The sequence below is a fragment of the Commensalibacter sp. M0133 genome, assembly GCF_016101485.1.
Lineage (GTDB): Bacteria > Pseudomonadota > Alphaproteobacteria > Acetobacterales > Acetobacteraceae > Commensalibacter > Commensalibacter melissae.
Genome location: NZ_JACFQI010000001.1, coordinates 57,672 through 173,014, shown reverse-complemented (window position 1 = coordinate 173,014; position 115,343 = coordinate 57,672). Strand labels below are relative to the sequence as shown.

Below are 115,343 nucleotides of genomic sequence, written 5' to 3'. Positions count from 1 at the left end.
TCATCCAACATACGATTTTGCCTATCCAGAACTTCTGAAACAATTTCGGCAATTCGCACACCCAATGTCGGCTCTATACGCCTTTTCATAAAACGTGTTAAGGAAATCGATACAAATCGGGATACCAGCAATATTTCAAACCGTTCCATCATGCAGTACATCAAGGGACGGTCGATATGCAATTTTCGATGTATATATTGCGCAACACGAAATCGAAAAGGAGGATGCAATCTTTTCTGCATCGCTTTTACGTATCCATACCTTCCCTCGGTCCATGCACCATCCAGCGTAGCTTCCGCTGAACGCAAAAGAGTTTCCATCACTCTTCGTGGCAAACCCTGCATACGGAAAAGATCCAGTAAAATTGACCGCTCTTGTGCAGCTATTGTAATCAAAGCCAGTGAAATACGTTGACGATCAGTCAACATTGTATCAAAACTATTTGCTTCTCTTTCCTCATTAATACGACGGTCAATCTCTTCGAGCGTATAATTGGTAATGACATTTGAAAATCCAAATTCATTTGCCACGCGACGAGCCTTGTCCTTAACATTACCCAATCCAATTCCTAGGATCTGGTGGCGCACAGCCTGGTCAATGGGTGTAAGTTCATTTAGCCGGAAATAAATTACCACCGCTCTTAACGTTGTTCCATTAACCAACAAGGTAAACAATACAAAACCCGTTGCAACAATACCTACAAACTGGGAAATCGGTGTTGGTATCAATTCATTTTCCGTTACCGCCAATGCAAGGGCCAGTGTAATGGCACCTCTTAATCCACCCCATACCATTGTCGCTTTAAATGGCGTCGGCACTGGAGGCGAAAGTTTTGTAGCTGCAAGTAAAGGCAACATCCCAAAAATAACCATTGCGCGTGCCAGCAACCCGGCAATTGTCGCCAATAAAATAAGAATAAAATCCCATTTTGTCATACCAATCAATAAACGGGGAACAAGCATAGAAGCCAACACAAATAATAGCGATCCTGCCCAAAATATTATTTGTTGCCATAACTCATTCAAAAATCGCCATGTTTGAGGCCTAAATGTCGAGGGACCATAAGCGGATAAGGTCAATCCTGCCGCTGCCGCTGCCACAACACCGGAACAGTGCAACAAGTCATCACAGACAATATAGGAAATATATGGTAAGGCAACCGTTAAAGTAATTTCCGCAGATCGACCTGTATTTGAACCCAAACTTACAATCATCCACAAAGCGCAACGTGCAAAGAAAAATCCTGCAATCAATGCCCCGACAAAAGAAAGAAAAATTGCTAGAGCTGAACTAAATAAATGTACCTCTTTATGCGCAATAATAGCGGCAACCAAAGTCGAAAAAATGGAAATTGCTGCAGCATCATTCAATAAAGCTTCGCCTTCAACCAAACGGGTAAGACGAGTTGCCGCCCCAATTTCTCTGAATATGCCAGCAACAGCAGAGGGATCCGTCGTTGCAACGATCGCTCCAACCAGCAGACAAACTGTCAGAGGCATACCCGAAAAGGGATATAAGGCCAGACCTATAGTGGCAGTAGAGACAATGACCGCAACAATGGCCAATAAAAGAACCGTGCCGATTTCATGGGCCAAACGACGCACATCAATAGCCAATGCCGCCTGAAAAACCAATATGGGCAGGAATATTAACAAAAAACCTTCGCTGTTTATTGGAAAATCAAGTAATATTTCAGCGGCTGTATCAAAAACATGTATGTGGGAGCTGTGTAAAATCAAATCAGCTGTTCCACCAAGAACAACCCCAACAATAGCCAGTATTACAGTTTCAGATAATTCCAGCCGTTTTGCCAATGGCTGAACGGCGCTTACAATGACCAATAATATAGCTGTCGCTAATAAAACAGTGGCCAGGCCTGTAACTGGCATATTGATGTCTCTCCGCTATAAACAAAATTAGAATTATTTTATATATCAAGCCTAATACGGATGGGATATCAACTTAAGTCAATATAACTAAAAAAATTCCTCGTAAAAAAATATAGAATTCATCTTAGACCGTTATGAAAGCTTTACCGCATTATAATTAACATATTTTCATTAAAATAAAATGATAAAATCTTTGAAAATAGGATAAATTTTTATGAAATTGATCCTATTGCCCATCCATAATTTGATGTAATACCGTTCTAAATTATGCAGTTTCTTTTAAAATATCTTCATTAAATTCAAAATTTATAACTCGAGCATATTCTGTGGGAACAATATGCCAGAAATGTTTTATTGTATTCTGCCATTCATGTAAAAGATGCGCAGCATATCGGCTTTTTGTTTCTTCAATATGCTTTTCAATAAGGTTTTTGACCCTGTCTTCCCATTTTTTATCAATCACACGCTGCCATCGCAAAGTTGACGCATTGACACGACGTTCAAACTGTTGGTGGGGATCGTAGACAAAGGCCATTCCACCTGTGAAACCGGCCCCGAAATTAGGACCTATTTCACCCAGAATGATCACTGTTCCCCCAGTCATATATTCACATCCGTTGGCGCCGCATCCCTCAACCACAGCCGTGGCACCCGAATTGCGAACCGCAAAACGCTCACCTGCCTTTCCGGCCGCAAACAGATATCCGGCCGTTGCACCATATAAGACTGTATTGCCAACAATCACATTATGGTTTGAAACAAGTTTTGTTTCTGGTACAGGACGCACAATAATGGTGGCCCCTGACAACCCTTTCCCGACATAATCATTGGAATCCCCAAAAACCTCAAGTTTTAAACCCTGAACTGCAAACGCACCCAACGATTGGCCTGCTGATCCATTAAGACGAACAGTCAGATGATCCGGCGCCAATCCTTTCATACCAAACCGACGGGTTATCATTGATGAAATTTTTGTTCCAATTGCTCGATATGTATTATAAACATTATATCGCAATTGCATTTTTTCACCATGTTCGAATAATGGCTGAGCATCAACAATCATTTGTGCATCCAATGTTTCAGGCACCTCATTACACCCTTCACGAACACAATAACCAGCATGCATCCCCGGATCCACTCGTGCCAATAATGGATTCAGATCCAAATCATCCAGATAAGATGCACCACGTAAAACCTGACGTAAAAGATCTGTTCGCCCGATTATGTCTGTCAAAGATGTAAATCCAAGTGTGGCAAGAATGTTTCTTACATCTTCAGCAATGAAAGAAAACAGATTGATCACACGTTCAGCCCCATCCTGAACAAAGTTTGCACGCAATTTTTCATCCTGGGTACAAACCCCAACGGGGCAGGTATTGGAATGACATTGACGAACCATGATACAACCCATTGCTATAAGACTAAGTGTACCAATACCGAATTCCTCCGCTCCTAGCATGGCAGCAATAACAACATCCCGACCAGTCTTGATACCACCATCAACACGTAAAACCACCCGGTCACGCAAACCATTTAACATCAACACCTGATGCGCTTCCGCCAACCCCATTTCCCAAGGAATTCCACCATATTTAATGGAAGTCAATGGAGAGGCACCCGTTCCGCCATTATGACCTGAAATCAATATTGTATCAGCCTTGGCTTTAGCTACACCGGCAGCAATTGTTCCAATTCCTGAAGCCGCAACCAGCTTAACACCCACAGTTGCCTCTGGATTAATTTGTTTGAGGTCATAAATAAGTTGCGCCAAATCTTCGATCGAATATATATCATGATGAGGAGGCGGAGAAATTAAAGTAACTCCTGGGACGGCATGTCTAAGACGACCAATTAATTCCGTAACCTTAAATCCTGGTAATTGTCCACCCTCACCCGGTTTTGCACCTTGGGCAATCTTGATTTCAATTTCACGACAATTATTCAAATACTCAGCGGTTACCCCAAATCTACCAGATGCAACCTGTTTAATTGCCGACGATGCATTATCCCCATTTTCACGGGGTTTGTACCGAACCGCGTCTTCTCCTCCCTCCCCCGAATCTGAACGGGCTCCAATCCGGTTCATGGCAATCGCAAGAGTTTCATGTGCTTCGGGGCTTAACGCACCGAGAGAAATTCCGGGGGAAATCAATCTTTTTCTCAATTTTGTAATATTCTCAACCGATTCAACAGGGACCGGTTTATTTGTCGATTGAAAATCGAATAAATCCCTTAAAGCCATTGGAGGTTGTCTGTGAATTTCATGAACATATTGTTGGTACAATGGCCAACTGTCTTTTTCCACAGCCTGCTGAATCAGTTTAATGACAGAACTGCTTAAAGCATGTTTCTCACCTTGTTGACGCCATTTGTAAAACCCACCGATCGGCAATAATTTCACATTGGGATCCCAAGCCAATTGATGGGACTTTTTAATATTTTGTGCAATTCCAGATAAACCTATTCCTGAAATTCTGGAAGACATTCCCGGAAAAAATTCAGCAATTAATGCCCGTGACAAACCAATCGCTTCAAAATTATATCCACCTCGATAAGAAGAAACCACAGAAATTCCCATCTTGGACATAATTTTCAACAAGCCTTTATCTACGGCTTTACAATAGTTTTGAACAGCCTGTCTTAATGTAATATTTCCAAAAAGCCCTTTTTTATGACGATCCGCTATACATTCCTGAGCAAGATAAGCATTGACTGTTGTAGCTCCAACCCCGATTAAGACCGCAATAGAGTGCACATCAAGACAATCTGCCGCCTGCACGTTAACAGAAGTGAAGGTTCTCAGGGATTGACGAACAAGATGAGTATGTACGGCAGCCGTTGCCAAAATCATTGGAATATTAGCATACTCCCTATCTTGCTTGTCATCACTAAGGAATATATGTGTACACCCACATCGAACAGCTTCTTCAGCTTCACTGCAAATTCTTGCCAATGCTTGACGAAGCCCTTTTTCACCATCATTGACCTTATAGTTACAATCAATACTGCACCCGGTTTTACCGCAATATTCTTTCAATGCTATAAATTCACTGCTCGTCAAAACCGGACTGCTTAGACGTAATAACTGACACTGTTCGGAAGACTGATCCAAGATATTACCCAAATTTCCCAAACGCGTGCTCAACGTCATAACTTGGGTTTCTCGCAGACTATCAATCGGTGGATTGGTAACCTGGCTGAAACGTTGACGGAAATAATGCGATAATCCTCTATAATGCTCACTTAGTACCGCCAAGGGAGTATCATCGCCCATTGAACCGATCGCTTCCGCAGAATTTTCAACCATAGGCTGCAATACTGTTTCAAGGTCTTCAATACTCATTCCAACAGCAAGCTGTCTTTTACGTAATTCATCCTCTGCGAATAAGACAGGCTCATTATCCTGATCTTTTACTATAGAAGTAATCTGCTGTGTATTCGTAATCCAATCACTATAATTATGACGTTTAACTAGAAGCTGTGTTATATCTTCAGGGCGATAAAAAAGACAATTATCCATATCAAAACCTATTGTTTCTCCTGGTCCTAATCTGCCTTTTTCAAGAATTTGATCTTCAGGAATATGCACCATTCCTGTTTCTGATCCCAAAATCATCAAATCATTAGCTGTTATCGTATAACGTAAAGGACGTAACCCGTTTCTATCCAATCCGGCAATAATCCATTTACCATCGGTTCCACATAAAGCGGCTGGTCCATCCCAAGGTTCCATTACCGCGTTGGAATAGCTGTACATATCTTTCACATCTTGGGTAATATCCTGCAGCAATCCCAGGGCCGGTGGAATCATCAAGGCCTTTACCGTAGGGGCATCCCTACCCGCAAAGGTTAATAGCTCAAATACATTGTCCAACGCCGCGGTATCAGATCCATTGAATTGAATAACCGGTTTCAAATCTGTCATATAGGCATCCAAATCCGGATGGGAAAGTCTTGTTTCGTGACTTTTCATCCAGTTTATATTACCTGATAATGTATTTATCTCACCATTGTGGGCAATGCGTCTAAACGGCTGCGCAAGTTTCCATGTCGGAAAAGTATTGGTTGAATAACGTTGATGATAAATCACAAAACGGCTGACAAATCGTTCATCCAACAGATCCGGATAAAAATCGGACAGATTTTCCGCCAAAAACATGCCCTTATAAATTATCGAACGGCAGGACATTGAACAAATATAAAGATCAACATGACTTTCAACAGCCTTTTTCTCTATTTTCCGTCGAATAATATAAAGATTGCGTTCAAAAACATCCTCTGAATGGTGATGTGTATTGATGACAAGAATCTGTTCAATATCAGGACGTGTGGCATTCGCTTTTTCACCGATACAGTTCGTATCAATTGGCACCTGACGCCAACCATAAATTGAATAGCCAAACCCCATAATTTCGGTTTCGATAATCTGTCGACAGCGCTCCTGACTGGCCAAATCATTCTTGGGAAGAAAGATCATTCCTACAGCCAGCTGCCCCTGTTTTACCTCATGATGACCACTACGAATGGATTGCAAGAAAAAATCCTGTGGTATTTCAACATGAATACCGGCACCATCTCCTGTTTTCCCATCAGCATCAACAGCGCCACGATGCCATAAGGCTTTTAAAGCTGCCAAACCGGCCTCAACCACATCTCGGCGTTTTTGACCATCAAGAGCCACAACAAATCCTACACCACAAGCATCATGTTCTTGTTCGGTGGAATAAACATCTTTTAGGATCGCTTCATTCTTTTTTCTTTGTTCAACAAAGGAATAATTATTCATTTTCATAACCTACCGTAATGAATTCATTCAATTCTGGATATCTGTTTTCAAGCAGCAGAAACATTCTGTTTATTATTTTGTTGTTCAAGCCAATGGGCAATTTTTTCCGCCACATCCTGCCCATCCTTGACAGCCCATACAACAAGACTTGCCCCGCGTACAATATCGCCGCCTGCAAAAACACCAGGTAAAGAAGTCATACGACTATGATGATTCAATTTTATGGTACCAGATTCATTTGTATCCAATTGGTCGTTATCCCACAGGGTGGTCAATGGTTCAGGATCAAATCCAAGTGCTTTGATAACCATATCCACTTGCAAGGTGAAATGACTGTTAGGTATAATTCTGATTTTTTGTCTACCACCAGCATCTGGCAAACCTAATTCGGTTCTTAATGCGCGAATTGCCTCCACTTTTTCTTCACCTACAAAAGCATCTGGAGCTGCCTGCCAAATGAATTCCACACCTTCTTCTTCTGCATTTTTTACCTCTCGCATAGAGCCAGGCATATTTGCCCTATCTCGACGATACAAACATTGAACTGAGTTCGCCCCCTGACGAATTGCAGTTCTTAAGCAATCCATGGCAGTATCGCCACCGCCAATAACGACAACTCTTTTACCCTTTGCATTCATTTCATTTTTATCGTTATTTTGCGTTTGAGAATCAATCAGATAATCCAGTGCCTGCACAATTCCATTAAGATTTGAACCAAAAAGGCTTACTTCTTTCTTTTTATAAACTCCCGTTGAAATCAATACCGCATCATGTTTATTTCTTAGATCCTCAAAAGCGATGGAATGCTCAGCTGTTTTATCTGAGACACTTGTATTGAAATGGAAAATCACATTTGATTTTTCTAACCATTCCTGACGACGAGTTACAATATTTTTTTCAAGTTTAAAGGTAGGTATACCATAAGCCATTAAACCACCAGCCCGATCATAGCGATCATATACATGGACTTGATATCCTTTTTTTCGTAAAACGACCGCTGCAGCCAAACCGCAAGGTCCGGCACCAATAATTCCCACAGATTGCGATAGTTCTTCCAAAGGCATAATAGGTGTGACCCAATTCTGATCAAATGCATGATCGGTTATAAAAGCTTCCACCGCTCCAATTGTAACACTTTTGTAATCCGCCTCAATTACGCAACTGCCTTCACACAAACGATCTTGTGGACAGATGCGCCCACAGATTTCAGGAAAACTGTTGGTTGCAGTTGAAAGTGCATAAGCTTCTGCCAAACGATTTTCAGCCGTAAGTTTCAACCAGTCAGGAATATAATTTGATAATGGACATTTCGTTGTACAAAATGGAATACCACATTGTGAACAGCGACTGGCCTGAATTCTGGCTTGTTCCTCTGAAAAGCGTCGATAAATCTCGTTAAAATCATGTTTGCGTTCAACAGCATTACGTTTTTCAGGCTGCTGCTGATCTAAATTAACAAATTTAAGCATTAGGTTAGGCATAATTAAATTCCTTAATATTTAAGGCAGATTACACCTAAACTTTCTATCCTATTCCATTTTTAATAAAAAGACAGTACTACTGACCTTTCATAACTTTTTTTCAAATATAGGCTTCTTTTTGTAATTTTTTTAATTCTTCAAAGTCGCAAGCAGGCCTGTAACAATATAGATAAGCAGGAGCGATCATTTCAATTGAAGATGGAACAATACCTAGAAATTCAAAATTTTTACCCTTGTGACCAGCAACAGAATCATATTTCATTAAATTAACCAATCGTGCGGTCATTAAGGAACCTGGCATATATTCCAGGAAATAAGCCATTAATTTTATAAAACCTGGACATAACCCGCTTACATCATTTTTTCGATGAACTATTTTTAAAACTTTGGAAATCAACTCACGATTAGTAAGTATTTCTGGACCCGCCAACTCGTAAATTTCCCCATGATTTTCTTCACTTTCAACAATCTTGATAACAGCATCAGCAATGTCCCCTGCATAGACAGGTTGTAAACGTGTATTAACATTATAAACTGGCATAATAGGGAAAAAAGTTGATAGAAATCCTAACTTATTCAAAAACTGATCTTCTGGACCAAAACTGATTCCAACCCTTACAATCGTTGAAGAAGGATATGTTTTCAATACGGTTTCCTCCCCCTTTTTCTTGCTGACCAGATAAGAGGAAGGACTTGTGGAATCAGCACCCAAAGCAGAAAAATGCAATAAATTTTTGACACCTGCTGCACTTGCGATTTTTGCTATTTTTTCAGCGATTTTTACATTTATTTTTTCAAGATTACCCTTGCTTTTTCCAACAAAAGCTTCTGCAAGATTAATAACGACACTTGCACCTTCAATGGATCGAACAATAGTATTTTCTTGATCAAATGAACAAAACAATGGGGTAACCTGTCCAACATTACCAAATATTTTCTGTTCTCTCGTATGTGCAGGAAAAGGTACTGCCAATCTTATCACATATCCCTGCTTAACCAACCGCTCAACAAGGTAATTTTCAATTAATCCATTACCACCAATAATCGTTGCTATTTTACGCATCAAACTTTCCCAGCTTCATAATCAAATTTATCGAATAGTGTTTATTCTCATTTGAAAAATTAAAAAAATCAAAAATTCCATTGACCAACTATAAGAACATCAGTAAGAAGTATCAATATATTTAAGAGCCCAAATGGCGGAATTGGTAGACGCGCAGGTTTCAGGTACCTGTAGCCGCAAGGCTGTGGAAGTTCGAGTCTTCTTTTGGGCACCATAAAAATGATAAACTAATCATGTAAAATGATATTTGGCACTATTGAATTGTATAAAATAATATAAATCTTTGTCAATTTTCTCATAAATTATTAAAAAAATATCTCACGAAACCCCTATTCATTTGTTTATGCTACCTAAATTTGCTTTTAACTTATTATTTTTCAGTTTTTATCTTTTTTATCCTTTTGCATCACAAGCTGCAACCAATAATTGGCAAATAGAATCTGTAACCAACAATCAAATAATTATTAAAAAAAAAGAAAAAAAATTTAATTTTTTTATCAATTTAAAGACCAATCAACCCATATTGATCAAGCTAGCCCTTATTCAATTCGATAATCAATTTAATAAGCAACCCTCAATTGTTTTCAAAACCGATCATCACTCTTACTATTTAAAAAAAAAGCAAAATACACATCCATTCATATATAAAACCTCATTGAATACGGACCAAAGCAATATATTTGTAAAAGAAATTATTACAAAAAAAAACGCATACATTACATTTCCCAATCAAACTATCGAACTTTCCTTACAAGGAACAACATCGATGTTCAATACGGCTTTGAAAATTATTTCAGAGGAAAAAAATTCTTATACAAATAATACAACTTTTTTTATTTTATATAATTTTAAAAATTTAATATTTACATATCCATATCAACGGATTTTCATATTTATTATTGTTTTTATAACTATCTTTACTATCCGCAAGAAATTTACACTTAGAAATTCATTCCTGAAATTTACAAGCTTTTACCGTAAAAAAAGAGCTATGAAATTGGCAATCAATGAAATAAAACGTCATCGGAAAATATTAACACTTAAAAGAGAACAACTTTGTTATAAAGATGATTATGGCTCCATTATCGAAGATAGATGGTTCAAAGAAATACAACGATTTATTAAGACTAGAATTCGTCCGCGTCTGACAAAAAAAAATCTTGTTGATTTGTTACCATCAATCAAAAAACAACTAGTCAAACATATTCATATAATTGTTGAACAAACAAATTTAGAAAAAAAACAAAATGTTAATAACGTCAATTATCTAAAACCTCTGGAATATGAAGCATTTTGTGCAAATTTACTGCAACAGATTGGGTGGGATGCTAAGGTAACAAACGCTAGTGGCGATCAGGGAGCCGATGTTATTGCCTATAAAAACAACAAGACATTAATTTTACAATGCAAATTGTATACCAAACCGGTTGGCAACAAAGCAGTGCAAGAAGTTTTATCGGCAAAAGAATTTTATCACGCTGATTATGCCGCCGTTGTTTCCAATGCTTCTTATACTGTTTCCGCCCGACAATTGGCAAGTTCAGTTCAAGTTGCCTTGTTGCATCACGAATTATTGCAACAATTTGCCAAAAAACTGTCGCTGAAAACAAAATCAAAATCAATTTGACTTTTATACAAATCAACAAAAATTTATTAGTTCAATTTTTATTTGAATTTCAATGCTTTTTAAATAATTTTATAATTAAAATATAAAAAAACAGTTAATTTTTTAATAATAAGTATTGAATATCTTCATATCATTCCATATAATACATTTCGCTTCCGGAAAATAGAATTGGAAACTTGTTTAAGCACCTTTTGTTCTCATTCTATTTTTCGGCTTTTTAAAACATATTTATTATATATCATTACATATTAGTTTTCAATTTTAAAAATTAATAATTTTTTTGCATTTAAAAAATATTATTTTAATATTTAAACTAATTCATTAAATATATATAATAAAATAAATAATTGATTTTTTGAATATATAAATACATTAATAAAAAAACCACCCCGTAGGGTGGCTATAATTCTAAACATTATATTTAGTAATGTTTTACCGCATCTTCAAAGAAAAAATTTCTTCATTTTTAATTTACTAATATTAGGATTATTTACCATCTTTATTACCATTTGTTTCAATATTATTACTTTTAGTTAAAAATATGATAATATAAATTTTTCCAGTGATTGGCCACTACACAAACATAATGATAATTTATATCATCTTTTAAATTCACCTAACATACATGGTGCAGTGAAAGAATAAGAAGCGGAAGAATGACCTAATTATTTGATGTTCCATAATTTTTGGTGTCGTAATTTAATCAGGAAAAATTACTAATTTCCCATAATATCCATTAACATCATGTATATTCGCACCAATGGGAATTTTTCCATATCACCACCAAGCTGTAATATTTGCTGTCCCGATGTAAACATAGATTGTATATCTGGAACAAACCTGATTAATGGACACTTTACAATTGATCCATCTAAAACTTGATATTTGGTCATTGATTTTCAATTGAGATACAGCTAACGATATGTTATCATTCGTTTTGTAATAATGATTTCGTCATATCGATGATAGGTTTCATTTAAGAACCCGCAACATATATTAAGCGATATAACAAGATTATAATTATATACTCATAAAAATTGTCTGTATAAATCTAAATTTCATAATTTAACCTAATAAAAACTAAAATCAATTACTGAATACACTCCAATCTCAAAAGATAACCATCTGATTTATATATATAATTCATGGTATAAATAAATATATTCATTAACTTTAACGATTTATATCGGTTATAATTACCCAATATCTAGATTGTAATTTTTCGGACTTTAAAATTCATTCTTACTATTAAATAATTAATCCGTTTATCCTAAATGATCCCATATCTCAAACTTGATAACAAAGCCAAATAAGTCATTCAAATAACTATAAAAATTTTTATTCTTTCATTGATTAATAGAAAATTAACTTTTATAGTCAGCCAAAAAATTATTTATGGAGATCAAATTATGGTTGAGACAGAAATAGTTTCCATTCACCCTGTCCATCCTGACACACGCAGATATTTTTTACCTCACATTGAAATGCTGGTGAAAGCGGGTTTCCCCTCTCCTGCAGATGACTATCTTGAAGGGAAACTGGAGCTCACAGAACATTTAGTTGATCATCCTTCTGCAACTTATTACATACGGGTTTCTGGAGATTCCATGATTGATTACGGTATTTTCGATCATGATCTTTTGGTAGTTGACCGATCGCTAGATCCCCGTCAGGGTGATATTGTCATTGTTTCTGTTGATGGAGAGTTAACCTGTAAAGCTTTGGCAATTAAAAACAATATCCCTTATTTGAAATCTGGCAACCCTAATTACCCCCCTATAGAAATCAAGGATAAAGAAACCATGATCTGGGGAGTGGTCATTCATACAATCCATTCTTTCAGAAACCGCAATCGTTAAAAACTGTTCAACCATAATAAATAAAATAATGATTGGATTAATTGACTGTAATAATTTTTACGTTTCATGTGAACGTGTTTTTAATCCAAAATTGGAAAATCATCCGGTTGGTATTCTTTCAAATAACGATGGATGTGTTGTTGCCCGCTCTAACGAGCTTAAACCTTTCATCCCCATGGGAATGCCGGCATTTAAAATTCCTTCGGATTTACAAGAGAAAATCACTTTATTAAGTTCCAATTACGAACTTTATGGTGATATGAGCCAACGTGTCTTTGAAACAGTTCAGAATTATTTTTATCATGTTGAGCTTTATTCTATTGACGAAGCATTTATTCATTTAAATAGAGATCAGAAAACCAATAATTATTGTCGCCATGTTCAAAAAATCATTAAGAAAAACACTGGAATCCCTGTTTCCATTGGTCTGTCAACCACCAAAACTCTTGCAAAAATAGCCAACCATATCGCTAAAAAAGATAAAAAACATGAAGGTATTTTCTGTTTAGATATTCATGGTCCTGATTTTAGACATATTCTTGAAAATTTACCAATTTCTGAAATATGGGGCATCGGCCGTCGCTTAAATGCCAAACTGATCGCAATGGGTATTGAAAATGCCTGGCAATTAAAAAATTGCAGCCCCAAATTTATGCAACAGCATTTTTCAGTTGTTTTGGAACGTACTGTTCTGGAATTAAGAGGAATTTCCTGTATTGAACTGACAGATTTTCATACACCAAAAAAAAATATAGTCGCTTCTCGAAGTTTTGGTCAAAGTACCAACAACCTGTTTGATATTGAGGAAGCCATTCGCTTGCATACTTGCCGAGCTGCCGAAAAATTAAGAAAACAGCATTCCATTACCCATGCTGTTCTGGTTTTTTTAAGAACCAACCGTTTTCACGATCAATCGTTACAATACAACCCTTCCTTTGCCATATCCATGCCATATCCTACAGATGATAGCCGAGAAATCATCAGGGCTGCTCAAAAAGGGCTTCGTAAAATTTTCAGGGCTGAATACCATTATCATAAAGCAGGCATAATGCTTTTGGATATCATCCATAAAAATCAAAGACAGCTCGATTTTTTCACCCATACCCAAAATGACCAATCAATCAAGCGCAATAATAGTCTTATGCAAGTGATCGACAGGATTAATCAACAAATGGGATCTCATACGATTCTCATAGGTGGACAGAGAAAAAAGGCAAGATGGCACCTTAAACGGGAACAGTTGAGCCAACGCTATACAACACGATGGGATGAAATATTGAAATTACGAATTTAAAATTCTTATTGAGTAAATTGATCTGAGAATAATTATTATTCTATCTTGAAAAATTTATTAAATAACGGAAAAGATGGCAATCACAATATATAAATTACACCCGCTTTTGATAAGTTATCTTTAAAAGATATAAGTTTACCAGAAAACTATCACGATAAATTTTCGCATCTATATTAATTGGACAATAAACGCACATCTCCCACAAAAGATTCTAGGGTTTGAAGATGTCCTTGAATTTCCAAAGGATATTTATTTATTAAAGGTTTTGGCACCACCAATCTAACATTTGATTCACACATTTCCTGAAACTGATTTACCGAAACCCCTTCTTGCAATGTGAACAAATGTTTAACTGGGATACGATCCGCTTCATTTAATATTTGTCTCCATCTATCCTTACATGTTGTTTTAACAGCCAGCATTCTCAATTGTTTTGATAAAAAATGTTGATTTTTATAGGCATTTTCACATGGAAAAACAAAATCTGGTCTTTTACCATTTTCCGTCTCTGGTTGATATGAAAAATTTAACCCTTCCTTTAATTTCTCTTCTAAAAAAATCTCTCTGAGATGAAGCTCTAACGAACGACCTGACCGTGCTTTTCTTCTTTGCAAAATTTTTTTTGCTGTTTCAAGAAATGCGTCAATCGTACTAAATCCCTGCTGAATAAAAGAAAACTCTATATTTTTTTCAATATTTCTAAAAAGCTCAAATTCACAATTTCTACGTCTAATAAGACGCTCATCGATAGTATCACCAATATCAGGTATTAACTCAATTACTTTTTTAAAAATATCTATAGTTGTCGGAAAGTTATTTCTCCAATCTTCTGGTATATTCTCTGGTGACAAGCAACAAGAATTGGTTTTGTTCTTTTCTTCAAAGCAATTCCTATCCCAGGATCGAATAATATGTTTCCCGGGAATAATAACTCCTATAAGATTTTCAATCAAATCTTCCTCTGTTACATGATCACACACCCACACATTACAAAGAGAAACATCCCGTCCCTGTTGTCTTTGAAAAGAAAAAATGACCAAAGAACCCGTATTTTCAGGTTCAAGCAAAGCCGAATGCTGACCTCCCCAGTTTGTTATACGCACTTCATCTCGAGTTCCACCATCATGCCATTTGTTATTATACCATATTGCCGTTACATCCCTGATATCATGACAACTGTCAAGTCGCAGTTCGAATGTAACCCTTGGATTTTTTTTACCACTATATTGCAATGATGGAAAAAGATCCATAAGCAGCTTTTTAGGCATGTAAGGACCAGCCTGATGAGATCCTGATGCCAAAGTATCATTGGCTGAAAGACGTTTTACATACCAGACCCTATCCATTCTTCTCTGTTCATTCAGCCAATAAGAAAGTTCATTTAATGAGGCCATTTACTTTCCTCTAACTTGCATATTATCATTACATTTACGAAACCAGTAATCGGTAATAGACACCAGGTCTTCTACAGAAACCTTTTTTTTCCCCTTAATGGCACACTCCCATATAATCATCGACCTCCAACCAAGTTCCCTAAGATTACAAATAGCATTCATATCCCTTTTCTTATTTGTCTCTATCTTATTTTTCCAGAATTCCACTCTTGATGAAGGCATCCTAAACAAATGGCAGTCATGCCCATGCCAAAAACAGCCATGAATAAAAATTACAGCATTATATTTTCGAAAAACCATATCTGGCTTGCCGGGCAGTTTAATATCATGCAACCTGTAACGATAACCTCGTGAATGCAATATTCTGCGTATAAACATTTCAGGAGCTGTATTTTTACAACGAATACACGACATTATTCTACTTCTGGTTTTCTGATCAACAATATCGATCATTTTAATAATGAAACACCCATCAATTTTGCAAATGGGGAAGTATATGACTGGCAACAGCCTCAACAACAGGAACCACGACCGCATTTCCGAATTGCCTGTATGCCTGGGTATCCGAAACGGGAATTTTAAAATCTGACTGCCCAGGCCTGTCAAATCCCATCAGCCGCGCACATTCTCTCGGGGTCAACCGTCTCGGGTTTTTATCGCATCCCTGTGAGACAAGGATTTCAGACCCGTCCTTGTAATAGCGTTCCGACAATGTTTTGGCCACACTGTCATGATCGCACAGTCCAAAACCAAAACCGTTTCCCGCGTTTTTCTTCTAACAATGGGGAAAAGACAATAAAAAAAAGCTAATGGACGAAAATATAAAGAAACTGTTTTGAATGAGCGTCCAATCGCTTAAGATCTATAATCTGTTTAAAAAAATTTTTTAGTTATATTTCCATTTTTCACGCGAAATAGAATATTGCAAATCTTTAATAATTAAGGATTTATTTTGATAAAATATCATCTTTTTAATAACTCTTTGTATAGTACGTTCAGTCTCTTCTTTGTTATATTTATAATAAGTTAATGAATTTTTTAAATTTTGGTTATCCAAGTAAAATTCCAGTTTAACTCCATATAATTTCAATTTTAAAATATCTAAAATTGGTTTATAGTCAGGGAACGGAAATATCATTAAATCATCAAAACGCCTAAGGTAAAAATATTAAAATTATTTCTTTTCTTTTGAATTAATTCCTAAAACAGAATAAAACATGGGATGAATCGATACAAACATATCTTCATTAAGTTCATTATAATCGACGATTGGTCTATTTATATGTGCATAATCTAAAGCATCACCACTAGCAATTTTAATGCCAATTATACCAACCCTATATAAACGAGCACATATTTCACAACAAAATTTAATTTTATCTAATTCACTTAGTTTAGAATCGAAGTATGCTTGAACTATTTTAGAAATTACAGTATTAGCTATTTTATTTTTTCATCTGTTAATTCTAAAACAAAACTGTTAAATCTTTTATCATCTAAGTATAATGATTTTATTGGAAAACGCTTATATTTTTTATATGAAATATAGTTAACTATTATTTGCAATTCAGGATAAACACTACTCCACTCTTGATAAACGCTAACTAATCTCTTTCTAGAATATTCTTTTTCAGCGACTTTCTTAATATCATTAGAAGTTATAACGGTGGAATTATTATTAGACGCCGCCAGTAAACATTCATTGATAAATACAATAATATCACGAGGTCTCATAAAGGTTCGTTCAATCAAATAATCAAACGTATTCTTACCAGCAATTTGTTCACAAAAAATATCTGAAAATGTGACATTCTCTTTTGAATATTGTTTTTTATAAAGATAAGTAATCCTGGTTTCAACTAAATCTCTTAATTCATTTTTGTTCCATTTTAAATCCAAAACAAAATCATCTATTTTTTCTCGTTGGAAACTAATATTTTGCGTTTCATACAAAGTTCTCTCTAAAATATCATCTCTTATCGCTACGCAAATTCTTAAATTTTTTATCTCTATAAATTTACTTAATGTATCAAGAAGTGCCCTTATCATTCTAAAACGAATGCTTTCATCAGACCAATCAGTATCTAAGTTATCTATAAGGATAAAAAATATTATCTTATCTTTATCTGAGGCTTGAGCAGTTATATCAATAAGATTTTGTAAATCGCTCAACTGTTTTCCATTTATAATCTTCTTTACTCTTTGAGTAATTTCTTTCTTTTCTTTTTGAGATATTTGAGCTGCTACGTTCCCACCTGCTTTTGTAAATTTTGATACGTTTGTTTTTAAATACGCACTTATTTTATCTTCATATCCACGAATAACTTCTGTAACATTATCATCACTACTTTGCCAAAAATTATCTCCCCATTCTTTAATATAGTTAGTAGCAATCTCTTTTTGTTTCTTATATTTTTTTTTCCCCGGAAATAAAGAGGTTAAACGTTCTATAAAGGTATTTAATCTATTTTCATCATCAATTTTGAATTTTATTCTTATAAATTCTAAACATAAAACATGTTTCCACAAAATTTGAAACAAAACACTTAAATCAGCTTTTATATCATTTAAAAATTTAAAAATATCTGAATTGACAATATAATTCATGGAAAAATTAGTCAAATCTATTGAATGTGTTATATCTTCATTATGCTTTTTTATATATTGTAATAAAGCTGTCTTTCCAGAACCCGTACGACCTTTTATAATGAAAAATTTATAATTATTATTTTTATCAAATATAGATTGAACTTCATCTTTTTCGATAAAACAATTAAATAAAATATCTTTATCAGCTAAAGCGTCTGCAAAACCTATTTTACTATTTTTTTTAATAATCGGATTTGTCATTTTATCATTACTAAAAATAATATTATCAACTTTTATAATTTTAAAAATTTCATTATAATACCTGTGCGTTTATAGTATTGCAATATTGTAATAATTTTAGATAATTAATATAATTATTTTTATCTCACTTACCCCGCCAAATCCTGACAATGGCACAGATGGCGTGAATGACCATGCTTAACGGTATGCAGATCGCTATGATCGGAATGACCCAGGGATCATGAATCTTGATCCACTCACAATTGTTCAGCCACCACCATTTGCAAAACTCATAGACTGTATTCATAATCCCTTATCACCCCCGCCAGTATCCTTGCCAGGGTGTAAAGGTTCACCAGCGCGAATGTTCCCCAGGCAACAATGCCAAAATGCCAGTGCCTCTCGTAGACAAGCATGTTCAGCACCCCCCATATGAAAAGGGATGCCGCCAGAAAAGAGGCCACCCCCCTTCCCCTGAAACTTCCGCACATCAATGAAACAAGCTGCAGCGTCCCTGTAAGTATGAATGACCCTTCCCAAATACAGGCCGGAAGGATAGCCCTGAACCCATTGACGAACGAACAGTGAAAGATGCTGCCGGCCATGAAATATGCAAGGGCATAAATTCCCGTCATGACCAGAAGTATCGAGCTCCACCACTCACCCGGGCAATGGTTACGGTGTTTTTGGTGCCGCCTGTTTTCCATTGGTGCCATCCCCGTTCTTTCCATCTTTTCCAGCCTGCCTGTCTGGCAGCCTGAAAGAGGCCAGCAGATGAATGAGAGACCACAGCCCGTACAATCCGCTTTTTGAATCAGGCTCTTTCCAGAACCGTATGACAAGGGTGCACAGGGTCACGATGAAAGTGACAACCGCGACAACGTCACCCGCCACATTACTGGGCAGGACATTGATGATATATTGTAGAAGCTCGGTAAAAAAATCCATCTGTTCTCTCCTTTTCTATGGACATAAAAAAACCACCCTAGCGGTGGCTGGTATCTCTGATGTTCTGGCAGGCCATGATCATGTCACGCAGGCTTTTGTAATCCAGCAGGTAACGGCCGGTCTCGCTGTCAGGTTTTAACGCCTTGATCTCGCTGGAAAGCTTTTCCTGTGACTGGGACGTGTAATCCCTCAACGGCGGGCATTCAATCCGGTAGACAACGCGTGGCGATGACGAGCATGCCGCAAGAAAAACCGCCGCGGGTAAAATAATGGGTTTCATCAGAATTTCCCTTTCTCCAGCACATCTTCCAATTCCTCCATGTTTCCAGGTGAATGATTGGACGCCTGCCGCATTGCCTGAACAGTCTGAATGGTCTGCCGGTCATTTTTGATGACTTCATCCTGTGTCCTGATCAGGTTGTTTCTATTCGCGGCCCTTCGTCTTGTCAGGTAAATCAGTCCCGTCATGATCCACCCTTTCCCTTTCCATAAAAAAGAGCATACGGACTTGATAATGAGTATTATATTTGCCATCTTTGTTTCCTTTTCCGGACATGAAAAAACCACCTGTTGAGGTGGTTTGTTAACAGTTATTTAGTTTCAATTTATTTGTTTTCATTTTCAGATAATTCCCTGTTAACCCTGTCAAAAATATCTTCATTGAGTTTTTGTATTTCCAATGAATTAATTATAAAATAGGCAACAGACAATATTATCATCATGCAAAAGAAAGTTGATAAATCAAACATTATATCAAAACCGGAAATGGAAATGATCTTGATATCATTGATATTCATGTAATTACCCAATAGGTAAATAATTACAACCATGGAAAAATAAGATATGAACTTGTTTCTCATATTGTGAATAGCATCTCTTATTTTCTTGATATAATCCCTGTTTTTTATTCCTGTTATATTGAATGTTACAATCAGGATTAAACCTACAGAGAATACAATTGAAGAAACCGTGAAACACGTATTCAAAAAGAAATTGTCAGGTTTTACACCTGTAAATGATGAGAAAAAAAATGTTGATAATATCATGAACAGAATTGCTATTGACTTTCTCATGATTGATTATTCCTATTATACCTGTTTAAAAGACAACATTCATTATATTTCCAAATAACAACCTGTACAACCGATATGATTGCTTGGAAACAAAATGTTACCAGATGATATCTCCAGGCAATTCCCTCCTATCCGTAATACCTGAATTGCTGATCCAGCCACTGGATACGGAGTTTGGCAAAATTCATGATGAAACTGATCATTTCAATAAAAATTGTAGATATTGCTTAAATAAAACATATATTATACTTAATGAATTTTAAAAAGTATTACATAATTTTTGATAAACAAACGCAGATAAAAGTTTCATACCAACTTTGTTTGGATGCAAACCATCTACTAAATATCTAGTCTGGTTCATTGATGTAATCCCTAATCCTCTCATATCCAAATATTCAATCCCATAGTAGTTACAAACTTCAATTATTCGATTTGTATAGGTGTCTACTGTCTGTCCAGCATTTACATATTGTGTATTGTCTGATGAGCTAACAAATCTTTTTAACGGAGTCATCCAAATGAATTTAGTCATGGGATATTGTATTTGTAACTTTGTAATCGCGTTACAAAAAGCATCAGTAAATTCAGATAAATCAAATTCCTTTTTCGACTGATCAAAATCACCAAATTTAACCCCATTACCCAAATCATTTGTCCCCATGAAAATCAGACACAAGTCAGTTTCGTCACTAATAGAATTCAATCTTGTCTGAAGGCTTCCGTTCCCCCCGTTCGAAACCCTAGAACCCGAAAAAGAATTGTTTTCCAAAAGATCATATCCCAATGAATCTTTCACTTGATACCACCATGTATCTTCAACAGATGTTACATCAGCCAAAGGATATTTAGTAGCAAAACCATCTGGAATGAATGATTTAAATGTTGAAATACTATCACCTAATATTGATATTTTCTTATTATTCAAATAGGTTAATCTAGTCATTGGAACGTCATTTATGATAATTCCCATATTTAAATCGTTTGTTGTAACTTTCCAAGATGACAATTTTGGATCAAAATAACAAAATTTTCCGTCATTATCAGGATTGTTGTTAGAAAAAAAGAATCTTCCTGTATCTGTAGGATTTACTATAGAAATATATTGGTCAGTCCCAATATCCCAATTTAAATCATACCAATTTTGTCCAACGACTAAATTAATCGTGGTTTTTTTGATAATTGTAAAATCATTAGAATTAGGTTTTTCTGTAAGCATTACTGTTAAAGTACCAGCTGTTTTTACATTAAAACCGATTTTAGATACTGTTTTACCTTTCCATTTATCCTGATTTATAATCGTAAAATTATAAGTATCAACAATTGATACGCCCGTGTATGATATATTAATATCCCGAATTATGATATTTGATTTATTATCATTCTTGCTTTCACCTGGCTCACCTTTTTCCCCTTTTGGACCCGTAGCCCCCATAATGACAACAATACCGTCATTATTCTCATACAGCACACCCTCCGCACGAATTGGAAGAATACAGACAAAATCAATCGTTTCCTCCTGTTCTGTCGTTATTTCACAACGAATTGGAACATTCCGGTTCAATTTCCCGCCACTCAGGCGAACCGTGAAAGTCTGATCCTGAAATGTGTATTTGTTAGCCATAACATTGCTGTCACTGGCAGGACCGACCTTCACAGAAGCAATCTTGTCATCAGCCAACATACGGTTCTTTACAGAAAAACTGTAGAATTTCTTTTCTGTAGGTCCCTTGCATAACAATCTTAATTCGGTATTGCCAAGACATCCACCTGGCAACTCAAATATTTCACGATCATTTTGTTCAATAATATTATTTTTTTGCGATTTACATAAAGGTTCATTCTCCGGTAAAATCTTAGGTTCATTATTATTAATTAAATAATTATTCATCTATTTATCCTTAATAAAAAAACCGTTCACAAGAACGGTTTTTATTAAATTGATATTATAAAACAATGCCTACCCATAATATTATGGCGACATTGTTTGTTTTATATTTTTGACAACGTTGCTTCATTAAATATGAATAAAAATGGCTAATACATGATCTTTATCTTCATTTAATGTAGAAACAGCTTGATTTTTTATAGATATTTCTTGAACAGATTCTTAATAATCCTGAAACCTTCCATCTGTTCCATTGTTTCCATTAATAATATCCCAAAGAAAAGAAATCTATTTTTACATCACAAACCAATAATCATTATTCTGATTGATAAATACAAAACGTTGTTAATTATTGTTAATAATCATTTGCGGCAATAACATAAGATATATTACTGCTTACTTGTTTCAAAACATATTTGAACCTTCCAGTTAAACTTGTTAGAAAATTAACTGTAAATGGTTTGCTACCTTCACCCATTCCTACACTCGTTCCTTTTAGGATAAGAAACAGAAAATATTTAAGTTTTCATACATTCTGGAAATGGCAAAAAGAATCTGACCATAAAGCTGGATATCAGGATCTTCATAAATCACAGTATGAACAATTGACAATCGTTCTTCATTACGTATTCAAGCAACAATTTCAAGCCCTATACAATCATCATACACTTCATCAGCTGCCCATTAATAGGGCAACACACTTTGGAACTTCACCAAATTATATTTCAGCACATCTTACCAAGGTGAGTTCTGACAATACATTCTCACCAAAATCTTCGAATATCTCATTCAAAATCGTGTTGACAAAAAACTGCAAGTCCCAGCAATCCTTGAAGCTGCACTAATACTAATCATTGCCATTATATGTGAAATTAATCAGCTGCCATTCAAATATAACCATGATGAAATCTAAAGGAATCTAGGTATAACCTATAAATGTAAAAACAGCAGCTTGATCGGTATTCTTTTAATTTTACCTGAAAATTAAAATTTACCAAGTTTACACCCGTAAAATTCCTCAATTTCTCAACAAATAATTAATTTATAAAGAATATATATCCCAAAAAATCTTAATAGCTATCGATGAAACGCACTAGCGAATTACCTTCGATACATGACTTTTGTGAAGGATACAACGATCCCATACCTATTAAAAATCTGATATATTTTTGAATTAAACTGAAAATAAGCCACCGCTTTTTAATAAAATATTGCAATTTTTTTTATTTATATAAATAGTCTATTATGAATAATAATTTAACATGTAGTGTTAAAATTGTCAATTCTATTATTTCATTCCATTGCACTTTCTCCATAAAATCAGTGTAAGCATAATTTTCTCTAATGCAATATGAAGAATGACCTTTATATTTTTTGAGATTTCTTCAGAATTTTTATTATCTAGAATAATCGAAAAATTTAGAGTAAAGATTCAAAATAGGCTCATGAAAACGAAGAAAAAGAACAAAAACAGTCTAGAGGGATGATGTTGTAGGATTTGAAGTTAAATATTGTTTGTAAATGTTAAAAAAATCTTTAAAATTTAAACGAAGTGTTCCCATTAATCCTGATACTTTACTTGAAAGAACTAATGCTCCATCAGATTTATATTGAAATTCTAAAAGTTGATTTTTTTGTAAATTTTTTAGATTTTGTTTAATATCATCAAATGATGATTGAGTAATTTTAAAAAAAGTATTACAATTCGCTGAATTAATTTGACCATTAACGAATGAAACTTTTATGTCTTCATAAAAAGATGGATTGTTTTCTTCTATCTCCTTTAGTTCTTTTTTTATATTAGAGTTTATCTGATAATTTTTTTCAATTTTTCTATTTCTTTTAATATGGATGGTTCATCAAATTTTGGTGTATCTATATTTATTTCTTTCGCTATTCTGGATATTAATTCTGTTAATTTACCTTGTTTTTGTATATCAAATCCTTGCAATAGATTTAGTGGAATGGGCAAGTTGGCAACTGTTAAATTAAAGTGACAGATAGGTATAATTGGTATTTTTCGCGTCCACCCAGCTCCACATTCAAAATTTATCCATGGTTTTTTAATGCTTTCTTGACTACACAAAACAATAATGAAAATGCACTTTTCTAGATTGTTACTGACTGTTTCAAGCCACTTATTGCCAAGTGTTATACTTTGATCGTCACTAGATACAAAAACATCAACTGAAAATAGGAGCAATTCTTTAATATTTTTTTTAATAATATTGCCAATTCTTTTTCTTTAAAGATATGGCTCACGAATATTATTTTTTTATCAGTCATTTTTTCCCTGTATATTACCACTTTTAGAAGTTTTCATACTACATTAATTTTAACTTTGGAATTAAATAATATTATATTAAAGATTATATATATAAGATTCAAATACTTATATTTATTTAAATCCACTGTTCATAAAAATATTTTTAAAACATTTTTTTTGCTGTATAGATTGAAAAAATTTTTGTTGTAAATTAGCTTCCAAGATCCATAGCTTTAACCATATTTTGCTTCTCTCATGTCTGCTAGTGGTATTTAAGCATAAGAATCAAATGTTAGCATTTCACTTTTTTGCGAAAGTGTATTTAAAACGCCATATTTTGGAATTTGCTTTTATTATAACCAGGTATAAACCACATTCATAAATTTTGTTTTTACCCTGTTCCTGATATTTGGCTGTTTTTATAGCCTTATCCGTTAACATCGATATAGCCCAAGATGAAAAATTATATACCCCAATATCAAATGCATTCAAATGTTTTATAATGTGAGATAATGTTTGGTAATTTACTTAAAATGCTGATTTTCTGCGGAAAATGTGAGGTGATGTGGGATAATGTTTTGTTGAATGGCGGAGAAAGTGGGATTCGAACCCACGGTACGCTATTCACGTACACACGCTTTCCAAGCGTGCGCCTTAAGCCACTCGGCCATCTCTCCGTAAAAGGTTAACTAAAAATGAAAGATAACAATTTTTTCATATTAGGCAAGAAAAATTTCATAAAAAACAAAGATTATTTCTGAAAAACTTTAAAACTGAAATTAAACCATTTAACAAAAAAGATTAAAATAAATTTCAAAAAATGATTCATATATAATTTTCATATATTTAGATATTAAACTGATCTTTTATATCGAATTCAATATGGTTTGAAAAACCTTATGAATTTTTAACTGTAGGTTCGATTTCAACCCCTCTCATCACTTTTGATATGTTCCTTGTAAAACTGATTTAACCAATAAATAATCTCATTTTTAGACATCGTATAACTAATTTCAAGCAAAGGAATGGCTGTTTTGTATAAAATAGCCCGTTTGATTTTCATACGGTCCTCTGCATCCCTTGAAAGGTTATGACCAGAACCATGATATTCAATTACCAATTTGGGTGTTCCGAAGCAATTAACCAGTAAAAAATCAACACGTTTATTATTATAGGACCAAAAAGCTTGATCTTGAATTTCCTGGGGCAACGAAGAATCAGTCTTAATGAATGCTCCCATTGACACTTCAAAACCTATATACCAATGCAATCTCTTATCGATCAACCACATTTGCAAACAATTAAATATGAAAATGGATTCGAAATTAACGGGGATTACAGGATATAGATTACATCGGTTAATGTTAGTGTTTTGTTCTGCATATCGTTTATAAATAAAATCGTCAGCGGAAAATAATTCATGTTTACAATTTTTATAATTAATATGATTTTTATTTTTACGACTGGAAACAAATGTAAACCTTTTTTTTAAAGGAACTTGATTTTTACCCAAAAAATAAAAAAAAGCAGAAAAATAGATCAAAGTACAAATTAAAAGAAACGCTAGCATTCAGACAAATCAACAATAAAAAAACCTATTTGATATTTTTCAAAAAATCAAATAGGTCAGAGTAATAATGAAAATCTTGTATCAAAAATTATCGGTCAATTTTCAATGCTGCTAAAAAGGCTGATTGAGGAATTTCAACTTTACCAAATTGTCGCATACGTTTTTTACCTTCTTTTTGTTTTTCAAGCAGTTTACGTTTTCGAGAAATATCACCTCCATAACATTTGGCAGTAACATCCTTTGATAGGGCCCCAATGGTTTCACGCGCTATGACACGTCCCCCTATTGCTGCCTGGATGGCAATCTTGAACAGTTGACGCGGAATTAAGTCTTTCAATTTGGCACAGATTGCCCGTCCGCGTGATTCCGCTACGGAACGGTGAGCAACAAAGGCCAAGGCATCAACAGGTTCCTGATTTACCAAAATACTAATTCGAACCAAATCACTTTCTTCATAGCCATCCATATGATAGTCAAAACTGGCATATCCTCGTGTCGCGGACTTGAGGCGATCATAGAAATCAAAGACAACCTCATTTAACGGCAGGCGATAAACAACCATTGCCCTTGCCCCAACATACGTCAGGTCAACCTGTTGACCACGGCGCTCTGTACATAAACCCAATACAGCTCCCAGATATTCATCAGGAACCATAATGGAGGCTTTTATCCATGGTTCCTCTATTTTTTCAATCAGGGTGGGATCAGGCATGTCAGCAGGATTATGAAGATCCTCAATCATCCCATCCCGTTTGTATAAATGATAAACAACCGAGGGTGCTGTAGCTATCAGGTTAAGGTCAAATTCTCGACTTAACCGTTCCTGAATAATTTCAAGATGTAACAATCCCAGAAATCCACAGCGGAAACCAAATCCCAACGCAGCGGAAGTTTCTGGTTCATAATGAAATGATGCATCATTAAGCTGCAATTTACCTAGACTTTCTCTCAGCTTTTCAAAGTCATCGGCATCCATTGGATATAATCCACACCAAACAACTGGAATTGATGGCTTGAATCCAGCCAAAGGTTCGGTCGCAGGTCGGCGATCATCGGTAATCGTATCACCCACATGACAATCTGCCACGGTTTTAATCGCGGCATTGATAAAACCCAGCTCTCCAGCACCCAGGGATTCAACCTCGCGCATATGGGGCGTGAAAACACCCACCTGTTCAACATGATATGTTCTGTTGTTTGACATCATGCGAATACGCATCCCCTTTTTAAGGCGACCTTCTTTAATACGCACTAAAATAATGACGCCAAGGTAAGTATCATACCAGCTATCCACCAACAAAGCTTGCAAAGGTGCCTCCAAATCCCCTTTGGGAGAAGGTAGACGGGTCACCAATGCTTCTAAAACCGCATCAATATTCAAACCTGTTTTTGCCGAGACGCCAATGGCATCATCTGCCGGAATGCCTATGATTTCCTCAATCTGTTTCTTGGTTTTTTCAACATCCGCAGCTGGTAAATCAACCTTGTTTAAAACTGGAACGATCTCATGGTTTGCATCAATGGCCTGATACACATTTGCCAGGGTTTGCGCCTCTACCCCCTGAGAGGCATCAACGACCAGCAACGATCCTTCACAAGCGGCAAGAGAACGGCTTACTTCATAGGCAAAATCTACATGACCCGGTGTATCCATTAAATTAAGGATATAGGTCTTTCCATCATTTGCCTTATAATGCAGTCTTACAGTTTGTGCCTTGATCGTAATGCCACGTTCACGCTCAATATCCATATTATCCAAGACCTGGGCATGCATTTCCCTTTGCGTCAATGCACCACATGCCTGGATAAGACGATCAGCAAGGGTGGATTTCCCATGATCAATATGAGCGATAATAGAAAAATTACGAATAGATTCCAAAGGCGTATCTGTCATGGTGCACCAATATCAATAGGACTGTCTCAATAAATCAAGTTTAACTTTAGTTATATATCTATAGATTTTTTACAAAGATTGCTATTCTTTTACATGTATTAAAGGGTAAGTTGCAACTATTGCCCCCCCCACAATTAAAATAACAGCCATTCCCAATCCAAATGTTGCTGGAGCCTTACCGGCCACCACCAGCCATACCATGGATAGTAAAGGTGCCAAATAGGCCAAGCTTCCCAATAACGACATATTAGCATTTTTTGAGGCATAATCCCAGGCAAGAAAGGCAATTCCCATCGGACCGCAACCCATATAGATCAAGATTATCATTTCTTTCAGGGATGGGATGACTGTTGGTTCAATACTGAAATGAATCAGCATGGCTACCAATGAAATTCCACCGCAAACACCAATCAGCATGCCGGCTGGAACATTTACATATTTTCTATTAACCAATGAATAGATTGTCCATACGATGGCACATAAAAAACCAAGAAAGTACCCTGATAAAACCCACGGGGTAATTACTGTATTTTTTCCTCCATACATTAAAAAAACAGTCCCGGCCAATCCCATCAGAACGCCAATCAAATATGCTATATGAAACTGTCGTTTACTTAAAAATGCGCTGCAAACAACCAGCATTGTTGGCCATAGATATGACATCAAGGTTACCTGCGCTGGCGGTGCCAAAGCCAATCCCAAAAAATAGAACAAATGAAAAAAGAAAATTCCACTAAATCCGGTGATCCAGGGTTTTAATGGCTGTTTCATTTCATTTAAACGTCCCGTTAGGACCAGAATCAATGTTCCAATAACAAAAGACAAACCGAAACCAAACCATAAAAGCTCAAATCGGGGTATTGGGGCTACAAAAGTTGTCATGATGGCCAGACTTGACCATAATAAAATCGTCAAAAGTCCTGACAGGGTCGCAAACAGATTAAAAGAAAAATTCCCCAAGGATTTATTCGTCACAGGCATAATATTTAGACCAGACAAAATTAAGAGTGAAATAGTAAATATATAAATATATCGCGAAATTTAAAAAACCCATGTAACGGCTTTTTACATGGGCTTTAATACAAACAGACTGGGTTTATCTTAAATTTCCACCAAGCAAACGTGCAACTTCCTTGATGATTTTTTGGGAGATTGCCTCTATTTCCCCATCTTTCAATGTTCGTTCATTTGGCTGGATAGTTACCTGAACAGCGACGGATTTATGATCTGCCTGAACTTTATCTCCTCTATAAACATCAAACAATTCAACCGAATTTATATATTTGCGATCAGCCTGTTTAACGACCTGTAAAAGCTGCTCGACAGGGATCCCGTCTTTTAAAACAAAGGCAAAATCACGCTTTAAGGGTTGAAAGATTGAAAGTACAGGTGCCTTTTTCCTGGTAATCTTCTTTGGAATTACTGTATCAAGCATAATTTCAAAAATCATGGGAGCCTGATCAAAACCAAATTCTTTTACCAAAGAAGGATGCAACTCACCAAAATAAGCCAATATATTTTTTGGCCCCAAACTCAACCGGCCAGAGCGTCCGGGATGATAATAATTCGGTGTTTCACCAACCGTTTTTAAAGAATCAATTGAAATGCCCAGTCCATCGAGAACCGTTAAAACATCCTTTTTTACATCCCATAAAGTAACTTTTGGTGCCTTACCATCATATTGACGTTGCATATGTCCGTACCGTGCACCGGCTGCAATAAGGCGTTCCTGATTTCGTGTAAAGGCAGGACCAGTTTCGAAAAGTCCAATATCACCAATACCCCGTGCTATGTTACGCTGCATAACAGGCAGGATCGAAGCCAGAGGGGTTGGCCGTAATTGATCCATATCATTTGAAATTGGATTCATTAAACGTAAAGATTCAGGCGCTTCCCCCAATCGTGCAGCAATTTCATGATCTACAAATGAAAAATTTACTGTTTCGATCAGACCTTGTGCAGCAAGCAGACGGGAACAAAGAATAGAACGCTCCTGATCTGTTGTCAATGCAGGTGAAGGAACGGGCTGAATCAAAGGCATTGAACAGGCGGGAATTTTATCCAATCCCTCTATACGCAATATTTCTTCCACCAAATCGGCTTCACCCTCCAGGGCTCTTACAGAATCAAGCAGTCTGTCTTTTTTTACCATATCCAACTTGGAATTATAGGACATTTTGATGGGCATTGCGATATCATTACGCCATGAAGGTACATCAACCCTTATCCATTCCGAATTTTTTTCTGCTATCACAAAACCAAGATTGGTCAGTATTTCCGAAACCCTATTTTCCGATACTGTCAATCCACCATAATCTTTCAAACGATTATAATGCAAGGTTGCTGTACGCTGCCATTTGGGTTCTTGACCTGCATGAACCACATCGCTTGCCTGCCCCCCACACAATTTGATAATCATTTGCGTAGCCAATTCGATCGCATCTGGTAACAAAGCCTGATCAACGCCCCGTTCAAACCTCTGTCGCGCATCAGTCACGATCATATGACGTCGACCACTCAAGGCAATCAAAACAGGATCGAAAAGAGCACATTCAAGAAAGATATCTGTTGTATTCTCACTGACACCTGTTTTTTCACCGCCCATCAATCCTGCCAAGGATTGAACACCGGCTTCATCAATCATGACGCAATCTTTGTCAGTGACTTGGTATTCTTTCTCATCCAAGGCCAGGAATTTTTCACCATTGCCACGACATATTGTTAGCTGCTTGCCTGCAATCCTGTCCAGATCATAAACATGCAATGGACGCCCAAGATCAAAGGCAAAATAATTGGTTATATCAACCAAACATGAAATTGGTCTTATTCCAACAGCTCTTAAGCGTTTCTGTAACCATTCGGGACTTGGACCATTTTTAACATTTTGAATTGTTCTGCCCAGAATCCAGGGACAGGCGTCTTCATATTGGTTATTCCAACTCAAAGCTGATGAAAATTGCGCTTGTATTTTTGGAACCTTCAGTGGTTTCAGTGTTCCCATACCGGCGACAGACAAATCTCGGGCTATATTTCTTATTGATAATGCGTCACCACGATTTGGAGTGATAGCAATTTCAATGACTGGATCATTCAACTGGGCATATTCTGCATAAGATACACCTATTGGAGTATCAACTGGCAATTCCATAATACCATCATGATCATCTCCCAGATTTAATTCACGGGAAGAGCACATCATGCCATTACTTTGCTCTCCACGGATTTTACCCGCTTTGATTGTAATATCACTTCCAGGCACATAGGTACCAACAGGTGCCAAAACCGTTATTAGCCCAGCACGGGCATTGGGTGCACCACAAACAATCTGAATATCTTCAAATCCTTTACCAGCATCAACATGACAAACACGAAGGCGGTCAGCATTGGGATGCTGTTCGGCAGAAATAATTTGGGCTGTCCTAAAAGGTGCAAGTGTTTTACCAGGATCCTCGACCCCTTCCACTTCCAAACCGATTTTATTCAAGGCTGCACATATATCTTCAAGAGATCTATTTGTATCCAAATGATCATGAAGCCAAGACAGTGTAAATTTCATTTCCTATATCCCTTCATGAATGCTTGGGGATTTGAAAGGGGAAAACCCGTAATAACGCAGCCAACGTACATCACCTTCATAAAATGACCGCAAATCAGCAATTCCATATTTTAACATCGTCAGACGTTCGATACCGACACCAAAAGCGAAAGCTTGCCATTCACGAGGATCAACACCGCAATTTGCCAATACACGTGGATGCATCATTCCTGCGCCGAGAATTTCAAGCCAATCCGAACCACCACCCAATTCTCCAGTTTTGCGGTTCCAGCCGATATCGATTTCCATGGAAGGTTCAGTAAACGGAAAATAGGACGAACGAAAACGAACGGGTAAATTTGGTATTCCAAAAAAAGCTCTAAGGAAATCTACAAGACATCCCTTTAAATGACCCAAAGTGATATTTTTCTCTACAACCATACCCTCGCACTGATGAAACATCGGTGAATGAGTTGCGTCATGATCTGCACGATAGGTACGACCTGGTGCAATGATGCGTATGGGAGGTTCCTGTTCCAAAAGCGTGCGAATTTGTACTGTTGAAGTCTGAGTCCTTAATAATAGTTGCTGTTCATCTGTAGATTTGGAGGGGAGATAGAACGTATCATGATCAGCACGCGCGGGATGGTTTTCATCAATGTTCAACGCAGAAAAATTAAACCAATCCGTATCGATATTAGGCCCTTCTGCAACCTTGAAGTTCATTGCCGCAAAAATGGCAACAATTTCTTCGATTGTTCGTTGCAAGGGATGCAATGTACCTTTTACAACAGAAACAGGCATTGAGACATCAACTGCCTCCGCATTCAATTTTTCATTTAACGCTTTTTCCTCAAGAATGGCCTTACGTATTTCAATTGCTTTGGTCAGCTCATTTCTTAATTCATTTAAAACACGACCACGCTCTTTACGTAATTCAGGTTCAACCTTTCCCAATTCTTTCAATTTCTGTACCAACGGGGCTGATTTCCCCAACGCTGATACCCGAACACTGTCCCATGCACGCAAATCCTGTGCCTGATCTAAAGCATGAAGCGTTTCCTGCTTTATGATTTCAAGATCCTTATCCATCTAACCCCTCAATAAACAAAAAAGGGCTGTCATCAGACAACCCTCTCTATTCCATTCATTTTCATGAACAGATTAATCTCATAAAAAGTTAAGCAAGTGCAGCCTGAACCTTTTTAACGATTTCTGCAAAGGTTGCTGCATCATCATAAGCAATTGCAGATAACACTTTACGATCCAGCTCGATACCAGCCTTATTCAGACCATTGATAAAACGGCTATAGGTCAATCCATATTCACGAACAGCGGCATTGATACGTTGAATCCACAATGAACGGAAATCTCGTTTTTTAACGCGGCGATCACGATATGCATATTGTAAAGATTTTTCCAAACGTTCAAGCGCAATGCGATAATTGGTTGACGAACGACCGCGAAAACCCTTGGATTGATCCAATACCTTTTTATGACGGGCGTGTGTGGTAACACCTCTTTTAACTCTTGCCATAGTTCTTTGTACTCCTTAGCGTGGCAGACCGTATGGGGCCCATTGTTTAATTGTACGACCATCCTGTGGTTCCAATACCTGTGTCCCGCGATTGCTGCGTTTTGCTTTTTGGGTACGATTAATCAAACCGTGACGTTTGTTACCTGGACCAGCCAGCACCTTACCTGTTGCCGTGATCTTAAATCTTTTCTTGACCGATGACTTGGTCTTGATCTTGGGCATTTCATACTCCTTAAAAATTCTGGATACGTTATTGCTAACATCGAAACTTACGTCATAAGAAGGGCAGCCCATTTTCCAAGCCCAACCCATAAACGTAGTGTGTTATATAAACACTATTTAAGTTAAGCTCAAGAAAAATCTACCAATCTCACCAAAATTAAACTTTATTTTTCAAAAAAGTTTATTAAATAAGCATTTAGCCATTTATTGAGTCATCCAAATATTTTTAATAGTGAATTTAATTCACTTAAATATTTTCATGAAGTATTCAAACATGAACAATACAATTTCCCCGGATAAATCCCCATACCGTTTCAAATTCTCTGATCAAACAAAAGGAATGTTTTTTGCCATCCTTGCTGGCTGCCTATGGGGATTGAGTGGTGTAATCGGACAATATCTTTTGCAAACCGTTCATATTGATACAGCCTGGATGATCGCGATACGCATGTGGTTACCTGGAACAATCCTGTTAGGACTTTGTTATCGCAAATACGGGAAAAATATTTTTCTTCCCTTAAAAAACAGAAAAGACATTATCTACCTGGTGAATTTTTCAATTTTTGGCATTCTTGTTTCACAACTCTGCTACTTTTTAACCGTTAAATATTCCAATGCGGCAACAGCAACAATATTGCAATATTTATATCCAATCGTCATTGCAGTCATATTGACTATCTATTTGAGAAAACCTCCCTCTTTATATGTTATCCTATCCATTATCTTAGCAATTACAGGAACATTCTGTATCATTACAAACGGTTCGATTTATGAAATCACCCTTCCCCCAAAAGCTTTGTTATACGGTGGTATCAGTATTCTTAGTTCGGTAATTTATACATTATATCCAATCCCCCTTCTCCAAAAATATAATACCTCAACCATTGCGGGATGGGGTATGTTAATCGGCGGGATCATTCTCAATTTTTTCTACCCTTTCTGGCATCTAGAAGTAAATCTAAATGTTGTTAACTGGATTGAACTGATGATAGTCATTTTTGGTGGAGGGATGTTTGGGTTTCTTTTCTATCTTATAGGAATAAAATTATTGGGCAGCACAAAAGGTAGCATTTTAGCAACGGTGGAACCGTTATCAGCTGTTTTTTTCTCTGTTTTCCTTTTAAATGTGAAATTTACCTTAATAGACTGGCTAGGAACTGCCTGTATTATCAGCATGATTATTATTTTAGCAGTTAAAAAGGTCTAGGGTAAAATCCAAGTCTGAAAATCTCTTGAACCATTTAATTGCCACTGTTTCATATTTGCCTGATCCAGTTCAGATAATTCAGCAAGTAATAGATTTAACATTAAGAAATTAATTAAATCCTTTAGTTGACTTGATACTTGTCGCACTTGCAATAGAGGCCGGCAACTTCTTTTTGTGCGTGCGACATACCAAAGCTATAGATGCCTGACTAACATGATGATTGACTGAAATCCTATCTAAAGTTTTTCAAAATCCGCATGCCCCGATCATTCAAGTATGTGGCAATCTTTTCATTTCTCGCACTGTGATCATATCTTCATAATTTCGATATTTCCCCGTTAAAAATCCTGAATTAAGACTATAATAAATAATTACCCCAATATTTTTTCTGATCACAAGATTACGTAATGTATCATCAAATTGCGGATTGTCGTAAAGATTATATTCAGATTGTAATGTTTGATATATTGGTAATTACTGCTTTGTGGACAACCCGTATCGAAATTTGACAATTGTTTCAAATTGGGATTTGATGCACTTATGGCACGGATCTTTCCTTCTTTCAAAAGCTTTTCATAGGCAAAAAGCGTTTCTTTATAAGCTATATTTTCATCCATCTAATTCGATTTTGATAAAGATCTATAATATCAATTTGCAGCCCTGTTTTGCCCAAATTTTTTTTCATATATTCTTTCCTGAAAATTAAATAACATATAATTAAACACAATATGTTATGAATTTCTGGCTATTCATCTTATAAATAGATTACAATTATGGTATAATTGTTAATCCTAACAGAAAATAGAATCTTCATTGTCGAGTGAAAAATATTTTATTTTTAAATAAAGTGTAATTATTCAAAAAAAACGATAGAATAGTCAGGATTATCCCCAAATATTTTAAATTAAGGGTAAAGTAATATTCATGCGTAAAAAAATAATTTTATATGCTTTCATTTTCTTAACCTGTGTTGGTATTGGAATATATTATCGCTATGAGGTGCAAAGCGAAAATCATGCGGATGCAGCCTTGCAATCTGGATATTTATATCTGAAAAATAACAAACCATTACAGGCTATGGGAGACTTTAGTTTTCTGTCAGAATATTACGGTAATCGTCACAATAAGACAATTCAGAAAATTGTAGCCAAGGGTTTATTAAAAAAAGCCGAAATCCTTACCAATCTTCATGATATTGAAGGAGCCATCATTACCTATGAACAACTCAGCAACCTCTACATGGGCAGCAACAATAAAAAAATACGGTATGATGTGGCAAAAGCGCGGTTTAACCAAGGTAACCTCTTACTTCAACAAAAACAATATGATGAAGCCATGCTAGCCTTTTCATATTTGGTTTCCACATATGGATCTGATCAGAAAATTGATATTAAGCGCATGATTGCTCAGGTTATGTATAATGAAACTGTAATTCTGAACGAAACTGGGCATCATGATACAGCCCTCAACATCCATTCATCAATTGTAGAAAAATTTGTCAAAGACAAAGATCCAACCCTTCGGTTAATCACTGCCCGATCCATTATGGCCAGGACCAAAAACCGTCTTGACCGTAAAGAATGGGGAATAGCACTTTATAACAGCAATGCATTTATTCGGTTATATCATGATGATCCCAATCCTCAGATCAAAAAATTTCTTTTGCAAAATTTGTTATATCGAGCCGAAATACTTCATCGGGTAGTTCACATTCCTGAAAATCAAAAAGATTTATTTGGCAATGATCCACAAAACGCTGCATTAAAAACCTATGATGAAATTCTGGCAAAAATCAATGCCTCTACAAACAAAGATGAAGATTTGCCATATTACAAATCCATTGCCCTGTTAGGTAAAACGCAGATTTTAAACAGTAAACATGATACAGATACAGCGTTGGTTCTATGCAACCAAATTCATGATGATTTTTCACAATTCACCAACCCAAAAATCAGGAAAATCGTCGCTATGGCACTGCTTACCAAAGCCAATATCCTCACTGATCTTAACCGCTTGAACCAGGCCTCTTCTGTCTACGACCAGATCTTGAACAAATATAAATCAGTTCATGATTCAGAACAAAATGACCTGAATGACATAATTATCAAGGCATATATCAATAAAAGCATTATTTTGGAAAAACAGAAACAGAGCAAATTCGCCTTGCAATATTTAACCGATGTAATAAAACTTTATAAGGATACTCAAGACGAGAAATTATATTATGAAATCAGCAATGCCTATCTAACCAAGGCCGAACTTCAAATCAATTCACAGCAATATGACCAGGCTCTTTCAACTTATACAGAATTTATCGCTGTTGCTCATCATAAAAATAATCCAAAAACCCGCTATAATGGTGCCGATGCAATTTTAAAAAAAGCAAAGCTTCAAATTATGTTACATAAAGGTATTGAAATTAAACAAACATATGATCAACTGATTAATTTTTATATTGACGATCAAAATATCAATATCAAACGACTAATTGCGCAGGGTATGTATGACCATGCTGAAAAGTTGTTTAAGAATAACCGGGGATATACAGCACTCAATACAATACAGGATATTTTCAATTATTTCAAAGCGAGTGAAAAAGATCAATTCATTGCCAATATCCTTGATAAAACCAATGCCCTGAACAAACAGCTGGATCGTTCAATAAGCTGGTAATTTTTTTACTTTTTACACAAAAAAGCTATGATTTTATTAAATCATAGCTTTATTAAAACGAAAAAATTTAAAAAACTAGTTTTTACTTTTATCAACCAAACGGTTTTTTGTAATCCATGGCATCATTTCACGTAATTTTCCACCAACCTGTTCAATTGGATGATTGTTTAATTGCTGGCGACGTGCTTTTAAACTTATTTGTCCAACCTTATTATCAGTCATAAATTTATTAACAAAGGTTCCATCCTGTATATCCTTTAAAATATTCCGCATGGCGTTACGAGATTCTTCTGTAATAACCCGAGGACCTGAAACATATTCTCCATATTCCGCTGTATTTGAAATTGAATAGTTCATATTGGCAAACCCTCCCTCATAAATAAGGTCAACAATCAACTTAACCTCATGAAGACACTCAAAATATGCCATTTCAGGTGCATAGCCTGCTTCAACAAGCGTTTCAAACCCATTTCGGATCAAGTCTACCAATCCACCACATAATACCGCCTGTTCACCAAAAAGATCTGTTTCACATTCCTCACGAAAGGTTGTTTCAATAACGCCAGAACGGCCACCACCTATTGCGGCGGCATAAGAAAGCGCAATCTCTAGGGCATTACCTGAAGGATTCTGGTGAACGGCAACCAAACATGGAACCCCTCCACCACGCTGATATTCTGAACGAACAGTGTGGCCTGGACCTTTTGGAGCAATCATGAAAACATCCAGATCAGGACGAGGTTCAATAATCTTGAAATGAATGGCTAAACCATGTGCAAAGGCAATTGCGGCTCCTTGCTTAAGATTTTTTTCCAGTTCTTCACGATATAAATCCCCTTGCGCTTCATCTGGAGTCAAAATCATAACAACGTCAGCCCAAGCGGCAGCATCTGCCACACTCATAACCTTTAAACCAGCCGCTTCTGCTTTTTGTACACTCTTGGAACCTGGACGAAGACCAATTACAATATCTTTTACCCCACTATCTTTCATATTGTTTGCATGGGCATGACCCTGGCTGCCATAGCCCAATACGGCAACTTTTTTGTTCTTGATCAAATTAACATCTGCGTCACGATCATAATAAACACGCATCTTAATAATCCTTACAAATTTTCAATTTAATAAATTGTATGACAACCACGTCCAATGGCGGCAATACCTGTTCTGGACAATTCTACCAAACCCAATGGACGTAATAAATCCACAAAAGCATTTATTTTTTCGGTTTTACCAGTCAGTTCAAACACAAGGGCGTCAATACTTGCATCAACAACCTGTGCCCGGAATGCACCAGCCAAATTTAACGCTTCTGTTCTTTCATTTCCTTTGGAAACAACCTTAATTAATGCTAATTCGCGTGCAACATATGAACTCTGTTCACATAAATTAACAACATGATAGACAGGAACCTGCCTACTTAACTGCTCTTTGATTTGATCAATCACCATGGGAGTTCCAGAAGTCAGAATATTGATTCTGGATTTCTTTTCATCCTTATTTACAGGCGCGACAGTAAGACTTTCAATATTATACCCGCGTCCCGACAACAGACCTATAACACGGGACAGAACACCACTTTCATTTTCAACAATCAAAGAAAAAACAGCTTTAACAAAATTATCTTTATCTTCGATGACTTCCGATAACGATACATTATTACGTTGATTGCCCATTTTTATTCCCAACATTAAAATAAAATAAAAAATGCCAAGCCTTATTTTTTATTTGCTCCCAATATCATCTGATTGTGGGGTGCACCCGCTGGAATCATTGGAAAACAATTTTCCTCTTGCTGAACATAAACATCAACCAACACTGGTCCCGACTCATCAAGCATTTCATCAATGACATTATCCAAGTCATCAATCGTTTCTATTCTCAATCCCTTAATGCCAAAACTTTCCGCCAATTTGACGAAATCAGGCAGACTTTCACTGTAACTTTCAGAATAGCGTCCACCATGAACCAATTCCTGCCACTGTCGCACCATACCCATATAATGGTTATTCAAGATAAAAATCTTCACTGGCAGACGATATTGTTTGATTGTGGCCAGTTCCTGAATGTTCATCATGGTAGAGGCCTCGCCCGCAATATCTATAACAAGATCCTCGGGATGCGCAATTTGTGTTCCTACAGAAGCCGGTAATCCATACCCCATGGTACCCAATCCACCAGATGTCATGAAATGATTAGGCTGATCAAAAACATAATATTGAGCTGCCCACATTTGGTGCTGACCAACTTCTGTTGTTACATATGCCTCTTTTTTTCTTTTTTTAACCGCTTTGTAAAGCGAACGAATGGCATGCTGGGGCTTTACAATACTGCCCTTTGATTTATCCTGATCATATTTCAGGCACTCTATTGACTGCCATGCTTCAATTTGTTTCCACCAGTTTTTCAAATCTTTTTTCTGATCTTCCCTTTTGTCCCATAGCTTGATCATCAACTCGATCGTTTTGGCCACGTCCCCGACAATAGGTATGTCAACAATTACAATCTTGTTAATTTGAGAAGGGTCAATATCAGCATGTATTTTAATGGAATTCGGTGAGAAATGTTTTACACTGCCTGTAACACGGTCATCAAATCGCGCACCCAAAGCAATCAAGACATCACAATCATGGGTGGCCATATTTGCTTCATAAGTTCCATGCATTCCTAACATGCCGAGAAAATGCTTGTCTGAACCGGGAAATGCACCAAGACCCATTAACGTAGCAGTACACGGAAAATCGGTTAAGTTAACCAATCTCTTTAACGATTCACATGCCTTTTTTCCAGCATTAATAACCCCACCTCCTATATAGAATAAGGGACGCTTTGCCTTTTTCATTGCATCTACCGCTTTTACAACCTGATTTTCATCGGGTTCAGTAACCGGTCTATAAGATGGATAAGGTTCGACTTTGTTTTTCTTAATATAGGGTGCTTTTTCTAATGTGACATCTTTTGGAATATCGACAAGAACAGGTCCGGGCCTACCTGTTTTGGCTATATAAAATGCCTCATGCAATTTCTGAGCCAATTTTTCCGTATCCTTAACCAGATAATTAAATTTAGTCGCGGCCCTAGTAATCCCAACCGTGTCCGCTTCTTGAAAAGCGTCATTACCAATCAAACTTCTGAAGACCTGTCCACTGATACAAACAATGGGAACGGAGTCCATTAAGGCATCCACCAACCCAGTAACGGTATTGGTTGCGCCCGGTCCACTGGTAACCAAAACAACACCTACCTTTCCCGTTGAACGGGCATAGGCTTCAGCGGCATGCACGGCAGCCTGTTCATGGCGTGTTAGAATATGACGAATTTTCTTTTGCTTGAATAAAACATCATAAATGGGCAGAACAGCCCCACCCGGATATCCAAAAATAATATCCACACCCTGATCAACGAGTACCTGTAAAAGAACTTCTGCTCCAGTCATATCATAATTTTTTTTTTCTTTAAGAGCATTATTACCGTTCTTTTGCATAGCCTCTGTCATTTTCAATTAATCCTTGGTATTAATAGAATTATAAATTTAAACCAAATAAAATGATTTGCAGTTTAATCTTATCTTATAAATTATTATTGAAATTACCCTAATCAATAAATGATTATTCGTCAATAAAACTATTAATAAAAAGTTCAGATTTTTTAATAATTCTTTGCAAATATTGCGTGTTTCTGTCTATTCTTGAATTAAAAATACAAGTTTGCTGCACTGGCGCTAAAATTCGATGTGAAAACCATGTTTCCTGACGCTTAATGTATCGTTGCGTATTCTTTACAGCCTGTTCAACGGCCTCGTTAATAGAAATCCTGTTATTAAGATAAGCCATAAACTCTGGAACTCCATGAGCTCTGGACAAAGGACATGACAAAGACGGTTTTTTTTCCGCATAAAGTTTAACCTCTTCCAGTGCACCTTCATCAATCATCAATCCAAAACGATTAGCTACGGCTTGACGTAAAACAGAACGCTCAGGTGCAAGGCGAATAACAATAAAATTACAATCTGCACCAGGTAAATGCGCATGTTTTTGCCAATATCTCAATCCTTTCCCACTTGATTTCCAGACTTCCCATGCTCGAGCAATTCTTTGAGAATCATTAGATTTTAATTCCTCGACCGATTCAGGATCTTCTTTGGCCAATTCATTATATAAATCCGCTAGTTTTCCATCATTGACCAACTGACGTGCCTGTTTCCTTATTGACGGATCCGGTTCAGGTATCATGGCAATACCATGAATTAAGGAATGAAAATACATGCCTGTTCCACCACATAATACAGGCAATTTGTGATTTTCCCATATTTTCTGCAACTGATTAAGTGCCTGTTGTCGCCACCAACCAACATTACCCGTTTCATACCAAGGCAACACCCCATATAAATAATGTGGAACTCGTTTTTCATCCTCAAAAGAGGGACGAGCGGTTATGATACGTAAATCAGCATAACATTGCATTGCATCCGCATTGATAATTGATCCATTTAAACTTTGTGCAAGCTGTAAAGCGAGGAAAGATTTACCTGAACATGTTGGACCGGCAACAATAACCGCCCAATTTTTTTTTTCCTGCCGCAATTCATTATTTAAAGACCGTGATTGAAGCACCGCCTGTTCCATAAGCGTAATCCATGTTTTGGTTTATTCATAATAATTGAATCACTAATTAGTTATAAAACAATTCCCTGAAAACCGCTTTATATAATTAAATTTCAGAAGTTCTTGTTTTTATGAGAAATATCATTAAAAGTTAACCAAAATCAAATTGATCTGAATTCATTATGTTAAAGCCCCAATCTTATCACGGATAATTTTATGTCCTTTATTTTTACTTTGGTAACACCACCCTCATTGCTTAATCAATCAATTATAGATCGAGTTAGACAGAAATTCTCATATCTGAATTATCAATGGCTTTCTCATGAAGAAGCGATAGATTTTATCGCTCCAGCTTCCATTAATAATCTAACCGGAGCTCTGGCACTTTATCAAGATATAAAAAAATCGCTGGATATTGATGAGGCAGATTTTTTTATAACCTGTTCCACGCACAGAAAAAAAAGGCTTTTAATAGCTGATATGGACAGTACTATCGTGAAAAATGAAACACTTGATGACCTGGCTGCCGAAGCAGGAATTGGCGATCGCATTTCTGCAATAACCGAACGTGCCATGAATGGTGAGCTTGATTTTGAAACAGCCCTAAAAGAAAGAATCGCCTTGTTGAAAAACGTTTCTATAAATTTTTTGGAAAAAACCTGGAATAAAACAAAACTCAATGAAGGGGCAAAAATTCTTATAGCTACAATGAAAAACCATTATGCGCATACAGCTTTAATTTCCGGAGGATTCACCTATTTTACCGAAAAAGTAAGCCAGATTTGTCAATTTGATGAAAATCATGCAAATCAATTAAGTTTTCAGAATAATATGCTTGATGGAAAGGTTATTCCTCCAATTCTTGGAAAAGAAGCTAAATTGAATCATCTTCAACGCCTTACAAAAGAACTTTCCTTGTCCAATGATGAAACAATGGCAATTGGCGATGGTGCCAACGACCTGCCCATGTTGAGTTCTGCAGGATTAGGTATCGGTTTTTATCCCAAACCGATTGTTGCTGAAAAAATTATAAATAAAATTCAGCATACCTCGTTACTATCCGCTTTATTCGTTCAAGGTTACAAACGTAATGAATTTACGTCATTATAAAATGTAACATTTTCCATACAAAACAAATTTTTGATCAAATTTACTCTATGATAATTTTGTATTTCTCTTCCTTCATGATCGTGACAAGTAAACCATACAAATTTAATATACTAAATGCAGTGGAATAAAGAAAAACATTCAGCTTATCAAACTGATAACTTTTTATTTAATCAGCTTATACCCTATATAGGGAATAAACGAAAATTATTGGATTTAATTCATCTTGGTATGTCTAAAACTAAAGGTTCGCCAAAAAATGGATTGTTTATAGATTTATTTTCAGGCAGCGGCGTAGTCAGTCGCCTTGCAAAAAAAATAGGCTATCGCGTATTTTCCAATGATTGGGAACCTTATAGCCGAATCCTCAATATTGCTTCAATACAGATACAATCTTCTCCCAAATTCTTCAATGAACAATCCTATGAAGATATTTTGCTGTATCTAAATAATCTGCCACCGATACAGAATTGGGTAACCTCTCATTTATGTCCTGAAAATGATGACCAATATGATTTATCCAAAGACCGGCTTTTTTACATGCGAAAAAACGGTTTAAAAATTGATGCAATACGTGAAAAAATATTCGAATGGGAACAAAAAGATAAACTTAGCGAAATTCAATTTGCCTGCCTGCTTGCTCCACTACTTTATTGTGCGTGTTATCATGCAAATACAAGTGGCGTTTTCAAAGGCTTTCATAAGGGATGGGGCGGACAAACAAAAACCGCCCTTTATCGTATTGCGGGAGATTTAAAGCTACAACCTATACAATTTTTTAACAATCATCAGGAAAATTTAATTTTTCAAATGGATGCGCAACTTCTTGCTGAAAAATTACAAAATATGAATTTACCCGATTACTCAATTGCCTATTTAGATCCACCCTATAACCAGCATCCATACGGATCCAATTATCATGTCCTGAACAGTATTACCTTATGGGACAAGCCTAATATATCCAACAAAATTTCCTGCCGGGATAAATCTGCAATTCGTAAGGATTGGAGAAAAGACCGAAAAAGTGCTTATACCATTCGCAAACAGGCAAGTGATGCTTATAATACACTTCTTCAGACTCTGCCTACACAATGGATAATGACTAGCTATAGTACAGATGGTTTTATACCTTTGGAGGAAATGATACGCCAAAACTGTACAATTGGCCGTGTATCAATTTTTGCAAAAATTTATAAACGTTATCGTGTCAGCAGCCAGCGTTATTCTCATAAAGCCAATAACGTAGAATTTGTAATTCTAACCAAAAAAGGAAAAAAAACAAATCAATCCAGTGAAATTCTGACAGAAAAAATTTTTGAATTGGAAAAAAATATGCGTTTATCGAACAATAGAGATAAAAACAAAACCATTTATTGTTTTTGAAAAACAAATATTAAATATTATATAATAATCATTATCTAATCAATTTAACTAAACCGTTGATTATTCAATAAATTACATTCTGAATTAATTTTTAAAAATGAAAAACTATAAAAATTATATAATTTATTTTAAGTCTTACTTCCTAGCATAGAAGTAAGACAATCTCTAAAGATTTTATCTCATTTTTTATAATCTTTATAATGGCACTTTAAAAAATTTGATGAGAGCTTTTTTACAGGCTAGTACAGCCGATTTTTCCGCTTTTGTTAAATTCTCCAAAAGTTGCTGACGATTGTCTGCCTCCTCAATTTTAACAATACTGACCAATTCATTTGCATTAATAGCTTCCCCTTTATTCCGTTCCTGAGGGAGCTGAGCCAAATGAAATTGAATTAGCTTACTGTTATCTAAATTGTGAAAGGCATTTTTAACTTCCAAATTTGCAATTTTTTCTTTTTCTTTTTTATCAAGTCGCAAAATATTTGGCGGATTAACTTCTTCAGGAATGATTAGCAAACCCAATTTGCGACATAAAATTCCAATTTTCTGACTTGAAGTCATCCATACTAGAGGAATTGCCAATAATAATCCCAGCAATACAGGTGTCATCCATAAAAATAAAGAAAAAGAAACTGCCCAGGCAGCTGCACCCATTAAAATACCAATAACTGTATGTGGCCAATAATCCCGAATAACATCTTTTAAAGGAATATAACCGACATCTCTACGTTGGGCATTCCATCCTGAATCATATCCCAACAATATTGACGCTACCGCCGCGGTTTGAATCAACATCGCAACAGGTGCAATCAATCCACCAACAAGCGTTTCAATAACAATGGAGAACAAAGCCTTGATTTCTCCACCGCATCCTTTTCTTAAAAAAGGATTGGCCAAAAGGGCAATCCACGCTAAAAATTTAGGGGCCAACAAAACAAGCATAGTTAAAATAAAAACATATTCAGCCTGAACTGGATCAACCTGGGGCCAGTGAGGAAATAATACGCGATCCGTTGTACTGAAATATTCCGGTTTCATAAATAAAGCCTGTAGTGATACCAGAATACCCGCAAGCAAAAATAACAGCCACAATGGTGACATTACATACGCTCCAATACCTGTTATCATATGTATACGACTTATCCAGCTCAACTTTTTTGTTGGAATTATCATGGCATGCTGCAAATTCCCCTGACACCAACGACGATCACGGATAGCAATATCAGTCAAGGAAGGCGGACTTTCCTCATAGGAACCCTGTAATGCAGGAACCATATGAATGGCCCATCTCCCCCTTCTCATCAAAGCCGCCTCAACAAAATCATGACTCATGATCATGCCACCAAAAGGTTTTCTCACTGCCGGAAGATGGGGCAATCCAGCCTGCTCGGCAAAAGCCTTGATCCGTATGATCGCATTATGTCCCCAATAATTACTTTCTGACCCGTGCCACCATGCTAAACCATAAGCAATAGTAGGACCATAAACCCGTCCGGCAAATTGTTGCAACCGCGCAAACAACGTTGTGCCATTGACAATAACCGGTAAAGTTTGAATCAATCCAACTTCTGGGTTTTCTTCCATAGCTGCACAGATTCTTACTATCGTGTCCCCTTCCATCAGGCTATCCGCATCAAGAGTCAACATATGTTCATAGGCCCCACCAAAACGTCGAACCCATTCCCCCAAATTTCCAGCCTTACGATCGGTATTTTCAAAACGGCGTCGATAAAAAATCTTATTTAGACCCTTTGTTTCTTCAATCAGGCGTAAATAAGTTGCCTCTTCCTCAACCCATACATCCGGATCGGTAGTGTCCGATAAAATGAAATAATCAAAGTGATCATCCTGACCAGTCGCTTGAAGACTGTTAAAGATTGCTTTCAAACCAGCCAAAACACGATGTGGATCCTCGTTGTAGGTAGGCATTAGCACTGCTGTCTTATTACGCAAATTAGGAATTTGTGCTTTGGGATCGATATTTAGCGAAAGACCTCCCTTTTGTTTCAATTGCTCAAAAAATCCTCCAAGTGATGAAACAAAAGAAAAGGCAATCCATAAAAACAATACTGTAAAAATAATCAGAATAATAACGCCAAGGGAATTCATGCCTGTGCTGTTAAACACTAGATTCATTTCGTAGGAGGCGTACGCCGTTAATAAAAAAGATAATAAAAAAACAAACAATCTTCTAAAGAAAATTGTCTTTGGTTCAGTTTTCATTCTTTTAGAACGATTATGAATATTTGGCCTTGAAAATAAATTTTGCACAGGCATTTCAATAGGAGATTCTGGAGGAAGGGCAGCAAATTCAAATTTGTCAGCTGTTAAGTCCTGGAATTTGATTTCATTCAAATCATTTTGCAGATGACAATGATTATTGACCTTTAATTCAACCATAAGTATTTTTTTCTCCTATTTAAAATACCCGAAGCCTAACTTACAAATATAAATATTTCAATAGACTGGAAACAAATGCATCCAAGAAGTTGATTATAAAATCAATTTACTCATACATGGATAAATGATTTTTGAAAATAATAACCGTTTCTTATACCTACCTAAAAAAAATCCCAAGCTTTTCATGCTTGGGTTATTAAACAATAAATTTCACAAATATGTTACGGTGTCCAACGATAGGTCCATTGTTCGGAAATTGGTTGATCCCCATCCATTAAAACACATTTCAATTCAGCCATTTTGGCCCCTTTAGGATCGAACTCAAAAGTCGTTCTCCATTTATGCAAATTTGTATCTGAATACATGCTTATATTGCTAATTTGACCCGTGGAAGAGGATACATTGACATGCAATTGTTTGTCCGATGAATAACCGTTCAATGGACCATCAAAAAAATCTATACAAATAAATCTTACATCCGGTTTATCAACAACTGCCCCTATTCTGGTTGCAGCAATGCGAGATAAGGATGTTGTCCATGGATTATCCCATCCCCAATATAAACGGTAAGTAAAGGTATATTCTTTTCCTTCTCTAAAAACTTCTTTGGGGCGCCAGAATGCCACAATATTATCATTGACTTCACTGGGGGAAGGTATTTCCACCAAATTGACACTACCCGCTTGCCATTCACCCACGGGTTCAACCCAGGCGGTTGGTCTTAATTCATAATGCAAAGACAGATCTTCATACTGGCTAAAGGCATGTTTACGTTGAATTAGGCCAAAACCCTTTAACGCGTTATCAACAAAAACAGAATATTGTAAATCAACTGGATTGGTTAAAGGTCTCCATATTTGTTGTCCTGTACCCGTCCATATAAGAAGACCCTCACTGTCATGGGCGGCAGGACGCCAATCATCAATGTGATTACGATCATTGGCATCAAAATAAAACATGCCAGTCAGAGGAGCAATTCCGCCATTAGAAATTAATTTACGAGGATAGATATGGGTTTCAACATCGAATATTGTCATATTACCTGGGCGAATTGTAAAGCAATATGCCCCGGTTAATGAAGGGCTGTCCAGCAATGCATATATAACCAACGATTCAATGCCGTTTTTAGGCTTGACAATCCAGAACGCCCGAAATAGAGGAAATTCCTCTCCTTGTGGATCCGCGGTTCCCTTAGCAAAACCACGCGCAGACAAACCATATTGTTGACCTTTGGCTATCGCCCTGAAATAGGATGCACCTAAAAATACTGCAAATTCTTCCATCGTTTCCGATTGATTGAGTTTGGTCATCAATTTCAGGCCAGAAAATCCTAAATCCTGATCAATTTTGTGTTTAGGATCCGCATAGGAAAACATGTCAGAATGATATTGAACAGGCTTGGAAACCCCATCAATTACCTCATAAATATCTATACGTGGTCGATATAAAAAACCTCTCGGAAAGAATTCAATAGCAAAATTTAAATTTTCATTATTCCATAAAGCTCTTTCATGGCGGAATTCAATTCCCCTAAATCCATCAAAATCTAGTTTGTCAATCACATCTGGCAAATGATCATCAGGTGCCTTATACGCACGTTGCGCCATTGATTTTGCCAATTGTCTTACCGTAGTTTGATCAAATGGTTTTCCCTGATCCACAGAATTATGTTCATCTGCTTTTGCAAGAGATACTGGGGAAATATTTGTTATTCCACCAACTATTCCAACCAAGGAGGCTCCTGCTGTAGTACGCAAAAGATCCCGACGAAATACCACGACTTATTCCTTATTCTTCTGTTACAAATTATCTTTACACGTTTTAAATTTATAAACGAGTAAATACTAGATAAAATCAACATTAATTACAATTAAAAACAATATAACCGTATAGACAGATAAATATAAAATATTTCGTCTGCACGACTTTTTTTCTACAAAACATGATGCAGACTGATATAATTATATTGATTTTTCAGCCAAAAGATTATTTGAATTACATATAAATATTTGGTCTTACATAAATAGATTAATATTATTACCGAAATACTGTAACAAAAATACCGTTTTCAAATCAACAATTTTATTTTCTTTGATCCATTCAAAGGCCAACGTCAATTTCATTTCCAATATTTCAATATTTTCGCCTTCCTGTCGTAATCCACCACCCTTTTGATCTTGCTTATCCACGGAAGCGATAAAATAATATAATTTTTCTGTTGTGATTCCTGGCGAACTATACAAGGCAAATAAATGGTACAACTGATTTATATGCCAACCTGTCTCTTCTTTTGCCTCTCGATAAGCAGCTTGATAAGCCGCTTCCAATGGATTTTTTTTTAAGGGATCATAATCTGATGAATCTATGTTGCCTGCACATACTTCTATAACCGGACTATTATCGTCACCTCTTGCAAGAACAGGTGCCCGCCATTGTGAAGTTAAAATAATGTTTCCATTATTATGACGAAATAATAAAACCGCAACACTGTCATTTACTCTTAATATTTCACGCTTGATAGACTTTTCATTACCATCCGAATATTTCTGAACAGCTTCTGCTCTATCAAGTTTAAAATGTCCTTTCCATAAATTTTCATAATGTTTAATAATAAGTTTGGACATTAGTCAAGCTTTCTAATCCACCATTTGACCGGTTTTTGTCCCAATTCATCAACAATATCATCATCTTCCATAATCTCAACAGTCTCAATTTCATTTGGTTTATTAAAACTGGATGTCACACTCTTGAATTGTTCTGAAAGTTGAATATTCAATTTTTCCAAATTCTCGACTTGTTTTTGCATCAATGACATTTTCTCGACAAGTATTTCTACATGTTTAAGAATGGTTTTGAAACTATTTTCATCTTTTTCGTTTGTTATCGATAATTTTCGGTTATATTTTGACAGTTTATCATCAACAGAAAAATCTTGAAAATATGTTTTTCTAGAAAATTTTTCTGAATTCTGTTTTTTAACAATTACACCTTGATCCCTGATAAACCGTCTTTTAGGAAAATTATCATTTCCTTTTTCTTTCACTGTCTTTTTATTTGTAGAATCCCCTATACTTTCCAACGCCCTTTTAACAGCATCTATATCAGTTATATTCGAAAATTTTTCTTCTTTATTATCAGTTCTCATTAAAAAAAATTCCCACTTTAAAAATCATGCTTATTATTAAGTATAAATATTTTTATTGGTTTATATTGGTTATTAAGTGATAAATTCTAGAGATAAATCTCTAGAAAAATTAATATTTTCGATTTTTTAAACAAATATTTAAGTTTATTTCGCTATTTACAATGAATTAATAAACTTAATTATTATTTTTTGACTTATACGTTTTTATTTAGTATTACCTAAAAAATTAATATATTTTGCAATATTTATAAAATACTTTTAATATAATTTTGTTTTATAATTAATAATACACAATTTTTTTTATTATTCTTTTAACCTCTTTGCCATCTTAAATCTTTATATTATTTTTTTATACTTAATTCATAAATAGTTTTTTTTCAACTCTTTAAATCGTATAAATAAGGTGAAAAATGGAATTCCAAAGAAAATTTTTATTTATTAATATTTCTCTCGCCTTCGGGGCACTTTACTGTTTACTGGCAGTTATATTTTCTTCACTTACCTCCCATTTACCAGATCAATATTTCATTAATGATGGCAGAAATATGAGTCGAATAGCGGATAATATATTATTCATTCACGGATTAGCCTTGATATCAGTTTCCATATTACAAAAAATATGGAAACTGAATTTACATTTTTTTCTAATCGGATGTATATTTACGCTAGGATTAACTTTGTTTTGCTCAGGTGTCTTTTACATCAGTTTCACCGGTTCTCATCCATTTTTACCCATAGCACCAATCGGAGGTACTCTTCTTATTTTTGGTTGGCTATATTTAGCGATTTTAGCTCTATTTCTTAAATAAAATTATTATTATTGCCATTAATTATTATCTAAAGAATTTTCTTTCATTTTAAATTCTTCTTGTCTCACAGTTGATAATTCATGAGATGCCAAATTATTAGTTATTTGATCAGCCTGTAATGCAACAGCTTTATACAAATAATTCTTGGCATCTGTATATTCTTTTAAAAATCGGGCACTTTTGCCAGCCCTTATATATAAATTGGCAGCCTGAATCCGATCACCTTTTGATTCATAAGCCATAGCCTGAATAACAAGCGCCCTAACCATTGCTCTATATTCAATTTGTTGACGACGGCTTACCTCTACAAATCTTGACGTGGTAATAGCATCATCATATTTCCCATTTCTATAATTCAACAATGCATGCAATTCACCTTGATCCGCTTTCCAACTATCCTCTTTTCTTGCATTTTTATCTTTTAGAATTAATTGATCAAGCTTTTGAGAAGCTTTAACCAACAGGGAAATATTATTTTGATCGTTAGCAATCAATCCTATGAAAAAATAAGCCCGTTCCCGTATATCATCTTGCGACGTTTGTAGCGCATTTTGTAAAAGTCTCAAAGCCTCGTCTTGACGATGCAACCGGTATAAAATAGCTGCTTCAACTAAATCCAGTTGAGGACTATTTTTTTCGTCTCTAATATATAATTCGTTACGGACAGCCTGAACAGTTTCATAAGCCTTCTGCATATTATTCATATCCAACTGAACAACAGCCAAATTATAACCTGCATTTTCAATATCATTCTGATCATCACGGGTTAAAGCTAATTGATATGATTTTAGATAATTCATTTCAGCCTGTTTTAACCGATTATAAAATACTCCCTGTTTGGCAACGTCCATAGTTCGTTGCAAAGGCTCATCTCTAGGCGGATCATTTTGTGTAACGCCGCATGCTGCCAGAAATAGAAAACCTGTAAGACAAAACGGAATCTTTCCTAAATTTCCTATCATGGTCTTACCTCTCTTGCATGTAGACGTTTTGTTTTATGAGGCGCTTTTCCATTTCCACCCAATATCCACATACTTTTCAGTTGTATAATCAATCGTTGTAGATCACCCATTGTTGATTGCAATTGAATCATCATATCCGGCAACTCTGCCGTTGCATCTTGAACATTTTTAGCTATCGGTTTCAAAGAAGGTGAAGCCTTGCTTAAATCTCTGGAAACTTTTTTGAAATTAACCATGACCTTATCAGAATTTTTAACAACATGATTAATATTATTTTCAATCGGTTTCAATTGTTCAATAACATTGTTGATTGTTTGAACCATATTTTCAGCTCTTCTGATTAATTCATCATTATTAACCAAACGACCGACTGTTCCACGCCCCTGTTGAATTCCCTCAACTGTCATTTCAAGTGAAGCCATCATATTTTTTGCACTATCCATAATTGGAACAATACGTTTATGAATTTGCAATACCATTTGTGAAATCTGGTCTGCAGGATTAGGCTCTGTCTTCGCCGACAAAACAGCATAACGCCAATTTAGCGGCGTACTATACCCTCTTGTTATAGAAACAAAAGCGGCACCTGCTACGGCAAATTTACGTTTGATGGTGACTGTACTATCTCGTCTGATAAAAGTTCTGATCTGGGGATCCAGCATTGCTATTGCTGTTAAACCACCATCAGAATTGACATTGATTTTTTGTATGGTCCCCGCATTAATACCGAATACCTCCACATCATCTCCAACCGATAGATTGTCAACACCTGTTTGTGGCAGGATAATATTCAGTTGTGCCGCAGGGGTAAGCCAGTCCCGTAATACACCAGCTTCAATAATTGCACCAATAAATGCCAATAAGCATAAAAGAACAAGACCACCTGTCCACTCATTGGCATATCTTAGCTGAAATAACTGTCGCGCTTTTGTGTATCGTTTGCTGTTAAACATTTTATTTTATAACCGTATCATTCATGCAATTAAGGATAAATATTCTTATTGATTTTCCAATGTTAACCCTTTTTCCTGCAACCGCATCCAATGCGTCACCCGTTCCCTATAATAATTCCACAAAGAAAACTGTTGTGTAAAGCAAATAACACCGGCCCCTTTATTTTGTGCCGTATTCAACATTTCAAACAGTGGGAATAACAAATCTTCTGAAAATCCTTCAAAAGGGTGCTCCAATAAAATTAGATCAGGGTTTCCCAACAAGGCCCTCACACATGCAGCCCTATGTAAATCTACCGGCATCATATGGCGAGGCGTATCCATGGGAAGACCAGGCAAACCAAAAATTCGACATAGTGTCAAAGCCTGCTTGGTCAATTTATCGATAGCTAAAGAGGAATGATGCAACATTGGCATCAAGATATTGATTGCGACAGGATACATATCAACCCAACCACCCTGTTGAAATATACGACCTATTCTTCCCCTTAAGGCAGATAATCTTGGCTCATTCAAAGAAGACCATTCCATCCCCTCAAATTTGACACTTCCTTCATCTAACTTGACAATACCACTACATAAATCTGCTAAAGCAGTTGATAACTCCATACTGCCCGTTTCAACAATGATACATTCGCCTGCCCGCAATTTTAAATTGTATGGCACATAAGGCAACGCGCTTTCTTCAAATGAAGGTTTGGCGTTATCTATATTCAATAATATTTTATCCACCATCACTAAAATCCTATTGTAAATAAAATATTAACCACCATGATGAGCAAAATACCGCGCGTAAAACCTTTGGGCAATAACGTTGCAGGATCATCTGTAACTTTGACATTCATACCAGTGACACAAGAACCAACACCAATCAAAAAACCCATAACGATAAATTTTGAGGGTACCAGAATATAATCCCATCCCGTCATTGCGGCGAGGATATTACTGTAGAACATCCAAATGGAATCATGCATTGTCCCCATAAAATAAGTTACCAGGTAACCCATGAATAACGAGATAATACCAAAAACCATTCCCAAGGTAAAACTGGCAATAGTAAAAGCCCAGGCTCTTGGCACTACAATGGTTATAAAAGCATCTATTCCCATAGACGTAAAAAATTTAAGCTGTCCACCCATTGCTAGTAAACTGCATTCCGTTACGGTCAGAATGCCATTTCTTCCTAATAAAATCATTCCCACCAGCACCGGGGCCAGTTCTCGAACCAGAACTGTAACCAGAATGGGTCCAGTCATTTTGGTTAGTCCTGCTGCGCCAAGCCATGAAATCGCTTGAGAAACCACAGCCAAACCCGCAAGACTAGCCGTAAAGAAAGTGCTGAAAAATCCACCGCCAATGGCCAACCCTACCATTCTTTTGAATTCATACTTTACTGTCCTGCGCCATGTTAGAGGGGAGATGCTTTCAACCAGCACTCCCCATGAAACTGCCAGAACAGACAAAAGAAACCGAAAATAACTGCGCGTTGCTGAACCAATTACATTCAGAACAGGCTGCATGTACCAGAAAATAACAATTCCGATTTTTCTGAAAATCGAAAAGAAACCCGGTTCTACAGTTTTCAAACGTTGATATAATGTTTGCCCCTGTTCAGCTTCACGAATACGAATGGATTCCATATATCGATCAACATCATGAATACCATTATCATTCAAACTCGATAAAATCGTTTCGACCTGTTTATCCGATCTGGGAGCACTCTCCCTTTTGGTATACTGGTCATTATTATTTTGATAATCGTTCATCGTCTGCCAGCAAGAATAAATATATCAGCAACACCCATATCAGGAATAAAGAAATTTCCTCTTGATCTGAACAGGAAATCGTTTCTTAAAGCCGCATAGGCTTCTTGTGTCACTTGAATCGTTGCATCATCTTTAGCCATTTGTGCCATCAATGAAGACATTCCGACCACGGGCCCCCATAATGCAAAAGTTTTTGCGTCCTTGCCAAACCAGGACCCGATTGCTGGACCAACATCTATTCCAATCCCAAATGTAGAACTTGTATATTTATGGGGGATAATCTCCAGACAGGCCTCTCGCATATCTATTGCCGCTTGGGCCAATCTGATCGGGGCGGTAATGTCTGGCTCCTTTGAACATCCCGTCACAGCAATCAGATGACCGCCCATAATTCTTACGTAGAAAATACCATATTTCTGTGCGATTTTCTCCAATACAATGACTAAATTTTTGACAGGTTTGATTAATTCCACCGTATGCTGAATATCAGAAGACAAAAACCCACTAAATGAAATATCCATCATCGCAACAGCAGGATATATGGTTTGTTCGCCTTGTTTATCAAATTGACCAAAATCAATTTTATTTTTTGAAAACTGACCCGGATCTATCAGATAATCATGATTAATATCTTTTTCCGTATTTTCCAAATCATCTTTGACCGTTTTTTTCAAAAATTCTTTCTGAGAAGAAACTTTACCATTTTCATAGTGTAGTCTTTGGTGTTTGCCAATCTGGTCAAATTCAACTTGGGCCGCAACAAAACGCATTGTAACCAGCCCAGCAAAAATTTTTGTGATATGATTTATATTATAAAGATAAGGCGTATCCTCAACCAAAATTGCCCCTATTGTTCCATTTTTACCTAAAACAGGGGTAATCATCAGCGATCGATTAGAAACAGAGCTCATAAACAGTCGATATAATGCAGCCGTTCTCTGATCATGTTCAGCATTGTCCACAACAACTGTTTCACCTGCATCAAGCAATTCAAAAAAATTGGGTAATTCCGAAATAGAATATTCATATCCACCAGCATGATTATCTTCTGTCCGATCATATATATCATTGCAAATCAAGGATTTATGATCAGTTGAAAAATGCCAAATACTGACTCGATGTGCAGAAACCAGCTTGCAAAGTTTTTCGGTAAGAATAAGCGCTTCATTTCTCGGGTCAAAAACTTCCGGCGTTGAGGCTACCATCTCGATAGCATCACTTTCCTGTTCAACCACATTTTGAATGTGCTGGAAAAGCAGACCAAGTTTATCCATACGATGTCCCTGATAAATCAGTAATCCCGCCATTGATGCGGCCAATGCAACAACCAACAAGGAAAAAAGCAGATTCTGCTTTGCACCTGAAGCTACAAAACCAGAAAAATCTTTTTCTGGTATAACAATCATGATAACCCATTTCTGTATTGAATCAGGTAATCTGGAAGTTACGCAAATATAATTGCCAGCGACTTGTTTCTGTTTATCAATAATATTTTTTGAATTTTTTTTCTGATCCTGTCCCTGACCAAGATCAGGTTTTTTTTCCATTTTAAAGGAATGAATGCCAGAACCTTGGATCTGAAATTGATCATATGCCCTAGCAATCACGGGATTTACCGCAGGATTTATTTTTGAATCTTGGGGATTCCATTCATTTCCAACGAAATAGGTCAATAGATTGGGAGAGGCAATAATATGACCAGTATTGTCAATGATTATGATCCGCGCATTATTGCTCAGTTTTATGGAAGCCAAAAATTTCGTCAATTCTTGCAAGGAGATATTCATTGCAAAAACATTTTTTTTCCCATCTTTATCCACAAAAGGTATAGATGCCGTCACCGCCAAGCCTTTTTTTGTTGGCATCAAAACAGGTGATGACCAAGTCAATTTATTATTTTCAACAGCTGTATGATACCAGGCACGTAAACGAGGATCATAGGCGTTGGCTGGCATATAACGTGTTTTAATAACCTTTTTACTGTCAAATACGTGATATTCCTCTAAAAAACGTCCACCTTTTTGATCTGGCTCCAATGTTATAACCCTTACTTGGTCAGGATGATCAGGAACACGTTCAACCATATTGAAACGACCGTCACTATCAGCCAAGTAAAAAGATTCAGCCTGTTTCGTACGATGTAAACTGCTCATCGCATAACTATAAAACATTCCCCATTTATATTCGGATGGAATATGACTTAACATATCAACCGCCAATCCCCCACCCTTGGTGGCTGGATTGAGATAAGACAATATTTCTTCGGAAATCCTAGATTGTTCGGTCCGCAAAATCACATGTGATAATTTTGAAATCCCAGCTTTTGTCGTGTGATAAGAATGAAGGGTCACCCCAACCACAACAAAAGAGACCAAAATAACCCCAAGCACGGGAATACCAATTCGCAGAAAAAAACGCCACAAACGATTTACTGGATTTTTGGTTGGATCAACAATTTCACCAGCAGGCACCTATCATCCCCTTGATTTAAACCATTCAAAATTTTTATTATTTTAAATAATTAAGTTAGCAAAATCCATATTCTATATGAAAAAATAACTAACATAAAATAAATTATAATAGACTGATATTATGAATCATCATAATTATAGCTGTTACTATATATTATATAGCTGTTACTATATATTAGTTTGCATAAATTACCAAATTTGCTTATTAAAACAGTTAAAAAACTTATGAAGCTTAGCATTGTCATGATAGCAAAAGTATTTTAACATAAAAATAGATTTGCAAAATCAATATATTTCTCAACAATTTATTATCATAACATTGAGTTTTCTATGGCTTTATATTCAGTATTGTTTGTCTGTTTGGGTAATATTTGTCGTTCCCCCATGGCTGAAGCTGCTTTCAGTCTAGAAGTCAAAAAAAGAAAATTGCCAGTTTCTGTTGATTCTGCTGGATTAGGAGCGTGGCATATTGATCAACCCCCAGATCCGCGTACCATACATGAGGTCATGAAACATGGAATAGACATTCGCCATTATCTTGGAAGGCAAATTCAGCTACAGGATTTTCATGATTTTACACATATAATTGGCATGGATCATAAAAATATCGTTCAATTAAAAAAATTGGCACCATATGATACAGATAGTAAAATAAAATTATTGCTTGATTATATTCCCAATCATCAGAATGAAGAAATTTCAGATCCCTATTACAAAAATCAAGATGCTTTTTCACGAACATGGTCTCAAATAAACGAGGCTTGTCAAAATCTAGCAAATTATTTTGAACAGCAAATATCATGAATATTTACCCTCCCTCTGCCCTCATTTCCATTGCGGAAAAATATCTTAATGACAAGATAGAACAAGCACAACCCTTAACCCAGGGTGATGTTTCCGAAACATTCCATATCATAACAAAAAACAAGAAAAATTATGTGATCAAAAATGGTGCATCTCCTCAAAATGAGGGAAAAATGCTTAAATTTCTTGCAAGTAATGGCATTGATGTTCCAAAAGTCATTCTTGCCAATTCAGAAATTTTAATTTTGGAAAGAATTAAGGAAACAAATTCTTTTTCCTTGGAAACATGGTCCAATCTTGGAAAAATGTTAACCAAACTTCATAACATCCATAACTCCAATTATGGCTGGGAGGACAATTATGCTTTTGGAACAATCAATGTCATCAATACACCCTCATCTAGTTGGGTAAAATTTTGGGGTGAATGGCGTTTGGCATGTTACCTGTCCCATTTACCGGTAACAACTGCCAAAAAAATAGAACATCTTGTTATCAAACTTGATGACTTTTTGCCTGATCATCCTATAGCCAGCCTCCTTCATGGAGATTTGTGGACCGGTAATATCCTTGCCCATTACAATCAACCCTATTTAATTGACCCAGCCTGTTATTATGGCCATAATGAAGTTGATATTGCCATGTTAAACCTTTTTGGTAATCCTTATGACATTTTTTATCAATCTTATAATCTTCTTGAGAAAGGATGGCAAAAACGTTTGGCAATTTATCAAACATTCCCTTTGATTATTCATTACATTCTTTTTGGAAATTATTATTTACGAATGCTGAACAAGATTCTTGATGATCTAAAAATATAAATTCAGATGTTTTTATCTTTTATTCCATCATATGCACAAAAAATCCGTAAGGTGTAAATGGTAAAATCATCAGCCTGATTAAACCGATATTTTATACGTAACATTTAATTTATATTGAATTAATTCATTAATAATCTATTTACTAACATAAATAAATTTAAATACGAAACTATGAATAAATTGAAACAAGATAACCTAAACACTATAGACTTATCCTGGTGGATTATAGTCATACTTGGCCTGTTGACTGCGATTGGTCCCCTTGCAACAGATATGTATCTTCCCGCCTTTCCTCAGATCAGTCAAGATTTGGCAGGTTATGGCAATGGTGCAGCCCAGATCACCTTAACGGTATGGTTTATCGGCTTAGCCATTGGTCAATTTACATCTGGTCCGATATCTGACCGATACGGACGTCGGGCTCCTCTATTTTTAGGCATGTTACTTTTCACTTTAGGTTCGGCAGGTTGTGCAATCTTTTCAAATTTTTATCTTTTTTGCTTATGCCGCCTTCTTTCATCGCTAGGAGGTTCAACCGCCATGGTTGTTCCTCGAGCCATGGTAAGGGATATTGCCACCGGAAAGAAAGGCATTAAAATAATGGCGCAACTGGCATTGGTTGGTGCGATTGTTCCTATTGCAGCACCAACACTTGGTGGTCTCATTGTTGCCAAATTTCCCTGGCGCGTCCTATTCTGGATAATGACAATCTACGGCTTTTTGGGCACTGTTTCAGTAATAATAATGCTTCCTGACACTTTACCCATTAGATACCGCATTCAATCCTCTATCCGATCAATTTTATGGCGATATATTCGCATTGTTCAAGAACCTGTCTTTAGTTCAAACACTTTGATAACCAGTTTTGGACTTTTCATGATATTTGCCTATTTGAGCGGTACACCTGACATATTGAGTAATGTTATGCATTTTTCTAAATTGCAGCTAGCACTTTGGTTTGGTATCAATTCCGCTGTAATTGCCGGTTGTAATCAGCTTAATGGTATTCTAATCAACAAATTTAAACCAAGCTTTTTGACAAACTGTGCGGTAAATGTAGCATTTATCGTTTCAATCCTGTTTATTATTCTTTGCTTTTTACCACTACCTCATAATTGGCTAGGCATTATATTTGTTTGTTCTCCAATTGTAATAATCATGGGATGCCTAGGATTTATTTTTCCTAATTGTACCATATTTGCCTTTACCCTACATGGAAGAAAAATAGGAAGTGCGTCCGCATTATTGGGAACCATTCAATTCATTCTTGGTGCATTAAGCAGCTGGATCATGGGTCTTTTGCCACAAGATAACATGCTCTACGTAGCAATTGGTGTTTTTATAGGAGTATTGGGATTCTTTCTTTGTAATTTATGGCGTCAATATGTGACATGCAAAATTATTTCAAAAATGCAAGAAAGAGTAAGCAAAGGAAATAATAATTTTGATCGACTTATCAAAGATTTGAAATAAAAATACCCATTTAAAATGGGTATTTAAAACTATTCAGATAAAATCCTAAGTTAATTGCAACGCTTTATCAGAAAAATCATGCAATTTATTATAAGTTCCTGCATCTTTTTGAAGTTCCTGTTCTTCAGCAGGGAATATTTCATGCAATTTCTTGGCCCATTTTCCCTGGACTTGCTCAGGAAAACATTTTTTAATCAGGTTCACCATAATTGAAACTGATACAGAGGCACCAGGAGAGGCACCCAATAAAGCGGCAAGGGATTTATCACTGGATGTTATAACCTCGGTACCCATTTGTAGGATTGGTTTACCATATGGATCTCTTTTGATAATTTGAACACGCTGTCCAGCAACCTGAAGTTTCCAATCTGATTTTTTTGCCTGGGGATAGAAACGGAGTAAAGCATTAATACGATCGTCCATCGTTTGTGTACTCTGGCGAATAAGATAACGAATAAAGTCAATATTATGTATCGCCACAGATAATAAAGGTTCAATATTTTCCAAACGAACCGATGAAAGGAAATCAAAATATGAACCCTTTTTTAGAAATTTAGTTGTAAATCCGGCAAATGGACCAAATAGGATTGATTTATTACCATCAATGACACGTGTATCCAAATGTGGTGCCACAACAGTAGGCAATCCTTCCATGGATAGGCTGTAAACCTTGGCATGGTGCTGTTCTACAATCGTGGGATTATCACATCGTAACCATTGACCGCTTACTGGAAATCCACCCAGTCCACGTCCTTCAGGTATGCCGGATTTCTGTAACAATAATAGCGCTGCGCCACCTGCACCTATAAAAACGAATTTTGATAAAACAATATTTTCGTAACCACTTATCCGATTTTTATATTTTATTTCCCAAACACCATTAACCCGTTTTATATCAACAACCTGCTCATCATATTGAATGGAAACGTCATCATATTTTTCAAGTTGTGCCAATAATTTACGTGTCAAGGCACCATAATTGACATCTGTACCGCCCTTCACACGTGTCAATGCAATTTTTTCACTTGCATTTCGACCATTACCAACCAGCGACGCCCATTCCTTAACTTTTTGATGATCTTCAGTGAATTCCATTTTTGCAAATCCTGCAAATTCACGAATTTTATCATATCGATGCTTTAAAAATGCAACATTATCAGCCCCATAAACAAAACTGCAATGAGGTACTGGATTTATAAAATCCCGAACCGTTGTAAATTTCCCTTGCTCGACCAAATAGCTCCAAAACAAGCGTGAAGTCTCAAATCTGGAATTCGTGACAATTGCGCGGGTTAAATTTATTTCCTCCCCCTTAATAAAGGGAGTGTAATTCAATTCGCACAAACCAGCATGACCTGTTCCCGCATTATTCCATGCCGCTGAACTTTCATCGCCACCTTCGGAACATCTTTCTAAAATGGTAATTTTATAATCAGGATTAAATTCTTTTAATAATGTGCCCAACGTAGAGCTTACAATGCCAGCACCAACAAGGACAGCATCTTTGACTTCATGCATAGATATATTTTTCATTTGATCAACATATTTTAATAACTGAAAATTATTCACTATTTTTATTTATACGACACGTTATCTAAATAACCTATTAATTTATGATAATATTTTCGAGAACTGATCAAATCAAATAATGCAGAAATTATTTCAAATTAAATTTAAATTATTATTGTTACAATATTAACAATCATTATAAATAATCATTAAATATATTCATAAATAAAAAATATTATAAAGTATTGATGCAATTATTTTGAAGCCGATCAATGCTGTTTTTTTGTTTGAAAAGCAATTTTAAACACTATATTTTAATTTTATTTATTATTTAATCGCCAATGAATATACGGACTTTGCAATGTCAAATAATAATCAGATTTTACCAAAAGAACCGATCCTTGATCTTGGCCCTGTAAAGTTTTCACAAAATATCAAACTTGCCGTGTTGGATATTCTGGAAGGATTTATGAAATGGAGGTTAAATTGTAAATTGGGTTGGACAGATATTAAATTACGCTATCGGGGATCAATTCTGGGACCTTTTTGGATCACCATTATAATGGGAAGCAAAATTGCGACTATTGGTTTTCTTTATGCATATCTTTTACACATTAATATTCATGAATATCTTCCCTATGTTTCCCTTTCCGTGGTTTTATGGACTTTTATAAGCACTTTAACAATTGATAGCTGCACAATATTTACCAATTCTGAGAAATTGATTTTATCCACACGTCTACCCTACAGCGTATATGCATGGCGAAGTATCATCAGTAATTTCCTAATCCTTATCCATAACCTATTAGTCATTGTAATTGTCTTCTGCATTCTAAAGGTCGTGCCCTATACCCTATATCTTTTAATTCCCTCTGGTATATTATGGACACTGGATAGTTTGGCTATTTGTTTATTAATCGGTATTCTAGGCACCAGATTCAAAGATGTTCCACCTATTATAGCCAGTATAATGCAAGCTTTGTTTTTTATAACTCCCATTATCTGGAAGATTAATTTCATTCATTTCAACAAAAACTATATGCTTCTGGATCCACTTTACCCTCTGTTTGAAATTGTGCGCGCACCTATTCTTGGAGAATATGTGTCTTCATCTATCTGGTTTGCTGCGATTGTTTACAGCCTGATATTATGGGTAACCGCAATTTTCATTTTCAGTAAAACACGTTTTCGCATTCCCTACTGGATTTAGATATCATGCCCAGTATTACCGTAAAAAATCTTTATATATCTTTTCCTTTATATCATGAAAATATGCGTAATTTACGAAAAATCACCAATATTTTCCTTTCTGGACGTCTTAGCGAAGACAAACATAGAAAAATTTATGTTCAAAGCTTACGCGATATAAGCTTTAACATTAAGGGTGGAGAAAGAGTAGGTTTGATCGGTACAAATGGTGCCGGAAAAACAACTCTTTTACGTACGATGTCAGGAATTTATGAACCGGTAAGCGGTCATCTTCGTATTGAAGGTCATATTAGCTCATTATTAGATCCATCAGTTGGAATGAATCCTGAATTAACAGGAAGAGAAAATATACGATTAAGATGTTATATTGATGGTGTTCCCCATAAGCAGATGAATGAAATCGAAGAAAAGGTCATTGAATTCTCTGAATTAGGACCCTACATTGACTTACCGGTAAAAACCTACAGTTCTGGCATGAATTTGCGATTGGGTTTTGGTCTCATCACTGCAATTGATCCACAAATCCTATTAATGGACGAATGGTTCATGACAGGTGATGAAGGATTTATGCTCAAAGCCACGCACAGATTGGAAAATATCGTAAAAAAATCACAAATTTTAATTATTTCAACTCATTCGCCGCAAATTCTTATAAAATGGTGCAATCGGATCATATGGTTGGAACAGGGATTTTTGAAAATGGATGGAACCCCACAGGAAGTTTTACCGGTCTATCTTAACAAGCCTGTGGACGAACTTTTTAGGTAAATATCTAAACAAGAAAACCTTTTCATTAAACAATCATGAAAAGGTTTTATACTAAATTATTTGATGATTTTATTTTTTTTCACGTGGTGGTCTTGAATTCGCCTTGGCAACTTTCTTGCCCCAAACAACAAGATCAGGAGAACAATCTTGAGGATCAATAGCAACCTCGATTAAAACCGGACCTTGTTTATGATTAAGCGCTGTTTTCATCGCATCAGCCAATTCTGCGCCATTTTTAGCTTTCAAACCAAGTCCATGACCATCTTCGGCATTAAACGTGTTGATGATATTCGCGTAATCCCAATTTTTAACACGATTGTAAGGACCGTCATGAATTTTGACCTCAATCGTATAACCCTGGTTATTAATCAAGATAATAATGACGTTCAAATTATGACGAATCATTTGAGCAACTTCTTGAGCTGTCAATTGAAATGAACCATCACCGACCATCACAATATTTCGACGTTCAGGGGCACTGACTGCATAACCAAAAATTGCCGGAACAGACCAGCCAATATGTCCCCATTGCATTTCTGATTCAACACGAGCTCCATTAGGAAGCCTGTAATGCATACCATGAAACCATGAATCCCCTGTTTCAAGGAAAATCGTTGTATTATTGTCAATAATTCCTTGAATTTGACGTGTTAGTTCAACTGTTGTTAAAGGTGCATTACCTTCTGCAACGGCAACAGCTTTTTCAGCATGATGCTTAGCCTTGAAAGCTTCCAATGCAGTTGAATTCTTTTTGATAAGAGGTATGATGTGTTTTAGAATGTTTTTTAGTTTGAAACCGCTGAATTCTGTTTTTGCTGCACGTAAATGATGCGGAGAAAATAGAATATCCTTATCCTCATCGTATAAATGGGAAGTCCATCCAACCGTTGAATAATCGTTGAATACCGCGCCAACATAAATACGACAATCGGAATTCTTGATATATTCCTCGACACCAGGTGAACTGATTTCACCCCAGAAAGTTCCAATATAATGAGGATCTTCCTCAGGGAAGAAACTTTTCGCATGCGCCATAGTGGCCACAGGACATCCTAAATGTTTGGCCAATGCAATCACTTCTTTTTCTGCAGCTGCAGCACGTGTTTTATTGCCAACTACAATAACAGGATTTTTGGCATTGTTGATTTTTTCCAGACAAGCTTTTGCTGCAGCCTCCAATGAATCAACATCACTACTTTTTTCATAGGTCAGACTGGTGATTGGTCCCGGTCTTGCACAAGGCAAATTAACAATATTACAAGATAATTCGATATATACAGGTTTCTGATGATATAAAGCCTGACGAATTGCATGGTCAATCAAGGCTGGCGCTGTATCGGCATGTGTTATTGAGACAGCCGCAACCGTGATATATTTGGCCATTTCAAGCTGATATGAATAGTCATAATGACCCGTTGTATGGTGTAAAATGTGTCCGCTGCCATAATCATTGTTATTAGGTGCACCAGAAATCAAGATTAAAGGCAAATTCTCAGCTGCAGCACCCCCAACAGCGTTAAATGCACTAAATGCACCAACACTAAAAGTTACAACGGCAGCTCCCAGTCCACGTGAACGAGCATACCCTTCGGCTGCAAATCCACAATTAAGCTCATTGCTGCAATAAACCTGTTTTAATTCTGAAACTTTTTCCAGTTCATCTAATAGTATAAGGTTATAATCACCCGCTACTGCAAAAACATGGTTTAACCCAAGTTGGGCAAGCCGTGTGGCAAGATATTGACCAACAGTGTATACCAATGAATTTCTCCTGATAATGATTTAACTATTTATTTGCAAAAATTATATCCAATACTTTTGCTATCAATTTTTTTAATATGTGCCTCAAGAAAGAACAAAGAACTCGACTGAAGCACTATCAAATAATTGTTACCAATTTATCATACTGCAAGAGGCAGATCAATCCAAACTTTACAAATCTGGATGCATTAAGCCTTACAAAAACTAGAAAAAATATACTTTTTTAACTATTATTTCTTTTTTCAAAAGGAAAATAATATAATACAAAAAATTATACCATATTAAAGAAATTATCTATTTATCTATGTTAAAAAAATTAATTTAAAATATTTTTTAAAATTGTTGTGAAAATATTGACAACGTCATAAACATATATTTGTATTATATTTACATACGTTTAAAATACTGAATTATAAGGGGATTTGATATCCATCATTCTTTGATGGTGAGCCGGGAGGGATTCGAACCCTCGACCATTCGATTAAAAGTCGAATGCTCTACCAACTGAGCTACCGGCTCTTAGAAAGTCCGCTGTTTTCTTGCGGTGTGAGCATTGAAATAGTGGTTATTCGCAAAGAAGTCAACCACTATTTTTCATTTTCTTTAAAAAATTTAGTTATGAAACTGTAACCATTCGAACAATACGGTCCGGATCCTGAACCATACCATTTGCCCCGGTTCCCCTTTTAATCTGATCTACATATTCCATTCCCTCGATAACTTCGCCAACAATAGTATATTGACCATTCAAATGCGGTGCCTCTTCAAACATAATAAAAAACTGACTGTTGGCACTGTTTGGATCCATTGTACGTGCCATACCTATTGTACCACGACGAAAACCCTCTTTTTTTGTGAATTCAGCGGGCAAATCTGGCAAGTCACTCCCTTTGGTACCTGTACCACTTGGATCGCCTCCCTGAGCCATAAAACCCTCTATAACACGATGGAAAGGGGTATTATCGTAAAATCCACTTTCCGTCAACGCGACCAAACGTTCCGCTGCCAATGGTGCAAGATCTGGACGCAATTTTATAATGACCGTTCCATCCTTCAATTTCATATGAATTGTATCTGCTGATAGTTTTTTATCATTTTCCATTATTTTTTCACTTTATTTACATGAATAATTTGTTATTTCACGATTTCAAGAACATCTTCTGAAACCTGTTATAAGTAGACTTTGGAACAAAGGATGATATATCCCCGCCCAACAAAGCCACTTCTTTTACAAATCTTGAAGCTATACTCCGATTTTGTTCAGTGGCAACTAAAAAAATCGTTTCGATGTTTGGATCCAAACATTGATTCATTAAACACATCTGGAATTCAAAATCAAAATCTGTTGCCTGTCTTAAACCGCGTATAAGAATTTGCGCATTATATTTTTTTGCACAATCAACTAGAAGATTGTCAAAGCCGATAACATCAATATCGCATCCGCTATGGTTTAAGATTTTGCAGACTTCACCAAATTCCTCAATCAGGGCTTCATGAATACATGTCACACGCTCTTCCAAAGACCATAAGGGCTGCTTATTTGCATTTAAAGCGACCCCTATGATTAATTTGTCCACAATACGAACGGCCCTTTTAATAATATCAATATGACCATTCGTTATAGGATCAAATGTGCCTGGATAAAATCCTATTCTCGGCATTCCCTATTCATCCTTATCTTCTGATAAGGCTGAATCGGTGTCTGTCTGATTTTCATCACTGTCATCAGAATTATCAATCACAGGAAAAACACTACTGACCGTTTCCCCTTCATCAATACGGAATAAAGTTACCCCCATTCCTGTTCTTGATGTAATCCGTATCTGGTTAACTGGCACGCGAATCAAACGTCCCTTGTCCGTCATCATCATTACATCTGTATTTTCCCACACCGCAAATGTTGCAACAACGGCATCCCCGTTCTTGCCCGTCAGATTTATATTAGCAATACCCAATCCGCCTCGACCACTTACTCGATATTCATAAGCGGAAGTCCGTTTACCAAAACCGGCATTGGTTACCGTCAGAAGAATTTCCTCAGACCGTTGTAGCTCGCTTAAGCGTCCTGTTGTCAACTCTACAGCAGATTCATTATTTTCAACTTCGTCCTCGAATGGATCTTCACTTTCAACAATCGTTTCATCATCACTGGTTTCGGCATTTTCCGCACGTCGTTTCGCATTACTGTAACGTAAATAATCAAGTCGTTCAGAAGTTAAAATATTAACATGATTTAAGACAGTTAAGGAAATAACCTCATCATTATCAGCCAATTTGATACCACGAACACCGGTACTTCCACGTCCGGAAAAAACGCGCAAAGAACTATCGGTAATCTGGAAACGTATAGCCCGACCTTTATTGGTGGCCAAAAGAACATCCTGACCTTCCTGACAGGTAGCAACCCCTATAAGCCGTTCATGTTCATCTAGTTTCATGGCAATCAAACCGGAAGAACGTATATTTCCAAAATCACTCAGGCGATTACGCCTGACGTTTCCGGATGAGGTGGCGAACACAAGATGCAAGTCTGACCACAATTCCTCATCCTGAGGCAAAGGCAATACTGTTGTCACCTCATCATTTCCTAAATCAGGCAATAAATTGACTAATGCTCTACCTTTTGACGTTGGGCTGGCTTCTGGTAAATGCCAAACTTTTGCACGGTACGCCTTTCCTCCAGAAGAGAAAAATATTACCCATTGATGTGTATGCGCGTTAAAGGATCGTGTAATTATATCATCTCCACGTCTTCCGGCCCCAGTTCTGCCACGCCCCCCACGATTTTGAGAACGAAAAGTATCCAGTGGGGTACGCTTGATAAATCCATCACGTGTTATGGTTACAACCATCTGTCCAGGTTCAATCAGGCTTTCATCAGTTTGGTCGCCTTCATAATCGACAATATCGGTCATTCTTTCACAGGCAATTGCAGATCTTACACGAACAAATTCATCACGCATAATTTCCATACGACGCAAATGACTCGCAATAATTTCCAGCAATTCCTCAATCCGTTTTGAAACTTCCATTAGTTCACTTTGAATTTTTTCACGTTCCAAACCGGTTAACCGTTGCAATCTCAACTCAAGAATACCGCGAACCTGCACTTCACTGAGATAAACCCTTCCGTCTTTTAATGTATTACCTTCATCTTGGATAAGGTTTAAAAGACTTTGGATATCTTCCGCAGGCCAGGACCGATTCAATAATTGATCACGAGCTGTTACCGTATCCGGAGCCGAGCGGATTAAAGCGATAACTTCATCTATATTAGCAACCGCGATAACTAGACCCAACAATAGATGCGCCCGATCCCTAGATTTTCTTAATTCAAATCGCGCCCGACGCAAAATCACCTCCTCACGGAAGGAGATAAAGGCATTTAACGCATCTTTCAATCCCAGCAACTGAGGTTTTCCATTGGTTAATGCAAGCATATTCACACCAAAAGTCGTCTGTAGCTGGGTAAAGCGGTATAATTGATTTAAGACCACCTCCGCGGTAGCATCACGTTTGATTTCAATGACCACCCGCATACCAGAACGATCACTTTCATCACGGATATCGGAGATACCTTCAATCTGCTTATTACGTACAAGCTCCGCAATTTTCTCTTGTAAAGTCGCTTTGTTTACCTGAAAGGGAATCTCGGTGATAATAATGGCCTGCCTGTCCTTGCGAATTTCCTCGATACTGGCACGTCCCCGCACCAGTATTGATCCACGTCCCGTTTCAAATGCATTACGAATACCTGAACGTCCAAGAATGATACCGCCAGTGGAAAAATCTGGACCAGGTACAATTTGCATTAATTGTACAAGATCCATGTCTGGATTGGCAATTAATGCCAAGGTAGCATCGATAATTTCTCCAGGGTTGTGAGGCGGTATATTCGTCGCCATTCCCACCGCAATACCCGAGGCACCGTTTATTAAGAGATTTGGATAGGCTGCGGGCAAGATAACGGGTTCCTGCTCGCTTTCATCATAATTTGGCTGAAAATCAACTGTATCCTGATTTATGTCTTCCAATAAAAATATGGCAGGTTTCCCCAGACGTGCCTCTGTATAACGCATAGCTGCTGGAGAGTCCCCATCAACAGACCCGAAATTCCCCTGACCGTCAACCAGACATACCCGCATAGACCAACGCTGTGCCATTCTTACCATGGCATCATAAATTGATGAGTCCCCATGCGGATGATATTTGCTCATCACATCCCCAACAGCACGGGCAGATTTACGATAAGGTTTATCAGGGGTCAAACCACTTTCAAACATTGAATATAAAATTCGACGATGAACGGGTTTTAACCCATCTCTGACATCCGGCAAAGCACGACTGACAATTACAGACATGGCATACGCCAGATAAGAGGTTTGCATTTCCTCTTCAACGGTAACAGGGGTAATATCGGTTGAAAAGGATGAAGTATTTTCTGGTAAATCGGTCAAGGCAGATCCATCATTTAATTAATTATAAACTAATCTACAAACAAATAACTTTAAATCAGGTTACAACGTAAGAATGTCTTATGATCTTTGCAAAATAACCCTTAAATAATAATATCCCTATAATATAGAGTAAAACTTATAAGTTTTATAGTGGAAAGAAAATAAATAATTTTATGATCAAAAGCTTGCTAAAAACAAAAATACAAAAGGATTTACTATTTAGATCTAATATTATCACGTCACGATAATAAGATCGTATCTTTTTTTATAACATTCTGTTTATATTTAGTTAGAGCGCGGATCACTAAAAATATACAAGTTATTATCAAACCAACAACATCAATAATATTCCAGTGATCAAAACTTCATCGATAGACTTAGAAGGGAATTTCATCATCCAAATCATTATTACCAGGCATGGAAGCATCCCAACTGGAATTGGATCTATTACCAGATGACGCATTACTGGCTGGACGGGCCGCAGGTGGTGGTGTAAATGAAGATTCCGAACCATAATTATCCATTGAATCTCCACCACTTCGCGCGCTATCCAATAAAACCAGTTCTCCTCTAAATCGGTCAACAACCACATCTGTGCTATACCGTTCAACACCTTGCTGATCAGTCCATTTCCGGGTTCTCAATATACCCTCAATAAAAACCTTGCGACCCTTACGTAAATATTTTTCTGCAACATCAGCAAGACGCTCATTAAAAATTACCACTCTATGCCATTCTGTCAGATCCTTACGTTCACCAGTCTGACGATCGTTCCATGTATCACTTGTGGCAATTGCGAGAGTAACTATCTTGGCACCTGTTTGCGCACTTCTAACTTCAGGGTCTCGTCCAAGATTTCCAACCAAAATCACCTTATTAACACTTCCTGCCATTTTATCCTCATTTCTTTATAGTAAAAAATGCTATATCTTTACTTTTTTTCCATCTTTAAAAGAATTATATTCTTTCTATACCATCCTGTAATTTTTTTAAAACAGTAATCACAAGATACAAAACCATATAACAATCATATCATGAAAAATAAATCACCGACTGCGCTTACTCATATTAAAGTGCGTGGAGCAAAAGTCCACAATTTACATAATATTGATGTTGATATTCCCAGAAACAAGATGACGGTTATCACGGGTCTTTCCGGATCGGGAAAATCCTCTTTGGCTTTTGACACTATATATGCGGAAGGGCAAAGACGTTATGTTGAAAGCCTTTCAGCCTATGCACGCCAGTTTTTGGAATTAATGGGGAAACCCGATGTTGAATCCATTGAGGGGCTGTCTCCCGCGATATCAATCGAACAAAAAACAACATCCCGCAATCCACGTTCAACAGTTGGCACCATTACTGAAATTCATGATTATATGCGCCTGTTATGGGCACGAGCAGGAACCCCTTTTTCACCGATTACGGGATTACCAATTGAAGCACAAACCGTTAGCCAGATGGTTGATCGAGTGATGGAATTGTCCGAAGGCACCCGATTGATGTTGTTATCCCCCATTGTACGAAGTCGTAAAGGGGAATACAGAAAAGAACTTGCGGAACTTCAACGCAAGGGTTTTACACGGGTTAAAATTGACGGGAAACTATATGACATTTCAGAAGCGCCGGAATTGAATCGTAAACTTAAACATACGATCGAGGTGGTTGTTGATCGCATTATCGTTAAACAGGATATAGAAAATCGATTGGCAGATAGTTTTGAAATAGCCTTATCCCTTTCCGATGGTCTTGCACAAGTGGAGGAGGTCTTGCGTAAAGATGAAAAAAGAAAATCAATTCATTTAAGCTTTTCATCACGTTATTCTTGTCCTGAAAGCGGGTTTACTCTTGAAGAAATTGAACCAAGACTTTTTTCCTTCAATGCACCCCAAGGTGCATGTCCAGTATGTGACGGTATCGGGACTGAAAGCTTTTTCGACCCAGACCTGATCATTCCCAATCCTGCACTTTCACTGGAAAAAGGGGCTATTTCAGCATGGAAAAATACTTCACTGCCCTATTATCAACAAACTTTGGCAAGTCTAGCCGAACATTTTCATTTTAAAATCAACACGCCATGGGAAAAAATTCCTGGAAAAATTCAACATGCCATTCTACATGGTACAGATGAAAAAATTCCGATTCACTATCATGATGAAAAAAAATCCTATACTGTAACTCAACCTTTTGAAGGGGTGATCAAAAATCTTGATAAACGCTATCATTCAACTGACAGTCATATCATTAGGGAAGATCTCAATCGCTTTCGGGCGGATTATCCTTGTCACGCTTGTCATGGCGCCCGACTTAAACCCGAAGCTTTATGTGTCAAAATAAACAATAAAAACATTGCAGAAATTGCAGATTATCCCATCCATCAAGCATTAAAATGGTTTTCCAGTGTTGAAGAAACTCTATCCCCTCAAAAAGCAGAAATTGCCCATCGAATTCTGCGAGAAATTATTGATCGCTTGAAATTTCTCAATGATGTCGGTCTTGATTATCTTACATTATCCAGAGGTTCAGCCACACTATCTGGAGGTGAAAGCCAGCGCATTCGTCTGGCCAGTCAAATTGGATCTGGACTGACAGGGGTTTTATACGTTCTGGATGAACCGTCAATCGGATTACATCAACGGGATAATGAACGGTTGCTCGGCACTCTTGATCGTTTAAAAAACCTTGGAAACACCTTGATCGTTGTTGAGCATGACGAAGATACGATCAAGGCTTCTGACTATCTTATTGATATGGGACCCGGGGCTGGCATCATGGGGGGACATGTCGTTGCCATGGGTACACCCAAGGAAGTGGAAAAAAATCCGGACAGCCTTACCGGCGATTATCTGAGTGGCCGAAAATTCATTGCCATTCCCAAAAAAAGAAGGAAAATGAATAAAAAACAAATATTAACACTGTGTAACGCAACAGGTAACAATTTAAAAAATGTTACTGTTGATTTTCCCCTTGGAACCTTTATCGCCGTAACAGGTGTTTCGGGGGGTGGAAAATCCACCCTGATCATTGATACGCTTTATAAAGCCCTTTCCAGACAATTGATGGGTTCGAATGCTGTACCCTCTCCATATAAATCCATCAAGAATATTTCACTACTTGATAAAATCATTGACATAGACCAATCCCCCATTGGACGCACCCCCCGTTCCAACCCGGCAACCTATACAGATTTATTCACACCAATTAGAGAATGGTTTGCAGAGCTTCCGGAAAGTCGTGCACGAGGTTACAAGCCAGGACGCTTTTCCTTTAATGTAAAGGGCGGACGATGTGAAGCCTGTCAAGGAGATGGGGTTATAAAAATTGAAATGCATTTTCTTCCAGATATGTTCGTTACCTGTGATACCTGTAAAGGAGCAAGATACAATCGGGAAACGTTGGAAATCAAATTCAAGAGCCACTCCATTGCCGATATCCTAAATCTTTCAGTAGATGAAACCATACCATTATTTTCATCCGCTCCCAGAATTTACGATCGTCTAAATATACTAAAACAGGTTGGACTTGGCTACATTCATCTTGGACAACAGGCCACCACCCTTTCAGGAGGAGAGGCACAGCGTATCAAACTTTCCAAGGAACTGGCAAGACGGGCAACGGGAAGAACCCTATACATTCTTGATGAACCCACAACAGGACTACATACGGAAGATGTACGTAAATTACTGGAGGTTTTACATACACTGGTTGATCAGGGAAATACCATTATTGTTATCGAACATAATTTGGAGGTTATCAAAACCGCTGATTGGGTTATTGATCTCGGACCTGAAGGTGGAAGTGGCGGTGGTGAAATCGTAGCAACAGGAACACCAGAACAAATTGCCAAGTCACCAAATAGTTATACAGGCGTTTTTTTAAAACCACTTTTAAATCAATAATTTATTTTGTAGGGTAATTGATACCCTACAAATTTGGTTTTAATCCATGATGACAAATCAATTTAACTTAAAAATTGTAATTATTTCCTATTCAGATCATCAACAGACGGCTATCAACGGTTTGATTGATTTATTTAATCTGGCAGAATATGCTTGTAACTCATTTAAAAAAATACAGGTCAAGGTAATTTCCAACGATCACGATTTTACAAATTTTCTAGCAAAACAAGACGTGATCATTATTCCTCCCTGTATGAGCGGAATCCATACACCGGATAATATTGGCGAAATAATTAATTTTATTAGACATCATCATTCTCAACAATCCATAATTGCGGCAATCTGTGTTGGAACATTTATTCTAGCTGAAACGGGATTGTTGAATGGAAAGGAAGCCACAACCCATTGGTTATATGCTGATACCCTTAAAAAAAAATTTCCGAAAATCATTGTAAATAAAAGCAAACTTCTGGTTGATAACGAAACTCTTATCACTAGTGGTGGAATCATGTCCTGGGTTGATATTGGATTATATATTGTAGAAAAATTTTTTGGCCATCATATAATGCTAAAAACGACTCAGTTCATGAATGTTGATCCACCAAGAGATCTTCAAAATCAATATATGTCTTTTTTTCCAAAACTGGACCATAATGATACAGCTATCCTTAAGGCGCAATATTGGCTTATGAATGCAGATATTCATGATATAAACGTCAAAAATCTTGTTATTCAATCGGGACTTGAAGAACGAACTTTCTTAAGACGTTTTAAAAAAGCCACCAAACTGCTTCCAAAAAATTACATACAGAATTTTTGCATTGAATATGCCAAAGGCCTTCTTGAAACAACCGATATGCCTATTGAACAAATTTCATGGAATCTTGGTTATGCTAATTCAAGTTCATTCAGAAAAAATTTTACCAAGATCACCTGTCTCACTCCAAGGGATTATCGAAACAAATATAAAATCCGTTCAAGATAGATTTAATCCTGAGCTTTCATCAACTTCACTCTCTGATCAATTATTTTAATGTATTTATTGATATTTTGAATAAATAACTGAATGGATTTTTTATCCAGTAATAATTGCGATGTTAAAACACTTGTTATCAAACTTCCCTTATGAAATGACATATGATACGTAAATAACAATGCACCAGATGTGCGATTGGCAACGGACCGATAGGCAAGAACATTTATATCATTTTCAAACTTTAAGGTATCTGTTCTACCACTATTGGTGAATCCCAATCCTTCGCACAATCTTACAGCCTTTTGAAAAGACAGCTTTTGTTTTTTTGCATCCGCAAGAATCTGGCCGGTAGTTTCCAGTTCCTTGGATAAGTGTTTCTTAATATAACTTATTTCCCTTTCAAACCTCCTGACTGAATCATCAATATCCCAGATTTTTACATTGATATTCACAACATCCAATAAACAACCCAATTGATTCATCAAATCGTTATTTTTACGGTAGGTTACTGCACTATAAGTATTAATGTTATTAATATTTAAAAGTTTCATTACAGCAATTGAATAAATGACAGTCAAAAGGGAATTAAGTCTACAATCCAATTTCTTCGCATAATATTCCATGGATGATAAGAGCGATGGGTTAATGATCCATGTATCAACAGCGGTCCATTTTAGAGGCAAGGGATTATCAAAGATTTTCAAAGCCTGTGAAAAATCATTGTCAGGTTTATGAACTTGACGGATATCGCAATCGGCCACCTCTTTTGCATTGAAATATTTCCATACAGGAAAATGCTCATAATATTTTTCTTCTTCGTCAATAGAAATTGAATCTATTAAATCTTTAAGAATTTTTTTTGCTGAATAGGTATCCATGATTGCATGATGTTGAGTAAGGATAATTATGCAACCTTTATTCTGGACAGGATAGATAATTTTCAGTTTTGATAAAACTTGATTATAATCAAGAATGTTATTAACTTCTTTTTCAAGAATCAAATCAAAATCTTTAATTCTGTCCTCGTATCTATAAACTTCAAAATTAGAAACGGGATGAGAATTTTTCTGCAAACACCATTTTTTATTCTGAATGACCAGTTTTTGTTGCAGTAATGGATTTTTATTTATGTAATTTTCCAAAGCAATTTTAAATTGTTTTGATGAAATTTTATAATCCAGATAGAGCAAAGTTACTGCTTGAGATGTTCCCATAAAAACAGCATGATTATTAGCCATCACTGTTTCAATCGTATTTAGATAACGGTCAAACATAATAATATATCGTAATTCATTTTCATTTAAGATAGATGTGCCACAAATTCATCTTTGGGCATTATTTTGGCACCAGCAAAAGATAATATCCATAACATTGCAGCATGAACCTTTGGCGCAGGCACTTCAACATCGTTAAAGGTTATTTCTTTTGACGCAATACAATCAGGGATCAATGTCACCTGATATCCATAATCTAAGGCTGTCCTGACTGTCGCATCAACGCACATTTGGGACATGGCACCTATAACGATAAGATTTTTATAATTATGTCTATCAAGAACGGACTTCAATTCCGTTCCCTTGAAAGCGTTAGGATAATTTTTTGTAATACATATTTCATTATCCAATGGTTTTACATCCTTATTAATTTTCACCCCTTCAGTATGCTGAACAAAAAAGGGTGCATCCTTCATGGGAAACTGATGTTGTATATGGATGACTGGAATATGATGTTGCCGTGCGGCAGCTAAAACTTCCATGCTGCTTTTACCAACAGAATTCATATTAAATAATGGAAATTTTCCATTTGGATAATAATCATTTTGTAAGTCTATAATGATAAGAACTGTATTTTTCATCAACGTAAATTCCATGCAATAACAGGCTTTATTAAAATACAGTCCAATTAGGTAAATTAATAATAAGTAAAATTGACAAATATCAATGTATTTCAGACAAAATATAAATAATTTATTAATAATCCTGTTAAGTAATTTCTAAACAATTTTTCTTTTTTTGACTGTTATTTGTCTTTTTAATTTATGTAATACTTATTTTATTATGGATAATATACAACCTAAAAATTGAATTATAAATATTAAGAAAGTATTTCAATGAATAACTATAAGGTATCCAGTAATAAAATTATAAATAAAAATAACTCAATACTATATGATGCTTTTAACCCAAATAATATTTCATTTTTATTTGAAAAAATTCAACAAAAACTTTATAAATTGCTTCAAGATAAAACCAAGAAAGGAATTCATTGTATAACTCCGCATGAACTCCTCAATATTGCCCTTCATCTGACAGATCACAAATCCGGTGAGTCAATTATTGAACGACTGAACCAGATTGTTGATTTACACATCAATACTGCAATCAAAGTAAATTCTACAGGATATATGGCCAGACAATTTTCATCGGTCATTCCTGTTTCAGCCATTTATGATGTTGTAAATTCTCTCTGCCCCCAGCCAGCATCATTTTATGAATGCGGCCCCCTACCTAATGTAGCAGACAAAATAATTGCAGAAAAATTTGCTAAATTTTTGGGATGGGAAAATAGTAATTATGGCATGATTTCAACCTCTGGAGCAAGTTTGGCCAATTTAACCGCGGTAATAACCGCCCGCAATAACAAATACCCAAATATCTGGAAAAAAGGAAATGCTGATCAAAAAAACCTTGTACCTACCATAGCTATAGGAACGGATGCACATTTTTCTGTCAGCCGGATTGCTGGCATTATTGGTCTTGGTCAAGACAATATCATTTTATTACCCCTGAACGCTCAAAGACAAATCTGTATAAAACAAGCAAGGCAAATTTTAAATAAAGCCCATAAAAACGGAAAAGATATTTTCTGTATTATCGCTGCTGCAGGTAGTACAAGCATTGGGGCTATTGATCCCTTAAAAGAATTGTCGGAACTCGCCATTAAATATAAAGCCTGGTTTCATGTTGATGCAGCACATAGCGGATCCTTTCTAGTTTCCGATCAATTAAGAAACCGAGTAGCAGGCTTAACATACGCTGACTCTTTTTGTCTTGACGCTCATAAAACATTATTTGTTCCTGCGGCTTGTACATTATTATTTTATAAAAATGGTGATAAAACAAAGCTTACATTTCCGATTCAAGCCAGTTATGTTACAGAGGAATTTGAAGATGAAATAACAAAATTCGAAAGTGGAACTAAAAATTTCGAATGTACCAAACGGCCTTCCATTTTAAATTTATGGGTTGTTTGGTCTTTATACGGTCAACAATTTTTTGCAACCAAATTAAACCTTCTAGTCAAAACCACCTTTCAAGCATACAAATATCTACAAACTCTAGATGATTTTGAAACCTTGCACAAACCTGAATCCAACATTCTTTGCTTCAGATATTTACCAAATGAAAAAAAACTATCGAAAGAAAAACTGAATTATTTACAATTAAAAATAAGAGATAAAATCCGTGATGAAGGACGCTATTTCATTTCAAAAGTGGATCTAGATCATATCACCGCCCTCCGTATCGTTATCATGAATCATGAAATCTCAATGGATGATATCGCTGATCTGACCAAACATATTGAAACCGCAGCAAATTCCATTCTTAAAACCTTTTAAATTCATTCCATTCCCATATTTACCCAAGGAGTCCCTATCTTGCATATCCATCCAAACAAGGAATTACTGAAAACTGTTTTTCCTGATTTTTTGTTTAATCCACAATCAATCCAAAATATTGCTCAATTTCCAACGTTTTTATCAACCATTCGCTATTTTGAACGGTTAACGGAAACTTATTTTGATGCAATTCCATTTGAAATACAGAACGAATTTATCCTTAAAAGGTTAAAACAGCTGATCGAGATATGTCGAGTCAACCCTATTTGGAAAGAACGTATTGATCAAGCGATTGGCAAGGAAAAATTAAACGATTTTGAAACCTTCTCCGCCATTCCGCTTACTGATAAAGAAATTTATACAGATTTATTTTCTGGCAAACGTCCAGGTATGATTGTCCCGATCGAAAATGGTAATTTTCAAATTGCCAACAGTGGAGGTACCGCCTCAGGAAGATCTTCCGAAATCGTATTTTCAAAAAAAGAATTAAGGGATACTTACAGATGGGCAGGAAATTTTATCGGAAAACATATTATTTCACGTTATATGGAAGAACAACAGGCCAAATGGATTGGCACCACTCTCTCTGACAGTCAATTATGGAGCAGCGGAACCATGGTTGGTGGAGTTTTACAAGAAATTCCAAATGTTAATTATCTTGGTATCGGACCCATGTCCGCTAAAATTTATCAGCGTATTATGCAAAATCCGGGACAAAAAGGTTTCATGGGCATTGTCCGCGACATCGCCATGCTCGTTCCTTATGCAAGTGAATTAAATGATCAACAAAAGGATAGTTTGAGAATAGCTCTATATGGCAGTGGATGTCTTCCAGAAAAAATTAAATCTGATCTAAAAGATATCTATCAGAATTTAATCATATTGAGTTTTTTTGCTGCCACACAGGCCGAAACTATAGGTTTACAACTCAATCCGGAAAGTTCAATTCTAACAGCTGTTCCCGGTTTACATCTGATAGAAATTGTCGATAAAAACGGTAAATGGGTTCAAGAAAACGAAGAAGGAGATCTTGTCGTCACAAGATTATTTGCAAATGAAGCCCCTGTCTTGCGTTATAGATTAGGGGATCGCGTCATAAGGCGTCCAAATTATACCAGTCGATTTCTCAATTCGATACAGTTTGAATATGTAGGCCGCAGTGACGATTTTATCTCTTTGATAAATCATCAATTTTATGTTCCACATTTCCTGACATTATTATCTAAGAAACTGGAGATTGATTCCATTTTTAGCTTCAACAAAATTGCTGAGGAATTTCAATTCCAAATAAACCAAAATTCTGAAACCTTAAATTTAATAATTGCGGTTTCAAATCTTTATGAAATGAAGAATCAATATGATAAACATAAAGACAAAATTTGCGATATAATGATACGATCATTGATTGAATCTGATAAAAAAAACACTCTATCACATTCCTTTTTTGAAAAATTGAAACATAAATGCCAATTCAATATTCATTTTGTTGAAAAAGAATCTTCCATGATATATCGAACAGATGTAGGAAAAACGCCTTTAATTTATAAAAAACAATAATTTGCAATTTATGAATTAAAATTTTTTATGATAAAAATTTAGGCAAAAAAATTACATAAACCCTACAAATCATTGTCTATTTTATAGCAATTTTAAATAAATAATATAAAAAATAGGCATAATGTTTAAATAATAGACATTTTTTATTAAATTGTTCTATTCATTGTTAAAAATTCTCTATATCTTTACACTGGACAGAACTTTCCAAACATTCTTTAATATTGTTATCGTAAACAGTAACAGTATTATCGCTATATAATTTTTATTTGATGAATATAGAGAAACAAGATGATAAAAAAAATCGAAGCCATTATTAAGCCTTTTAAACTCGATGAGGTTAAAGAAGCGCTTCAAGAGATTGGCCTTCAAGGAATTACGGTAACAGAAGTAAAAGGGTTCGGCCGCCAAAAAGGCCATACCGAACTTTATCGTGGTGCTGAATATGTCGTTGATTTTTTGCCCAAGGTTAAAATCGAATTTGTCTGTAGTGCGGATATCGTCGAACGTGCAATTGAAATCATCCTCAATACAGCAAGAACTGGCCGAATCGGTGATGGAAAGATTTTTGTTATTCCTGTGGAAAATGCCATTCGCATTCGTACAGGTGAAAGTGGGGTTGAAGCTTTATAATCAATTTTATCTTTTTCATTTTGACAAAATGAAGTATCCCTTTGAGAGTTATAACCATATGGGAAGAAAAATATTATCTTTATGGATGACACTGTTACGTTTTTGAATGCATAAATTTCTATCATATAATAAGGACTAATAGTACATGGCCGACCAATTGATTTCTTCTTCAGCTTCCAAAGAAGAGGCTATTGCCAAAATTATGGATCTGCTTCAGGAAAATTCTGTAGAATTTGTTGATTTCCGTTTTACGGATCCACGGGGAAAATGGCATCATACCACACAATATGTATCAACCATAGAGCCTGATATTTTTGAGGATGGCATTATGTTTGACGGTTCTTCCATCGCCGGATGGAAGGCGATTAATGAAAGTGACATGATTTTAATGCCTGATCCATTTACAGCAGTTATGGATCCATTTACGGCAAAACCCCAGCTTATTCTTATTTGTGATATCATTGATCCTGCAACGGGAACCGCTTACAATCGTGATCCTCGTTCCACTGCGAAACTGGCTGAACAATACCTAAAATCAACAGGAATTGGCGATACGGCTTATTTTGGGCCAGAAGCAGAATTCTTCATTTTCGATAATGTCAAATTCGGTGTCGGTTCCAATTATGGTATCTATCAACTCGATAGTATAGAAGGCCCTGATGCAAACCTAAAAGATTATCCCGAAGGAAACATGGGACATCGTCCTCGGGTGAAGGGAGGCTACTTTCCTGTTCCACCTGTTGATACGGAAAATGACTTGCGTGCAGAAATGCTTAGCACGATGGGTGAGATGGGATTGCCTATCGAAAAACATCATCATGAGGTTGCCCAGTCTCAACACGAATTGGGAGTGGCTTTTGCCACCCTAGTACGTTCCGCTGATTTTATGCAGATCTATAAATACTGCGTTCATAATGTTGCAAATTCATATGGCAAAACTGCAACATTCATGCCAAAACCAATTTATGGTGATAATGGCACTGGTATGCATGTCCATCAATCTATCTGGAAAAACAACACTCCAAATTTTGCAGGAAATGGCTATGCCGACCTTTCAGATCAAGCCCTGTATTATATTGGTGGAATTATTAAACATGCAAAAGCGTTAAACGCTTTTACAAATCCATCCACCAATTCATACAAAAGATTGATTCCAGGATTTGAGGCTCCTGTCTTGTTAGCCTATTCGGCTCGCAACCGTTCCGCCTCCTGTCGCATTCCATATGTGACCAGTCCTAAAGCAAAACGTGTTGAAATCCGTTTCCCCGATCCAACAGCAAACCCATATCTCGCATTTGCGGCAATGCTAATGGCTGGAATTGACGGCATCAAAAACAAAATTCATCCTGGTGATGCAATGGACAAGGATCTTTACGATCTACCTCCTGAAGAACTTAAAGAAATTCCAACCGTATGTGGCTCTTTACGTGAAGCATTGGAAGCTCTTGCAGCTGATCATGATTTCCTATTGGCGGGAAATGTATTTACTCAGGACCAGATTGACAGTTATTGCAAAATCAAATGGGAAGAAGTATATCGCTTCGAACACACGCCTCACCCTGTCGAATTTGATATGTATTACTCAGTCTAAAATTTAAATAAATATCCTTGCTGATCTTTAATCAGTCATTCCTACAGCAAGGATATAAAAAAAACGAACTATTAAATTTTTAAATGTCAATTAAAAAATTATTATTTTAAAAATTTAAATAAAATCACAATTTAAAAATAATAACTGATTCTATCAATTTTTGTAATTTTATTACCAATTAGAGCCCTAAAACTGTTCAATTATAAATTGAATCAAATAAATATCACAAAAAATTGATTTTTTTATCAAAAAACTTAACAAAAATCATTTTTTACACTAGCATTATTAATGTTCACATATTATTTATCATATAATGAATTTAAATCATTTAAATAATTCTAAAAAGGTGTATAAAATATGAAATTTTTACTTGATACAGCTGATGTAGAAGACATTAAAAGAATTTGTGCGATGGTACCTGTTGATGGTGTTACAACCAATCCCGGTATTGTTGCAGCAAGTGGCAAGTCCGTTTTCGATTTGTTACCAGCCATCCGTGATGCAATGGGTGGAAAGGGAATGTTGCTTGCTCAAGTTATCTCTCCAACTGTAGAAGGTATGATCAAAGACGCTCATACACTGACCTCTCGTGTAGAAAACCTTATTGTTAAGGTTCCTGTAACCCCTAACGGTCTGGTTGCCATCAAAGAATTAACCAAGGAAGGCATCCCAACCCTGGGAACTTCAATCTATGGTGCCGCTCAAGGATTTATGGCGGCTTTGGCAGGTGCCAAATATCTTTCCCCTTATGTCAGCAGAATTGATGCACAAGGTGGAAATGGCCCCGAAACCGTTAAAGAATTGCAAAACTTGATTTCCCAACACAAACCAGATGTTGAAATCGTTAATGCAAGCTTCAAAAGCCCCCGTCAGGCTTTAGAATGCATGATGATCGGATCTGCTGGTATTACCCTGCCACCAAGCATTTTTGATCTTTTCATTGCTGATCCAGCAGTTCTTGCCGCTGTAACTGAATTTGGCAACCAATGGTTCAAGGCTTTTAACCGTCACACACTTGACTAGTACAAATAACTTTCTATTTCATTGATCTGACACAATTTTCATTTATAAGGCACTTTATTGAGTGCCTTATATCATTATTATAGCTCTCTATATAATTTCATTCCTGTCAGATCTTTTATCTGTCTTTCAAGAATTTCATTATATCGATTCAGAACATCATCCTCATTTACAATACCCATTATTTCATAATTGTCGGTTCCACGCACAACAATTAGCCATGGGCATTCATGTATGTCATCAAAACCATCCATCATTTCTTTGATATTCATACCCGGGGTCAAAACCCGATTTTTTCTGATTGCAAGTTCCCCGATTTGTTCTTGATAATGAACCAAATTCTCAAATATATCTTTTAATTCGACCAATCCTGCATATTCATTCTCCTCATTCTTTAATATTAATAACTCTTTATGATGAAATTGCAGCGAATGTATAACCTGATTAAGAGGTAAATTATAATCAAGCGTAAAATCAACAGGTTTCATCAATGTCTGTGCGGTCGTTCTCGTCAATCCACTGATATCCAAAGCTGAGCGAATTTTTTTTCCACTTAAATGGAAACGCCAGGTTGCAAAGGAATATCCAAATATTTTTCTCACTGTAACGATAGCCACAATAACAGCTAAAATAATCACACTTGTCATAGAATAACTTTGCGTCATATCAAGAGATAAAAACATCATGCTTAAGGGACCGCCAATAATACTCGCCGACATGACCGCCATCCCTATTGCCGCATATACAAGAGGGGAAAATGTATGAATCCCTAGATATAATACAATATTGCCATAAACAATTCCCGCTGTTCCACCAAGCATCATTGAAGCAAAAAACAATCCTCCCCTAAATCCCACTCCCAGGGAAACGGATGAGGCGATTGCCTTTAAAAACAAAATAAAAACTGCCAATTTAAAGGCAATACCATGATCCAAGACAACCCAAAGAAAACCATGACCAGATCCCAATACAGCAGGGGTCAGGATACCCATCCCTCCCACCATCAGGGCTCCAGCAACCAGTCCATAAATTTTCGGAATTCTCAACTGATTTATATAAATTTCAATACGTGTCGCACCATACATGACCATAATGGCAATTATTGCGCAAATCAGTGAGAAAATACATACAATTCCATAATCAATATAATGGATAGAATCCGGAACAATATGAAAAACGGGTCCTGCACCACCCAAACAATGAATCATTATATATCCAGACATTGCAGCAATCATGATATAGGGGAAATTTATAAAATTATATGAGGCTAAAACAATTTCAAATCCATAAAAAGCCCCTCCTAAAATCGAGTTAAAGGCTGCACCGATGGCTCCTGCCGCTCCACAGCCAACAAGTATCCTCAATTTATTCTGTCTAATTTTAAAGAAGCGTCCGATTTTGGATGCTGCTGCGGCACTAACCTGTGTATATGCAGATTCCAATCCCAAGGAAATACCGAACCCATTGGACAAAAGGGTCTGCAGCGTTAAATAAAAACTGTCTTTGACAGAAAGCTTACCACCGTATAATGCATTTGCTTCAATTATATCTGCAATTTTTGCACTGAAAAATTGACCTATATAATAACGGACAAGGAATAAACCTATCGCTCCGATCATGGGAATACATATACAATACCATGGGTTAACGTAACTTAATCCCGACAAATGACCATTTCCATCCAAATGAAATAAGAATTTGTGGAGAGTAAGGGACATAATATTTAATAGCTGAACTGAAATTGCCCCAATGAGGCCACTGCAAAACGCAAGAATAAAAAAATATACATTTTGCTTGAATATTAATCGCTTAACTTGTTTTAAATATGGGTTATTTGCGTTAATCATCATTATTTGTCATTTAAAGGAAAATTTTTTATTATACGAATATATTATAATGAACGAACAATTGATTTTTATTTATAACTATTTTCATCTTGATCATTCATGCCTAGTATAATTATAGATATACATCTTGTATTGATGATTGATCCATTTTTTAATCGGCTATATTTCATAAAGAATTAATTTGATATGACACAAACGCCAAAACGATATGTTAAATATTTCATTTTTTTCATCTGCTTTCCTTTTTTATTTGCATGTGCATCCAAAAAACAGCAATCAATTCTCGAGCATGTCCAAAATGAATATAAAAACATAGTTAACTTGAATGAGCGTTATATGCACAATTTTTATGGTAAAGCCGATCCAGCCTCATTTGAACGGCTCAAACGGTATCGTTATGAGGCTTATCAATCAATAATAAACCTTCGATCAAGATATGACAAAACAAAGCCCCTACCCCAAGCCGAAATTCAAGAATCAAAAAAAAGGCTTGATATCTATCGATCATATCTCAATGCATTGGGCGCCACTTCTGCAACAAAAGATAATTCACTTGGGTTTTAAAGTATCAAGAGCGGCTTGTAATATATAACTCGCAGCCATTTTATCTACAATTTCATCCCTTTTTTTCCTGCTTAAATCCGCTTCATTAATCAAAAAGCGGTTAACTGCGCTGGAAGACAACCGTTCATCCCACAGACAGGCCGGAAGACCACTCATATTAGAAACAGCCATAATCCAATCTTTAGCTGCTTGTGCTGCAGGCCCAAAGTCACCATCCAGCGACAAAGGTAATCCGCAAACAAGACCCCCAACTTCTTCTTTTATAGATAATTCTTTCAAGTACTGAGCAAAAACTGATAGTTTCCCTCTTTTTACAACAGAAAAAGGGGAAGCAAGCATCAGGGTTATATCGGATAAGGCTAACCCAATTTGTTTTTTACCAGGATCTATTCCCAATAAACGATAATGTCTGGGTAAACCGGCCACTAAATCAGATAAACTGTTATAAAGCATGTAATCAATATGTTAGAGAAATATAAGGGTGAATTGAAAAGATAAATCTACAGAGTTTCATCTATCTTTTCCATGTAAATTACATTTTATTATAAAATATTCCTTTTTATGGTCAAATAAACTGTAATTACTCCTTATTCATGAAAGCATTAATATATGTCCATTTCTCTTCCCTCTATGATGCAAGCGGTAATCTTTGATCAACCGGGTAATCCAGACGTTTTGAAATTATCCAGTATTCCCATCCCCGTACCAAGAAGAAATGAAGTTTTAATAAAGGTTGAAGCTGCCGGTATCAATCGTCCTGACATCGTTCAAAGACAGGGCAATTATCCGCCTCCCAAAAATGCAAATCCACATTTGGGTTTAGAAATAGCAGGAGAAATTGTTTCATCCCCGTCAAATTCCCATTTTTCCATCGGAGACAAAGTTTGTGCATTAACAAATGGTGGTGGATATGCACAATACTGTTCTGTTCCCTACGTACAGTGTCTTCCATGGCCCAAACAATATAACGCTATAAAAGCGGCGGCTTTACCTGAAACTTTTTTTACAGTTTGGACAAACCTTTTTGCAATCGGCAATCTGAAACCGAATGATTCCCTTCTGATCCATGGCGGCAGTGGCGGAATAGGCACTACCGCAATTCAATTAGCCAAAACTTTTGGAGCAACCATTTATACGACTGTTGGCACTGAAGAGAAAGGGAGTTTTTGTAAAAAATTGGGCGCAACTGACTTTATAAATTACAAAAAAGATAATTTTTATGAAAAAATCAAATCGCTTACGAATAAACAAGGTGTTAATCTGATTTTAGATATTATGGGCGCTTCTTATTTCAGTGATAATATTAAATCTCTCAGTGAAGAAGGACGTTTGGTTATCATATCATTCCAAGGAGGTATAAAGGCGGAAAATGTGAATCTGGGATTGATCGCCATGAAGCGTGTTACTGTTACAGGCAGCACTTTAAGACCTCGTGATACAAAATTTAAGGGAAAAATCGCGCGCGCTTTACATAAACATGTATGGCCACTTTTAGATACCGGAATTATTGAACCTCAAGTTTTCAAAATTTTTCCATTTGAACAAGTCAGAAAGGCGCATCAATTGATGGAAAGCAATAAGCATATCGGAAAAATTGTTCTGGATCTATCACAATTTTCTGATTAACTTTATAATGTTAAAGGGTTACGTTTATTCAAAGGTTTTGATTGCTCAACAGCTCGCCATAAATACCATGCCCCGATTGTCCTGAATGGACTCCATATCCTGGTGGCAATTTCCAGTTGTTTGGGTTTAGGCTGCAGTGCAAGATTTTTACAAATACGCCAGCCTTCCCTAATTCCAAAATCATCTTTGGGCATGATATCCATACGACCAAGTGTAAAAACTAAAAGCATTTCAACCGTCCAGCATCCAATTCCCGGCAGAACGGTTATACGGTCAATAAGATCTTGATCTGATAAAGTTAAAGCCTCTTCATAGCCTGGAACAATACCATCCAGGGTAGCCATGGCCAGAGCGTATAGGGAATCGATCTTGCGAAATGAAAAGCCGCACTCTCGTAATTGATCCGGCCTTAATTTTAACAAAGCTCCAGGATCTGGCAAAGCTCCCGAATTAGCCAATTTCAACCTGTTTAAAATAGCGTTCGCTGCATTTGCGTGCAATTGCTGCCCCGCTATGGCCTGTAATAAGGCATCATAAGGCGTTTTCCTATCGATTTTCAATCGACAGGGTCCTTCTTTATCAATAATTTTTGCCAGATCTTGATCTGTTTTTTCAAGAAACCGCATTCCCTGTTCAATGTCAGATGATGATTTGATCATTAAAATAGTCATTATCTCATATCCAGTTTAATGACACGATAATATATAGAAATAATATTAATTATTATTTTAATCGAAGATTTATTCTTTTTTAGATTACATTATGTTAAATAGATAAAGTTTTAGTCAATAAACATTCCATCCGAAGAAAATTACAGTCGAATGAACATTGGTAGACACCCTTCCCCAATATCTGGCAGACGAAAAGGCAAACGTCATTTATATTGGAATTTGGTTCAAAAATCAGATCGATCAGTAATTCATCATCAATCGGTATGCCATTTAAAACCTTTCCTGCTGGATCGCCCTAAAAATTATAACCATTTATTGAAAGGCTTCAAACTTCTTCGCAAAGAACCTTTCAATAGCAATTTTAGACTTTTTGATAATATTGACAATAAACTTGAGAAAATTATAACAGGTCGATTTTTACACTATTCAATAGATAAAAATTCCTGTCTTCATGTTCCTAACCAATCAAAAAAACATCCTTTTTTTTTAGATTTTACCACTTCCCTTTTTTTTCATGGAATTATTGTACTTCTTATTTTTGTGGGAAGCCTCTATATAAATCACAAAAATACCAATCCATATGGAAATAGTAGTCAGGGTAAACCAGTAGATGTCGTTTTTCTACCTCGATCAACAGGACAATCAGGATTAAAAGGTGAAGGATATAATGGGGAACCAGCCCCAAGCAAGGCGATTTCTCCCCCTCCCATTCCTGATTCGCTTCCTGTACCTCCAAAAATAGCCTTAGTTCCAAAACCGGATGAAAACCCATCTGAAAACAGAATAACAGTTCCACAACCCGATGCGGAACCAATACCATCCAAAAAAGAAAAATCGAGACACAAAAACAGGAAAATCAATTTAAATCAAGAACATAAATATTTTTATAAAAATATTCCCCCACGGATCAAAAGAAAAACTGCTCATCCCGTAAGATCTCAATCACCTTTTGAAAACCTGACAAACCTGGATTTTAATGAAAATCCCAACGCTTCTCATCGCAGAATGGCAAAAATAAGACCCCAGGGGTCACGTTCAGCCATTAATATGTCCACTGGTCCTCTAGTCAAAAATGGTAAAATCAATACTCCATATGCAGATAAATTTACCATTAAAGGGGTAAGTTCCGATTACAGTGATTTAATTGCAGCCTGGATCCAACAACATATGTATTATCCACCTGATGCTATTCGTAAAGGAGAAGATGGCAGTCCTTCCGTTCATGTCGTTATCAGCCGGGATGGACAGGTTCTCTCAATAAATCTTACCAACTCCTCAGGTTCTGACGCTCTGGATGCGGCAATCCTTGGAATGTTCAGAAATGCACAACTACCCAAAATCCCTCCGGATCTTCCAGATCATTTTGATATGGATTTAAAAATCAATTATATTTTATTGCGGCAATGAGTTGTATTCTGTTTTATTTTATATCAGGCAAAAATGTGTCCAGCTCACCCTGGAAACGAATGGGAAACGTACGTTTTGCCAATCCCGTTGCATCATCTGTTTCAATGAATAATCCGCAAATAGTGGCTAATCCTTCGGCTGGCTGAAAACGATATCCAGGCATTTTTGTAACAAAACGGTTAATGGCCGCTTCTTTCTGCATACCGATGACACTGTTATAATCCCCACACATACCCGCATCCGTTTGATAGGCAGTACCCAACGGCAAAATCCGATAATCAGCTGTAGGAACATGCGTATGCGTTCCTATAACCGCAGAAACTTTTCCATCCAGATAATATCCAAGAGACATTTTCTCACTTGAAGCCTCGGCATGTATATCTATCAATACAGCATCTACTGTTTCACCCAACCGATAGGATATCAAAAGAGTTTCAATCATTTTAAAAGGATCATCAAGCGGATCCATATATAGACGACCCATTGCATTGATAACCAATATTTTTTTTTCATTCTTTGTAAAGGAGATATGATAACCCTGCCCCGGAGTCCCGATGGGATAGTTAATAGGTCTGACTATACGTGGATCCTGTGCGATATAGGTAATCAGGTCTTTACGATCCCAACTGTGATTACCCAAGGTAATAACATCGACACCCGCCCTGAAAAGATCCTGTGCGATAATAGGAGACAACCCAAATCCATGACTGGCATTTTCTGCATTTACAATAACCTGATCCAAACTTAGTTTAGATCTTAACATGGGCAATTCTTTTATAACGGCTTCTCGACCACTACGACCTACTATATCCCCTAGAAAAGCAATACGCACCTTTAATCCTTCTGACTGTAAATAATTTCTGTTTCAGTAATGATCGTTTGTAAAGAACAATCAAATTTTTCAACCGGTACGGTTGATACCTCTTGATAGGAAAAAGCAATACCAGCGGTTTTAACCGTCGGATAAACAGCCAATGTTCTATCATAATACCCTCCACCATAACCCAATCGGTTACCCTTCCGGTCAAATGCCAGTAAGGGTAGCATAATTATCTGGGGGTGCATGATTTCCGTATCTGGATATAAAGTTTTATACCGTCCAGGCCTCAACTGCGCTTCCGGATACCATAAGTGAAACTGCAAGGCCAATCCCACCGGTGGCGTTTCGGGTAATAGAATACGATATCCCTGCCGATATAATTCGTGCAAACTATCCCGTATGTCCGCTTCAAATTCAAGAGGCCAAAAAAACGCAACTTTCTGACTACGAAAATGTTTTTTATGAATATACTGAACAATATTTCGATTTAACTGTTTGTTTTTTTTTTGCTGTAAAATTTGATTTTCAATTCTCAATTGCCGCATTTTTTGTCGCAGCATTTTTTTTTGATTTGAAATATTTTGCATCTATGTCTTTTAATAAAAATAAAGAAGCCGCCATAGCCGTCGAACTGTCAGCTCTTCCGGACCTGCAAATACAGGTGGGTGCCAGAATAACGAAACCACGATTACGTCAGCGCCAGCTCCCTTGGAAGAAATTATCGGCCCAGGAGATGAACTTTCTAACGAACTAGGCAGCCTCCATTATATATTTAGGCTATTTCAATCCTGTCTGCAATAGTCTCCGCCCGTTCGGAGAAATATTTTAATTGTTCTTGCAATTCACGGTTCTTGTTTCTTAAAACCTCAATCTCATGCTCGTTTTGTTTTTTTTCCAATGCATTCAATTGATTAGTTATATCATGAAGCTTATCCGCCATAATCAGGCTTGCCAGAGCCAACAAGCGTCCCTCACCACTCTGGCCCCCTATCTTTCTTATCATATCTATATGTTGTTCAACAATATTGGCCATTGCCTGTAAATGACCTTCCTGCCCGTCCTCACATCCAACTGTATAATTAAAACCATTAATGGAAATTGTTACTTGCGCCATTCTTTCATCTCTAACGATCTTGTTAATTTTATTTTCCAACTAATCCACTTTTAATAATACATCTTTTACCTGGGTAATTAAAATGTCTAAATTTGCTAAAATTTTATCCACATTTTTATTTGAATTTATAAAATCAGGTGAAGATAATTTTTTGTCTAAAAAAAATTCTATTTTATCAAACGCCTTTTCAAGCTTTTTATCTGATGAATCCTGATTATTTCCCTCCTCAGTACTGTTTATAGACAATATATTTATTTTTTCTGAATTGTTTTTATTATCAGATTCAATTGTACTAATGACTTCATGCGTTTCCATGTTATTACACCTTATATGATATCCAAATAATAAAAACCTTTTTATTTTTTAAAGGTAATTATCGATTAAATACTTAAAAAAAAGACACTTATCCAAAATGCAAGCCCATAAATTCACTTTTATATCACAAAAAAATATAATTTTCTCATTTAATAAATACACTACTGATACAAATGCATATTTTTTTACCGTCAATCATTTATCCCAATTTTACTTTATTACTTCACATATTAAAAATAATTACCGCCCTATAACTTTCATCTCTCCCCAGAATGCTGTTGCTTATATGGGTGTACGCTGGTGGATGCAACTTATAAAATTTGGCAAACAACTTTTTTCAAATCCAACTGATGACGCACTAGATTGCTACGATAATGCCGGATTGGCATTGGCGGCTTTGAGACTTGGCCAAAAAAAAATACTCTTTAATTCAAAATCAAAACAGTTTGACCTCCTCAAAAATCGTGCGGACTCACTTCAAGCGACTATTTTAACCAAACGTTCAGAAAGTTTTGACTTGACCGAATTAAGATTCTCTTACTTCTAAGTAATGACTATTTCATATTACAAAAAATCACATAAACTTAATTTTACTATCCTTTCTGGAAAAGAATATTATAATTTTCCACTTCTCTAATGATTTGTTTTTAGGTCTAACAATGAAACTAACCCCTCAAATTAAACATATTCTTAATAATTACGAAAGTGATAGCCCGGTAACAAAACGTAATCTTGCACGGTTGTTAATGCACGGTAAACTATCGGGAACAGGCAAACTTATTATTCTCCCTGTTGATCAAGGGGTAGAACATGGACCAGCAAGATCATTCGCTGTCAATCCAGCGGCCTATGATCCTCATTATCATTATGAACTTGCCATTGACGCAGGATTAAACGCTTATGCTGCTCCATTGGGAGCGTTGGAATGTGGGGCCGGCATCTATGCCCATCAAATTCCAACCATTCTTAAACTTAACAATGCAAATTGCCTGAACAATGCAAAAAATCAAGGAATAACAGGTTCAGTTAAGGAAGCTCTCCGTTTAGGTTGTGTCGGTATCGGATATACAATATATCCCGCAAGTGATTATTTTTATGATCAGATGAGAAATCTTCAGGAAATTATTGAGGAAGCAAAATCCGTTGGATTAATTTCAGTCATTTGGAGTTATCCACGCGGCCCCTCACTGGATAAAGATGGTGAAACAGCCATTGATGTCTGTGCCTATGCCGCACATATTGCCGCTCAAATGGGTGCACATATTATTAAAATTAAGCCACCCACGGCTCATCTACATTTGCCTGAAGCCAAAAAAGTGTATGAAAAAGAAAAAATTGACATTTCCAGTTTAATCAAACGCACTGAACATATCATGCAATCCGCTTTTGCCGGACGTCGATTGGTTATTTTTTCAGGCGGAACCCATACTTCGGAAAAAAATCTTTTAGAAACATATCAATCACTAAAAGATGGCGGTGCAAACGGAGCTATAATTGGACGTAATGTCTTTCAGCGCCCACGTCATGAAGCCTTAGAAATTTTAAATAAACTTGTTGATATCTTTAAAAAATAATAACTATAGTTTGCATATAATATAAAGGCGTTTTATTACATAATTAAAACGCTTTTTTTTAATTAATAATTTATTATTCCTTCATTATAGTATCTTCAATAAAAAATTTGGGACGCTTTTTTACTTCCATATAAATTTTTCCGATATATTCACCTATAATTCCCAAAGAAAAAAGTTGCACTCCACCTAAAAAAAAGATTGATATAAGAACAGAAGCCCAACCCTGAACAACATAGCCCATCATTTTTTCAGTCAATATATAGCCAATTGCAATTAGTGAAATAAAACAAGTTATAAATCCAATAAAACAAATTATTCTCAAAGGTATTATTGAAAAAGAGGTGATCCCTTCTAGTGCAAGTCCCAACATCTTCTTCAATGGATATTTTGATTCACCCGCCAGACGTTCACTTCTTGTGTAATAGACCCTGGCTTGTTTGTAACCAAGTAAAGGTATCAAACCACGTATATATATATTACGTTCTTTGAATTTCAGCAGACTCTGCAAAGCACGATAACTTAACAGACGATAATCCGCATGGTTGGCAATTTGTTCAACCCCCATTTTTTCCATTAATTGATAAAATAAAATTGCGGTTCCTCTTTTAAAAACAGTATCCGTGGAACGATCCTTTCTGACGCCATAAACAATTTCAAATCCCTGTTTATATTTTTCAACCATTTTGTCTATACATTGTATATCATCCTGCAAATCTGCATCGATACTGATACATATGTCCGTATCAACCGAAGATAAACCCGCTATCAGTGCAACTTGATGCCCACAATTTCTGGATAATTTTATTCCTCTTACACAGGATAATTCACGTGAAGCCAGTATAATTTGCTGCCAACTATCATCTTCACTTCCATCATCAATAAAAAGAATATAGCTATTTTCCCTGATTTTTTTTTCTTCAACCAGGCAATTGAGAAAGTTTTTTAAAATATTTAAACTATGTTTAAATATCTCCGATTCGTTATAACAAGGCACGATCAGAGCTAATGAGGGAATTGTTTCTTTGTCCATATTTCACCCCGCTTTATAAAAATCCCTTTTATCTTCCATTCTCATACAATAACATCAATGTATTATTTATTTCATGACCCAGAATTTATTAATAAAAAAACTATTCAAAGTATAAACGACCATTCCAATCAATTGGGCAAAATAGGCTTTTAAATTAGAAGAGATCAAAATAAAATCTAAGAATATTTTCATCCCTAAGAGGTTTAAAAAATAACAAAGTAAAAAAGTTATAAAAAATTTTGAAAACCTTAAAACAGTCAATTGTACTGAAAAAGTAAATAATGAATTTAAAATAAAACTTAAAATAAATCCAAAAATATATCCAATAATATTAGCCAAATACAAATTGACTTTAAAATATATAAGAATAAAACTAATACCTAAAGTTAATAGGGTATTCGCTATTCCAACAACGACATATTTAGTAAAAGTGACCAACATTATTTTCATTAAAACAGAAATGGAACATTATTTATTCTCTATACATATCTATATCTTTTTATTAAACAGGTTCTAACCTATCTTTTTATCAAAAACAATCCAATATCGAATTAACAAGATAATGTCTAATTGCCAGTTATACCTATTAACACCACCCCAACTTAATCCAGAAAAATTTAAACCCTTACTCGTTGAAGCCCTTGAAGCCGGACCTATTGCAGCTGTTCAACTTCGCTTAAAAAACGTCACGGACCTTGAAATATGCCAAGCAATTGAAATTCTTAAACCTGTCGTTCAGGAACGTGATATTGCTTTTATACTTAATGACCGTCCAGATCTGGCAAAAAAATTTGAATGTGACGGTGTTCATATAGGTATGGAAGATATGCCTATCCAACAAGCCCGACAAATTGTTGGGGATCATTTACAATTAGGTGTTTCCTGTTACGACAGTAAAGACTTGGCAATGCAAGCTGGTGAAAGCGGCGCTGATTATATTGCCTATGGCGCCTTTTTTCCTTCACCAACCAAAAATACAGAAATTCGCACTCCTGTTGAACTCTTAAAATGGTGGTCAGAATTAATGGAACTTCCTGTAGTTGCAATTGGTGGCATTACACCTGAAAATTGCAAACCCCTTGTAAAGGCTGGCGCAGATTTTCTTGCTGTTATAAATGCTGTATGGGGACATGCTGAAGGTCCAGCCCAAGGAATCAAAGAAATGTTAAAATCTATAAATGAGGCTGAGCAAGAATAACCATTCCTATAATTAGTAATAATAATAAATCTGCAATTATCTTGGATAAAATTATTAACTAAAAAAAAATTCTTAAAACAATAATACTAGGTTTGTTTTTACTATAGGCTTCAAAACCGGAATCGATAACCTTGTATCCATCTATAGGTACATATGCGTTACTAAAAAAATCGTTGTTTTTTTCTAATAATACCGACATAAGCAACATTCAGTTTTTTAAGAGGAAGAATATCCAATACGAATCAAATCATTTCTCAAATCATAATTATGAACTGCTAAATACAATGCTGAAACTTGATCAATTGCTGTTTTTTAGCAAAAATGATTAAACGAATATTATGTATTATCTGTTTAATTTTTTAACGTATATCACGATCGATTTGATTCTGGTATGCCCACGCAATGAAAGGGATAGAAATATAGAAAACTATATAAGAAAAATAATACGAACCTATATTTTGAAATGACTTTCATCTCTTTTATTGCGATTTACAAAATTTATTCCAGTTATGGAACAACATTCAGTAAATCTTGAGTCACATATATGAAACCATTGGCCTGGGGAATGCCATTTACCCAGATTTTATTTCTTTCTCCAACCTTGTTTTTAACTATCAATTGCTGTTTGGTATCGTCCAAGGAAATATATAATGGATCATTATAATAGGTTGTTAGAGTGTAAGTTCCATTATGTTGCAATACCAGTTTTTTAAGATATTCAGGTGAATAACTTCCAAACACTATTGTATACCCCATCAATCTTTTCAAATAAGATTCATTCTGAACGTCCATTAATGAACCATTCACAAAAAATTTAGGCTTTTCCATTGGTGCATTTGGTACTGCAAAAAGCGTATAGGGACCCCGACGTTCAATAATCGATAACAGACCTGTTTTCCGCAATGCCGCCGTATAATCCGCCAACACGATAGAGGCTCTTACTGTTTGATCCAATGATTCGTCAGCATAAACAGGCATATTGGGCACTGGAAATTCTTTAACATTATTGTAAGAAGGAATAAAATAAAGTTTTGTGCTCCCTTTCGTATAATATGTATCAACTTTGGCAGTATGACGGCAATACCAGGATGGGCTTCCATGCCATTGACATTCTCGTTCATGCTCGGGGACACCACTATTGGAACAATTAACTAATGAGAGTAGTCCTATAAAACCACAAATTCGAATTGAAATTTTTTTTAAATAATTTTTATCAGCCCAATTACCAACGTTTAAATGTCTCATCCTGTCAAAATCCTTATATTAAATTCTTACTCTTGCCAGCGCTTAATAAACTTTAGATATAATATCTCTATGATTTAACTTGTAATAAACATTTCGACAAGCATTCAATCATTTATTTCTATCAATAAAACTACGTTATTCATACCCATAATATATTCTGTATATTGGTCACACCTGTTGCCAACATGACCAATCGATCTACACCCATGGCAATTCCCGAACACACAGGTAATTTTTCAAGCGAAAGCAATAATTCCTCATCCATCTCCCAATATTTCATTTCAGGATATAATTCAGAACGACGCTGACGATCGTAAACAAATCTTTTTCTCTGCTCCAGTGGATCGGTCAATTCTTCAAATGCATTTGCCAGTTCCAGACCTCCTGCATATAATTCGAATCGCAAAGCCACCCGCGGATCCAAGGGATCCTTTTTTGCCAGGGCTGCTTGGCTTAAAGGCCAATGGGTCAGAAACGTTGGATTTTGTCTTCCTATATTCGGTTCGACTTTTTCCAATAGAAGACGAAAGAACAAATCTTCCCATGTTTCATTATTCCTTGCATCAACCTTTGCCGCCTTTGCCAATAAGGCAACATCTTCAGGAAGATCAAGCAAGTCAATACCAACATAAATCTCAAAGGCTTGTTGAATTGTCAGACGTTGAAACGGTTTGGTAAAATCAAGCTTGTAATGATTATAATCAATATAAGGTGGCAATAACCTCTTTAACAGCAATTCTGTTTCATCCATAAGATCACCAAGGGAACAGTTAGGTCTGTACCATTCCAACATCGTGAATTCTGATGAATGAATATTGCCTCCCTCCTGATTTCTCCAAACCCGTGCCAACTGAAAAATAGGCTGATGAATTTCTGCCATTACCTTCTTCATGGAAAATTCTGGACTGGTATGAAGAAAGAGATTGTATTTTTCCCCTTGGGGAGTTTCATATACCGAATGAAACGGATGTAAATGGACTTCCTCCCCAGGAGTTTTGACCAAATAAGGCGTTTCAATTTCCATGTATCCTCGAGCATCAAAAAAACTACGAATGGATTTCATGATCCATTGACGACGTTTCAATAAAGGTAAACGATCGGCCATCGATACTCTAAGATCAGACATAATATTGCAGGGTTCCTTATTATGTTGAGAAATTTATTTATGTCTTTAAATATGTAACAATTTAAATTAAATAAAAGCTTTCCTCTTCAAAGCAAGAAAAAATTCATGACATCAAAAACACTTCGAAATGTTCAGGATTTAATTGATTCCAGGCTAATTGATCAAACCATTAGAAAGCCTCTGCAAGAATTGGAACAGTTTTATGCCACCGCCATTTCTCCTGAAATGGTGAATCTTATTCATGATTTTGAAAAGAATGACCCCAACCCAATCGGTCTACAATATATTCCTCATCCTGATGAATTGAAAATTACCCCGGATGAAATGCATGATCCCATTGGAGATGAAGCATTATCACCAATCAAAGGGATTGTTCATCGTTATGAAGACCGTGTATTATTGAAACCTCTACAGATTTGTCCTGTCTATTGCCGCTTCTGTTTCCGCAGGGAACATGTTGGCCCAGATCACGGTTTACTCAATGACAGGGAATTGATTGCAGCAATTCAATGGATTGAAAAACATTCCAAAATTCGTGAAGTTATTCTTTCAGGGGGCGACCCCTTTATTCTTTCGCCACGCCGAATGAAACTGATTATACAAAAAATAAATAACATACCGCATGTTTCAACCATACGGATTCATACACGTGTCCCCTTTTCCGCACCCTCTCTTATGAACAAAATCTTTATTGAAAGTCTGGACACAAACAAGGCGCTATGGATCGTCGTTCATGCCAATCATCCAGCTGAATTCACCCCTTACGCATTCAAGGCCATTCGCAGTTTGCTCTCGAGAGGGATACCTCTTCTTAGCCAATCCGTATTATTGAAAAATGTGAATGATAATATTGAAACGCTGGAAAACCTATTGAGATCTTTTGTTGAATGGCGGATAAAGCCCTATTATTTACATCAGCTGGATAAAGCGCCTGGCACCAATCGATTTTATGTACCCATTAATAATGGACAGGAATTACTTCGTGCATTAAGAGGGCGCGTTACAGGTATAGCTTGGCCTACCTATGTTCTTGATATTCCTGGAGGGTATGGAAAAGTTCCATTGGGACCAGACTATTATGATCCCGAAAAACCATCCTCGATTCTTGACCCTAAAAATCATAATCATAAAATTTAAATTATATCTTGCAGCAACGCCTAGTCCATTTTATATAAAAAGAACAATAAACCGTCTTTTTAGTATTTTAATCATCAGAGAGTATTATGAAACAACAGGCAAACCAAATCCGTGCAGGTCAGGTTATTGAACATGATGGACGTCGGTGGTCTGTCCTTAAGCAGCAAATCATCACACCTGGTAAAGGCGGTGCCTTTATTCAAGTCGAAATGCGTGATCTTAAAACAGGCAACAAAACCAATGAACGTTGGCGTACTGCCGATACCGTCGAACGTCTGTTAACCGAAGACAAAGAATATAATTACTCTTATGAAGATGGTGATAATCTTGTGTTCATGGATCCGGAAACTTTTGAACAATTTATGTTGCCAAAAGATATACTTGAAGATCAGGTTGCGTTTCTGCAGGATAATATGAAGGTCATAGTCAATTTGGTTGAGGGTGATCCCATTTCCGTCACATTGCCCCCTCAGGTAACCCTGGAAATTGTTGAGGCCGAACCTGTGGTAAAAGGTCAAACAGCAAGTTCTTCCTATAAGCCCGCCATGTTATCCAATGGTGTAAAAACAATGGTTCCCCCTTTTATCGAGGCTGGAGAAAAAATCGTTGTACGAACAGAAGATGGTAGCTATGTTGAAAGAGCAAAAAATTAGGCTTTTTTATAGTTTTAAACCTAAACCATTTTTATTTTGATTTAAAGAAAAGATGTCAAATCTTAGTCAATTAAGAAAGACATCTTTTTAAATTTGCATTATTAAGTTAGGTTAAATACTAACTGAAAAATTCAAATGCCTTTTGTAAATTCTAGGAAAAATTAATGGCGATTCGACTTTCCCCTCATATGACCGTAATGCAGAATGCAGCACAAAAAGCTGCACGCACGCTTCTTCGTGATTTTAATGAAGTTGAGATGTTGCAAGTGAGTGTCAAAGGTCCCGGGGACTTCGTATCACAAGCAGACCTAAAGGCCGAATCGACTATTAAAACAGAACTCAGTAAAGCGAGACCTGGATATGCCTTTCTTATGGAAGAAAGTGGTGCCTTAGGGGGAGATAACTGGAACTGGCGCTGGGTTGTAGATCCTCTTGATGGAACAACTAATTTTTTACATGGAATTCCACATTGGGCAATTTCCATAGGCCTTCAGAAACGTGATGATAAAGGACAGGTTGAAATCGTTGCCGGCGTTATTTATAATCCGGTTGCCAATGAAATGTTTTGGGCTGAAAAGGGTGTCGGCGCTTTTCTGAATGAACGTCGCCTTCGCGTTTCCTCTCGACGAGACATGTTTCAGGCTGTACTTGCCACTGGCATTCCTTTTGCCATTTCCGACATTAATAAACAGGAAAAATTTGTAAAAATCCTTAAATCAGTCATGCCAAAAATTGCAGGCATAAGACGCTATGGTGCCGCTGCCCTGGATTTAGCATGGGTTGCAGCAGGCCGTTATGAAGGTTTTTGGGAAATGGATTTAAAACCCTGGGATGTTGCCGCAGGAATTCTACTGGTCAAGGAAGCGGGCGGATATGTAACCGATCCTGAAGGAAATCCATTAGATGATCTAAAAATGTCTGTTAATACTGTTGCAGGGAATGCAGCGCTTTTTCCTAAAATTAGGGAAACAATATTAGAAAACATTTCCAAACCTTGATAATAAATGATAATTAATTTTAGTTATTCTTTTATTCTAACAGGTTGAGAATTCATCAAATGTTTTTTTTATCATCTTCTGCACCGGCACTAAAAAAAAAGCATCTTTATTATTTGACCATATTTTCAACCGTATTGTTTTCCTCTTGGAATAACATAATTTTTGCCCAGGTTAGTGTCAATAATTCAGCCTTGAATAATCTAGGTCCTGCAAAAAATATCCAACCAAAATCGACAAAAAATAAAAAAGCAACTTCTATTTCCAAACACACAAAACAACCAACAAATCCTGCCAAAATTTCGCAGTCAAAACCAAAACAAACACAAGCTGCCATCCCGTCAATTCCCAATTCCCCACCTCCCAACCCTGTTTTTAGAGATCCAGAGCTAAACGTACCTTTACATCCACCAGCCTCTCCTGCCATGCCTAAGATTAATCCTAAAGCCCAAGGAAATGTCGTGGTTAATGATCAACACACCATCATTAATTTTAAGGGAGATGAATCTGAATTAAACGAAATAATGATGAAAACGATAATGGATATGGCTAATGTACTTAAGCGGAATCCTAACGTTCAGATTTACCTTAATGCATATAGTCATGGAACTGTTGATGATATATCTACACCAAGAAGAAACGCCTTAAATCGTGGGCTTACTATACGTGCTGTCTTAATTAATCAGGGTATTCCGGCCACTCGCATTTATTTAATTGCAAAAGGCATACCGGAATCAAATACAAATGCAAATCCAGATTATGTTGAAATGGTACGTTCAGACTTAGTAAAAGACAAAAAATAACTTTTTTAAACGCACATTGTTTGAATTGTATATTCTATAAAAAATCCTCTTAAACAGAGGATTGTAAAAAGTAAAACAAATTTAGAACTAACCTTGACGTGCTTTCATACGCGGATTTTTCTTGTTGATTACATATACTTTTCCATGACGGCGAACAATGCGACAATCTTTATCGCGGAGTTTCGCAGAACGTAAACTATTTCTGATTTTCATAATTAATTCATCCCAGGCAATAAATACAAAAGTCCCTTTTTATATAAAGAAAAATTAAAAAATGTCAAATGCAAAGCGATTATTTTCTAAAGTTTAAGCTTTTGGAAAACTTTTTCAAATTGCTTGAATTCTGCCGATCTCAATGAATTTCTACGCCAAGCCAGGCCAATTGTTCTCCAGGCTGGATTTCCCTCTAAAGAACAGACAGCTACATCCTTGTTTACTATTACACCGGATCTAATAACCATTTCGGGAATAAATGCAATTCCCAAACCGACTTCAACCATACTTATTACCGTATCCAGAGAAGAGGCGACAAAATTGTTGCTGAAATCGTTGACCGCTTTCATGGTCTGACTTTGTCGACACATATCAATGGTCTGATCGCGTAAACAATGACCATCTTGCAACATTATAATTTCTTTTGGATCAATCTGATGTAATGACACCCTATCCAAAGAGGCTAAGACATGATCCTTGGGTGTTATTAAATGGAATTTGTCTTTATAAAGCGCATAGGTATCCGCACCTCCACAGGAACATGGCATTGCAATAATCAATAAATCCAGATATCCAATGAATAATTTTTCCATTAGATTTTCAGTTATCTCTTCCTGAATAGTCAAAGTTAGTTTTGGATAGGTTTTCCGAATTTCCCTAACCAAAAAAGATAAAATATAAGGTGCAATTGTGGGAATGATTCCAAGCCTCAAAGAAGAGGAAAGTGGTTCATGCGCAAAACTTACCATTTCACGAACCGTTTCCAAACCCTGTAATGCAATTCTCGCTTGTTCAGCTATTTCCTGTCCCAATGGTGTAAATACAACCCTTTTTCCCGCTGTTCTATCCAATATAGAGACATTCAACTGACGTTCTAAACTTAAAATTCCTGCAGATAATGTTGACTGTGTAACAGAGCAGGCATTTGCCGCACGACCAAAATGATGTAATTCTGACAATGCAATAAGATAACGTAATTGTTGCGGCGAAGGGAGTGCTTCCATCGTTTTTTTCAATCATTCATTACTAAATATTTCATTTGAAATATTAGCATTTTTTACACATATTAATAGAGGAACCAAAAAAAATTTTATAATGTTATTTTATTAGGAGAAAATAATATGTTGACTGTTGGTGATCAATTTCCATCTTTTAGTCTTACAACTGTTCCTGCTGGTCCTGATGGACTGAATGGAGAATTTATAACGATCAATAATCAAAGCGACAAGGGTAAATGGAAATTATTTTTCTTTTGGCCTATGGATTTCACATTCATTTGCCCAACGGAAATCGCGGCTTTTAGCGACATGGAAACAGAATTTTCAGAACGTAACACTGCTGTTTACGGTGTATCGATTGACTCTGAATATGTTCATTTAAACTGGCGTCTTCATAATGAAACTTTAAAAAATCTGAAGATTCCAATGCTGGCTGACAACAAGCGCGAACTTTCTGCAGCATTAGGTATTCTTCATTATGAAGCTGGTGTTGATTTAAGAGCGACATATATTGTTGATCCAGAAGGGATTATCCGTCACGTCAGTGCAAATGACCTGTCTGTTGGTCGCAATCCAGAAGAATTCCTTCGCATTCTTGATGCTTTGCAAAACGGGGGTCTTTGTCCTTGCAGCTGGCACAAAGGGGATAAAACTCTTTAGTTTATCCATTGATAAATCATCAAAGCCTCTTGATCTCATATCAAGAGGCTTTTTTATTTCAATTTGCTAATAATATTATTATAATTCTTCAAAATTTTTAACATAAACAGTCATACCAAAGGAAACAATCTTGAAGGCTTTAATCTTGCAGCATGCTTCTTTTGAGACACCGGGTTATATTCTTGATTGGCTAAAAATACATCAATATGAAACAATTATTTTGAAATTGTACGAAATGGATGAAAAAAACATTCCTCTTTCCTATAACATCAATCTTTTAATTATCATGGGTGGTCCCATGAGTGTTCATGATGAAAAAAAATATAAATGGTTATCAAAAGAAAAACAATTAATTAAAAACTTAATAAATAAAAATATTCCAACTCTAGGCATTTGTTTGGGGGCTCAATTAATTGCTGACATTTATAATGCCCATATTACAATCGCTAAGCATAAAGAAATTGGTTGGTTTCCTATTCAGGTAATTCAATCCAAGGAGCGTAAGAAAATCAAATGGCCTGAAAATTTTGTCACATTTTTATGGCATGGTGAACAATTTGATATTCCAGCACATGCCAAATTGCTCGCATTTAGTCAAGGTTGCCCACATCAGGCCTTTATGATAAAGAATAATGTAATTGGATTACAGTTCCATCCGGAAATGACTTTAACAATGATTCAAAACATGATTGAAAATTGTTATGATCAGGATAAAACCCTCTCTCCTTTCGTTCAAAGCATAAAAGAGATACTTTCTGTCCCAAAGGAACATTATTCAATAAATCATCAAATAATAGACAACCTGCTTTCATATTTAACTACATAAAGTCAATACCTAGATATTATTTTCAATCACTTGTTTTAATTTCTGTAACACAAGATCCACAAGCTGATTATCCTTTGCCTCAACCATAATACGAATCAAGGGTTCTGTCCCACTTTTCCTTAGAAGGACCCTTCCCTCTTTACCCAATTTCAATTCCGCATCCCTTACGACTTTTTTAACTGCTTCAGTATTTAAAGGGTTTTTTCCGTTAAAACGAATATTATATAACTTTTGAGGGAACGGCATAAACATTCTACATACTTCACTTGCTTTTTTACCCTCTTCAATAATAACTGCCAATACTTGTAATGCAGCAATAAGACCATCACCGGTCGTTGAAAATTCAGAAAGGATCATATGCCCAGACTGTTCCCCTCCAACATTACATCCAAGTTGACGCATCTTTTCAACAACATAACGATCACCTACACAGGTTCTCATTAATTGAATTCCGGTATCATTCAAAAACTGCTCGAGTCCCATATTAGACATCACTGTCGCTACAATTGAATGATTTTGGAGCATCTTTTTTTTATCCCAGGAAGATGCAATTAAAGCCAGAATCTGATCACCATCGATAAGCTTGCCCTCTTCATCAACCAACAGCATACGATCAGCATCACCATCGAGGGCTATTCCCAAATCAGCCTTATGCTCCAATACAGAATTGATTAACGTTTCTGGATGTGTTGAGCCACAATTTTTATTAATATTTAAACCGTTCGGTTTACATCCAAGCGATATAACTTCTGCGCCCAACTCCCATAGTGCCTTGGGGGCCACATGATAAGCGGAACCATTTGCACAATCAATAACGATTTTCAAACCATCAAGGCGACACCCACGGGGAAAAGAAGCCTTTGCATGTTCAATATAGCGACCTGCTGCATCATCCAGACGTACGGCCCGACCAATATGTTCATTACCAGCCAATTGACCTGACAAATCAGATCGCATCATGGCTTCAATTTCAAGCTCCTGTGCATCGGAAAGCTTAAATCCATCTCTGTTAAAAATTTTTATTCCATTATCTTGGAATGGATTATGTGATGCAGAAATCATAACCCCAAGATCAGCACGCAAGGAGCGAGTCAACATTGCAATCGCTGGCGTAGGCATCGGACCAACCAGAATCACATCCATTCCTGCCGATAAAAAACCGGCAACCAAGGCACTTTCAATCATGTAGCCTGATAAACGTGTATCTTTGCCGATCAAAACTTGATGTCTTCTATGGTCTTTTCCAGCCATGAACATCAATCCAGCAGCTTGACCAAGCTTTTGTGCCACTTCTACCGTCATAGGATCACTATTGGCTGTACCACGAATTCCATCTGTTCCAAAAAGTAATCTATGATTTTTCATTAACTTTTCCCATGTTAAACAATAAAACATCACAATTGATATGACAGAAATCAACCATATAAAGTCTGCCACATTTTCATGCTTTGTACCGCAGCGGGCACATTGTGAACACGAATAATTGAATTTCCAAAATAAAACGCTGGAGATGACGCTATCATGGTAGCGACATCATATTCCTCAAAATTCATTTTTCCAGCAATTTCCCTAATAAAACGTTTTCTGGAGACTGCTAGAAGCAAACGGCAACCTAAGTTAGCAAAAGCGGGAAATTTTTTTAAAAGTTCCATATTTTGAAAATTATTCTTTGCAAAACCTATACCCGGATCAAGTATTACATTTTCACGACGAATACCTGCATTTACCGCTTTTTGAATTTTTCTTTGCAACTCTGCAAAAACATCAACCAAAACATTGTTGTAATTCTTATATTGATGCATTGTCTGGGGATTTCCACGCATATGCATCAAAATCACAGGACATTGAGCCTGAGAAATAACCTGTGCACTTTCCCTATCATCAAGAGCAGAAATATCATTAATTAAATCAGCTCCTGCATCTAAGGCATATTTCATTGTTTCAGCATGACGCGTATCAACAGACAAATAGGCACCACATCCTTTTAATGCTTTGACAACAGGAATAATTCTACTACATTCCTCTTCAGTTGACACAGGTTGAGAGCCAGGTCGTGTACTTTCACCACCAATATCGATTACTGTCGCACCATCCTCAACCATTTTATGAGCGGCCCGAATAGCAGTTGAACTTGAATAATGTTTGCCACCATCACTAAAACTATCAGGCGTTACATTCAGTATACCCATAATTAGAGAACCTTCAGGCAATCCAGCCAGAGGCGAGGCAGTTGTTATTTTTCTTATCTGATTAGAATATAAGGGTGAATGAAAACAATCTTTGACATACCCAATTTCCAGTTTTTGATTTTCAATTATCTCAATCATTGAAAAGGCAACTTTTTTTTCTTGACCTGCAAAAGGTAATGCAAGCTCATTTTTGATTGCAAACTGGGCTGAATTTCCAAATAAAAATCCTGTAGGATTTATAATCATATCATTCTTAACACTATAACCATGACACTGTCATCTAATATCAATCTCAAATAAAATAAGTGAAAAGAATATATTCTTTTCACTTAAAAAATAGTTTTAATCCATAAAAATTAAAACCCTAGTTATGTTCCTCAAAATTAACACCTGTTGCAGGAACAGGATTATCAGCATGACCAGCATCATCCTTTTTTATTTTATCAGAACCAAAATTATCACCTGAATGATGAGCCACATCGATTGATGATCTCAATTTTTTTGTCGTGTCATCAACAAGGCTACGTTCAATTTTTTTACCGCGAAGAACCTGTCTGATTTCCTCTCCACTTAAAGTTTCATATTCCAAAAGACCCAGAGCCAATCTTTCAAGATCTTCCCTGTGCTCTTCTAACAACGCTGTTGCACGTTTATGCGCATCATCAATCAAACGTTTAACTTCGGCTTCTATTTCATGAACGGTTTCACTAGAAATATTTTTACCTTGTCCCATGGAATGACCGAGAAAAACCTCTTGTTCATTTTCAGCATAAGAAACAAGTCCAATTTTTTCACTCATACCCCATTCAGTAACCATCCGTCGTGCAAGATCCGTCGCCATTTTGATATCGCCAGATGCACCGTTTGAAACATTTTCCGGACCAAAAATCATTGATTCAGCACAACGTCCACCCATGGCAAGAACCAGTTCAGCCAAACATTTCGATTTGCTTTTTGAATAGCGATCGCCTTCCGGTAGACTCATCACCATTCCCAATGCGCGTCCACGTGGAATAATTGTGGCCTTATGTACCGGATCACATCCAGGAGTAAATAATGCGCAAATGGCATGCCCGCCTTCATGATAAGCGGTCATTTTTTTCTCATCTTCACTCATGACCAGTGAACGACGTTCTGAACCCATCATGACCTTGTCTTTGGCATTTTCAAATTCCAGCATCGATACTGTTCGACGGTTTAACCGTGCAGCCAACAAAGCCGCCTCATTAACAAGATTTGCAAGATCAGCACCAGAAAAACCTGGTGTTCCACGGGCAATTACTCTTGGATCAACATCAGATGCTAACGGAACCTTTTTCATATGTACGCGAAGGATTTTTTCACGACCCCCAACATCAGGATTAGGCACAACAACCTGACGATCAAATCTTCCTGGACGTAACAATGCCGGATCCAAAACATCAGGCCTGTTCGTTGCGGCTATGAGAATTACGCTTTCATTGCTGTCAAATCCATCCATTTCAACCAGCATCTGATTTAAAGTCTGTTCTCGCTCATCATTACCACCACCGAGACCGGCACCACGATGACGTCCAACGGCGTCAATTTCATCGATAAAAATAATACAAGGAGCAGCTTTTTTACCCTGTTCAAACATATCTCGAACACGAGAAGCCCCCACTCCAACAAACATTTCTACAAAATCAGAACCTGAAATTGTAAAAAACGGAACATTTGCCTCGCCAGCAATCGCACGCGCCAATAAGGTTTTCCCTGTTCCAGGAGGGCCAACCAACAAAACCCCTTTTGGTATTCTGCCACCCAGCCGCTGAAATTTTTGTGGATCTTTAAGGAATTCAACAATTTCTTCCAGCTCGCTTTTAGCTTCATCAATTCCCGCCACATCCGCAAACGTGACACGTCCCTGTTTTTCAGTCAGCAAACGAGCCTTGGATTTACCAAATCCCATTGCCTTTCCCCCTGCGCTTTGCATATTGCGCATAAGAAGAATAAATAAACCGATAATCAGCAAGGTTGGCAATAAATTCAATACAAGCTGCCAAAAAAGATTTGGATGATTATCAACAGGTTTAACCTCTATCGTAACTTTATGGTCAGTGAGGGTTGATAAAAGCGAAGTATCCTGTGTTGGCAAATAGGTTTGAAATTTCTTGCCATCCTGACTTGTTCCAGTTAAATACCGGTCCTGTATGACAACTGATTTAACATTTCCAGCGTTAACATCCCCCAGGAATTTAGAATAACTAACTTGATTGTCCACAACAACATTACTGCTTGGTCGAAAATATCCAACCACTAACATTACTGATACAATAACGAGTATCCATAAACTTAAATTACGCCCAAAATTTTTCATTCTACTTTATATTTCCATGTTTTAGGATAAACACGTTTTTAAAAAAAGAATATTTAATATATATCATTTTATATTCTTCATATTACAATTTATCTCTTACTTAATAACATAAGAACTGAAACAAATCTTTCCTACCCTAAAAAATATTTTTCCTTAAAAATATTGAATTTAAACCGATTTATTATAAACATAATTACATAATTAAGCTAATTTTGTGGTCGAAAAAAGATGACTTTGTGTCAAGGATTGTCTAGGCTGGAAAACAATATCCCATTCTTTAACGGACTCGTCCGAATATATTCCCAAATGAGGTACAGCCAATAATTTATCATTATGCCAAAAAGCGGGTAATGTTTTCAAAATGCAAACAGGCAATCCCTCTCTACATGAAAACTGTTTGTAAGATTTACCCAACGCAGCAATCGTAACTTTATCACTAATATCATATTCTGGCATAATAACTCGAAAACGATAATCCCAAATCGTATTTGGCCGGGCCATTTTTGCCTTTTCAATAACAGTTGTTTCTCTAATCATCAACCAACCATTTCCCAACCTTCCAGCTGGCATAATTTGTACGCCACCAAGAGTAACTTTGCGCATTGATTGAACAAGCCGATTAATTGATTTCTGCAAGGGTGCATACACAGAACCGGAAATTGTTCTGATTAAAGCACCCAGCGTTCTTTCATCCATACCTTTGGTGGAAAAATAAGCAAATCCTTCTGATCTGATCAAAATGTTTTCTGTAACAAAAACAGCCTGATCCTGATCTTTTTTCATTCTTTTTTTACTCTCTTCCCGCGAGCGATGTAATAGTATTGAAACAGATCCTGAAGATGTCCAAGCCGACGACAATTCCTTTCTCACCTGATTTCTCTGAAATTTTAGATCCTGATTGGATGGATCCTCGACCCATATAATCCCTTCCTGTTTTAAGGTTACTCTCAAACGTTGTGGTGCGATCGATAGTAAAGGTCTTATTAACCTTATCTGTGGCAAATCCGTAATAGCAGCCATAGCGGCAATTCCATCCTCACCACTTCCGGCACGTATTCGCATCAGTACAGTTTCCGCCTGATCCCCAGCATGATGACCCAAAAGCAAATCTATGCTTCCCATTTTACAACATGTCTGAATTAATATTTTGTAACGCTCAATACGCGCTCTTTCTTCCAATGCGGCTCCAGGTTTTAGATTATCTAATGTCAGAACTTTTGATTCAATTCCAAGATCCTTCAATCTTTCTTGTGTAAGTGCTGCCTCTATAGCCGAATTTGACCGAATTCCATGATCTACAATTAAGGCGAATACATTTCGTCGCCAACGGGATGCCAACAATGCAAGACACAAACTATCTGCACCACCAGATACAGCCAATACAATGGGTGGCAACTTTTCATCATCGTTACCCCAAGGCCCCAATGACTCAATACAAGAATTAAATTCATCTTGAGATACAGGTTTTAAAATATCATCCATACAGATTTAACAAATCAAGAACATTTAGCTTTACGGCTTAAATTCAAGGCAGAAGATTTCACCTGAGTTGAAACATTTGGATATTTACTATGAAGCAGACTTACAGCCTGACAAGCTTCCTGCACCTTGCCATTTTTTAACATTAAATATCCTACACCCAACAAAGCAGATGGAGCCTTGGGAGATTTAGGAAAATTTTTATAAACAGCATAATAATTTACTGATGAAGCCTTGAAATTTCCTTGTCCAGCCTGAGCCTGAGCCAGCAAATATCGTGCACTAGGGGACTTGGCACCTTCAGGCGTGGATAAAATTTTTTGGGCGATGGATTCTGCGATCTGAAAATTACCATTCAACAATGCCTGTTGACCATCTCTCAAGGTTGAACCCGTTTCAGGTTTTACAGATTTAATTGTTCCTGAATCATCCGAAATTGATGATTTTTTAGAAACCTCACTTTTTGAATCAGTTACCACATCATCTGAAGAACCATTGGAAGCACCTCCACGACCAGCAGCAAAATTCATATCATCAATTTTCTTATTGATAAGATCGTTTTGAGTTTTCAATTGGTTTGACAAATCATCAATTTCGCCCCTCATAACCCTTTGCTGATCTTCTAGATTGTTTATCCGGCTAACTAAATCGGGAAGTAAACTGTTATTTGTTGATAAACTATCATCCTCATCTTTATCTTTATGCCTTTTTTTACGATAATTATCAGAATCATCATTAAAATTAGTATTCTGTGCCTGAAGCTGGCTGATCTGCGATTTTAATTGTGCGACCTGGTTTTGTAGCGCAATAACCTGACGACTGTTATTTTCCTGGGCATTACCGTAAAAAGGACAAATCATAATTGATAGAAATAAACCTGTTATACTTCCTTTGACCTTTGGATGATCAATTGAAAGTAAATTAGAAATTCTTGAATGTTTTTGCTTCGTTATCATTGCCAAACCCTTTACTATCCCTCATTTGATAATAAATTCAAAAAGCTTTAACCATTTATAAATTACGTTCTTTTACATTACATAACAAAAAGCCGGCATAACGTATATACGTATTACCGGCTTTTATTGAAAAGTTATCGAGCTAGGAATTAACGAACTGAAGTAGTCGCATTACGGTTCTGTGACCATGCTTCTTCGTTGTCACCTTCAGCAATAGGTTTATCCTTACCATATGAGATGGTTGTCATACGATCTGATGCAACGCCCAAGGATACCAAATAATCCCGAGCTGCATTTGCGCGGCGAGACCCTAATGCAATATTATATTCTTCTGTGCCGCGATCATCGCAGTTACCGGCAATCATGACCTGGACATTTGGATATTTTTTCAACCAATCAGCCTGACGATTCAAAGTTGCACGGGCATCATCCGTTAATTTGTTTGAATTGAATTCAAAGAAAACACGATCACCAACATTAGCAACTAAATCAGCTTGACTTCCAGGAACTGGACCGCTCACAGTTGGAGCTTGTGTTCCACCACCATTACCGGTTGTCGCACCTTTATGATCTCCGCCAGAACATGCTGCTAGTAATAACGCAGCACCAAAAGCACTAATAAGCTTTATATTCATTGTATGTATTCCTACAAAACGGCTTTCTATTTTCTCAACTTTTATGTTGGTAAATATTGCCTAAAAAAATCAAAATCAAAATCCAAAAAGTCTTATTTTATGAAAGACATATCAATTTCAATCCTAGTCTTTCATTTATATCTAAACAAGTTAAATACACAAGCGATTTTAGCAAAAATTGAATTTTTTACCGCAATAATTTTATTTTATTTCCAAAATTTATTTTAACTGTTGCCAGAAGACCAAGAAGGATCCATCGCCATCGTTGATGTAGGAATGCTTCTCTCATGAAAACCGGAAACATCAATCATCTTGATGGATGAAGAAAAACCGCTTCCACGCGCACCGGCAGACGATTGGTTACAGAACGCCATAACACGGCCATTTGAACAAAATGTTGGGCTTTCGACAGTGAAACCTTGGGTTAAAATTCTTTCTCCAGTACCGTCAGGCGCCATAACACCCAATGAGAATCCACCGCCGCCAATTCTCACAAACGCAATAAGGTCACCTCTTGGTGACCATACGGGGCCTGCATAACTACCGTTTCCATAAGAAATACGTCGGGCTCCACCACCAGTTGCACTCATTATGTATAATTGCTGTCTTCCACCCCGATCTGAAGAAAAAACAATTTGAGATCCATCAGGACTATAACAAGGGCTCGTATCAATAGCCCCGGAACTGGTTAATTGACGTTTGCTGCCCGAACCCAGATCAACAGAATAAAGATCAGAACCTCCTCCCCTTGTTACAGACATAATGACAGACCTTCCATCAGGCGAAAAACGCGGTGCAAAAGATATACCCGAAAAATCTCCCAAAATTCTTTGTCTGCCTGATTGAAGATCAAACAAGTAAACTCGAGGACGGTTATTGACATAAGACATAAATGCTATCTGATTAGAAACAGGACTGAATCGGGGCGTCAAGACAAGCCAGCGCCCGCTGGTTAAGATTCGACTGTTAGCACCGTCATAATCCATGATTGCCAGACGTTTTATGGGATCTGACCGGCGGCCGGTCTGTGCAACATATGCAATTCGTGTATTGAAATATCCCTTATCCCCCAATAAACGCTCATAAATAACGTCCCCTATCATATGGGAAACACGACGAAGATCCTCCCTTATGGCACCTGACCCGGAAATCGAATAGGCTGTTCCCTGAATCTGTTCACCGGTCAACGCATTCCATAGCCGAAATTCAACTCGCCCATTCACCTCTGATCCAGTCACGATAGCCCGAGCCCCCATGGCTTTATAGGCGGCAAAATCAGGTGTAGAGGTTGGTGATGTACTACTAATAACTCGAAATAATCCTGTATTATTCAAGTCATCCGTTAATACCTGAGTTATGGCACCGCCATTCCCAGAACCAAAATCAGGAATAACAATAGGGATAGGCTCGTTTCTTGCCCGATCAACTGTAATTTCATCTGCACCACCGGCTTGCTGCGCAAATGCAGATGATAAAGGTGTTACCACAATTCCACCTGCTACACATCCATACAAAATTTTTCGGCGAGGAATTAAAACATCCCGTAAAATATCAGCATCATTATCAGAAATTATTGAGCGCATAATCCTATTTTCCCTATTATTGATAATGCATATTAACTTACAAATTTAGACATAATTATGGACGGAATACAAAACGAATCTGACCCGTCTTTCCCAACAGATTTGAAGGTATCGGCAATTTTGAACATACAGGACTTAACACGGCGTCCCTTGCCCGTTCTGCTAATGCCCTATATGTTGAATCAGCATTCATTTTTGCCTGAGTCACTGAATCAAATTTAACTATTCTGGCCTCTCCTGAAGCATCAATTGTTACAATTAAATGTGCCACAAAATTAGCATAATCTTTTGCTGCTGTGTCTTCAACATAACATCGACGAACAGATGCCGCTATTTTCCCCTGCTGACCTGCTGAAAGCCCTCTTGTGATATCGCCATTTCTCGCTCCACCACCATTGGGAGCTCCTCCCTGTCTTGGATTTGCTTTGGCTCTGGGAGGATGTGTTTGTTTCTGGTCAGCTTGATAGGCATCCAACGTCGATTCAAGTGAATGTGTATCAGGAATTTCTTTTTTTGCTTTTTCCATTTTTGTCAATCGAGAGAAATTCTGCACCTGAGGTAACGCGGTGGGCATAGGCATTGGTGATGGTGGGGATGGAACATGAGAATTTGAAGAGGATGCCAATGGTGAAACAGTAGGTGGTAACGTTACCTCTGCAGGTGCGGGGGTTTCAACAGCTTTAGGTAAAATCGAATCCTGTTTTTCCATTTTTGCAACCGCATCAGGTGGAGGGGGCATTGGTGGAGGTGGAGGCGGAGGTGGAGGCGTTTCTTCGACAGGTTCAGTTTTAGTAGGTGTTGGCGCAGGTGGAGCATCCAGTTTTTCCAATGCAGGCGCATTCGGGTTCGGGGAATCTCGCTCCGATTTAGCGGGAACTTCTTGTCCTGCATTATCGCTTGTAAATTCAACCTCTACCGGTTTTTCTTCAGGGGGTGGGGGTGGAGGCGCAAAATGAAATAACCATGATAATAGAATCGCCAGAAGGATAACTCCAAAATGCGTTCCGATTGATGCCAAAAAAGAGCATCTGAAAATTTTTCTCTCAGAACGGTACATGCCCAGCAAAATACATAATCCTCAATTATGGCGTTTTTGAAGAAGGGTTGGATGTTGTATCAGGCATTTGTGCAAGTAACGCGACATGCGTAAATCCTCCAGCTGTAACACGTCCCATCACTTCCATGACCCTGCCGTAATTGATATGCTGATCTCCCTTAACAAAGATACGATGTTCAGAATCATTCTGAGACATGACTTTCAACTGCTCCACCAATTGATTCATATCTACAACATTGTCTCCCAAATAAACGGATCCATCTTCCCTGACTGTAACAGTAATCGGTTTGGTATCTGCATTTACCGGTTTCGCGGCAGTTTTTGGTAAATCAACATTGATTCCGCTTGTCATCATAGGGGCCGCAACCATGAAAATAATTAACAGAACCAACATGACATCAACCATCGGCGTAACGTTAATATCTGCCTGTGGACGTCTGCCACGCCCCCGTCTGTTTCGACCCTCTAAAGAAAATCCCATTAATTTTATTCCTGATTTTCTTTTGCTTCAGATTGACGAGAAAGAATCGCACTAAATTCAGCCGCAAAACCTTCAAGTCTTTCAGCAAATAAATTAAGCTTGTTATTAACAAAATTATAGGCCACTACAGCGGGAATGGCTGTCAACAAACCCAGTGCCGTCGCGAATAATGCCTCTGAAATACCAGGGGCAACCACTGCCAAACTTGTGTTATTGGATTGTGCAATGGAAGCAAAAGCATGCATGATACCCCACACGGTTCCAAACAATCCGATAAAAGGTGCCACCGGCCCTACTGTTGCCAAAAAAGTCACCCATCTTTCCAAGCGTTCCATTTCACGGGTAATAGTGATTGACATGGCACGATCAATTCGCTGTTTGACTCCCTCACTGCTCATCTCAATTCCATTAATTCTTGCTGATCGACGCCATTCACCCATACCCGCACTAAACACTGCAGCCATGGGATGGGTTGGTTTCACCCCAATATTTTCATATAATTCATCAAGACTCCCACCTGACCAGAATAAATCCTCGAATTCATCTGCCTGACGTTTAACCTTGCGGAGGGTAAAATATTTATCAAAAATTACAGCCCATACCCAAATACTGGCACAAACCAGGCCGATCATAACAAGTTTAACTACTAGCGCCGCATGAACAAAGAGCGCCCAAGGGGACAAACTGGCCGATGGTGTGGCCAGATTTGCTGCATTAATTGATGGATCCAAAAATGCCTCCTGCACAATTAGTCTCACTCAATTTAATTTCATATATAACTTGAGACTATTTATTATTTTCCAATATCCATTTGATATATTTTTTTTCCAATAAAAACAATCTTGTTTTGATAATGAGTAAAAATTTATTCGTACTGGTTTACCTACATCATGGCGGCAAAAATTCTTTTCCAATCCGCTGGAAAAGGTGCTGGCATATAGGTTTCCTTCTTCAGACAAACTAGCTGAATTTTTAATTCAGTCACAATTTCTTCATTACGGAAAAAAACTTGTGATAACCAGCAACTTGCCCCCAAAGTTGTGATTATATTTGTTTTTACAATAACCAATTCATCAATAT

At 36.6% G+C, this 115,343-nt stretch carries 104 protein-coding genes, 3 tRNA genes and 1 other RNA gene (2 of these 108 cut by a window edge); 34 read left to right on the top strand and 74 right to left on the bottom strand.

Features of this window, described 5'->3' with window-relative positions; genetic code table 11:
* The 4 genes from H3T46_RS00775 to H3T46_RS00760 form a co-directional block, all read right to left on the bottom strand.
* On the bottom strand, positions 1–1,889 hold the 5' portion of the coding sequence (locus tag H3T46_RS00775) for a cation:proton antiporter (RefSeq protein WP_155565315.1). The gene continues 751 nt to the left of window position 1, outside the view; the window shows 1,889 of its 2,640 coding nt (coding positions 1–1,889); it begins with the start codon at positions 1,887–1,889; the stop codon falls past the left edge of the window.
* 265 nt (positions 1,890–2,154) lie between these two features.
* The gene (gene gltB, locus H3T46_RS00770) at positions 2,155–6,675 is read right to left on the bottom strand and encodes a glutamate synthase large subunit (RefSeq protein ID WP_198197132.1); all 4,521 of its coding nucleotides are present in this window, start codon (positions 6,673–6,675) and stop codon (positions 2,155–2,157) included.
* A gap of 47 nt (positions 6,676–6,722) precedes the next feature.
* On the bottom strand, positions 6,723–8,156 hold the full coding sequence (locus H3T46_RS00765) for an NAD(P)-dependent oxidoreductase (protein WP_198184901.1): 1,434 nt from the start codon (positions 8,154–8,156) through the stop codon (positions 6,723–6,725).
* Positions 8,157–8,256: 100 nt separating this feature from the next.
* Positions 8,257–9,219, bottom strand: a complete 963-nt coding sequence (locus H3T46_RS00760) for a complex I NDUFA9 subunit family protein (RefSeq protein WP_198184900.1) — start codon at positions 9,217–9,219, stop codon at positions 8,257–8,259.
* Between the two features lie 127 nt (positions 9,220–9,346).
* Here H3T46_RS00760 and H3T46_RS00755 point away from each other — a divergent pair.
* Positions 9,347–9,433, top strand: a tRNA-Leu gene (locus tag H3T46_RS00755).
* Between the two features lie 783 nt (positions 9,434–10,216).
* Entirely contained in the window at positions 10,217–10,846 is a 630-nt protein-coding gene (locus H3T46_RS00750; RefSeq protein ID WP_198184899.1) for a restriction endonuclease, read from the top strand.
* Positions 10,847–11,562: 716 nt separating this feature from the next.
* On the opposite strand, the gene H3T46_RS00745 is transcribed toward H3T46_RS00750, so the two are convergent.
* Entirely contained in the window at positions 11,563–11,739 is a 177-nt protein-coding gene (locus tag H3T46_RS00745; protein ID WP_198197131.1) for a hypothetical protein, read from the bottom strand.
* 516 nt (positions 11,740–12,255) lie between these two features.
* On the opposite strand from H3T46_RS00745, the gene H3T46_RS00740 reads away from it, so the two are divergent.
* Both H3T46_RS00740 and H3T46_RS00735 read left to right on the top strand, forming a co-directional pair.
* Entirely contained in the window at positions 12,256–12,705 is a 450-nt protein-coding gene (locus H3T46_RS00740; RefSeq protein WP_110438882.1) for a LexA family transcriptional regulator, read from the top strand.
* A gap of 28 nt (positions 12,706–12,733) precedes the next feature.
* Complete coding sequence (locus H3T46_RS00735; RefSeq protein ID WP_198197130.1) at positions 12,734–13,999, top strand: Y-family DNA polymerase; 1,266 nt, start codon at positions 12,734–12,736, stop codon at positions 13,997–13,999.
* Positions 14,000–14,172: 173 nt separating this feature from the next.
* Here the strand turns inward: H3T46_RS00735 and H3T46_RS00730 are convergent, their stop codons facing one another.
* The 10 genes from H3T46_RS00730 to H3T46_RS00685 all read right to left on the bottom strand — a co-directional run bounded on the left by H3T46_RS00730 (position 14,173) and on the right by H3T46_RS00685 (position 22,131).
* Positions 14,173–15,393, bottom strand: a complete 1,221-nt coding sequence (locus H3T46_RS00730) for a type II restriction endonuclease (RefSeq protein ID WP_232349958.1) — start codon at positions 15,391–15,393, stop codon at positions 14,173–14,175.
* Positions 15,394–15,846, bottom strand: a complete 453-nt coding sequence (locus tag H3T46_RS00725) for a very short patch repair endonuclease (protein WP_155580295.1) — start codon at positions 15,844–15,846, stop codon at positions 15,394–15,396.
* Between the two features lie 19 nt (positions 15,847–15,865).
* Complete coding sequence (locus H3T46_RS00720; protein WP_347401006.1) at positions 15,866–16,117, bottom strand: DNA cytosine methyltransferase; 252 nt, start codon at positions 16,115–16,117, stop codon at positions 15,866–15,868.
* Positions 16,118–16,833: 716 nt separating this feature from the next.
* A complete protein-coding gene (locus tag H3T46_RS00715) occupies positions 16,834–18,243 on the bottom strand; it encodes a P-loop ATPase, Sll1717 family (RefSeq protein WP_198197129.1) in 1,410 nt (469 codons plus the stop codon).
* Positions 18,244–18,367: 124 nt separating this feature from the next.
* On the bottom strand, positions 18,368–18,529 hold the full coding sequence (locus H3T46_RS00710; RefSeq protein ID WP_196424541.1) for a hypothetical protein: 162 nt from the start codon (positions 18,527–18,529) through the stop codon (positions 18,368–18,370).
* The gene (locus H3T46_RS00705) at positions 18,526–18,879 is read right to left on the bottom strand and encodes a hypothetical protein (RefSeq protein ID WP_198197128.1); all 354 of its coding nucleotides are present in this window, start codon (positions 18,877–18,879) and stop codon (positions 18,526–18,528) included. The genes H3T46_RS00710 and H3T46_RS00705 overlap by 4 nt, the downstream gene beginning before the upstream one ends.
* 18 nt (positions 18,880–18,897) lie before the next feature.
* Entirely contained in the window at positions 18,898–19,170 is a 273-nt protein-coding gene (locus tag H3T46_RS00700; RefSeq protein ID WP_198197127.1) for a hypothetical protein, read from the bottom strand.
* A gap of 279 nt (positions 19,171–19,449) precedes the next feature.
* Positions 19,450–19,704 (bottom strand): hypothetical protein, encoded by a 255-nt coding sequence (locus tag H3T46_RS00695; protein WP_198197126.1) that lies wholly within the window; start codon positions 19,702–19,704, stop codon positions 19,450–19,452.
* 71 nt (positions 19,705–19,775) lie between these two features.
* Entirely contained in the window at positions 19,776–20,243 is a 468-nt protein-coding gene (locus tag H3T46_RS00690) for a hypothetical protein (RefSeq protein ID WP_198197125.1), read from the bottom strand.
* 259 nt (positions 20,244–20,502) lie between these two features.
* Entirely contained in the window at positions 20,503–22,131 is a 1,629-nt protein-coding gene (locus tag H3T46_RS00685) for an SGNH/GDSL hydrolase family protein (protein ID WP_198197124.1), read from the bottom strand.
* Between the two features lie 413 nt (positions 22,132–22,544).
* Here H3T46_RS00685 and H3T46_RS00680 point away from each other — a divergent pair, with 413 nt between their 5' ends.
* Positions 22,545–22,973, top strand: a complete 429-nt coding sequence (locus H3T46_RS00680) for a hypothetical protein (RefSeq protein WP_198197123.1) — start codon at positions 22,545–22,547, stop codon at positions 22,971–22,973.
* 962 nt (positions 22,974–23,935) lie between these two features.
* On the opposite strand, the gene H3T46_RS00675 is transcribed toward H3T46_RS00680, so the two are convergent.
* The 10 genes from H3T46_RS00675 to rpmI all read right to left on the bottom strand — a co-directional run bounded on the left by H3T46_RS00675 (position 23,936) and on the right by rpmI (position 33,152).
* Positions 23,936–24,331, bottom strand: a complete 396-nt coding sequence (locus tag H3T46_RS00675) for a TIR domain-containing protein (protein WP_198197122.1) — start codon at positions 24,329–24,331, stop codon at positions 23,936–23,938.
* A 363-nt stretch (positions 24,332–24,694) separates the two neighbouring features.
* Positions 24,695–24,835: an Arm DNA-binding domain-containing protein gene (locus H3T46_RS09005; protein ID WP_370552767.1), complete on the bottom strand. Its 141-nt coding sequence runs from the start codon at positions 24,833–24,835 to the stop codon at positions 24,695–24,697.
* A 145-nt stretch (positions 24,836–24,980) separates the two neighbouring features.
* Positions 24,981–25,071 (bottom strand) — tRNA-Ser (locus H3T46_RS00670).
* 248 nt (positions 25,072–25,319) lie between these two features.
* On the bottom strand, positions 25,320–25,685 hold the full coding sequence (locus H3T46_RS00665; protein WP_255482455.1) for a DUF2726 domain-containing protein: 366 nt from the start codon (positions 25,683–25,685) through the stop codon (positions 25,320–25,322).
* 367 nt (positions 25,686–26,052) lie between these two features.
* Positions 26,053–27,858 (bottom strand): translation elongation factor 4, encoded by a 1,806-nt coding sequence (lepA, locus tag H3T46_RS00660; RefSeq protein ID WP_155569118.1) that lies wholly within the window; start codon positions 27,856–27,858, stop codon positions 26,053–26,055.
* A gap of 81 nt (positions 27,859–27,939) precedes the next feature.
* Entirely contained in the window at positions 27,940–28,839 is a 900-nt protein-coding gene (locus tag H3T46_RS00655; protein ID WP_198197121.1) for a DMT family transporter, read from the bottom strand.
* Between the two features lie 115 nt (positions 28,840–28,954).
* Positions 28,955–31,414, bottom strand: a complete 2,460-nt coding sequence (pheT, locus tag H3T46_RS00650) for a phenylalanine--tRNA ligase subunit beta (RefSeq protein ID WP_198197120.1) — start codon at positions 31,412–31,414, stop codon at positions 28,955–28,957.
* A 3-nt stretch (positions 31,415–31,417) separates the two neighbouring features.
* Positions 31,418–32,485: a phenylalanine--tRNA ligase subunit alpha gene (gene pheS, locus H3T46_RS00645; protein WP_122123425.1), complete on the bottom strand. Its 1,068-nt coding sequence runs from the start codon at positions 32,483–32,485 to the stop codon at positions 31,418–31,420.
* Positions 32,486–32,573: 88 nt separating this feature from the next.
* On the bottom strand, positions 32,574–32,930 hold the full coding sequence (gene rplT, locus H3T46_RS00640; RefSeq protein WP_198197119.1) for a 50S ribosomal protein L20: 357 nt from the start codon (positions 32,928–32,930) through the stop codon (positions 32,574–32,576).
* A 15-nt stretch (positions 32,931–32,945) separates the two neighbouring features.
* Positions 32,946–33,152, bottom strand: coding sequence for a 50S ribosomal protein L35 (gene rpmI, locus H3T46_RS00635; RefSeq protein ID WP_110438865.1), 207 nt, complete (start codon positions 33,150–33,152; stop codon positions 32,946–32,948).
* A 274-nt stretch (positions 33,153–33,426) separates the two neighbouring features.
* Here rpmI and H3T46_RS00630 point away from each other — a divergent pair, with 274 nt between their 5' ends.
* Positions 33,427–34,359 (top strand): DMT family transporter, encoded by a 933-nt coding sequence (locus H3T46_RS00630; RefSeq protein ID WP_110438864.1) that lies wholly within the window; start codon positions 33,427–33,429, stop codon positions 34,357–34,359.
* 270 nt (positions 34,360–34,629) lie between these two features.
* Here the strand turns inward: H3T46_RS00630 and H3T46_RS09000 are convergent, their stop codons facing one another.
* Both H3T46_RS09000 and H3T46_RS00620 read right to left on the bottom strand, forming a co-directional pair.
* Positions 34,630–34,827 (bottom strand): aldo/keto reductase, encoded by a 198-nt coding sequence (locus H3T46_RS09000; RefSeq protein WP_198197631.1) that lies wholly within the window; start codon positions 34,825–34,827, stop codon positions 34,630–34,632.
* Complete coding sequence (locus tag H3T46_RS00620) at positions 34,752–34,976, bottom strand: hypothetical protein (RefSeq protein WP_155580274.1); 225 nt, start codon at positions 34,974–34,976, stop codon at positions 34,752–34,754. Before H3T46_RS00620 ends, H3T46_RS09000 begins: the two co-directional genes overlap by 76 nt.
* Before the next feature lie 307 nt (positions 34,977–35,283).
* Here H3T46_RS00620 and H3T46_RS00615 point away from each other — a divergent pair, with 307 nt between their 5' ends.
* Positions 35,284–37,032: a tetratricopeptide repeat protein gene (locus H3T46_RS00615; RefSeq protein ID WP_198193293.1), complete on the top strand. Its 1,749-nt coding sequence runs from the start codon at positions 35,284–35,286 to the stop codon at positions 37,030–37,032.
* 75 nt (positions 37,033–37,107) lie between these two features.
* Here H3T46_RS00615 and ilvC read toward each other — a convergent pair whose 3' ends face one another.
* The 4 genes from ilvC to miaA all read right to left on the bottom strand — a co-directional run bounded on the left by ilvC (position 37,108) and on the right by miaA (position 41,657).
* Complete coding sequence (ilvC, locus tag H3T46_RS00610; RefSeq protein ID WP_155580272.1) at positions 37,108–38,127, bottom strand: ketol-acid reductoisomerase; 1,020 nt, start codon at positions 38,125–38,127, stop codon at positions 37,108–37,110.
* Between the two features lie 26 nt (positions 38,128–38,153).
* Positions 38,154–38,708, bottom strand: coding sequence for an acetolactate synthase small subunit (ilvN, locus tag H3T46_RS00605; RefSeq protein WP_198197118.1), 555 nt, complete (start codon positions 38,706–38,708; stop codon positions 38,154–38,156).
* A gap of 41 nt (positions 38,709–38,749) precedes the next feature.
* Positions 38,750–40,528, bottom strand: coding sequence for a biosynthetic-type acetolactate synthase large subunit (gene ilvB, locus H3T46_RS00600; protein ID WP_370552766.1), 1,779 nt, complete (start codon positions 40,526–40,528; stop codon positions 38,750–38,752).
* A 112-nt stretch (positions 40,529–40,640) separates the two neighbouring features.
* Positions 40,641–41,657 carry a tRNA (adenosine(37)-N6)-dimethylallyltransferase MiaA gene (miaA, locus tag H3T46_RS00595; RefSeq protein ID WP_155569113.1) on the bottom strand — a complete coding sequence of 339 codons (1,017 nt, stop codon included), beginning with the start codon at positions 41,655–41,657 and terminating at the stop codon, positions 40,641–40,643.
* Between the two features lie 195 nt (positions 41,658–41,852).
* Between miaA and serB the strand changes: the two genes are divergently transcribed.
* Together serB and H3T46_RS00585 are read left to right on the top strand one after the other, a co-directional pair.
* On the top strand, positions 41,853–42,746 hold the full coding sequence (serB, locus tag H3T46_RS00590) for a phosphoserine phosphatase SerB (protein ID WP_198197117.1): 894 nt from the start codon (positions 41,853–41,855) through the stop codon (positions 42,744–42,746).
* Between the two features lie 114 nt (positions 42,747–42,860).
* Positions 42,861–44,126: a DNA adenine methylase gene (locus H3T46_RS00585; protein WP_155569111.1), complete on the top strand. Its 1,266-nt coding sequence runs from the start codon at positions 42,861–42,863 to the stop codon at positions 44,124–44,126.
* Positions 44,127–44,321: 195 nt separating this feature from the next.
* On the opposite strand, the gene mdoH is transcribed toward H3T46_RS00585, so the two are convergent.
* From mdoH to H3T46_RS00565, 4 genes are all read right to left on the bottom strand, one after another.
* Positions 44,322–46,526 carry a glucans biosynthesis glucosyltransferase MdoH gene (mdoH, locus tag H3T46_RS00580; protein ID WP_198197116.1) on the bottom strand — a complete coding sequence of 735 codons (2,205 nt, stop codon included), beginning with the start codon at positions 46,524–46,526 and terminating at the stop codon, positions 44,322–44,324.
* A gap of 221 nt (positions 46,527–46,747) precedes the next feature.
* Entirely contained in the window at positions 46,748–48,304 is a 1,557-nt protein-coding gene (locus H3T46_RS00575) for a glucan biosynthesis protein G (RefSeq protein WP_198196326.1), read from the bottom strand.
* A 237-nt stretch (positions 48,305–48,541) separates the two neighbouring features.
* Positions 48,542–49,150, bottom strand: coding sequence for an NUDIX domain-containing protein (locus H3T46_RS00570; protein WP_198197115.1), 609 nt, complete (start codon positions 49,148–49,150; stop codon positions 48,542–48,544).
* Positions 49,150–49,671: a hypothetical protein gene (locus tag H3T46_RS00565; RefSeq protein ID WP_198197114.1), complete on the bottom strand. Its 522-nt coding sequence runs from the start codon at positions 49,669–49,671 to the stop codon at positions 49,150–49,152. Before H3T46_RS00565 ends, H3T46_RS00570 begins: the two co-directional genes overlap by 1 nt.
* 410 nt (positions 49,672–50,081) lie before the next feature.
* Between H3T46_RS00565 and H3T46_RS00560 the strand changes: the two genes are divergently transcribed.
* Positions 50,082–50,480 carry a DUF423 domain-containing protein gene (locus tag H3T46_RS00560; protein ID WP_198197113.1) on the top strand — a complete coding sequence of 133 codons (399 nt, stop codon included), beginning with the start codon at positions 50,082–50,084 and terminating at the stop codon, positions 50,478–50,480.
* Between the two features lie 17 nt (positions 50,481–50,497).
* On the opposite strand, the gene H3T46_RS00555 is transcribed toward H3T46_RS00560, so the two are convergent.
* From H3T46_RS00555 to H3T46_RS00535, 5 genes are read right to left on the bottom strand one after another with little or no spacing between them, the layout of a single operon-like run.
* The gene (locus tag H3T46_RS00555) at positions 50,498–51,442 is read right to left on the bottom strand and encodes a hypothetical protein (RefSeq protein ID WP_198197112.1); all 945 of its coding nucleotides are present in this window, start codon (positions 51,440–51,442) and stop codon (positions 50,498–50,500) included.
* Positions 51,439–52,395, bottom strand: coding sequence for an MlaD family protein (locus H3T46_RS00550; RefSeq protein ID WP_110438851.1), 957 nt, complete (start codon positions 52,393–52,395; stop codon positions 51,439–51,441). The genes H3T46_RS00555 and H3T46_RS00550 overlap by 4 nt, the downstream gene beginning before the upstream one ends.
* Before the next feature lie 45 nt (positions 52,396–52,440).
* Positions 52,441–53,130, bottom strand: coding sequence for an ABC transporter ATP-binding protein (locus tag H3T46_RS00545; protein ID WP_110438850.1), 690 nt, complete (start codon positions 53,128–53,130; stop codon positions 52,441–52,443).
* Positions 53,131–53,132: 2 nt separating this feature from the next.
* Positions 53,133–54,161 (bottom strand): ABC transporter permease, encoded by a 1,029-nt coding sequence (locus tag H3T46_RS00540; RefSeq protein ID WP_155580265.1) that lies wholly within the window; start codon positions 54,159–54,161, stop codon positions 53,133–53,135.
* Positions 54,158–56,632 (bottom strand): adenylate/guanylate cyclase domain-containing protein, encoded by a 2,475-nt coding sequence (locus H3T46_RS00535; protein WP_198197111.1) that lies wholly within the window; start codon positions 56,630–56,632, stop codon positions 54,158–54,160. Before H3T46_RS00535 ends, H3T46_RS00540 begins: the two co-directional genes overlap by 4 nt.
* Before the next feature lie 330 nt (positions 56,633–56,962).
* Between H3T46_RS00535 and H3T46_RS00530 the strand changes: the two genes are divergently transcribed.
* The 3 genes from H3T46_RS00530 to H3T46_RS00520 all read left to right on the top strand — a co-directional run bounded on the left by H3T46_RS00530 (position 56,963) and on the right by H3T46_RS00520 (position 59,727).
* Positions 56,963–57,436, top strand: a complete 474-nt coding sequence (locus H3T46_RS00530; RefSeq protein ID WP_155567965.1) for a low molecular weight protein-tyrosine-phosphatase — start codon at positions 56,963–56,965, stop codon at positions 57,434–57,436.
* Complete coding sequence (locus tag H3T46_RS00525; protein ID WP_198197110.1) at positions 57,433–58,254, top strand: fructosamine kinase family protein; 822 nt, start codon at positions 57,433–57,435, stop codon at positions 58,252–58,254. The genes H3T46_RS00530 and H3T46_RS00525 overlap by 4 nt, the downstream gene beginning before the upstream one ends.
* Before the next feature lie 171 nt (positions 58,255–58,425).
* The gene (locus H3T46_RS00520) at positions 58,426–59,727 is read left to right on the top strand and encodes a multidrug effflux MFS transporter (protein WP_155580261.1); all 1,302 of its coding nucleotides are present in this window, start codon (positions 58,426–58,428) and stop codon (positions 59,725–59,727) included.
* 45 nt (positions 59,728–59,772) lie between these two features.
* Here the strand turns inward: H3T46_RS00520 and mqo are convergent, their stop codons facing one another.
* A complete protein-coding gene (gene mqo, locus H3T46_RS00515; protein ID WP_155580260.1) occupies positions 59,773–61,260 on the bottom strand; it encodes a malate dehydrogenase (quinone) in 1,488 nt (495 codons plus the stop codon).
* A 337-nt stretch (positions 61,261–61,597) separates the two neighbouring features.
* On the opposite strand from mqo, the gene H3T46_RS00510 reads away from it, so the two are divergent.
* Positions 61,598–62,446: an ABC transporter permease gene (locus H3T46_RS00510; protein ID WP_155565280.1), complete on the top strand. Its 849-nt coding sequence runs from the start codon at positions 61,598–61,600 to the stop codon at positions 62,444–62,446.
* Positions 62,447–62,451: 5 nt separating this feature from the next.
* Positions 62,452–63,213 (top strand): ABC transporter ATP-binding protein, encoded by a 762-nt coding sequence (locus H3T46_RS00505; protein WP_198197109.1) that lies wholly within the window; start codon positions 62,452–62,454, stop codon positions 63,211–63,213.
* Between the two features lie 69 nt (positions 63,214–63,282).
* On the opposite strand, the gene H3T46_RS00500 is transcribed toward H3T46_RS00505, so the two are convergent.
* The 6 genes from H3T46_RS00500 to ssb all read right to left on the bottom strand — a co-directional run bounded on the left by H3T46_RS00500 (position 63,283) and on the right by ssb (position 70,324).
* Positions 63,283–64,974: an alpha-keto acid decarboxylase family protein gene (locus H3T46_RS00500; RefSeq protein WP_155580258.1), complete on the bottom strand. Its 1,692-nt coding sequence runs from the start codon at positions 64,972–64,974 to the stop codon at positions 63,283–63,285.
* A 443-nt stretch (positions 64,975–65,417) separates the two neighbouring features.
* Positions 65,418–65,493: transfer RNA gene (locus tag H3T46_RS00495), tRNA-Lys, on the bottom strand.
* A gap of 97 nt (positions 65,494–65,590) precedes the next feature.
* Entirely contained in the window at positions 65,591–66,076 is a 486-nt protein-coding gene (locus H3T46_RS00490; RefSeq protein WP_155566637.1) for a peptidylprolyl isomerase, read from the bottom strand.
* A 37-nt stretch (positions 66,077–66,113) separates the two neighbouring features.
* Complete coding sequence (gene coaD, locus H3T46_RS00485) at positions 66,114–66,635, bottom strand: pantetheine-phosphate adenylyltransferase (protein WP_110438841.1); 522 nt, start codon at positions 66,633–66,635, stop codon at positions 66,114–66,116.
* 3 nt (positions 66,636–66,638) lie between these two features.
* On the bottom strand, positions 66,639–69,431 hold the full coding sequence (gene gyrA, locus H3T46_RS00480) for a DNA gyrase subunit A (RefSeq protein ID WP_198197108.1): 2,793 nt from the start codon (positions 69,429–69,431) through the stop codon (positions 66,639–66,641).
* A gap of 377 nt (positions 69,432–69,808) precedes the next feature.
* On the bottom strand, positions 69,809–70,324 hold the full coding sequence (gene ssb, locus H3T46_RS00475) for a single-stranded DNA-binding protein (RefSeq protein WP_155580256.1): 516 nt from the start codon (positions 70,322–70,324) through the stop codon (positions 69,809–69,811).
* Between the two features lie 141 nt (positions 70,325–70,465).
* Between ssb and uvrA the strand changes: the two genes are divergently transcribed.
* Positions 70,466–73,330, top strand: a complete 2,865-nt coding sequence (uvrA, locus tag H3T46_RS00470) for an excinuclease ABC subunit UvrA (RefSeq protein WP_198197107.1) — start codon at positions 70,466–70,468, stop codon at positions 73,328–73,330.
* 46 nt (positions 73,331–73,376) lie between these two features.
* Complete coding sequence (locus H3T46_RS00465) at positions 73,377–74,315, top strand: GlxA family transcriptional regulator (protein WP_110438837.1); 939 nt, start codon at positions 73,377–73,379, stop codon at positions 74,313–74,315.
* A 2-nt stretch (positions 74,316–74,317) separates the two neighbouring features.
* Here H3T46_RS00465 and H3T46_RS00460 read toward each other — a convergent pair whose 3' ends face one another.
* Together H3T46_RS00460 and H3T46_RS00455 are read right to left on the bottom strand one after the other, a co-directional pair.
* On the bottom strand, positions 74,318–75,580 hold the full coding sequence (locus tag H3T46_RS00460; protein WP_198197106.1) for a hypothetical protein: 1,263 nt from the start codon (positions 75,578–75,580) through the stop codon (positions 74,318–74,320).
* 26 nt (positions 75,581–75,606) lie between these two features.
* Positions 75,607–76,161, bottom strand: a complete 555-nt coding sequence (locus tag H3T46_RS00455) for a cysteine hydrolase family protein (RefSeq protein WP_198197105.1) — start codon at positions 76,159–76,161, stop codon at positions 75,607–75,609.
* Positions 76,162–76,416: 255 nt separating this feature from the next.
* On the opposite strand from H3T46_RS00455, the gene H3T46_RS00450 reads away from it, so the two are divergent.
* The 5 genes from H3T46_RS00450 (at position 76,417) to H3T46_RS00430 (ending at position 82,726) form a co-directional block, all read left to right on the top strand.
* Positions 76,417–77,925: an aminotransferase class V-fold PLP-dependent enzyme gene (locus tag H3T46_RS00450; protein ID WP_155571808.1), complete on the top strand. Its 1,509-nt coding sequence runs from the start codon at positions 76,417–76,419 to the stop codon at positions 77,923–77,925.
* Between the two features lie 39 nt (positions 77,926–77,964).
* Positions 77,965–79,482 (top strand): hypothetical protein, encoded by a 1,518-nt coding sequence (locus H3T46_RS00445; protein WP_198197104.1) that lies wholly within the window; start codon positions 77,965–77,967, stop codon positions 79,480–79,482.
* Positions 79,483–79,773: 291 nt separating this feature from the next.
* On the top strand, positions 79,774–80,112 hold the full coding sequence (locus H3T46_RS00440; protein WP_198184983.1) for a P-II family nitrogen regulator: 339 nt from the start codon (positions 79,774–79,776) through the stop codon (positions 80,110–80,112).
* A 145-nt stretch (positions 80,113–80,257) separates the two neighbouring features.
* The gene (gene glnA / locus H3T46_RS00435; RefSeq protein ID WP_155566629.1) at positions 80,258–81,703 is read left to right on the top strand and encodes a type I glutamate--ammonia ligase; all 1,446 of its coding nucleotides are present in this window, start codon (positions 80,258–80,260) and stop codon (positions 81,701–81,703) included.
* Between the two features lie 357 nt (positions 81,704–82,060).
* On the top strand, positions 82,061–82,726 hold the full coding sequence (locus H3T46_RS00430; protein ID WP_122123392.1) for a transaldolase family protein: 666 nt from the start codon (positions 82,061–82,063) through the stop codon (positions 82,724–82,726).
* Positions 82,727–82,803: 77 nt separating this feature from the next.
* Here the strand turns inward: H3T46_RS00430 and H3T46_RS00425 are convergent, their stop codons facing one another.
* Positions 82,804–84,441: a chloride channel protein gene (locus H3T46_RS00425; protein ID WP_198197103.1), complete on the bottom strand. Its 1,638-nt coding sequence runs from the start codon at positions 84,439–84,441 to the stop codon at positions 82,804–82,806.
* Positions 84,442–84,756: 315 nt separating this feature from the next.
* On the opposite strand from H3T46_RS00425, the gene H3T46_RS00420 reads away from it, so the two are divergent.
* Entirely contained in the window at positions 84,757–85,134 is a 378-nt protein-coding gene (locus H3T46_RS00420) for a hypothetical protein (RefSeq protein ID WP_198197102.1), read from the top strand.
* Here H3T46_RS00420 and ruvX read toward each other — a convergent pair.
* Positions 85,120–85,587: a Holliday junction resolvase RuvX gene (ruvX, locus tag H3T46_RS00415; protein WP_110438828.1), complete on the bottom strand. Its 468-nt coding sequence runs from the start codon at positions 85,585–85,587 to the stop codon at positions 85,120–85,122. The genes H3T46_RS00420 and ruvX overlap by 15 nt on opposite strands.
* A 156-nt stretch (positions 85,588–85,743) precedes the next feature.
* On the opposite strand from ruvX, the gene H3T46_RS00410 reads away from it, so the two are divergent.
* The gene (locus tag H3T46_RS00410; RefSeq protein ID WP_232349959.1) at positions 85,744–86,760 is read left to right on the top strand and encodes an NAD(P)H-quinone oxidoreductase; all 1,017 of its coding nucleotides are present in this window, start codon (positions 85,744–85,746) and stop codon (positions 86,758–86,760) included.
* 2 nt (positions 86,761–86,762) lie between these two features.
* On the opposite strand, the gene H3T46_RS00405 is transcribed toward H3T46_RS00410, so the two are convergent.
* Complete coding sequence (locus tag H3T46_RS00405) at positions 86,763–87,431, bottom strand: DNA-3-methyladenine glycosylase (protein WP_155580247.1); 669 nt, start codon at positions 87,429–87,431, stop codon at positions 86,763–86,765.
* Positions 87,432–87,581: 150 nt separating this feature from the next.
* Here H3T46_RS00405 and H3T46_RS00400 point away from each other — a divergent pair, with 150 nt between their 5' ends.
* The gene (locus tag H3T46_RS00400) at positions 87,582–88,838 is read left to right on the top strand and encodes an energy transducer TonB (RefSeq protein ID WP_198197101.1); all 1,257 of its coding nucleotides are present in this window, start codon (positions 87,582–87,584) and stop codon (positions 88,836–88,838) included.
* 13 nt (positions 88,839–88,851) lie between these two features.
* On the opposite strand, the gene H3T46_RS00395 is transcribed toward H3T46_RS00400, so the two are convergent.
* The 5 genes from H3T46_RS00395 to H3T46_RS00375 form a co-directional block, all read right to left on the bottom strand.
* Positions 88,852–89,670 (bottom strand): TIGR00282 family metallophosphoesterase, encoded by an 819-nt coding sequence (locus H3T46_RS00395; protein WP_198197100.1) that lies wholly within the window; start codon positions 89,668–89,670, stop codon positions 88,852–88,854.
* 2 nt (positions 89,671–89,672) lie between these two features.
* Positions 89,673–90,245 carry a 5-formyltetrahydrofolate cyclo-ligase gene (locus tag H3T46_RS00390; RefSeq protein WP_155567947.1) on the bottom strand — a complete coding sequence of 191 codons (573 nt, stop codon included), beginning with the start codon at positions 90,243–90,245 and terminating at the stop codon, positions 89,673–89,675.
* Between the two features lie 20 nt (positions 90,246–90,265).
* Positions 90,266–90,422, bottom strand: a non-coding RNA gene (ssrS, locus tag H3T46_RS00385) — 6S RNA.
* A gap of 8 nt (positions 90,423–90,430) precedes the next feature.
* Positions 90,431–90,772, bottom strand: coding sequence for a cell division protein ZapA (locus H3T46_RS00380; RefSeq protein ID WP_122124259.1), 342 nt, complete (start codon positions 90,770–90,772; stop codon positions 90,431–90,433).
* Positions 90,773–90,811: 39 nt separating this feature from the next.
* The gene (locus H3T46_RS00375; protein WP_198197099.1) at positions 90,812–91,087 is read right to left on the bottom strand and encodes a hypothetical protein; all 276 of its coding nucleotides are present in this window, start codon (positions 91,085–91,087) and stop codon (positions 90,812–90,814) included.
* A gap of 97 nt (positions 91,088–91,184) precedes the next feature.
* Here H3T46_RS00375 and H3T46_RS00370 point away from each other — a divergent pair, with 97 nt between their 5' ends.
* Positions 91,185–91,634 (top strand): hypothetical protein, encoded by a 450-nt coding sequence (locus H3T46_RS00370; RefSeq protein ID WP_198197098.1) that lies wholly within the window; start codon positions 91,185–91,187, stop codon positions 91,632–91,634.
* A gap of 112 nt (positions 91,635–91,746) precedes the next feature.
* Entirely contained in the window at positions 91,747–92,661 is a 915-nt protein-coding gene (locus H3T46_RS00365; protein WP_198197097.1) for a class I fructose-bisphosphate aldolase, read from the top strand.
* 73 nt (positions 92,662–92,734) lie between these two features.
* On the opposite strand, the gene H3T46_RS00360 is transcribed toward H3T46_RS00365, so the two are convergent.
* A complete protein-coding gene (locus tag H3T46_RS00360) occupies positions 92,735–93,691 on the bottom strand; it encodes a glycosyltransferase family 2 protein (protein WP_198197096.1) in 957 nt (318 codons plus the stop codon).
* A gap of 66 nt (positions 93,692–93,757) precedes the next feature.
* Positions 93,758–94,132: a GtrA family protein gene (locus tag H3T46_RS08995; RefSeq protein WP_196424105.1), complete on the bottom strand. Its 375-nt coding sequence runs from the start codon at positions 94,130–94,132 to the stop codon at positions 93,758–93,760.
* A 121-nt stretch (positions 94,133–94,253) separates the two neighbouring features.
* Here H3T46_RS08995 and thiE point away from each other — a divergent pair, with 121 nt between their 5' ends.
* Positions 94,254–94,889 (top strand): thiamine phosphate synthase, encoded by a 636-nt coding sequence (gene thiE / locus H3T46_RS00350; RefSeq protein WP_110438819.1) that lies wholly within the window; start codon positions 94,254–94,256, stop codon positions 94,887–94,889.
* 507 nt (positions 94,890–95,396) lie between these two features.
* Here the strand turns inward: thiE and H3T46_RS00345 are convergent.
* Positions 95,397–96,134, bottom strand: a complete 738-nt coding sequence (locus H3T46_RS00345) for a fasciclin domain-containing protein (protein WP_155569083.1) — start codon at positions 96,132–96,134, stop codon at positions 95,397–95,399.
* A gap of 139 nt (positions 96,135–96,273) precedes the next feature.
* Positions 96,274–97,260, bottom strand: a complete 987-nt coding sequence (epmA, locus tag H3T46_RS00340; RefSeq protein ID WP_198197095.1) for an EF-P lysine aminoacylase EpmA — start codon at positions 97,258–97,260, stop codon at positions 96,274–96,276.
* 105 nt (positions 97,261–97,365) lie between these two features.
* On the opposite strand from epmA, the gene H3T46_RS00335 reads away from it, so the two are divergent.
* From H3T46_RS00335 to H3T46_RS08885, 4 genes are all read left to right on the top strand, one after another.
* Positions 97,366–98,397: a lysine-2,3-aminomutase-like protein gene (locus H3T46_RS00335; protein ID WP_155569081.1), complete on the top strand. Its 1,032-nt coding sequence runs from the start codon at positions 97,366–97,368 to the stop codon at positions 98,395–98,397.
* A gap of 86 nt (positions 98,398–98,483) precedes the next feature.
* Positions 98,484–99,050 (top strand): elongation factor P, encoded by a 567-nt coding sequence (gene efp / locus H3T46_RS00330; RefSeq protein ID WP_155569080.1) that lies wholly within the window; start codon positions 98,484–98,486, stop codon positions 99,048–99,050.
* 170 nt (positions 99,051–99,220) lie between these two features.
* On the top strand, positions 99,221–100,048 hold the full coding sequence (locus tag H3T46_RS00325) for an inositol monophosphatase family protein (protein WP_198197625.1): 828 nt from the start codon (positions 99,221–99,223) through the stop codon (positions 100,046–100,048).
* A 59-nt stretch (positions 100,049–100,107) separates the two neighbouring features.
* On the top strand, positions 100,108–100,848 hold the full coding sequence (locus H3T46_RS08885; RefSeq protein WP_232350048.1) for an OmpA family protein: 741 nt from the start codon (positions 100,108–100,110) through the stop codon (positions 100,846–100,848).
* An 87-nt stretch (positions 100,849–100,935) separates the two neighbouring features.
* On the opposite strand, the gene ykgO is transcribed toward H3T46_RS08885, so the two are convergent.
* Together ykgO and H3T46_RS00305 are read right to left on the bottom strand one after the other, a co-directional pair.
* The gene (gene ykgO / locus H3T46_RS00310) at positions 100,936–101,061 is read right to left on the bottom strand and encodes a type B 50S ribosomal protein L36 (RefSeq protein ID WP_110438813.1); all 126 of its coding nucleotides are present in this window, start codon (positions 101,059–101,061) and stop codon (positions 100,936–100,938) included.
* 86 nt (positions 101,062–101,147) lie between these two features.
* Positions 101,148–102,065, bottom strand: a complete 918-nt coding sequence (locus tag H3T46_RS00305) for a hydrogen peroxide-inducible genes activator (protein WP_198197092.1) — start codon at positions 102,063–102,065, stop codon at positions 101,148–101,150.
* Between the two features lie 117 nt (positions 102,066–102,182).
* On the opposite strand from H3T46_RS00305, the gene H3T46_RS00300 reads away from it, so the two are divergent.
* Complete coding sequence (locus H3T46_RS00300; protein ID WP_110438811.1) at positions 102,183–102,719, top strand: peroxiredoxin; 537 nt, start codon at positions 102,183–102,185, stop codon at positions 102,717–102,719.
* 130 nt (positions 102,720–102,849) lie between these two features.
* A complete protein-coding gene (locus tag H3T46_RS00295) occupies positions 102,850–103,545 on the top strand; it encodes a type 1 glutamine amidotransferase (protein ID WP_155565249.1) in 696 nt (231 codons plus the stop codon).
* A 9-nt stretch (positions 103,546–103,554) separates the two neighbouring features.
* Here the strand turns inward: H3T46_RS00295 and glmM are convergent, their stop codons facing one another.
* The 11 genes from glmM to H3T46_RS00240 all read right to left on the bottom strand — a co-directional run.
* The gene (gene glmM, locus H3T46_RS00290) at positions 103,555–104,910 is read right to left on the bottom strand and encodes a phosphoglucosamine mutase (protein ID WP_198197091.1); all 1,356 of its coding nucleotides are present in this window, start codon (positions 104,908–104,910) and stop codon (positions 103,555–103,557) included.
* Positions 104,911–104,960: 50 nt separating this feature from the next.
* The gene (folP, locus tag H3T46_RS00285) at positions 104,961–105,980 is read right to left on the bottom strand and encodes a dihydropteroate synthase (RefSeq protein WP_155580237.1); all 1,020 of its coding nucleotides are present in this window, start codon (positions 105,978–105,980) and stop codon (positions 104,961–104,963) included.
* Between the two features lie 118 nt (positions 105,981–106,098).
* Positions 106,099–108,072, bottom strand: coding sequence for an ATP-dependent zinc metalloprotease FtsH (ftsH, locus tag H3T46_RS00280; protein ID WP_198197090.1), 1,974 nt, complete (start codon positions 108,070–108,072; stop codon positions 106,099–106,101).
* A 201-nt stretch (positions 108,073–108,273) separates the two neighbouring features.
* Entirely contained in the window at positions 108,274–109,554 is a 1,281-nt protein-coding gene (tilS, locus tag H3T46_RS00275) for a tRNA lysidine(34) synthetase TilS (RefSeq protein WP_198197089.1), read from the bottom strand.
* A gap of 14 nt (positions 109,555–109,568) precedes the next feature.
* A complete protein-coding gene (locus H3T46_RS00270) occupies positions 109,569–110,507 on the bottom strand; it encodes a hypothetical protein (RefSeq protein WP_155566608.1) in 939 nt (312 codons plus the stop codon).
* 149 nt (positions 110,508–110,656) lie between these two features.
* Complete coding sequence (pal, locus tag H3T46_RS00265; protein ID WP_110438805.1) at positions 110,657–111,142, bottom strand: peptidoglycan-associated lipoprotein Pal; 486 nt, start codon at positions 111,140–111,142, stop codon at positions 110,657–110,659.
* Positions 111,143–111,366: 224 nt separating this feature from the next.
* A complete protein-coding gene (gene tolB, locus H3T46_RS00260; protein ID WP_198197088.1) occupies positions 111,367–112,725 on the bottom strand; it encodes a Tol-Pal system beta propeller repeat protein TolB in 1,359 nt (452 codons plus the stop codon).
* Positions 112,726–112,780: 55 nt separating this feature from the next.
* Positions 112,781–113,782 carry an energy transducer TonB gene (locus H3T46_RS00255; RefSeq protein WP_370552765.1) on the bottom strand — a complete coding sequence of 334 codons (1,002 nt, stop codon included), beginning with the start codon at positions 113,780–113,782 and terminating at the stop codon, positions 112,781–112,783.
* A gap of 25 nt (positions 113,783–113,807) precedes the next feature.
* Positions 113,808–114,263 carry a protein TolR gene (gene tolR / locus H3T46_RS00250; protein ID WP_110438801.1) on the bottom strand — a complete coding sequence of 152 codons (456 nt, stop codon included), beginning with the start codon at positions 114,261–114,263 and terminating at the stop codon, positions 113,808–113,810.
* Positions 114,264–114,268: 5 nt separating this feature from the next.
* Entirely contained in the window at positions 114,269–114,994 is a 726-nt protein-coding gene (tolQ, locus tag H3T46_RS00245) for a protein TolQ (protein WP_110439004.1), read from the bottom strand.
* Between the two features lie 152 nt (positions 114,995–115,146).
* A protein-coding gene (locus H3T46_RS00240) for a YbgC/FadM family acyl-CoA thioesterase (protein ID WP_198197086.1) crosses the window boundary here: on the bottom strand, positions 115,147–115,343 show its 3' portion. The gene runs 268 nt beyond the window's last position; the window shows 197 of its 465 coding nt (coding positions 269–465); its start codon lies off the right edge, out of view — the gene reads right to left on this strand; its stop codon occupies positions 115,147–115,149.

Coding starts and splice junctions, on each gene's coding strand:
- gltB (WP_198197132.1), bottom strand. CDS start 6,675: ATGAATAATTATTCCTTTGTTGAACAAAGAAAAAAGAATGAAGCGATC.
- H3T46_RS00765 (WP_198184901.1), bottom strand. CDS start 8,156: ATGCCTAACCTAATGCTTAAATTTGTTAATTTAGATCAGCAGCAGCCT.
- H3T46_RS00760 (WP_198184900.1), bottom strand. CDS start 9,219: ATGCGTAAAATAGCAACGATTATTGGTGGTAATGGATTAATTGAAAAT.
- H3T46_RS00745 (WP_198197131.1), bottom strand. CDS start 11,739: ATGACCAAATATCAAGTTTTAGATGGATCAATTGTAAAGTGTCCATTA.
- H3T46_RS00740 (WP_110438882.1), top strand. CDS start 12,256: ATGGTTGAGACAGAAATAGTTTCCATTCACCCTGTCCATCCTGACACA.
- H3T46_RS00735 (WP_198197130.1), top strand. CDS start 12,734: ATGATTGGATTAATTGACTGTAATAATTTTTACGTTTCATGTGAACGT.
- H3T46_RS00730 (WP_232349958.1), bottom strand. CDS start 15,393: ATGGCCTCATTAAATGAACTTTCTTATTGGCTGAATGAACAGAGAAGA.
- H3T46_RS00725 (WP_155580295.1), bottom strand. CDS start 15,846: ATGATCGATATTGTTGATCAGAAAACCAGAAGTAGAATAATGTCGTGT.
- H3T46_RS00715 (WP_198197129.1), bottom strand. CDS start 18,243: ATGACAAATCCGATTATTAAAAAAAATAGTAAAATAGGTTTTGCAGAC.
- H3T46_RS00710 (WP_196424541.1), bottom strand. CDS start 18,529: ATGAATACAGTCTATGAGTTTTGCAAATGGTGGTGGCTGAACAATTGT.
- H3T46_RS00700 (WP_198197127.1), bottom strand. CDS start 19,170: ATGGATTTTTTTACCGAGCTTCTACAATATATCATCAATGTCCTGCCC.
- H3T46_RS00695 (WP_198197126.1), bottom strand. CDS start 19,704: ATGGCAAATATAATACTCATTATCAAGTCCGTATGCTCTTTTTTATGG.
- H3T46_RS00690 (WP_198197125.1), bottom strand. CDS start 20,243: ATGAGAAAGTCAATAGCAATTCTGTTCATGATATTATCAACATTTTTT.
- H3T46_RS00685 (WP_198197124.1), bottom strand. CDS start 22,131: ATGAATAATTATTTAATTAATAATAATGAACCTAAGATTTTACCGGAG.
- H3T46_RS09005 (WP_370552767.1), bottom strand. CDS start 24,835: ATGTTAACGGATAAGGCTATAAAAACAGCCAAATATCAGGAACAGGGT.
- H3T46_RS00665 (WP_255482455.1), bottom strand. CDS start 25,685: ATGTGGTTGATCGATAAGAGATTGCATTGGTATATAGGTTTTGAAGTG.
- lepA (WP_155569118.1), bottom strand. CDS start 27,858: ATGACAGATACGCCTTTGGAATCTATTCGTAATTTTTCTATTATCGCT.
- H3T46_RS00655 (WP_198197121.1), bottom strand. CDS start 28,839: ATGCCTGTGACGAATAAATCCTTGGGGAATTTTTCTTTTAATCTGTTT.
- pheT (WP_198197120.1), bottom strand. CDS start 31,414: ATGAAATTTACACTGTCTTGGCTTCATGATCATTTGGATACAAATAGA.
- pheS (WP_122123425.1), bottom strand. CDS start 32,485: ATGGATAAGGATCTTGAAATCATAAAGCAGGAAACGCTTCATGCTTTA.
- rplT (WP_198197119.1), bottom strand. CDS start 32,930: ATGGCAAGAGTTAAAAGAGGTGTTACCACACACGCCCGTCATAAAAAG.
- rpmI (WP_110438865.1), bottom strand. CDS start 33,152: ATGCCCAAGATCAAGACCAAGTCATCGGTCAAGAAAAGATTTAAGATC.
- H3T46_RS00630 (WP_110438864.1), top strand. CDS start 33,427: ATGAACAATACAATTTCCCCGGATAAATCCCCATACCGTTTCAAATTC.
- H3T46_RS00620 (WP_155580274.1), bottom strand. CDS start 34,976: ATGGATGAAAATATAGCTTATAAAGAAACGCTTTTTGCCTATGAAAAG.
- H3T46_RS00615 (WP_198193293.1), top strand. CDS start 35,284: ATGCGTAAAAAAATAATTTTATATGCTTTCATTTTCTTAACCTGTGTT.
- ilvC (WP_155580272.1), bottom strand. CDS start 38,127: ATGCGTGTTTATTATGATCGTGACGCAGATGTTAATTTGATCAAGAAC.
- ilvN (WP_198197118.1), bottom strand. CDS start 38,708: ATGGGCAATCAACGTAATAATGTATCGTTATCGGAAGTCATCGAAGAT.
- ilvB (WP_370552766.1), bottom strand. CDS start 40,528: ATGACAGAGGCTATGCAAAAGAACGGTAATAATGCTCTTAAAGAAAAA.
- miaA (WP_155569113.1), bottom strand. CDS start 41,657: ATGGAACAGGCGGTGCTTCAATCACGGTCTTTAAATAATGAATTGCGG.
- serB (WP_198197117.1), top strand. CDS start 41,853: ATGTCCTTTATTTTTACTTTGGTAACACCACCCTCATTGCTTAATCAA.
- H3T46_RS00585 (WP_155569111.1), top strand. CDS start 42,861: ATGCAGTGGAATAAAGAAAAACATTCAGCTTATCAAACTGATAACTTT.
- mdoH (WP_198197116.1), bottom strand. CDS start 46,526: ATGGTTGAATTAAAGGTCAATAATCATTGTCATCTGCAAAATGATTTG.
- H3T46_RS00570 (WP_198197115.1), bottom strand. CDS start 49,150: ATGTCCAAACTTATTATTAAACATTATGAAAATTTATGGAAAGGACAT.
- H3T46_RS00565 (WP_198197114.1), bottom strand. CDS start 49,671: ATGAGAACTGATAATAAAGAAGAAAAATTTTCGAATATAACTGATATA.
- H3T46_RS00560 (WP_198197113.1), top strand. CDS start 50,082: ATGGAATTCCAAAGAAAATTTTTATTTATTAATATTTCTCTCGCCTTC.
- H3T46_RS00555 (WP_198197112.1), bottom strand. CDS start 51,442: ATGATAGGAAATTTAGGAAAGATTCCGTTTTGTCTTACAGGTTTTCTA.
- H3T46_RS00550 (WP_110438851.1), bottom strand. CDS start 52,395: ATGTTTAACAGCAAACGATACACAAAAGCGCGACAGTTATTTCAGCTA.
- H3T46_RS00545 (WP_110438850.1), bottom strand. CDS start 53,130: ATGGTGGATAAAATATTATTGAATATAGATAACGCCAAACCTTCATTT.
- H3T46_RS00540 (WP_155580265.1), bottom strand. CDS start 54,161: ATGAACGATTATCAAAATAATAATGACCAGTATACCAAAAGGGAGAGT.
- H3T46_RS00530 (WP_155567965.1), top strand. CDS start 56,963: ATGGCTTTATATTCAGTATTGTTTGTCTGTTTGGGTAATATTTGTCGT.
- H3T46_RS00525 (WP_198197110.1), top strand. CDS start 57,433: ATGAATATTTACCCTCCCTCTGCCCTCATTTCCATTGCGGAAAAATAT.
- H3T46_RS00520 (WP_155580261.1), top strand. CDS start 58,426: ATGAATAAATTGAAACAAGATAACCTAAACACTATAGACTTATCCTGG.
- mqo (WP_155580260.1), bottom strand. CDS start 61,260: ATGAAAAATATATCTATGCATGAAGTCAAAGATGCTGTCCTTGTTGGT.
- H3T46_RS00510 (WP_155565280.1), top strand. CDS start 61,598: ATGTCAAATAATAATCAGATTTTACCAAAAGAACCGATCCTTGATCTT.
- H3T46_RS00505 (WP_198197109.1), top strand. CDS start 62,452: ATGCCCAGTATTACCGTAAAAAATCTTTATATATCTTTTCCTTTATAT.
- H3T46_RS00490 (WP_155566637.1), bottom strand. CDS start 66,076: ATGGAAAATGATAAAAAACTATCAGCAGATACAATTCATATGAAATTG.
- coaD (WP_110438841.1), bottom strand. CDS start 66,635: ATGCCGAGAATAGGATTTTATCCAGGCACATTTGATCCTATAACGAAT.
- ssb (WP_155580256.1), bottom strand. CDS start 70,324: ATGGCAGGAAGTGTTAATAAGGTGATTTTGGTTGGAAATCTTGGACGA.
- uvrA (WP_198197107.1), top strand. CDS start 70,466: ATGAAAAATAAATCACCGACTGCGCTTACTCATATTAAAGTGCGTGGA.
- H3T46_RS00465 (WP_110438837.1), top strand. CDS start 73,377: ATGATGACAAATCAATTTAACTTAAAAATTGTAATTATTTCCTATTCA.
- H3T46_RS00460 (WP_198197106.1), bottom strand. CDS start 75,580: ATGTTTGACCGTTATCTAAATACGATTGAAACAGTGATGGCTAATAAT.
- H3T46_RS00455 (WP_198197105.1), bottom strand. CDS start 76,161: ATGAAAAATACAGTTCTTATCATTATAGACTTACAAAATGATTATTAT.
- H3T46_RS00450 (WP_155571808.1), top strand. CDS start 76,417: ATGAATAACTATAAGGTATCCAGTAATAAAATTATAAATAAAAATAAC.
- glnA (WP_155566629.1), top strand. CDS start 80,258: ATGGCCGACCAATTGATTTCTTCTTCAGCTTCCAAAGAAGAGGCTATT.
- H3T46_RS00430 (WP_122123392.1), top strand. CDS start 82,061: ATGAAATTTTTACTTGATACAGCTGATGTAGAAGACATTAAAAGAATT.
- H3T46_RS00425 (WP_198197103.1), bottom strand. CDS start 84,441: ATGTCCCTTACTCTCCACAAATTCTTATTTCATTTGGATGGAAATGGT.
- H3T46_RS00420 (WP_198197102.1), top strand. CDS start 84,757: ATGACACAAACGCCAAAACGATATGTTAAATATTTCATTTTTTTCATC.
- ruvX (WP_110438828.1), bottom strand. CDS start 85,587: ATGCTTTATAACAGTTTATCTGATTTAGTGGCCGGTTTACCCAGACAT.
- H3T46_RS00410 (WP_232349959.1), top strand. CDS start 85,744: ATGTCCATTTCTCTTCCCTCTATGATGCAAGCGGTAATCTTTGATCAA.
- H3T46_RS00405 (WP_155580247.1), bottom strand. CDS start 87,431: ATGACTATTTTAATGATCAAATCATCATCTGACATTGAACAGGGAATG.
- H3T46_RS00400 (WP_198197101.1), top strand. CDS start 87,582: ATGAACATTGGTAGACACCCTTCCCCAATATCTGGCAGACGAAAAGGC.
- H3T46_RS00390 (WP_155567947.1), bottom strand. CDS start 90,245: ATGCAAAATATTTCAAATCAAAAAAAAATGCTGCGACAAAAAATGCGG.
- H3T46_RS00380 (WP_122124259.1), bottom strand. CDS start 90,772: ATGGCGCAAGTAACAATTTCCATTAATGGTTTTAATTATACAGTTGGA.
- H3T46_RS00375 (WP_198197099.1), bottom strand. CDS start 91,087: ATGGAAACGCATGAAGTCATTAGTACAATTGAATCTGATAATAAAAAC.
- H3T46_RS00370 (WP_198197098.1), top strand. CDS start 91,185: ATGCAAGCCCATAAATTCACTTTTATATCACAAAAAAATATAATTTTC.
- H3T46_RS00365 (WP_198197097.1), top strand. CDS start 91,747: ATGAAACTAACCCCTCAAATTAAACATATTCTTAATAATTACGAAAGT.
- H3T46_RS00360 (WP_198197096.1), bottom strand. CDS start 93,691: ATGGACAAAGAAACAATTCCCTCATTAGCTCTGATCGTGCCTTGTTAT.
- H3T46_RS08995 (WP_196424105.1), bottom strand. CDS start 94,132: ATGTTGGTCACTTTTACTAAATATGTCGTTGTTGGAATAGCGAATACC.
- thiE (WP_110438819.1), top strand. CDS start 94,254: ATGTCTAATTGCCAGTTATACCTATTAACACCACCCCAACTTAATCCA.
- H3T46_RS00345 (WP_155569083.1), bottom strand. CDS start 96,134: ATGAGACATTTAAACGTTGGTAATTGGGCTGATAAAAATTATTTAAAA.
- epmA (WP_198197095.1), bottom strand. CDS start 97,260: ATGTCTGATCTTAGAGTATCGATGGCCGATCGTTTACCTTTATTGAAA.
- H3T46_RS00335 (WP_155569081.1), top strand. CDS start 97,366: ATGACATCAAAAACACTTCGAAATGTTCAGGATTTAATTGATTCCAGG.
- efp (WP_155569080.1), top strand. CDS start 98,484: ATGAAACAACAGGCAAACCAAATCCGTGCAGGTCAGGTTATTGAACAT.
- H3T46_RS08885 (WP_232350048.1), top strand. CDS start 100,108: ATGTTTTTTTTATCATCTTCTGCACCGGCACTAAAAAAAAAGCATCTT.
- ykgO (WP_110438813.1), bottom strand. CDS start 101,061: ATGAAAATCAGAAATAGTTTACGTTCTGCGAAACTCCGCGATAAAGAT.
- H3T46_RS00305 (WP_198197092.1), bottom strand. CDS start 102,065: ATGGAAGCACTCCCTTCGCCGCAACAATTACGTTATCTTATTGCATTG.
- H3T46_RS00300 (WP_110438811.1), top strand. CDS start 102,183: ATGTTGACTGTTGGTGATCAATTTCCATCTTTTAGTCTTACAACTGTT.
- glmM (WP_198197091.1), bottom strand. CDS start 104,910: ATGAAAAATCATAGATTACTTTTTGGAACAGATGGAATTCGTGGTACA.
- folP (WP_155580237.1), bottom strand. CDS start 105,980: ATGATTATAAATCCTACAGGATTTTTATTTGGAAATTCAGCCCAGTTT.
- ftsH (WP_198197090.1), bottom strand. CDS start 108,072: ATGAAAAATTTTGGGCGTAATTTAAGTTTATGGATACTCGTTATTGTA.
- tilS (WP_198197089.1), bottom strand. CDS start 109,554: ATGGATGATATTTTAAAACCTGTATCTCAAGATGAATTTAATTCTTGT.
- H3T46_RS00270 (WP_155566608.1), bottom strand. CDS start 110,507: ATGATAACGAAGCAAAAACATTCAAGAATTTCTAATTTACTTTCAATT.
- pal (WP_110438805.1), bottom strand. CDS start 111,142: ATGAATATAAAGCTTATTAGTGCTTTTGGTGCTGCGTTATTACTAGCA.
- tolB (WP_198197088.1), bottom strand. CDS start 112,725: ATGCGCTCAATAATTTCTGATAATGATGCTGATATTTTACGGGATGTT.
- H3T46_RS00255 (WP_370552765.1), bottom strand. CDS start 113,782: ATGTACCGTTCTGAGAGAAAAATTTTCAGATGCTCTTTTTTGGCATCA.
- tolR (WP_110438801.1), bottom strand. CDS start 114,263: ATGGGATTTTCTTTAGAGGGTCGAAACAGACGGGGGCGTGGCAGACGT.